The following is a 115343-nucleotide window of genomic DNA, read 5'->3' on the forward strand; positions in this document are numbered from 1 at the left end:
GCCTGCCGCACCCCCTGCCCGGAGCCGTCGGCCTCTCCCACCTGAGAGCCTACGACTGGGAGGCCGCCGACGGAGTGTGCGGCGGCAGCCCGCATCTGCACCTGGTCTGCACGGAGGCGTACGTCGTCACCGGCGGCCGCGGCGCCGTCCAGACCCTCAGCCCCGACGGCTACCGGGAGATCCCCCTGGAGGCGGGCTCCGTCGCGTGGTTCACGCCCGGAACGGTGCACCGCATGGTGCAGGGCGGCGATCTGCGGATCACGGTCCTGATGCAGAACAGCGGCCTGCCGGAGGCCGGGGACGCCGTCTTCACCTTCCCGCCCGACGTGCTCGCCGACCCGGAGCGGTACGCCGCCGCGGCACGCCTCCCCGCGAAGAGCGGACCGGAGGCGGAAGCCGCCGCCCGCAAACGCCGTGACCTGGCCGTCGAGGGATACCTGCCGCTGCGCGACGCGCTCGAAGCCGGGGACAACGGCCCCTACCTGGAGTTCCAGCAGACCGCGGCCCGGCTCGTGCGGGACAAGATCCCCACCTGGCGCGAGCTGTGGCGGGCCGGAGCGCTGGCCACCGCCGAACGCACGGGCGCCCAGCTCGACGCGCTCGAGTCCGGCCGCCCCGACCACCTCGCCGGTGCGCGCTCGTACGACAGCCGTCCATCGCGCCTGGGCGGCTACGGCATGTGCGGACGCCGCGACGAGTACGAACTGCCGGGGACCACGCTGCCGTACCACGGCGAGTAACTCCTCGTCCGTAGAAGCAGGCGTCAAGAACCAGAGGGGAGAGGTGTCATCGGCATGCCCGGAAACAGGACGAAGTGGTCCTGCGCGACGGTCGCGGCGCTCACGCTCAGCGCGCTGCTCACCGGCTGCGGCGGCTCGGACGAAGCGAGCGGCGGCGGCCGGACCGTGCTGCGCTACACCTGGTGGGGCAACCCCGACCGGGCGGCCCGCACCCAGGAAGCCGTCGCGCTGTTCGAGAAGGAGCACCCCGGGGTCACGGTGCAGACCTCGTTCGCCGGCTACGAGGCGTACAAGCAGAAGCTCGCCACCCAGGCCGCGGGCGGCGACGCCCCCGACGTGATGCAGCTCGACTACCGGCAGATCGACCAGTACGCGACCGGGGGCATCCTGCTCGACCTCGGCAAGCGGAAGAAGGCCCTGCGCACCGACGAGATCGACGAAGGTCTCCTCGCCACCGGGGTCGTGGACGGCACCCAGTACGCGATCCCGCAGGGCCGCGGCACCGAGACCGTCGTGTACGACGCCAAGCAGTGGAAGGCGGCCGGGGTGGCCCTCCCGCGCAAGGGCTGGACCTGGGGCGAATGGGCCGACGCCATGCGGGAGTTGGCGAAGAGGACCGGCAAGCCGGGCTCCGTCGACCCCGGACAGAGCGAGGACTGCTTCGAGGTGTGGCTGCGCGGGCAGGGCAAGACCCTCTACACCAAGGACCGCGAGCTCGGCTTCACGGCCGATGACCTGACCCGCTGGTGGACCTTCGCCGACAAGCTGCGGCGCGAGGGCGCGGTGTCGCCCGCCCAGCAGACCACCCAGCTCGACGGGACGGTGGAGAACCAGCCGCTGGCCCGAGGCAAGGCGACCTCCGACTTCAACTGGGACGCGCCCGCCAGCGGCTACACGCCCATCGTCGGCGAGGGGCTGACGCTGGCCCCGATGCCGTCGGGCGCCGACGGCACACCCGGCCAGTACTTCAAGCCCTCGATGTTCATGGGGGCGGCGGCCACCACGAAGCACCCCGAGGAAGCCGCCGAGCTCATCGACTTCATGATCAACGACGAGAAGGCGGCGGACATCCTGGGCGCCTCCCGCGGCATCCCGGTCAACGAGACGATCCGCGAGGACATCGGCCCCGACCTCAAGGACTTCGACAAGACGATCGCCGACTACCAGGACTCCGTCGACGGCAGCCTCAAGGCTCCGCCCCAGGCGCCGCCCCCGGGTGACACCTCCCTGCAGACCACCTTCGGGCGTGACTACGACCAGGTGTCCTTCGAGCAGATGTCACCGCGCGAGGCTGCCGAGGACTTCATCACCGAGGCGAAGGCGGAGCTGAGGTCATGACCACCACCGACATCCCCGCCAAGGCCGCCCGTGCGAAAAGCCCCGAGCCCGCGGTCAAGCAGCGCGGAAAGCGAGAACGCGAGGGCGCCGCCTGGGTGTTCCTCTCGCCCTGGGTGCTCGGCGCGGTCGTGCTGACCCTGCTGCCGATGGCCGTCTCGCTCTACCTCTCCTTCACCGACTACGACCTGTTCAACGCCCCGCGCTGGGTGGGCCTGCGCAACTACGTGCAGATGTTCACCGAGGACCCGCGCTACCGGCGCTCGGTCGGCGCGACCCTGATGTACGTCGTGATCGCCGTACCGCTGCAACTGGCGCTCGCCCTGGCCGTGGCTCTCGCCCTGAAGTCGATGAAGCGCGGCAAGGCCTTCTACCGGTCGGCCTTCTACGCTCCCTCGCTGCTCGGCGCCTCCATGTCGATCGCCCTGGTGTGGCGGGCGGTCTTCAACGACGGCGGCACCGTCGACCATCTCCTGTCGGACATCGGCATCCACACCGGCGGCTGGGTCAACAGGCCCGGCTGGGCGCTGTTCGCGGTGGCGCTCCTGACCGTCTGGCAGTTCGGCGCCCCCATGGTGATCTTCCTGGCGGGGCTTCAGCAGATTCCCGCCGAGCTCTACGAGGCCGCGGCCGTGGACGGAGCGAGCCGCAAGCGCCAGTTCGTCTCCATCACGCTGCCGATGCTGTCCCCGGTGCTCTTCTTCAACCTGGTCCTCCAGACCATCCAGGCCTTCCAGGTCTTCACCCCCGCCTTCGCGGTCAGCGGCGGCAAGGGCGGCCCCGCCGACTCGACCCTCTTCTACACGCTCTACCTCTACGACCGCGGCTTCGTCGCCTCGCACATGGGCTACGCATCGGCCATGGCCTGGGTCCTGCTGATCGCCATCGGAGTGGTGACCGCGGTGCTCTTCCGCACCTCGCGCTCCTGGGTCTTCTACGCGAACGAGGGGGAGCGATGACCACCACCACCGCCACCACCACCGCAGGCCGGCGGGCCTTTCCCTGGCGTCGTGTCGCCCTGCACGCCGGATGCCTCGCCGCGCTCCTGGTGATGCTCTATCCGCTGGCCTGGCTCCTCGCCACGTCTCTCAAGCCCGCCGACGAGGTGATCGCGAGCCTGAACCTGCTGCCGAGCAAGCTGGAGTGGTCGAACTACTCGACCGCCCTCGACGGCGTGGACGACGTGTCCGTCGGACGGCTGCTCACCAACTCCCTGCTGATCGCGGGCGGCGCGGTCCTGGGCAACGTCATCAGCTGCTCGCTCGCGGCCTACGCCTTCGCCAGGCTGCGTTTCCGCTTCCGGGGCCCGCTCTTCGCCTTCATGATCGCGACGATCATGCTGCCGCACCACGCCGTCCTGATCCCGCAGTACATCATCTTCAACCAGCTCGGCATGGTGAACACCTACTGGCCACTGATCCTGCCGAAGTTCCTCGCCACCGAGGCCTTCTTCGTCTTCCTCATCGTGCAGTTCATGCGCGGCTTGCCACGCGAGCTGGAGGAAGCGGCCAGGATCGACGGCTGCGGGCCGTTCCGCAGCTTCTTCCTGGTCGTCCTGCCGCTCACCAGGCCCGCGCTGATCACCACCGCGATCTTCACCTTCATCTGGACCTGGAACGACTTCTTCACCCAGCTGATCTATCTCTTCTCGCCGGAGAAATTCACCCTGACGCTGGCACTGCGGTCGTTCGTGGACGCCTCCAGCCAGTCGGCGTTCGGGCCGATGTTCGCCATGTCGGTGATCGCGCTCCTGCCGATCGTGCTGTTCTTCCTGGCCTTCCAGCGCTTCCTGGTCGAGGGCATGGCCAACTCCGGGGTGAAGGGATGAGCGCGCGGGCCCGCGAGACGGGCGAGATGTTCGGGCCGCGGATGACCCTGTTCGCGGACGTCCTGGCACTCGGCGTGGTCACGGCGCTCGCCTCTCTGCCCCTGATCACCGCTCCGGCGGCGCTCTCCACCGCCTGCGCGACCGTGCGCGGGACCACCGACGACCGACCGGTGACGGCGCGGCGGTACGTGGCGCTGCTGCGTGAGCGGTTCCGCCCCGGCGACCTCGCGGCGGGCGCGCTCGCGCTCGCCGGAGTGCTGCTGTGCGCCGCGGACCTGGCCCTTGCCGGAGCCGGGCTTCCGGGGGCCCGCGTCTTCGCCGTGACGGCGGCGGCGATCGGGGCGTGCGCTGTCATCGTGGGCCTGCGCGCCTGCGCCCGGCCCGCGTCGCTCACCGACTGGCGCACCGCGCTGCGCGAAGCCGCCGGGGACGCGGCGCGGGACGTGGGCGGCAGCGCCCTGGCCCTGCTCGCCCTCGCGGCGACCGCGCTGTGCGCCTGGATGATGCTGCCGCTCGCGTTCCTGGTGCCGGGACCGCTGGCCCTGGCCCTCACCGCCATCGATGTACGCACCGTACGCCTGCCCCAGGGGGAGACCGCGTGATAGCCCGCAGGACCTTCATCGCCACCTCCGCCACGGCCGCGGCCGTGGGAATGGCCACCACCGCGGGAGGGCCGACCGCCGCCGCATCTGAACGGCCCCCGCAGGACGCGGACTTCGTCGGCTTCCTCACCCAGGCCGCCGACCGGCGCGCCGCCGACGTCCTCGACGGGTACGCCGCCACCCTCACCGAGCTGCGCGACATGGGCAGGGCCCGCGCCGCCGCCCGCGGCCTGCGCACCCTCACCTCCGTCTATGTGCACGCCGACTCCGCCCACCACCACGACGCCGCGCTCATCGGCCCGCTGGGCGAACTCGCGGACGCCCTCGCCGCCGAGCAGTACGACGACGGACTGTGGGACCAGGGCGCCGTCCACTCACCGCCGGACACCGCGTTCTCCGTCGTCGACCTCAACATCGCCTACGCCCTGCTCGACAAGGACGGCGAACAGGCGACCCGGAAGCTGCGCGGCACGGTCGAGCGGATCCTGCGCAAGGCGGGCCCCGGCCTCGCGAACGGTGGTGTCCACACGGCCAACCACCGCTGGCTGGTGTGCTCCGCGCTCACCCGCATCCACCGGCGCTGGCCCGACCCCTCCTATCCCCGGCGTATCGACGCCTGGCTCGCGGAGGGCATCGACCAGCTCCCGGGCGGCGAGTACAGCGAGCGCAGTCCCACCTACTCGGCGGTGGTGACCAACCCGTCCCTGCTGACCATCGCCCGCTTCCACGACCGGCGCGACCTGTACGCACACGTACGGGACAACCTGACCGCCTCGCTGTATGTCACCGAGCCCAACGGCGAGGTGGAGTCCGTCCATTCGCGCCGCCAGGACCAGGCAGCGCTGCGCCACCTGCCCGAGTTCTGGCTCCAGTACCGGGAGCTGGCGATCCGCGACGGCAACGGGACGTTCGCGGCCGTCGCCGCGCTGTTGCGGGAGCGCGGCGCGGGGCAGACCTTCGGCGAGACCCCGCCGGGCGACCGTCTCGCCGAGGTCCTTGACCGTCCCGAGCTGGCGCGTGAACTGCCCACCGTGAAGGAGCTGCCCACCGATTTCGAGCATCACGACACCAGCTGCGGTCTGGTGCGGGTGCGTCGCGGTGAACGGACGGCGAGCATTTTCGGCGGTACGGATCTGCCGGAGCTGCACGCCATCTCGTCGGGCCTGTCCACCAGCCCCACCTTCTTCAAGATGCGCAAGGGCGCCGCGATTCTCGACTCGTTGCGGCTCTCCCCGCAGTTCTTCTCGCTCGGCCCCTTCCGGTCCGAGGGTCTTGAGCGGCGTGGGGACGCGTGGCGGCTGCACGCGGAGGTCCGAGCGGCGTTTCACCAACCGCTGCCGCGGCGCCACCGGCGCAAGGACGGGCTCTACCCGCTCACCGACGACGGCCGCTTCTGGTCGGCGATGGACTTCCCGCACCGGCCCAAGGAGTACCGGGCCCTGCGCACCGAGATCCTGGTGCGCGAGAGGGACGGCGGCGGCTGGGAGCTGGCCTTCGACGTGTCGGAGTCCGCGGTGCCGCTGGCCCTCGAACTGTGTTTCCGCCGTGGCGGCGAGCTGTCGGGGGCGGGCCTCGAGCCGGTCGCCGGAGCCAAGGACACCTATCAGCTCGTCAGCGGTGAGGCGAGCTACACGGTCGGCGACGACCGGATCACCTTCGGCCCCGGCAACGGCAAGGGCGGCAAACAGCCTCCCGTGGTCGAGCCGGGGGAGCGGTACACCTGGATGAACGGCTCACTCACACCGGACGGCATCCGCGTCCTGATCACGGGCCGTTCGCCGCTGGCGTACCGGATGACCCTGCGCTGACGTGCCCGCGCGGCTCCGGCGGCGGGCGAGGAAGACGAACTCCCTGCCGGGGCGGTCAGGGGCGCCGCGGATCTCCTCCACCGTGTAGCCGTGCGCGGTGAGCGAGGTGATCACCTCGTCGCGCTCGCGGAAGCGCAGGGTGGAGTCGGAGGTGAGGGTCTCGCCCTTCGCGGTGAGGACGTAGGTGTGGCGGAAGCTCACCAGCGGCAGGCTGACGTCGGTGACCTCCACCCACGTCTCGACGTCGCCGATGCCGTCGACGGGGACCGTGCGCAGGGTCGCGGCGCGGTTCCATTCCTCCCATGCCCGCCGGGACGGGTCGCGGGTCTCGAAGACGAGGTGGCCGCCGGGCCGCAGCGCGGCGTGGACGGCGCGCAGGGTGTTCTCCCACGTCTGCGGGTCCACGATCGCTTGCGCGACGTTGGCGGTCATGGTGGCCAGGTCCACCCGCATCTCGGGGAGCGCCGTCGCGTCGCCGTGCATCCAGCGCACGCGTTCGCTGCCGGGTTTGGAGCGCGCGACGTCGAGGGAAGCCGCGGCCGGCTCGACGCCGGTCACGCGCAGCCCGCGGTCGGCCAGGAGCAGAGCGAACGTACCTGTGCCGCACCCCACGTCCAGGACCTGACGTGCCCCCAACTCCTCTGCCAGGTCCGCGTATACGTCCAGGTCTCCGCGGTCCGCGTCGAGCGGATCGTAGAGCGCCGCCAGTCTCGGGTTCTCGTACGCCTCGTCTGCCACGCCCGGGAGGCTAGCAACGGGAGCGACGGCGGGACACTTGTCATGGGTGCCCCACCGTCGCCGTCGCCGCTTCCGCCGTCCTCTATCGGTTGACGGTCAGCTCCTGGATGCCCGCGGGCTTCTTCGCGTCCTTGGACGTGAACGTCACGCGGACGAAGCGGGCCGTGCCCCCGTCCGGGTCGGCGGTCTTCCAGTGCCGCCCGTCGAGCGAGGTCCGCACCGTGCTCTTCACCGGCTTCACGTCGGTCCAGCGCGGGCGGATCTCCGAGAACCGGGCGGTCCTGCCGAGGTCCGCGGTGAGGGTGGCGCGGGTGGTCTCGGGGACCCAGGCGGTGGCGGTGCTGCCGTCGAGCGCGGCGTCCGCGTACTGCCCCGGCTGCTCCGAACTCGCCCTGGCGTCGCGGCACCGGGCGAGGTTGGCGGTGGGCTCCAGATCCGGGCGGCGGGTCTTGAGGTGCGCGGGCGCGCCCTGGCTGACGATCTGCTTGCCCTGCGGAGTCTCGATCTCGAAGGGCTCGCCGTGGGTCAGGCGCACGGTGGTGTCGTGGGCGCCGATGGCGATGTCGTAGGTACGGCCTTGCCAGTGCAGGCCGTTCAGCTTCACGCCCTGCGACAGCTGCGGCGGCAGCATCGGGTCGAGGCGCACGCTGTTCTCGCGCATCCGCTGCCCGGTCAGGCCGTTGGTGAAGACCTGCAGGAAGCCGCCCTGGCCGGTCGTGAAGTTCTGCGCGGGGGAGCCGGAGAGCGGGTCGGAGGCCCCCGCCTTCTCGCCGCGCGCCTCCGAGAACAGGTCGAACGGGCCGCGCACGAAGGGACGGATGGAGCGCGTGAGGTAGGTGTTCGCGGAGCAGCCGGGCTCGCCGATGGCGGCGGCGTCGATGGCGTGCACCGAGTCGGTCATGGCGGGGCCGTCCGGGTCGGTGCGGGCCGCGTAGTAGTCGAGGGTGTTCGTGGCGGCCTTCTTCGACATCGGCCACTCCAGCGGGTACATCAGGAGCACGGTGTCCGCCTGCTTGATCACCGAGCCCTTGTAACCGTCGTACTGCCAAAAGACCTGCTTCTTCTTGTCGTAGGGGATGCGCAGCTTGTCGGCGACGGAGTTCCAGTCCGCCGGGGCGTCCTTGCCGAGCAGCTTCGCGGCGCGGGCGGCGGTGCGCAGGGTGGTCGCGGCGCCGGCGTTGGTGAAGACGCCGTCGTCGACTCCGTTGCTGTACTCGTCGGGGCCCGCGACGTCCTTGATGGAGTAGCTGCCGTCGGCGTTGCGCGTGGCGCGGTCGGCCCAGAACTCGGCGATGCCCTTGATCACCGGCCAGCCGCGGGTGCGCAGCCAGTGGGTGTCCTTGGTCGCGAGGTAGTACTGCCAGGCCGCCAGGGCGACATCGCTCTGCAGGTGGTTCTGGGTGCGGCAGTGCGGCGGGTCCACGCTGTGGCACTCGGCCTTGAGATCGCCCTTGCTCGCGCTGGTCCAGGGATAGAAGAGGCCGGGGTGGCCGAGCTTCTTCGCGTTGGCGCGGGCGGCGTCCCGGGTGCGGTAGCGGTACTCCACCACGGACCTGGCGAGGTCGGGATGGGCGGCGAGCAGCGCCGGGTACATCCAGGTCTCCGCGTCCCAGAAGACGAGGCCGGCGTAGTTGTCGCTGCTCAGGCCGGTGGGGGAGATGCTGTTGGCCGAGCCGGCGCGGGAGCTGGAGAGCAGGCCGTACTGGGCGGAGCGCACCCACGACTGGAGTTCGCCCCGGCCGGGCACCTCGATGTCGCCACGCCACAGCTCGCGCCAGGCGGCGGTGTGCCCGGCGAACAGCGCGTCCCAACCCCGGTCGGCGGCGCGCTGCGAGGCCGCCACGGCGTCGCGCTCGGGGGAGCGGGAGGTCAGCGCGGTGTCGACGCCGACGTACTTGGTCAGCTCGTAGGTGTGGCCGGAGCGGACCGGCATGCCGACGGACTGGTGGGCGCTCAACGTGCGGGCGGGCGCGGAGGTTTGTTCATTTCCTGTACGCACGCCGTGCCCTGCGCGGAGTGTCGAGGCGACGGTCCCCTCGGTCTTCGTGCCGTCCGTGCGGAACCCCACGGACATGGTGCCCCCGTGGCGGGCGCCGCTACCGGTGGCGGACATGCGCCTCGCGCCGCGTCCGTCGATGCGGTCGGTGACCTTCGCCGCGCCGTCCCAGTGCGGGGTCATGCGCAGGCGTACGGCACCGACGTGGGGGTCGGCGCGGTCCGCGAGGACGTCGTAGACGAGGTCGGTGGCCCGGCCGTCGGCGGCCGTCCAGGTGAGCTCGGTGCGCACCAGGCCGCGGCGCAGGTCGAGGCTCTGGCGGTAGTGCGAGATGCGGGCGGCCGGGGTGGCGGAGGTGAACGTCTCGGAGCCGGGTCCGCCGGTGGCCACCGTGAGCGGGGTCCAGGTGGGGATGGCCGCCGCCACCTCGCGGTTCTCGGTGGTGTCCTTGTTGTGCGCGTAGAGCCCGGAGACGAAGGAACCGTCGTAGCGGCGGCTGAACAGCGGCCATCCGGTCTTGGCCTCGGACGCGGCGTAGCCGGATCCGTTGGGTGCGACACGCTGTCCGAGGTAGCCGTTGCCGACGAAGGCGTGGTGGGTGTCCTTCGGATCGATGCGGTGGGACGCCAGCGTCCAGCCGTCGTCGTGCGAGGACCGGGGCGTCGTCGCCCCGTCGTCTCTCGGGGACGTGTTGTCGGCCGCCGCGGTGGGGGGAACGGTCGCGGCAAGGACACCCACGAGAAGGGGTGCCATGAACCGGGCCGTGCGGGCGAGGGACCTCATGGTGCTCCGTTGCGGAATCGCCGGGCAAGGTCAGGCGACCATAAAGACGTGAACGGTCCGCGTCAATGAGTCGCGCCATGTGTTGAAGAATCAAACGAACCCAGGAGGAGGCCCTGGCCCATGAGCAGGCCTATGCCTTGGTGTCACGCGCCCAGAGTGAGCGCACATGCCCGAGATGTCGGGCCATGCACTGTTCCGCCCCTTCGGCGTCCCCGGCCACCATCAGGTCCAGGAGTTCGATGTGCTCCTGCGCAGAGGGGATCAGGCGGCCGCGCTCGTCCAGCGCCGTGAGGCCGTAGAGCCGGGAGCGCTTGCGCAGGTCGCCGACGGTCTCGACGAGCCGGTCGTTGCCGCCGAGGGCGAGCAAGGAGAGGTGGAAGCGCCGGTCGGCCTCCAGGTAGCCGATGAGGTCGTGGTCGCCGGCGGCGCGCACGATCTCCTCGGCCACGGGGCGCAGCTCCTCCAGGTCCGCGCGTGACGCGGACCGGGTGATGCGGCCGATCATCGGGACCTCGATGAGGGTGCGGATCTCGGTGTACTGGTCGAGGTCGCGCTCATTGACCTCGGTGACGCGAAAGCCCTTGTTGCGGACCGGTTCCACGAGACCCTCGCTGGCCAGGTCGAGCATCGCCTCGCGTACCGGCGTCGCGGAGATCCCGAAGTCCTCGGCGAGCACCGGCGCCGAGTAGACCTGGCCGGGCCGCAGTTCACCGGATATCAGGGCGGCCCGCAGATGGTGGGCGACCTGATCGCGCAGCCGCTCCCGGGGAGTGACGAGGGTGCGCTGTGTGAGGTGACCCATGGTGGTGATCCCTTCGTGACCCCGCAGGTCGTGGCCCACGCGCCCGCCCCGAGTGGTTCACCAGCGTACAAGGTCACCTACCTCTCGCCCCGGGTCCGGTGCAGGCCGCCCTGGCACGCGCACGGCGTGAACACGGCGGAGGCGCAGGGGAGTTGCGGCAGAGGACTGCGAGACACCGGGCGTCTGAGGGGTTGTCAGTGCCATTTCACATTACTACGTTACGCATCACATGGCGCGGCCCGCATGCCTCAAGTGCCCCTGACCGCACAGCGGTTGGGGCTCGTGTGGCCTCGCGGCGTGCGCACGCACCGCTTGCCCCACCTCCCACACATCAGGAGTTTGTCGTGCACCAGCCCCGTACCCTGCGCAGATCCGTGGCCGCCGCGGCGATATCCGTGGCCTTATGCGCCACGGCCGCACCGGCAGCCCAGGCCGGAGCCCCCGAGCCCGCCCCGCGTGCGGCCGCTCCCGCGACCGCCGCACCCGCGCCCGCAGCTGAGAAGCCGAACCCCTCCGACCACGCCGACCGCCGCGCCACGGCCCCGAAGTCCTCCACCTGGAAGCTCCCCGCCCCCGGCGGGCTCACCGACGGGCGCGTCCCCGGCCCGCACACGGACAAGCCGAAGGCCGCGGCCGACGTGCCCCGCGCCACCGTCGGCAAGCTGTCGGTGCCGTGCACCCTCGACGGGGTCACCGGCCTGACGCCCGCCCAGTTCGTCGAGTTCCTCGCCGATCCGGCGGTCACCGCCGACGGTTGTCTGCGCGGACTCGTCTGGACCTGGGACCGGCGCCTCGCCCCGGTCATGTCGGGCGCGCACATCCAGGCCGTGTCCCGGCGCGCCACCCAGCTCGCCGCGTCCCACGACGGCACCAACGGCAGCCACCTGCTGGAGATGTTCACCTATCTGCACGCCGTCTCCTACCAGGGCTTCTCGCACGACGAGGTCGACATCACCGACCCGGCGACCCTGGCCGCCATGCGACGCGCCGTGGACGCCTTCGGGACGGCCCCTCACGCCTTCGACGTCACCCGCTCCAACGCCGAGACACTCCGCGAAGCGCTGACGGCCGCCAGTGCCGCGGGGCTGCGGCAGCATCAACTCCCGCTCGTGAAAAGGGTCCTGGCGACGATGGACGCCGCCCACCCCGACACCGCGCAGGACAGCGGCTGGGCCGGCGCGGCCCTCTCCGCGCTCACCCTGAACTACCTCGGCGTCTACCCCGGCAACCAGGACACCGCCTTCCGCGCCGCGGTGGCCGCCGACCCCGCCTACCGCGCCGCCTTCAAGGCGTTCGCCGGGTACACCCATCTCAAGGGTCGGCCCAACGCCTGGGTGGTGCGCGACGCGGTGAGCGAGTACGGCAGGTTCGGCCAGATCGACGCCCTGCGCTCCGAGACCGTCGCCGGGCTCGGCCCGCTCCTGGACACCACCGCCCGCAACTTCGGTGACGGCAGCGCCCCGTGGGCGAAGGTCGCCACCTGGCTGATCACGTTCGAGGCCTGCGAGCCGTACGACGTGTGCCGGGACGACATCGAGCGCCGCCTCTTCCCGCAGACCTACGTGTACGACGCGGGCGGCATGAAGGTGCGCACCGCCCTCGACCGTGACACCGTCGACCAGCTCTACTACGCGAGCAAGCAGGTCAAGGCCCAGTTCCACCGTGTCGTGGGCACCCAGGAGCCGCTCAAGGGCGACCCCAACACGGCCCTGAACACAGTCCTTTACGCCTCCCGCGCCGACTACGAGAACTTCCACCCGCTCCTGACCGGCATGGGCACCGACAACGGCGGCGTCTACATCGAGCGGGGCGCGACCTTCTACACCTACCAGCGGCGCGTCCCCCAGGACTCCTCGCTGACGCTGGAGGAACTGTTCCGCCACGAGTACACCCACTACCTCAACGGCCGCTGGGCCGTGCCCGGCTTCTTCGGCGAGGGGCCCTGGTACCAGGCCGACCGGACGACCGCGATGGACGAGGGCACGGCGGAGTTCTTCGACGGCGCCACCCGCGACGACGGCATCAAGGTCCGCAAGTCCCTGATCCAGGGCATCATCGACGACACCGCGGGCGGCGGACCGCGCATGAGCGTGAACCAGCTCCTGCACGCCACCTACGACGGGGACGGTTTCCGCTTCTACGACTACGCGGGCGCGTTCTTCGAGTTCCTGTGGACCGAGCGCCCCGCGCTGATCAAGGAGATGTACCGCCACCTGCGCGCCGACTCCCCGAGTGCCTTCGACGCCTGGCGCGACCGCCTGGGCCGTGACGCGGGACTGCAGAGCTCCTACGACGCCTTCCTCGACCAGCAGATCGCGCACGTCGACGACCTGTTCGTCCCCGACACCACCTACGTCCCCGTCGACCGGCTGCGCGACAGCACGGCAGGCCAGGTCCGCTCCTCGTTCATCGCGACGACCGGCATCACACCCGATTGCCGCTCCGCCAAGGCGCCGGCCCGCCCGCGCTTCGTGTGCACCGGCCGGATCACCGCCAACCTCGGCGACGCGGCCGACCCCGACCTCGTCTTCAAGGACATGTCCGAGACCGTGGACGCCTTCATCCTCGACCGCGCCGCGAGCGGCGACAACAACCTCACCGACATGAACTGCGCCTTCGGCGAGGTGGACATCTGGACCAACGGCCGCGCCGGAACGTCCTCCTACACCTGCGAAGGCCCTCTGCGCGGCTGACTCCCGGGAAGTCAAAAGCCGTACGACACCGGTGATTTCGCCGATGTCGACACCCTGTCGGCACCGCCACGGTGGGGACCGCAACGAACACGGCGGTCTCCACCAGGGCGTATCTCCCTCTCCCGAGTGGCTCCGCCACGACCGAGAGGACCCCTCCGTGCGCCTGCACGTCTTCTCCCGCCCTGTGGCGCGGGCCTGCCTGGCCGCCGCGGTCGCCACCGCGGGACTCCTCGGCACCGGCCTCGCGCCCGGCGCCCAAGCCGCCGCAGACAACCCGTACGAGCGCGGCCCCGCCCCCACCGAATCCAGCATCGAGGCCTCGCGCGGCTCGTACGCCGTGTCGCAGACCAGCGTCTCCTCGCTGAGCGTGTCCGGCTTCGGCGGCGGCACCATCTACTACCCGACGTCCACCGCCGACGGCACCTTCGGTGCGGTCGTCATCTCCCCGGGCTTCACCGCGTACCAGTCGAGCATCGCCTGGCTCGGACCGCGGCTCGCCTCCCAGGGCTTCGTGGTCTTCACCATCGACACCAACACGACGCTCGACCAGCCCGACAGCCGAGGGCGGCAACTCCTGTCCGCGCTCGACTACTTGACGAAGAGCAGCTCGGTGCGGGGTCGCGTCGACGCCTCGCGGCTCGGCGTGATGGGGCACTCGATGGGCGGTGGCGGCACCCTGGAGGCCGCCAAGAGCCGCACCTCGCTGAAGGCGGCGATCCCGCTGACCGGCTGGAACACCGACAAGACCTGGCCCGAGCTGCGCACGCCCACGCTCGTCGTGGGCGCCGACGGCGACACCGTCGCCCCCGTGTCCTCCCACTCCGAGCCGTTCTACGAGTCGCTGCCCGGCACCCTGGACAAGGCGTACCTGGAGCTCAACGGCGCCACCCACTTCACGCCGAACTCCTCCAACACGACGATCGCGAAGTACAGCATCTCCTGGCTGAAGCGGTTCATCGACGACGACACCCGCTACGAGCAGTTCCTCTGTCCGCTGCCGAGGCCGAGCCTCACGATCGAGGAGTACCGGGGCAACTGCCCGCACGCATCCTGATCCTGATGACCCGTCATGGGGGCCCGTCGTCCGTCGCCGGTCAGCCGGCGGCGGACGACGTGTGTCGTGCCCCAGGGCCTGGATTGTGCTCGTGCACACCCGCGGGAGGCAGCCGCTGGTGGCCTGCCCAATGCGCCGGACGCAGGGCTTCCGGCCCGTGTTACGCGGAAGTAACGTGCCGGCGTGACCCTTTCGACGACCGAACCCGGCGTGCTCAGGGCCCCCGCGCTGCACGGGCGCCGTGCGGAAGTCGCCGCGGTGGAATCCCTGGTGGGGCGCGTGCGGGACGGCCGGGGCGGGGTGCTCGCGCTGACCGCGCAGCCCGGTCTCGGCCGCACCGCACTCGTGGAGCACGCGCGGGCGGTCTGCGCCCCGGTCCCCTCGGTTCAACCCACGGCCCCGACAGCACTGCCGCTCGCGCAGACGGGCCCGCTGCTCGTGTGTGTCGACGACGCGCACACCTGGCACCCCACGGCCAGGGCCGCCCTCCTGTCCGACCTGCGACGGCTGCCCGCCGAGCGACCCCTGGCCGTCCTCCTTACCGTGGCCGAACACCACCCCATGGCGGGGGAGTTGTACGGTCTGTCGACCCTGCGTCTGGGGCCGCTCGACGACAGCGCGGCCGCCGCCCTGCTCGACCGGCTGGCCCATGGCGCGGCCGACCCCGTCGTCGGAGCCTGGCTGATCCGCGAGGCGGCGGGCAATCCGCGCCTGCTCTCCGCGTTCGTCGCGGCCCTCACCCCCGACCAGCTGGCCGGCCGCACCCCACTGCCCGATCCGTTGCCCGGCGGGGAAGACGTACTCCACGACTTCGCCGCCCGCCTCGACGGGCTGCCCGGCGACACCAGCGCCCTGCTGCTGCTCGCCGCGGCGGCCGGGGAGCACGAACCCGAGGGCGCGGGCGCGGACCTCGCCCTGCTGCTGCGGGCCGGCGGTGATCCCGCGGCACTGGCACCCGCCGAAGCCGCCCGCGCGGTCGTCGGAGCGGGCGGGCGCATCCACTTCACCCATCCCCTCCTGCGCCGGGCCGTGCTGCACCGCGCCCCGCTCACCCGCCGCAGAGCCGCCCACGCGCGCCTGGCCGCGGCCTGCCGCGACCGCCTCTCCTGTCTGGTGCAACTTGCCTGCGCCGCGCAGGATCACGACGCGCGCCTCGCCGGGGCCCTCGCCGCCGCGGCGAGCACGCCGCGCCCGCACGCCGAGCGCTCCGCCGCCCTGGCCCGAGCCGCCGCGCTCACCGCCGACACAACGCTGCGCACCGACCGGCTCGCCGAGGCGGCGGAGGCGGCCCGGCAGGCAGGCGACCCCGTGCGGGCCCGCGCCCTGCTCGCCCGCACCGCCGGTGCCCCCGCCCACGGCGGCGTCCATCAGGTGCGCGGACTCCTGTCCCTGGCCGACGGTCCCGCCGCCGACGCGAGGGAAGCCCTGCTCACCGCGGCCGTGCTGCTTCCGCCCGAACCGGCCCGCCACGCGCTGATCGGCGCGGCCGAGGCGGCCTGGGCGATGGGCGACGCCGCCGCCTACAGGGAGGCGATGACGCGCGTCCCCGTGTGCGCGGACGACCCCTTGCTGGAGGCGTACCGCGCCGGGATGTGCGCGGTCCTCTCGGGCCGCATCGCCGAAGGCCACGCGCTGCTGCGCCGCTGCCTGGACGAACTGCCCGGCACGGACGAGCCTGCCGGGCTCCTGCGCGCCGGAGCCGCGGCGCTGGTCGTCGGCGAGGTCGAGAGCGCCTGCGGGGCGGGCGCCCGAGCACTGGCCGCCGTACGCGCCTACGGGCCCGAGGTCCTGCTGCCGCGCGCCCTGGAACACCTGGCCTACGGAGAGCTGCGCGCGGGCCGTCACACCACGGCCCGGGCGCACGCCCTCGAAGGGCTCAGGGCCGCGCACCGCACCGGACAGCCCAACGTCGCGGCCTGTCTGCACGCCGTCCTCGCGCTCGCCGCCTCCGTGGAGGGAGACGCGGAGGCCTGCGCCGGACACGCGCGGGCCGCGGCGGCGGGCGCGGGCCCGCACGGTCTCAACCAGGCCGCCACCCTCGCCGTCTGGGCGGTCGCCCGGGCGGATCTCGCGGCGGGGCGACCGGGCGACGCGGCCGCCCGCCTCGCACCCCTCGTCGCGCCGGGCCCGCGGCGCGGGCACTTCGCCGTGCGGATGCTGGCCGTCCCCTGCTTCGTGGAAGCGGCCGTCCAGGCAGGGCGCACGGCAGAGGCCCGCAGCGCCACAGCCGAGTTCACCCGCTGGACCGAGGCCACCGCCGACCGGCTCGCCCCGGCCCAACTCGCCCGCTGCCGGGCCCTGCTGGCCCCGCCGCAGCAGACGGCCGCCGCGTACGAGAGCGCGCTCGCGCACCACGACCGCTCACCCGGCGAGTTCGAACGCGCCCGTACGCAGCTGCTGTTCGGCCAGTGGCTGCGCCGCAGGCGCCGTACCCGCGAGGCGCGCGGCCCGCTGCGGGACGCGCTGGTCGGCTTCGAACGGTGCGGGGCACGCGCGTGGGCGGACCGCAGCCGCGGTGAACTCCGCGCCGCGGGCGAGGCCGTGGCCGGGGAGCCGGGTCCTGGACCGCTGGCGGCGCTGACCCCGCAGCAACAGCGCATCGCCCGGCATGTGGCGGAGGGCGCCACCAACCGTGAGGTGGCGGTGCGCCTGTCCGTGAGCCACCGCACCGTCGACCACCACCTGCGCAATGTGTTCTCCGCGCTGGGCGTGCGCTCCCGCGTCGAGCTGTCCCGGCTCCTGGCCGGCGACGGACGGTTGCCGGACCGTGATGAGGAGATTGCCGCCAACCTCTAGGTACCGACCGGGCGGTATGCCATTCTTCGGGCGTCAACCAGATCCGGCAGCGCGCACACTTCCCGTGGAGGCCTCATGCCACACGTCCTGCGGTCACGGGTCGGGCCCCTGCACGAAGTGCCCGCCATCGCCCCGTCCGCACCGGGCACCCGCTCCCTGCTCGACGCCGAGGCCGTCGCCGTACTGCACCGTGCGGCCCGCGCCCTGCTGAGGGATCTGCCCGCGATGACCGACCGGCTCGTGGCGGAGCTGCGCGAACAGGAGCCCGCCTACCGGGCGGACATCGAGACCCGCCCCACCGAGGTGTGGAAGGAGGTGCACCGCTCGCTGCGGTACAGCGTCACCTCGCTCCTCCAGCCGGGGGAGACCAGGGAGGCCGCCCACCGCACGTCCATCCAGATCGCCGGGGTACGCGCCGAACGAGGCCTGCCGCTCGACGCGCTGCTGCACGCCTTCCGGCTCGGCGGCGCGATGGTGTGGCAGGGCCTGGTCGAGGAGGTCTCGCGCGGCAACCCCGAGGACATGGGGCTGCTCATCCATGTCGCCACGGACGTCTGGAACTTCGTCGACGAACACTGCGGCGTGGTCGCCGACGCCTACCGCCGCACCGAGCGCCGCATGGCCTGGCGGCACGAGAACCGCCTGCGGCTGCTGACCGCGAGCCTCCTGGACGGCAGCGCCCGCCTCACCGACCTGCCCACCGCCGCCGACGTCCTCGGGCTGCCCGAGGACGGGTGGTACGCCGTGATCGCCGTGGCCGGAGAAGACACCCACCTCGCCCTGCCGCCGGGCACACGCACACTGCGCCACTGCGGCCCCGACGCCCAGTACGCCCTGGTCCTGCTCGGTGACGGCGAGGGCGACCCGGCAGCCGAACTCTCCGCGCTCGGCGCCGGTCTCGCCCTGCCGCCCGGGGCCCGCGCCGGCATCGGCTCACCCGTGGAGGGGCTGGCCGCCGTTCCGCACGCGCGCCGCCTCGCCGACACGGCGCTGCGGGCCTGCCCCCGCGGCGGCGGCACCGTCCTCCTCGACGAACGCCTGCCGGACGCCCTGGTCGTCTCCTCGCCCGAGCTCGCGGAGGCGCTCGCCGAGCGCGTCCTCGGACCGCTGCGCTCCCTCGACCCCGCCGACCGGGACCTGCTCCTCGACACACTCGTCGTCTGGCTGGAGGCCGACGGCTCCGCGCAGCGCGCGGGCACCCGCCTCTACTGCCACCGCAACACCGTCCTCAACCGGCTGCGCCGCGTCGAGCAGCTGACCGGCCGCAGCCTCACCCGGGTCGGCGACCTCGTGGAGATCTCGCTCGCCCTGGGGGCACGCAGATTGCTCGGGGGATGAGCGCGCGACAGCGGTGGGGCGGCAAGGGAATCCCTTGCCGCCCCACCGCCGGTTCGTGCCGCCGGGATCAGACCACCGGCACCGGGTACGTCGGGTACTCCACGCCGGAGACGTGCTGGACGACGCGGATGACCTGGCACGAGTAGCCGAATTCGTTGTCGTACCAAAGGTAGAGGATCGCGTTGTCGCCGTCGACCTTGGTGGCGCCCGCGTCGACGATCGAGGCGTGCCGCGAGCCGACGAAGTCCATGGAGACGGCGTCGGGAGCGGTCGTGAAGTCGATCTGGCGCTTCAGCGGCGAGTGCAGCGAGACGTCGCGCAGGTGCTCCAGGACCTCCTCGCGGGTGGTCTCGCGGCCCAGGCGCAGGCTCAGGATGGCGATCGAGACGTCCGGGACGGGGACGCGGATCGAGCTGCCGGTGATGGGCGCCTTGAGGTCCGGCAGCGCCTTGGCGACGGCGGAGGCGGCGCCGGTCTCGGTGATGACCATGTTCAGCGGCGCGGAGCGGCCACGGCGGTCGGCCTTGTGGTAGTTGTCCAGGAGGTTCTGGTCGTTGGTGAACGAGTGGACGGTCTCCACGTGGCCGCGCAGCACGCCGTACTCGTCGGCCATCGCCTTGAGCGGCGGGACGATCGCGTTGGTGGTGCACGAGGCGCAGGACAGGATCTGCTCGTCCGGCTTGATCGTGTCGTGGTTGACGCCGTGCACGATGTTCGGGACGTCGCCCTTGCCCGGCGCGGTCAGGACGACCTTGTCGATACCGGGGCGCAAATGCTTGGAGAGCCCCTCGCGGTCGCGCCACTTGCCGGTGTTGTCGATGAGGATGGCGTCCTTGATGCCGTACGCCGTGTAGTCGACCTCGGAGGGGTCGTTGGCGTAGATCACCTTGATCTCGTTGCCGTTGGCGACGATCGTGCTGGTCGCCTCGTCGACGGTGATCGTGCCCTGGAACTGGCCGTGGATGGAGTCGCGGCGCAGCAGCGAGGCGCGCTTGACGATGTCCTGCTCGCCGCCCTGGCGGACGACGACGGCGCGCAGGCGCAGGCCGTTGCCGGAGCCGGCCTTCTCGATGAGCAGGCGGGCGACGAGGCGGCCGATGCGGCCGAAGCCGTAGAGGACGACGTCGCGTCCCTCGCGGCTCTCGATCTTGTTGGCGCCCGTGGCACCGGCGACGGCCCCGGCGGTGAACTCCGCCACCGACAGACCGCGGTCATCGGTCCTGTAGGCCTCGGCGAGCAGGCCGACGTCGATCTGCGAAGGGCCGAGATCGAGGGTGGTGAGGGCCTGCAGGAACGGCAGCGTCTCGGTGACGGAGAGCTCCGCACCGGCTATCTGTCGCGCGAATCGGTGGGTCTTGAGGAGGCTGACCACCGACTTGTTCACCAAGGAGCGGCTGTGGAGCAGGACGGTCACGTCCCGCTCGCGGTGCAGCTTCCCGATGATCGGGATCATCGACTCCGCGATCTCCTCGCGGTGCTTCCAATTGGTGAACGAGTCGTCATTGACAGTCACAGGAGTATCTTTCGAGCTAGGCGGCGCTCATATGCTAACCCGACACCACTTTTGATCTTGCAATGGGTGCCGCCCGCCCGTGCTTCAGGGGTGATTCAGAGGGAAACGGCGACGGCGTTGAACGTCGTCCCGGGCTCCTGCGGGCTGGTGAAGCGGGCGTTGACCAAGTAGAGGCGCTCGCCCCAGCGGGCCACGGTGGTGGGGACGTCGAAGCGGGGGTCGGTGATCGTGCGGCGCAGGGTGGCGGTGCCTGCCGCGGCGTCGAGGTGGAACACGCTGACCAGGTTCAGCCGGTTCTGTACGACGTACAGGGTGCGCCCGATGCGCAGGAGGCCGTCGCCGTTGACCACGTTGTCGGCGCCGACCAGCGTGATCTCGGTGGCGTGCCCGGTCCTGAGGTGTACGCGGTAGAGCTTTCCCTGCGAGCTGTTGACGACGATCAGGGCGCGGCCGTCCGGTGTGCCGACGATGCCGTTGGCGTTGATCACGTCCGGTGTCTGCACCCAGTCGCCGCCGAGCGGCAGCGCGCGCACCGCGCCCTTGCGGCCGCGCGGCACCCCGTACAGCACGCCGTCGCGCGAGTCGGTGAACCAGGCGCGGTCGCCGAGCAGCGTGACGTCGTTGATGAAGTGACCGGGGGCTTCGGTCAGCTGATAGGTGTGCACGAGCTTGCGGGTGCGGGTGCCGAGGACCCGGGCCACCCCGGTGTTCCCGGCGATGTAGAGGAGGCCGTCGTCGTCCACCTTCAGGCCGACGGCGATCATGCCGGTCGCCCCCGGGTAGAAGATCTCGCCCCGGCCGGTGCGCAGGTCGGTGCGGTAGATGGCGCCGTTGGCGCGCGAGCCCATGTAGGCGTACGGCTGCTTTCTGCCGATGGCGATCCCCTCGGGCAGGAAGCCGTCGGGGAGCGGGAACTCGGTCGGCCATGCGGCGCCCCGCGGCGCGGGGGCCGCAGGGCCTGCGGTGACCGCGGCGGCCGTTGTGGCGCCGGTCGTCGCCGCGAGGGCGGCGAGGGTGGCGCCGCCGAGGACGGTGCGCCGGGACGGCTGGGGGTGGTTCCGGTGATCACGGGTCATGGTTCCGGGCCTCCGGGAAGGGCGGGGATGGTTGTCGGCGCCCCCAACTCGGGGGCGCGTCCAGCCAGTTGAGAACGAGACGCCGCGCGCCGGAGTTCCCTCGCGCCCCGGGGGCCTCTTCGTGTTCCGGAGGGTGACGCGGCGCCGCGCACGGCGGGTGGGAAACTCAAACCCTGCCTTCGCGCCCCCATAAGCCGTCCTTATGAGGTCATAGGTCCAGGCCGGGTACTAACTTAGGATTGCCTTAGTTTAGGCTTCCCCACGAGCCCCACGTCTTCGCTCGAAGGGAAACCTGATCATGTCTCGCCCTCTGCGGGTAGCCGTTGTCGGAGCCGGTCCGGCCGGCATCTACGCCGCCGACGCGCTGCTGAAATCCGCAGTGGCGGTCGAGCCCGGTGTGTCGATCGACCTCTTCGAGCGGATGCCCGCGCCCTTCGGCCTCATCCGCTACGGCGTCGCCCCCGACCACCCCCGGATCAAGGGCATCATCACGGCCCTGCATCAGGTCCTGGACAAGCCTCAGATCCGCTTCTTCGGCAATGTCGACTACCCGAACGACATCGACCTCGACGACCTGCGCAGCTTCTACGACGCGGTGATCTTCTCCACCGGTGCGACGGCCGACCGGGCGCTCGACATCCCCGGCATCGACCTCGAGGGCTCGCACGGCGCCGCTGACTTCGTCTCCTGGTACGACGGGCACCCGGACGTGCCCCGCACCTGGCCGCTCGACGCGGAGAAGGTCGCCGTCCTCGGCGTCGGCAACGTGGCCCTCGACGTGGCCCGCATCCTGGCCAAGACCGCGGAGGAGCTCCTGCCGACCGAGATCCCGCCGAACGTCCACGAGGGCCTCAAGGCCAACAAGGCGCGGGAGGTCCACGTCTTCGGGCGTCGCGGTCCCGCGCAGGCCAAGTTCAGCCCGATGGAGCTGCGGGAGCTCGACCACTCCCCGAACATCGAGGTCATCGTCGACCCCGAGGACATCGACTACGACGACGGCTCGATCGCGACCCGGCGCGGCAACAAGCAGGCCGACATGGTGGCCAAGACGCTGGAGAACTGGGCCATCCGCGACATCGGCGAGCGGCCGCACAAGCTGTTCCTGCACTTCTTCGAGTCGCCGACCGAGATCCTCGGCGAGGACGGCCGGGTGGTGGGCCTGCGCACCGAGCGCACCGAGCTCGACGGCACCGGCAACGTCAAGGGGACCGGCGAGTTCAAGGACTGGGACCTCGGCGCCGTCTACCGCGCCGTGGGCTACCTCTCCGACGAACTGCCCAAGCTCCCCTGGGACGTCGCCTCGGGCACGGTGCCCGACAAGGGCGGCCGGGTCATCGAGGAGACCGGCGAACACCTGCAGTCGACGTACGTCACCGGCTGGATCCGCCGCGGCCCCGTGGGCCTGATCGGTCACACCAAGGGCGACGCCAACGAGACGGTCGCCAGCCTCATCGACGACCACACGAACGCCCGCCTCCACACGCCCACCGCCCCCGGCCCGGCGGCCGTCGAGGCCTTCCTCGGCGAGCGGAACATCCGCTTCACCACGTGGGAGGGCTGGTACCGCCTGGACGCCGCCGAGAAGGCACTCGGCGAGGCCGAGGAGCGCGAGCGCGTGAAGATCGTCGAGCGCGAGGACATGCTCAAGGCGAGCGGCGCCTAGTACGAGCCGGTGAGGCCCGGAGCACCAGAAGGTGCAAGGGCCTCCTCGCGGTGGGCCGCCTGCGTACGCGCCGGGGCAGCGCCCACCTGAACGACCGGGCCTGACCGGGAACCAGAAGTGTCCTGCGGCCGACCACTGGTGAGCACGTTCCGAACGGCTCACTGGATCGAGGTTGCCGCAGCATGCACTGGTACGAGGACGACGGGTTCTGGTCCGACTTCTCCGAGACGATGTTCTCCGAGCGGCGGCGGGCGGAGACGGCGGACATCGTCGCCCGCTCGCCGCTCCTTGCCTTCCCGGCCGGCAGCCGCGTACTGGACCTGTGCTGCGGGCCCGGCCTCTACCTCGCGCCGCTGGCCCGCCGCGGCTACACGGTCACGGGAGTGGACCTCAGCGCCGCGCTGCTGAAGCGGGCCGAGGCCGCGTGCGCGGACGCCGGGGTCGATGTCCGCCTGATCCGGGCCGACATGCTCACCCACGTCGAGCCACGGTCGTACGACGTGGTGCTGAACGTCTTCACGTCCTTCGGCTACTTCGACGACGCCCGGGACAACGTCCAGGTGCTGCGCAACGCCTATGACTCGCTGGTGCCCGGTGGACAACTGCTGATCGACGTGATGGGCAAAGAAGTGCTCGCCGGCTGGATCGGCCGCCCCCAGGTCGTCGAGCTCGACGGCGCGTACGTCGTGCAGCGCGACACCGTCCTGGACAGCTGGACGCGGCTGCGGACCGACTGGACCCTCGTGCGGGACGGGATCGCGCGCGAGGCCTCGATCACCTCCTTCCTCTACAGCGCGGCCGAACTGCGCACCCTCTTCGAAGACGCCGGATTCACCGGCGTGGAGTGCTTCGGCGGCTTCGACGAGGAGCCCTACGACCAGCACTCACGACGCCTGATCGTCCGAGGGACCAAACCCCGCACGTGATCCGGCAGTCGAGCGCGGCCGTTCGCGAATCTCCGGGAACTTCGCGGCACCGCCCGCCGACTACTTCAGCGTGCCGCGCCGCGCGGGAGCGGCCGCACCACCGTGAACGGTCCGACGGGCGAAGGGACTTCATGACCGAGGCCACATCCGAGGCCCCCTCGGGGACCGCCACCCCAGAGGCGGCCCGCGACGGCACACCGGCCGGCACAGCAGGCCGCGGCCGGCTCCTGACCACGCTGACCGTGCTCTCCGTGACGCTGGTCGTCTCCGTCCTCGCCGGGATCGCCCTCGGTCCCACCGTCGTGCCGCTCGGAGACGTCGTGCGGTTCCTGACCGCCGCCCTCACCGGCGGCAGCATCGGGGCCGACGACGTCACCGGCTACTCCATCGTCTGGCATGTACGCACCCCACGGGTCTTGCTCGCAGCCGTGGTGGGGGCGGGGCTCTCCGTCGTCGGCGTCGCCGTCCAGGCGCTGGTGCGCAACGCCCTCGCGGACCCGTTCGTCCTCGGCATCTCCTCCGGCGCCTCCGTCGGGGCCACCGCGGTCGTGGTGTTCGGGGTGTTCGCCGGCCTCGGCGTCTACGCGTTGTCCGCCGCCGCGTTCCTCGGGGCGCTCGGAGCCACCGTGCTCGTGTATCTGGCGGCGCGTGGACCGCTCGGACTGACGCCGTTGCGCCTGGTCCTGACCGGGGTCGCGCTGGCCTACGGATTCCAGGCGCTGATGAGCGTGCTCGTCTTCCTCTCGCCCAACGGCCAGGCCGCCCGCACGGTCCTCTTCTGGCTGCTCGGCAGCCTCGGCTCGGCGTCCTGGGAGTCGCTGCCGCTCGCGGCCGGTGCCGTCCTGATCACGGTCGTGGTGCTGCTGCGCCAGAGCCGGTCCCTCGATGTGCTGTCGCTGGGGGACGAGACCGCCGCCAGCCTGGGCGTGGACGCGGAGGCGCTGCGGCGCGGGCTCTTCCTCCTCACGGCGGCGGTCACCGGGCTCATCGTCGCGGTCAGCGGCGCGATCGGCTTCGTCGGACTCGTCCTGCCGCATGTCGTGCGCATCCTCGTCGGCTCCACGCACCGCCGGGTGCTCGCCGTCGCTCCGCTCGCCGGCGCCGTCTTCCTGGTCTGGGTCGACCTCGTCGCCCGCACCGCCTTCGCCCCCGAGGAACTGCCGCTCGGGGTCATCACCGCGCTGATCGGCGTACCGGTGTTCATCGTGCTGATGCGCCGCCGCGGCTATCTGTTCGGAGGGCGGTAGATGACCCTCGTTCTGCGCGACCTCTCGGTCGAGGCGGCGGGGCGTGCCCTGGTCGACCGGCTGAACATCGAGGTGCGGGCGGGCCGGGTCGTCGGACTCGTCGGCCCGAACGGCAGCGGCAAGTCCACCGCCCTGCGCTGCGTCTACCGGGCGCTGCGGCCCACGTCGGGCGCCGTCCTCCTGGACGGCACCGACCTGACGACGCTCAAGCTGCGCGACAGCGCCCGCTCGATCGCCGCGCTCACCCAGGAGAGCCACACCGAACTCGACTTCACGGTCGGGGAAGTCGTGGCGCTCGGCCGCGCCCCGCACGCCGGCGGCAACCAGCCCCTGACCGCACGCGAACAGGCCCTGTGCCGACAGGCGATGGACCGCCTGGACGTCACCCACCTCGCCGCCCGCAGCGTGCTCACCCTCTCCGGCGGCGAACGGCAGCGCGTGCTCGTGGCGCGCGCCCTCGTCCAGGAACCCCGCGTCCTGGTCCTCGACGAGCCCACCAACCACCTGGACATCCGCCACCAGGTGGAACTCCTCTCCTTCCTGCGCGGATCGGGCCTCACCGTGCTCACAGCCCTGCACGACCTCAACCTGGCGGCCGCCGCCTGCGACACCCTCGCCGTCCTGAGCTCCGGCTCCCTGGTCGCCACCGGAACCCCGGCGGACGTCCTGAACCCCGAGCTGATCCGCAAGGTGTTCGGTGTCGACGCCACCGTCGTGCACCACCCCCGCACCGGGACGCCCCAACTCGTCTACGACCTCGCCCCCACCCGCGCCCCGGCACCCGCCGACGCCCTGGCAGAAGGACCGCACTCATGATCCGACCACCGCTGCCCCGCACCCTGGCAGCCGCCGCACTCCTCACGACCGGGCTCCTGACCACCGGCTGCGGCGCCGAGGTGGAGCCGACGGCGAAGAGCAAGGCCGAGACGGTCACCGTCTCCAACTGCGGCAAGGACGTCACCTACACCCGCCCTAAGCGGCCGGTGGCCTACGACGTCAGCGGCGCCGAGAAGATGTTCTCGCTGGGCCTCGCCGACCAGATGCGCGGCTACGTCATGAACAAGCTCGGCGACCCCTCCATCAAGGGCTCGCCCTGGCGCGAGGACTACGACGACGTGCAGCGCCTCGGCACCGAGCGCATCACCCGCGAGATCGTGGCCGACGCCAAGGCCGACTTCGTCCTCGCCGGCTGGAACTCCGGCTTCAGCGAGGAGCGCGGCATCACGCCCGCCCTCCTCAAGAAGGTCGGGTCCGCCAGCTACCTGCACACCGAGACGTGCTGGGACTACGGCGACAAGAACGTCGACGTCACCCCCCTTGAGGCCCTCTACACGGACCTCGACAACCTGGGCCGGATCTTCGGCGTGGAGAAGCGCGCCGACAAGCTCGTCACCGACCTCAAGGGACGCGTCAGCGCCCTGAAGAAGACCTGGCCCGAGAAGGGCGACCCGGCCAAAGTATTCGTCTACGACTCGGGCACCGACCAGCCCTTCACCGCCGGACGCCACGCCGCACCCAACGACATCATCAAGGCCGCGGGCGCCACCAACGTCTTCGACGACCTCAACAAGGGCTGGACGACGGTGGGCTGGGAGCCCGTGATCAAGGCGAAGCCCGAGGTGATCGTCATCATCGACTACGCCGACCAGCCGGCCAAGGAGAAGATCGCCTACCTGAAGTCGCTCGACAGCCTGAAGTCGGTCCCCGCCGTCAAAAAGAACCGCTTCTTCGTGATGTCCTACGGCGACGCCGTCAGCGGCCCGCGCAACGTCAAGGGCGCCGAGGACCTGGGCGGCTACCTCCGGTCGGTCGGACGGTGACCCCCTTGCGCACGGCCGCGCCCCCAGCGGCCACCGCCACCGTGCACGAACACATCACCGACGCGATGAAGACCCCCGACCTGCTGCGGCTCACCGACAACGTCGTCCTCGCGCGCTTCGAGACGATGAAGGTGTACGCGGCCCTCGGCGCGGTCCGCACCCTCCTGGAGCGCGGGACCGTGCGGCCCGGCCAGACCCTCGTCGACAGCTCCAGCGGCATCTACGCCCTTGCCCTCGCCATGGCCTGCCACCGCTACGGCCTCGGCTGTCACATCGTGGCCTCCACCACCGTCGACGCGGCGATGCGGGCCCAGTTGGAGATCCTCGGCGCCACGGTGGACCAGATGCCGCCCTCCGACAGCCTGCGGCTCGACCAGGAACGACGCGTGCATCGCGTGCGCCAACTGCTCGCCGGCCGAAGCGACGTGCACTGGATGCGCCAGTATCACGACGGCGTCCACTACGCGGGTTACGAGGAGTTCGCGGACCTGGTCGAGGCCGCGCTGCCCGACACCCCGCTGACCGTGGTCGGCGCCGTCGGCACCGGGGCGTCGACCGGCGGGCTCGTCCAGCCCCTGCGTCAACGCGGCCGCGAGGTAAGGCTGTTGGGGATTCAGCCGTTCGGCAGCGTCACGTTCGGGAGCGAGGACTTCCACGACCCCGAGGCGATCATCGCCGGGATCGGCAGCTCGATCCCCTTCGACAACGTCCGCCACGACCTGTACGACGCCCTCCACTGGGTCGACTTCCGGCACGCCATGGCGGGAGCCGTCGATCTGCTGCGGGCCCACGCGGTGTTCGCCGGTCTCTCCACCGGGGCGGCGCACCTCGTCACGGCCTGGGAGGCGGCCCGCAACCCGGACCGGACGCATCTGGTGATCGGCGCCGACACCGGACACCGCTACACCGAGCGGGTCTTCTCCCGGCACCAGGAGGCGCTCGACCCGCGCACCCTCAAGCCGCACCAGATCACGGACCTTGCCGACCTCGCACTGCCGTGGTCGTCGATGGAGTGGAACCGGCGGAGCTACGACGTACGCACGCGCACCGAGCACGAGACGCACGAACAGCACGAGAAGGAGGGACAGGCATCGTGACGATCGCCGCCCTGGAAGCACTCACCTTCGGCCTCGGACGCCTTGTGGAGGCGGCCGACGCCGCCGGGCACCGGCTCTGCCTGCTCACGGGCGACCGGGGCGTCTACCGGCACGAACTGGAGCGCCTGGAACCGGGAGCGCTCGACGTCGTCGACGTGGACACCCGTGACGCGGCCGCGTGCGCCGAGGCCCTTGCCGCCGTACCGGACCTGAAAGGACTCATCAACTCGACCGACACCTGGAGCGTGCCCGGCGCGGACCTCGCCGCCCAACTGGGCCTGCCCGGCCCCGACCCGGCAGCGGTCCGCGTCCTGCGGGACAAGTCCCGGGTGCGCAACCTCCTGCACGAACAGAACCTGAGCCGCGGCCCCGCCCTCTCGATTCCCGCCGAGCCCGCGGCGGCCGACGAGGTGCTCCGGCAGATCGGCCTGCCGACGGTCCTCAAGGACTCGGCGGGCACCTCGTCCCGCAACGTCTGGCTGGCCCGCGACGAGCGCCAGTTGCACGCGGCGCTCCGTGAGGCCTCCCGGCGCGCCTTCTCCGGGCGGCTGTTCGCGGAACCCTTCTTCGCCGGGCCCCTCTACAGCGCGGAGACGCTCGGCTGGGCGGGCGAGACGAAGCTCCTGGGTGTGCTCAGCCGCCAGATGTCCGCCGAGCCGTCCGTCCGGGAGGAGGCCGCCTCCTTCCCCGTCGCCTTGCCCGCGCAGGACTTCGACCTGATCCAGGACTGGGTGGGGCGCGTCCTCGCGGCCGCGGGCCATGACGAGGGTTTCGCGCACGTCGAGTTCGTCCTCACCACCGAAGGCCCTGAGCTCGTCGAGATCAACCGCCGCATCGGCGGCGCGCTCGTCGGCGAGGCGCTGTGCCGCGCCCTGCGCACCAATGTGTACGACGCGATGGTCGCCGTCGCGCTCGGCCTGCGTCCCGCCCTGCTCGACGCACCCGCGGCCGCCGGCCCCGCCACGGGATTCGTCCTCGTCTACCCCGACCGGCCCGGCACCCTCACCGGATGGACCGGCCTGGACGGCCTGACCGCCTTCCCCGGCTCGCCCGAGTGGTATCCCACCGCGGCCCCCGGCGACCGCCTGGAACACGTGAGTGATCAGCGCGGCTGCACCGGGATCGTCCTGGCCGAGGGCGCGACGGCCGAACTCGCCCTGCACCGCGCGCTGAGCGCGGCCGGGAGCATACGGCCGCTCGTCGCCGCCGACGCCCACGAGTGACGGTCCTGGGCAAGCCGCGCGGGCGCCTGCGCTCGGGCATCGCGCGGCTCACCGGGCCGCAGCGCTTCCTGCTCGCGGGGTCGTTCCTGATCCCGCTGGGCAGCTTCGCCGTCCTGCCCTTCATGTCGGTGCTGCTGCACGAGCGGCTCGGCATGGGGCTCGGCACGGTCGGCGTCGTCCTTGCCGTCGCCTCGCTGGTGCAGTTCTCGGGCGGAGTGGTGGGCGGCGCGGTCGCCGAGCGCATCGGGCTGCGGCACACGATGCTGCTCGCCCTGGCAATCCGTACGGCGGGCTTCGCCTGCTTCCTTCCCGGCCTGCGCCACCCGGCAGCCGCCGTCTTCGCCCTGTTCCTGGTGTCGGTCGGCGCCGCCCTCTACCTGCCCGCCAACAAGGCCTACTTGATCCACCAGGTCGACGCCGAGCAGCGCCCCTTGTTGCTGTCCGCGAGCGGCTCGGCCCTGAACGCGGGCATCGCCCTGGGGCCGCTGGCCGCGGCGCCCTTCGTCCTCAGCGCCTCTGCCGGGCTCTTCACCGCGGTGACCGCGCTGTTCGCGGTGATCACCGCGGGCCATGTCCTGCTGCCGGTCGAGAGCCCCGACCGCGCGCCCACTGCCGGGACCGGACAGGAACAGACGCCGCCACGCCGGGAGAAGGTCTTCGCCGGTCTCGCCGTGCTGCCCTTCACGACCACCGTGCTGAGCCTGTACGTGTTCATGTTCTTCCAGCACTACCTCGCTCTGTACGCGGTGCCCCGCACCTCGGCCACGTACTACGGACTGGTCCTCGCCCTCTACGCCCTGCTGCTCGTGGTCGCGCAGCCCCTCCTCTCGGACCGGATCGCACGCCTGCCCTACGCTCGGGCCCTGTGGCTCGGGTTCGGCGCGATGGCCGGGGGGATGGCCACGCTCGCCGTCGGCAACCACGCCGCGATCTTGGCCGGAGCCCTGCTCGTCTGCCTCGGTGAGATCGTCCTGTTCCTCAAGAACGATCTCGAGGCCCTCGACCGGTCGCCGCGTGCGCCGGCGGTCGTGTTCGGCCACCAGCGGCTCGCGGCCGGGATCGGGGCCTTCGCCAGCGGGATCATGGGAGGCGCGGGCTACCAGCTGGCCGAACGCGGCGGCGGCGCCGGTCTGTTCTGGGTCGCGGTGGCCGCGCAGTGCGTACTGCTGCCATTGCTCCTGAGCCGCTGGACCGCGCTCAGAGGCCGAGGTCGCTGAGGCCGGGGTGGTCGTCGGGGCGGCGGCCGAGCGGCCAGTGGTACCTGCGGTCGGACTCCTCGATGGGCAGGTCGTTGATGGACGCGTGCCGGGACCGCATCAGGCCGTCGTCGTCGAACTCCCAGTTCTCGTTGCCGTACGAGCGGAACCAGTGGCCGGAGTCGTCATGCCATTCGTAGGCGAAGCGCACCGCGATGCGGTGCCCGTCGTGCGCCCACAGTTCCTTGATGAGGCGGTAGTCGAGCTCCCGGTCCCACTTGCGGGAGAGGAAGGCGGTGATGGCGTCGCGCCCCGTGACGAACTCCGCGCGGTTGCGCCAGCGGGAGTCCTCGCTGTAGGCGGGGGCCACCTTCTGGGGATCGCGGGAGTTCCAGCCGTCCTCGGCGAGGCGGACCTTCTCCATCGCGGTCTCCCGGGTGAACGGCGGGACGGGGGGACGGGTGCTCATGGCTGGCTCCTCGGGTCGAGGGGGAGAGGACGGCGAGAACGGTCGTTCTCCGTCGCGGTCGCCCACGATAGGAGAACGTGCGTTCTCGCGCAATGGTGCGACGGCGTGCGGCCTCGTAGTAGCCTGCGAGAACGTACGTTCTCACCCTCCCGGGAGTCCTCATGGACCGCGCCGAAGCGGAAGTCAGGCTGCTCGACGCCGCCGACGCGCTCTTCTACGAGCGAGGAGTCCAGGCCGTGGGCATGGATCAGGTGCGCACGGCGTCGGGCGTGTCGCTCAAGCGCCTCTACCAGGTCTTCCCGTCGAAGTCGGAGCTGGTCCGCGCCTGGCTCGAACGACGCGACCGCCGCTGGAGGGCGCGTCTGGCCGAGTACGCCGACGCCCGGCCCGCGGGCGCGGAGCGCGTCCTCGCGGTCTACGACTGGCTCTACGAGTGGTTCGGTGAGCCGGACTTCCGGGGCTGCGCGTTCATCAATTCCTTCGGTGAACTCGGCGCCGTCGACCCGGCGGTGGCCGACACCGTCCGGGCGCACAAGCGCGCCTTCCACGCCTACATGGCGGGACTGGTGGCCGCCGCGGGCGAACCGGGGCAGACTGTCGGCCCGTTGGTCCTGCTCGCGGAGGGGGCCATGACCGCGGCCGCCATATCCGGCTCACCCGAACCGGCGCGCCAGGCCCGGCAAGGAGCGGTTCAGTTGCTGGCCGCGCGGTGATCGCGGGTCGGCCGACAGGAAGAAGGCTGATGGCGAAGACGTATCGCGTCGGATTCGGGACGCGTCTGATCAACGGCGTGTTCGGGGCGATGACCCGGCGCGGGATGGGCAAGAGCTACCGGTACATCCTGACCGTGCGCGGCAGGAAGTCGGGCCGCCTGTTCTCCACGCCGGTCGACGTGATGTCGGCCGGGGGCGAACGCTGGGTCGTCGGCGCCTACGGGGTGAGCAACTGGGTGCGCAACGCCCGCGCGGCCGGGGAGATCGAGCTCAGCAGGGGCGGCACGTCGCAGACCGTGCGCGTGATCGAGCTCGGCCCCGAGGAGAGCGTCCCCGTGCTGCGCCAGTACTGGCGCGAAGTGCCCGTCACCCGCCCCTACTTCGACGTGACGGGCGACTCGACGGACGAGGAGTTCGCCGCCGAGTCGCCACGTCACCCGGTGTTCCGCCTGGCCTAGGGTCAGCCCGCCTTCGCCCCGGTGTGCAGGGCGAGGGCGCTGCGGGCGGGCAGGGTGGTCCCGATCTTTCCGTCGTCCCCGACGGTGACCGTGTCGCCCTCGCAGTTGTCCGCCGGTGCCTTGGCGACATTGCAGTAGGTGCCGCCGGGCAGGGACGTCGTGAAGGTCTGGGTCAGCTCGCCGTCGCCGTTGTTGAGGGCCACGAACCCCTTGGCGCCGCGGCCGAAGGCGAGGGCGCTGCCGCCGTTGTCCCACCAGTCGGTCAGCTCGGCGTCACCCACCTCGTTGCGGAATCCGACGAGGCCGGTGACCGCCTGCCGGGTGTGGGTGTCCGTCCAGCCGTCCGCGCCGCTGGGCGGGCCCGCGTCCTTCTCGGACCACTCGTAGCCGGAGTACACGTTCGGTGAGCCGTAGGGGGACGCGAGCATGAAGACGTTGGCCAGGGTGTAGGTCGCGCCGTCCTTGTACGTGAGCGTCGAGCCGTTGCGCTCGGTGTCCCAGTTGTCGACGAACGTACGGGCCGATCCGCTGCCCAGTTTGCCGTCCGCGACCGTTTTCAGCTGCGCTATGTCGCCGCCCTGGAAGGCGCTCTTGAGGTGCCCGCCGTAGCGGAACTCGTCGACGTCCCCGACGTCGGTGTACTCGTCGGGCTGGACTGCCTCGCCGCCGCCGTGGATGACCTCCGACACCCAGAACCCGGGATCGCTCATCTTGCCCTTGACGGCGGCCACGTCATCGGCGGACATGTGCTTGGCGGCGTCGATGCGGAAGCCGTCCACGCCGAGGGACCGCAGGTCGTCCAGGTAGGCGGCGATGGTGGTGCGGACCGCGTCGCTGCCGGTGTCGAGGTCGGCAAGGCCCACCAGCTCGCAGTTCTGGACGTTGTCACGGCTGGTGTAGTCGTTGATGCTCGTGCGGCAGGTGTGGAAGTCCGCGTCCCGGAAGGAGCCGGGGTACTCGTACTTGCCGTACGCGGTGCCGCCGGTGCCCGTGCCCGAGCCGGCCGCCATGTGGTTGATGACGGCGTCCGCGATGACCTTGACGCCCGCCTGGTGACAGGCGTCCACCATGCTCTTGAAGGCGGCGCGGTCACCGAGACGCCCCGCGATCTTGTAACTGACGGGCTGGTACGAGGTCCACCACTGGTCGCCCTGTATGTGTTCGGAGGCGGGCGACACCTGGACGTAGCCGTAGCCCGACGGGCCGAGCTGCTCGGTGCAGGCCTTGCCCACGTCCGCGAACTTCCGCTCGAACATGGTGGCGGTGACGGTCTTCTCGCCGGGCGGTGTCGCCTGCGACTGCCAGGGCGCGAACGTCGCGAGACCGGCCGCGGCCAGGACCCCGGCCGACGTCGCGCCAAGCAGGCGGGAACGGTACTGCATGCTGCGGCTCCTTCGTGGGGGGATTCCGAAGGGGAGCCTGCCTTTCGCTCATGTACGCGTCAATGCTTTCTGCAAGATATTTCAACAACCCCCGATGTGCCCGGGTTTGTTGCTGCAAGAACTTGCGCGAATTCACTTCTTACTCAGGGGTAGGCTCGCCGCTTTCCTTGTTATACGGTCTGTCTAACAAGCGGGCCGCGGCGCGTTGCGGGACGGCGCCCCGGTCCGTTGCCTGAGCGAACAAGAGAACGTACGCATCAGAGTCAAGGAGCCGCAGCATGGCAAGCAGCACTGTTCGGCCGGCAGCGCAGGATCACCCCGAAGAAGACGACGTGGCCCGGCGGTTGCTCGACTCGGCCGCCGAGCTGGCCTACGACCCGGCCACCGAAGTGGACTGGGAGACCCCCCTCGACCGCGACTTCCACGGCGCGAGCCCGGAATGGTGCTCCCTGTACGGCACGGCCTACTGGCAGGAGATGACCGAGGCGCAGCGCAAGGAGCTGACGCGGCAGGAAGCCGCGTCGGTGGCCAGCACGGGCATCTGGTTCGAGATGATCCTCCAGCAAATGGTGCTGCGCGACGTCTACATGAAGGACCCGGCCAGCGACGAAGTGCAGTGGGCGCTCACCGAGATAGCCGAGGAGTGCCGGCACTCGATCATGTTCGCCCGCGGCGCCCGGAAGCTGGGTGCGCCCGCCTACCGCCCCAAGCGGTTCGCGATGGAGCTCGGCCGCGCGTTCAAGACGGTGGCCTTCGGCGAGGCGGCCTATGCCGCGATCCTCGTGGCCGAAGAGGTGCTCGACGTCATGCAGCGCGACTGGATGCGCGACGAGCGTGTCGTGCCGTTCGTCCGCACGATCAACAACATCCATGTCGTCGAGGAATCACGGCACATGAAGTTCGCCCGCGACCAGACGACCAAGCGGCTCTCCGGGGCGGGCCCGCTGCGCCGCCAGATCAACGCCTTCGTCGTCGCCATCGCCTCGTACTACATCGTCACCAGCATGGTGAACCCCAAGGTGTACGAGAACGCCGGGCTCGACGAGAAGCGTGCACGCGCCGAGGCGAAGGCCAACGAACACCACAAGTCCATGATGCGGTCCAGCTGTTCGGGCCTGATGGAGTTCCTGGCCTCATCCCGGCTGCTCACCAAGCCGGCCCTCGCCTTCTACAAGCGCGCCCACCTCATCTGAGCCAGCCTCACCGGACCCGAGCGAGTCGAGCCGACGACATGACCTCCTACGCCATCACCCAGACCTGCTGCAACGACGCCACCTGCGTCGCCGTCTGCCCGGTCAACTGCATCCATCCGACCCCGCAGGAAAGGGCGTTCGGCAGCACGGAGATGCTGCACATCGACCCGGCCACCTGCATAGGCTGCGGCGCCTGCGCCGACGCCTGCCCGGTCGAGGCGATCTTCCCGGTGGACAGCCTGCCCGCCTCCCAGCGGGAGTACGAGGCGATCAACGCGGCGTACTTCGCGGACCGGGCGCCCGAACCGGCCCCGGACGGGCCGAACTTCCACGCCTGGGACGAGCCGTCCTTCCCGCGGGTCCTGCCGTCGGACTTCGCACCGCTCAAGGTCGCCGTCGTCGGCACCGGACCGGCCGGCATGTACGCGGTCCAGGACCTGCTCCTGCACACCAGCGCCGAAGTGACCCTGATCGACCGGCTGCCGGTGACCGGCGGCCTCGTGCGCTTCGGCGTCGCGCCGGACCATCCGGCCACCAGGAAGGTCGGCGACACCTTCACGCGGTTCCACACCCATCCCAGGGTGCGGATGCATCTGGGTCTCGACGTGGGCGCCGACGTCACCGCGCAGGAACTGGCCGCCCATCACGACGCGGTCATCTACGCCGTGGGCGCCTCGGCCGACCGCACGCTGTCCGTGCCGGGCGAGGACCTGCCCGGCAGCATCTCCGCGAGGGCCTTCGTCGCCTGGTACAACGGCCACCCGGACGCGACGCCGGACGCGATCGACCTGTCCGCCGAGCGCGTGGTGGTCGTCGGCAACGGCAATGTGGCCCTCGACGTCGCCCGCATCCTGCTCGCCGACCCCGACAGCCTCGCCCGCACCGACATCGCCGAGCACGCGCTCGCGGCGCTGCGCTCCGCGAAGGTGCGCGAAGTGGTCCTGCTCGGTCGGCGGGGCCCCGAGGACGCCGCCTACACCAAGTCCGAACTGCTGGCCCTCAAGCACGTGCCCGGCCTGGATCTGGTCGTGGACGACCACGACCCCCGGATCGCCGCGGCTATCGACGAGGCGGACCGGGCGAGCGACCCGAAGGGCAGGGCAGCCCTTCTGCGCGGCGTCACGCGCGAGCCCGTCGACTGGGCGCAGGCACCGGCCCCCGGCCGGCGCATCGTGCTGCGCTTCCACTCGGCCCCGCTGGAGATGCTCGGCGAGGACACCGTCCAGGGCGTGCGCGTCGCCGAGGCGTCGGGGGAGCGGACGATCGAGGCGGGCATGGTCCTGCGCGCGATCGGCTACCGCGGAGTGCCGGTCGCCGGACTGCCCTTCGACGAGGCCACCGGGACCGTCCCGCACGAGGGTGGCCGGGTGACAGGCCGGCCCGGCACCTACGTCGTGGGCTGGATCAAGCGGGGGCCCAGCGGTGGCATCGGCGCCAACCGCACCTGCGCAGCCGAGACCGTCACCACGCTCCTGGCCGACGCGGTCGCGGGCGCCCTGCCCGCCCGGCAGAGCGCCCCCAAGGCCTTCCACCGGCTCGCCCGGCGCCGCAACGGAAAGGGCAGCGCCGTGCTGAGCCGGTAGGGCGGATCACTTCGCGCGGTCCTCGGCCAGCGTGTGCGCGACCAGGGCGTTGGCGTGTCCGTGCCCCAGACCGTGCTCGGTCTTGAGCCAGCCGACGAGGTCCATGTGCTTGGTCAGCGCCGAGGAACGGATGAGGTCCTTCCACTCCGCGATCGGGCGCCCGTACTTCTTCTCGATCGAGGGGAAGTAGCTGGCAGGGCCCTTGGTGGCTTCGGTCATGGTGACGCCGTCCCGTCTCGCGGAGTGTTGTTGCCAGTTAGACGGAAGGGACGCGATCAAGTCATCGGCCGGCCGGAGTGCCGTGGGTCACACTCCGGTCGGCGCTTTCCGCGATTGGCGGGGCCCGAGGGCCGGGATTAGCCTGAGAGCAGTGAACGCCGCCGTTCACCGCCCGACGGATCCAACGGCACTGCCATGACAGGCTCGCGTACGACACCCCCGGAGCCTGCCGCCTCCCCGAAGCGGGGCAGCGGCAGCGGTATCGCACTCCTCGTCATCGCCTCGTGCCAGCTGATGGTGGTCCTCGACATCACCATCGTGAACATCGCGCTCCCGCACATCCAGACCTCGCTCGGCTTCTCCACCGAGACCCTGTCCTGGGTGATCAACGCCTACACGCTGACGTTCGGCGGTCTGCTGCTTCTCGGCGGCCGCCTCGGTGACATCCTCGGGCGCCGCAGGGTCTTCATGTTCGGCGTCCTGCTCTTCGTCTTCGCCTCCCTGCTCGGCGGACTTTCCCAGGAATCCTGGCAGTTGCTCGCGGCGCGCTCGCTGCAAGGCGTCGGCGGCGCCATCGCCTCACCGACCGCCCTCTCGCTGATCACCACCACGTTCCGCGAAGGCCCCGAGCGCAACCGCGCGTTCGGCGTGTTCGCGGCCGTCTCCGCGGGCGGCAGCGCCATCGGACTGCTCGCGGGCGGCCTGCTCGTGGAGTGGCTCGACTGGCGCTGGGTGCTGTTCGTGAACATCCCCATCGGCCTGCTCATCGCCTTCGCCACCCCCCGCTACATCCGCGAGTCCGAGCGGCGCCCGGGGCACTTCGACATCCTCGGCGCCCTCACCTCCACGGTGGGCATGGTGCTGCTCGTCTACGGCTTCATCCGCGCCTCCGAGGACGGCTGGAGCGACAGCGTGACCATCGCGGCCTTCGCCGCGGCCGTCGTCCTGCTCGGCCTGTTCCTCGCCGTCGAGCGCCGCTCGCGGCAGCCCATCACGCCCTTGTGGATGTTCCGCGACCGCAACCGCGCCGGTGTCTACGGCATGATGCTGTGCCTGGCCGCGGCCATGTTCGGCATGTTCTTCTTCCTGACGCTCTTCGTGCAGAACATCCTGGACTTCAGCCCGCTCCGCGCCGGCCTGGCCTTTCTGCCGGTGAGCGCGATCATCGCGGTCGGCGCGGGGCTCGCCTCGCAGCTGCTGCCCAAGTGGGGGCCCAAACCCTTCATGGTGGTGGGCGCCGTGCTCGCCGCCGCGGGGCTCGGCTGGCTGACGCTGACCGACGTCGACAGCACGTACGTGGGCAGCCTGCTCGGCCCCGTCCTCGTCTTCGGCTTCGGCATGGGCATGCAGTTCGTGTCGCTGACGCTGATGGCGGTCTCGGGCGTGGAGGCGCGGGACGCCGGAGCGGCCTCCGGGATCCTCAACGCCACTCAGCAGGTGGGCGGTTCACTCGGCCTCTCCGTCCTGGTCACGGTCTTCGGCACGGCAAGCCGCAACGAAGCCACGGACCAGGTCCCCCGCTTCCTGGCCGAGGCGACCCGGGCCGAGCAGCTTCAGTTCCGCAGGACGGGGGAGCTGCCGGGGCGCTGGGGCGACCAGGTCCTTGCCTCGGGCATCTCCAGCTCCTTCATCGCCGCGGCCGTCTTCGCCGTCGTCGCCGCGTTGATCGCCCTGCTGGTCATCCAGGTGCGCCCCACCGACCTGGAGCGCCTCCAGGGTGGCGGCGGCATGCCGATGGCGCCCGTCGCGGACGCCCCGGAGCAGGACGCGGGTGAGGGTTCTCCTCCCCGCAAGGGTCCTTCCGCGCCCGACTGAGACCGCCTGTGCACAGGCCTGCGCGGCGCCCCGCCGACGGATGGCCTGATTCCCTTGGTGTGCACGCGAGTTGATTGCGGGCAGACGTAGTATGACCAGCCGATCGGGGGCGGGACGGTGGGGGCGGCGCGGGGCAAGGACCCATGGAGACGGGCTTGGACACGGACACCGACTACCGCTTGCTGGGCCCTGTCGAGGCGTGGCGTGCGGGCCGCCGCCTCAGTCTCGGCGGACCCAAGCCGCGAGCCCTCCTCGCGGCGCTGCTCCTGGAGCCGGGGCGCGTGGTGTCCGTCGACGCGCTGATCGACGCCATCTGGGGCGAGAGGCCGCCGGACACGGCACGTTCCCTGATCCAGTCGTATGTCTCCGCGCTGCGCCGCGCGCTGTCCGCCGATGCCATCGAGACCCGGCCGCCCGGCTATCTGATACACGCGGACGCCACCCTCGTCGACCGCGTCGCCTTCGAGCGCCTCGCCGTACAGGGCAGACAGGCGGCCGCCGAAGGGGATCACGGCACCGCCGCACGGCTGCTGGGGGACGCCCTGGCGCTGTGGCGCGGCCCCGCACTCGGCGGGATCGGCGAGACGCTGCGGGCCATGGCCGACCAGCTGGACGAGGCGCGGCAAGCGGCCCTGGAGGAGCGGATCGCCGCGCAGTTGGCCCAGTCGGGCCGCGAGACGGACCTGGTGGCCGAACTCACCGCACTGGTCTCCAGGCACCCCACCCGGGAGCGTCCGCGCGGCCAACTGATGCTCGCCCTCTACCGGTTGGGGCGTCAGGCCGACGCCCTCGCGGTCTACGCCGAGGGCCGCGACGTCCTGGCCCGGGAGCTCGGCATCGACCCCGGCCCCGACCTCAGACGGATGCACGAGGCGATCCTGCGGGCCGACGCGGAGCTGCTGCCCGCCGAGCCGGCCACCCCCGCGCCCGCCCCCGGTCTTCGGGAGGCCGTCGCCGTGCCCGTGGCGGCCCTCCTGCCGCCCAGCATCGGTGACTTCACCGGCCGGGACGCGCAACTGGCCGAGGTGCGGGCCGCGCTGTCCGGGCCCCGCGAGGCCATGCCGGTCGTCGTGCTTTCCGGACCCGGCGGCGTCGGCAAGTCGACCCTGGGAGTGCGGGCCGCGCATCAGGTCGCCGACGCGTACCCGGACGGGCAGCTGTACGCCGAACTGCGGGGCGCCACCGACCCGGTGGCCCCCGGCGAAGTCCTCGGCCGGCTCCTCTACGCCCTGGGGGCCGACCCGCCCGACGGGGACGCCGAGCGCCGCGACCTCTTCCGCAGCCTGGTCTCCGGACGCCGCGTACTGCTCGTGCTCGACGACGCGGCCAGCGAGTCCCAGGTGCGCCCGCTGCTGCCCGGCAGCGCCACCTGCGGGGTGCTCATCACCGCGCGGGCCCGCCTCGGCGCCCTGCCCTGCACGCACCGCACCGATCTGGACGTGCTGGACACGCAGCCGGGAACCGAGCTGCTCGGCCGTGTCGCGGGGGAGCGGCACGTCAGGGACGAGCCGGATGCCGTCCGGCGCATCGTCGAGCTGTGCGGCGGGCTCCCGCTCGCCCTCCGCATCGCGGGCGCCCGCCTGGCCACCCGCCGCCACTGGACCGCGCGCATGCTCGCCGACCGGCTCGCCGACGAACACCACCGCCTGGACGAACTCGCCGTCGGTGACCTGGAGGTCCGGGCCGGCCTCGGCCTGAGCTACCGGGCCCTGGACGCCCCCGCCCGCACCGCGCTGCGCCGCCTCGGCCTGCTCGCCGCCCCGGATGTCGCCGCGTGGGTGGTGACCGCCCTGCTCGACGTGCCGGAGGCCGAGGCGGACCGTGTCGTGGAGCAGCTCATCGACGCACAGCTCCTGCACTGCACCGGCGTCGACCGCGCCGGTCAGCCGCGCTACCGGCCCCACGACCTGGTGCGCGTGTACGCCGCCGAGCGGGCCGACGCCGAGGATTCGCCCGCCGAACGGGCCGCCGCCGTGGGCCGCGCCCTTGGCGCCTGGCTCTGGCTCACCGGCCTCGCCGCGTCCGCCACGCCATCGGGCGCCGTCGAACTGCACCGCGGCCTGCTGGACTCCACCAGTCCGAACGGCTCCGCCCGTTCCCTGCGCCGGCTCGTGCGGCCCGTCGGACCCGAGGCCACCCAGCGCGCTCTGGCCGACCCGGCCGCCTGGTTCGAGGCCGAGGCCGACGCGATAGCGGCCGCCGTCGAGCGCGCGGCCGCCCTCGACCTGCACACCCTCTCCTGCGAGGCCGCGGCGGCGCTGTGCTCCTCCGCGTACACCGTCGGCAACCGTTTCGAGGCGTGGTGGCGCACGCATGACGCGGCACTGGCCGCGGCCCGCCGCGCCGAGGACAGGGCGGGTGAGGCGCTGCTGCTCATCGGCCTCGGCCAACTCCGGTACGAGCAGGACCGGTTCCCCGAGTCCCAGGGCTACTTCAAGCAGGCGGCCGGCCTCTGCGCCGAACTCGGTGACGTGCGCGGGCAGGCCGCCGCCTTCGCCGGGCTCGGCAGCGCCCTGCGCGAGGCGGGGAGGCTGCGTGCGGCGCAGGAGACGCTCGTGCGCGCGGTCGACGGGTTCCGTGAGCTCCACGACGACCCGGGCCTGGGCCTGTCCTGCCGGTACGCCGGATCGGTCCAGCTCGAACTCGGCGACTTCGCGGCCTCCCGCTCCTTCCTCGACGAATCGCTGCGGGCCTACCGCAGGCTCGGCAGCCGCCGCGGCGAATCCCTCACCCTGCGCTCGCTCGGCCTGGTGCACCGCGCCCTGGGCGAGTACGCGGCGGCGGAGGAGCTGTCGGGGCGCGCAGTGGACCTGCTGAGCACCCTGGGGGACCCGCTCATGCTCGCGTACGCCATGCAGGCGCGGGCCAAGGCGCGTATCAGGCTGGGGCATTCGGCCGAAGCGGGCGCCGAGATCCGCGACGTACTCGAGATCTGCCGCGGCCAGCGCGACCGCTTCGGCGAGGCCCTCGGCCTGCGCACCCTCGGCGAGTGCGAGCTCGCCGCGGGGCGCCTGGAGGCCGCCGAGCAGCACCTCACCGCGGCCGCCGCCCTCTGGAACGACCTGGGGCTTCCGCTTCCCCGCGCCCGCACCCTGCGTGATCTCGCGGCGGCGCGCGAGGCCGCGGGGGACCGGGCGGCAGCAGGAGCGCTGCGTGCCGAGGCGCAGGAGGTCTTCACCGCGTACGAGGCGCGCGAGCGGAACGAGCCGGGGCTCTGAGCCGCCCGAAACGACGGTCCTGCAATCCGCTTGTCCCGGACTTGCAGAGAATTTGCAGCGGCCTGCGTCACGCTGTGGTTGTCGGCGGGTGAACACGCCGACGGCAACGGGGGATCGCAGGAAACAACGGGGGACTCAGCGGAATTCATCGGGGGATGCACGGGGGAAGGCCACTGATGCCTCGTACGGCCCACACCACCGACACCGTCGGTCGTGTGGGCCGCTCGTCGCGTGGCGCCCCTGCCAGGGCACGGAGGGGACTTCGGGGCCGGGCGGCAGCCCGTCCCCGGAGCTGTGCCCGCCGCAGTCGCCACGAAGGGGCAGACATGTCGTCGATCATCCTCATGAACGACCCCAGGGTCGTCGGCATACCGGTCCACGACTGCGGCGAAGCTCTCGTGGACCTGCGCCACCTGCCCTTCGTGGACGTGGACGACCGCCTCGCCGACCAGGACGGGGCCTACGCCCAACTGCGCGAGGGCGTCGCCTGGAGGCTGGCCCGCGCCGCCCGGCTGCTGCCCGAGGGGCTGCGCCTCCTGGTCACCGAGGGATACCGGCCGTTGGCCCTGCAGATCCAGTACTTCGAGGAGTACGCCGCCGAGCTGCGGAAGGCCAACCCCGACTGGTCGGACGCCCACCTCCAGCAGCAGACGAGCCGCTCCCTCTCGCCGCCCGACGTGGGTCCGCATGTCGCGGGCGCCGCCGTCGACCTCACCCTGCGCACCGCCTCCGGCACCGAACTCGACCTCGGCACCCCGGTGAACGCCAGCCCCGAGGAGAGCGACGGCGCCTGCTACATGGACAGCGCCCTGATCTCCCCGGCGGCCCGCCGCAACCGCCGCACCCTCACCGCTGCCCTCGCCACCGCGGGCCTGGTCAACTACCCCACGGAGTGGTGGCACTGGTCCTACGGCGACCGCTACTGGGCCCTCACGACACAGGCGCCCAGCGCGCGCTACGGGCCGGTGACGCTGGACGCTCCGGCGCCCTGATCACCGGCCCACCTCACCCGGAGTGGGCGACGTGCCGCGGGCCGCCGGATCGGAGGGTGCCCGGCAGGACAGTTCCCGCGACGAGAGGACACCGTCATGCCGATCGCCGGTGCGGCACGGCCGCTGACGGGGCGCGTGATCAAGCAGCTCGTACACGTCACCATCCTCGACATGTCGACACGGCTGGCGGCGCAGGCGTTCCTGGCCGCGCTGCCCATGCTCATCGCGGTGGCCTCCTTCAGCCCGGAGGCCGTCCGGCGCGAACTGCTGCGCTCGCTGCGCTCCATGGTGGGATCCGGCGGGCCCGTGGTGGCGCAGGCCGAGGGGGTGCTGGGGGGCGGGGACACCGCGACGCACAGCTGGGGCGCGGCAAGCGTGCTGGTGGCGCTGCTGTCGGCGACCGCCTTCACCCGGGCCCTGCAGCGCACCTGTGAACGCTCCTGGGACCTGCCACGCGCCGGTGTGCGGCTGGTGGCCTGGCGCTGGGCGGCGTGGCTCCTCGTATGGGTCGCGATGCTGATCGTGCAGGGCCTGTTGTACCGGGCCTTCGGAGCGGGCCCCGCCCTGGGCGTGCCGCTGCAACTGGTGGCATCGGTCCTGATGTGGTGGTGGACCCAGCACCTGCTCCTCGCCGGCCGCGTTCCCTGGCTGCCCCTGTTGCCGGGGGCGCTCCTCACGGGCGCCGGTGCCGTCTCGTTCTACGCCCTGTCAGGGCTGTGGCTGCCGCGCGCGCTACGGATGAGCGAGGGGCGCTACGGAGCGCTCGGCTCGGTCTTCACCGTGCTCTCCTGGCTGATCCTCTACTTCACCGTCGTCGTCTTCGGCATCGCGATCGGACGGACACTCGCCCAGGAGGACTGGGTACGACGACGGCTGGGCCCGGCGAACGGCGCCTCACGCTGACACGGCGGCCACCCGTCCCTTGCGCACCGCCGCGGCCAGCGCCCGGTGGTCGCGCTCGTTCTGGTCGGCGTACGTCTCCGCGAACCGGGCCAGGGCCTGGTCGAAGGTGTCGGAGTCGCCCAGGTAGGCGGCGACGGCGATCCGGTCGCCGGAGCGCGCGTGCGCGCGGGCGAGGGTCGCCCCGCACATCCGGCCGAACAGCCGCATGACGTCGGGAGTCATCAGCTCTGCCTGCGGTATGGCCTTCCAGTCCCGCAACTGCCGCAGATAGAAGTCGCGTTCACGGCCGTCGAGCCCCTCGACCCGCTCCCAGCCCAGAAACATGTCGCTGGTCGCCTGCATCAGACGCTGACCGGCGACGACCCGCTCCCCCTGATTGACGTGGCTGCTCGCGCCCGCGAACTCCGCAAGCACCGACGGCTGGGCCTCCTTCGCCTGCAGCAGGAGCGGGTCGGTGTCGTCGCGGCCCAGCAGCAGGATGATCCAGCAGCGGGTCCCGACGCTGCCCACCCCGACCACCTTCCGGGCCATGTCGACCACCCGGTACTGCGCCAGGAGCGCCCGCCGGTCGGCGGGCAGCGTCAGCGCGTACCGGTCGACCAGTTCCCGCAGCTGGTGCTCCAGTTGCTTGCGCTCGACCCCCGGCATGAGGTCGTCGAGGGGGGTGATCAGCGGCGGGTCGGGTGCGAGCCGCAACTGGCCGTCGACCATCCGGGCCAGTTTCTCCAGGGCCTGGAGATGGTCGCGGGTGCGGGCCTTGCTGAACGTCTTGGACACCCGTCGCCGCGTTCGCGCGTCGAGCTTGGCGGACATCAGGGTGTGCAGATCCGCCGCGTCGATCCGCGAGTACCACACGTCGAGCGTCCGCATCCGGGCGAACTCCCTGATCGACTCCCGGTACGAGCGGACGGTCGCGCGCACCACCCGGGCCCGCTCCGCGTGCTTGAAGCCGTTGTCGCGCCCCGCGATCACGAGGCTGACCACCAGGCGTTTGACGTCCCACTCCCACGGTCCGGGCAGCGTCTCGTCGAAGTCGTTGACGTCGAACATCAGATGCCGCTCCGGTGAGGCGAGCAGCCGGAAGTTCAACATGTGGGCGTCTCCGCACAGTTGGGCCCGCAACCCGCTGTCCGGTGTGTGGGCCAGGTCGGTGGCCATGATGGCGGCGGCTCCGCGGAAGAAGCGGAACGGCGACTCGAGCATGCGGCCGTAGCGGATCGGCACGAGCTCCGGGAGCCTGCTCGCCGACTGCCGCTCGATCACGTCGACCGGGTCGGGGCGGTCCGGCGCGGGGGTGAACCCGGCGTGGTCGGACCGCCGGGCGCGGGTCCGGCGGGCCCGTCCCAGGGCCGCCCGTTCCCGCGGGGTGAGGTGAAGATGCGTGGTCTCGGTCATGGCGCGCTCCCTCCAGGCGCTGAGGACTCTGGGGGCGGCCGGGCGGTCCGGCGTCACCCCACCGGTGTGAGGTCGCCTTCCAGGGGTGAGGCCCGACGGGCTCCGGGGCCGCAGACTGAGAGGCATGGAACCGACGATGCGAGGACAGCGATGGCTGGCCCGTGCGTCCCTGGCATCCGCCGCTGCCGCGGTGCTGGTGCTCGGAGTGTTCGCGGGTGTCAAGACCTTCGCCCTGCTGGGCGTGGGGCTCGCGGGCCTGGCGATCACGGCCGCCGCGGTCTGGTGGATCCTCAGCAGGCGGGGCCTGCCACGGATCCTCGCGGTGCTGCTTGCGATCACCGCTCCGGTCTGGGTGCTGGTGCAGTACACCCAGGCCCGGCTCACCTGGGTGGTCCTGCTGTCCGCCGGGTTGTGGATCCTCGCGGCCGGCGCGGGCCGTGCGGCCCTCGCCCGGCGCAAGGCCCCGGATCCGATGCCGGAGCGCCCGGCCACCGCGTTCCGCCATCCGGTCCTGATCATGAATCCGCGTTCCGGGGGCGGCAAGGTGGACCGGTTCGCGCTGCGCGAGCGGGCGGCCGCGGCAGGCGCCGAGGTCGTGCTGCTGGAGGGCGGCGGCGAGATCGATGTGGCGGCCCTCGCCCGCAAGTGCGCGGCCGAGGGCGCCGATCTGCTCGGCGTCGCCGGCGGGGACGGCACCCAGGCGCTGGTCGCCGACGTCGCCGCCGCCCTCGACCTGCCGTTCCTGGTGATCCCGGCGGGCACCCGCAATCACTTCGCCCTCGACCTGGGCCTGGACCGCGACGATCCGTCGACGGCCCTGGACGCGTTGAGCGACGGGGTGGAGCTGCGGGTGGACCTCGGCCGGGCCGGCGGGCGGCCCTTCGTCAACAACGTGTCGTTCGGCGCCTATGCCGAGGTGGTGCAGAGTCCCGCCTACCGGGACGACAAGACACGCACCACCCTCCAACTGCTGCCCGACCTCCTCGTGGGGCACAAGGGCGCGCGGCTCTCGGCGCGAGCCGGGGAGCACGACTTCACGGACCCGCAGGCCCTGCTGGTGAGCAACAACCCGTACGGCGCGAACGACATCGCCGGGCTCGGCCGCCGGACGCGCCTCGACGGCGGGGTCCTCGGCTGCGTCGGCATCCGGGTCACCAGCGGCGCGCAGGCCGCCGGGCTGCTGCGCGGCGGGTCGGCCGCCGGGCTGACGTGGGTGACGGCCACCGCCGTGGCCGTCGACGCCGACCAGGAGGAGATCCCGGTCGGCATCGACGGCGAGGCGGTGCGTCTGCCGACCCCCGTGCACTGCGAGGTGCGGCCGGGGGTCCTGCGGGTGGTCGTGCCCCGGCTGCGGCCGGGGCTGTACCGGGAGCGCCCGCGCCTCGACTGGCGTCTGCTTCTCCGGCTCGGGCTGACCTCCGCTACATAGGCGCCCCGTAGACCTTGTGCGCCTGCCGGTGCCCGTAGGTGGCCAGCGACCAGATCACCAGGACGTCCATGGCGATGATGATGGCGGACCACACCGGGTAGTACGGCGTGAAGAAGAAGTTCTGCAGGGCGCTGAGCGACGCGACGCCGATGCCGACCGCGCGGGCCCAGGTCTTGCCGGAGAAGATGCTGAACGCCGCCGCGAGGACCAGGGCGCCGATGAGCATCTGGATCCAGCCGCGGACGTTGACGTCGAAGTCGAAGGGGTAGTCGTTCTGCGACTGGTAGAAGTTGTCGTCGAGGATCGCGGTGAGTCCCGCGATCGCGTGGAACGCGCCGACGATGCCCAGCAAACACACCGCGAAGACGACACCGCCGACGGCGACCGGATTGACACGGGGCTGTGGTTCGGGCGGGTTGGAACGCGACTGGCCCGGTGACATCTGCTCAGTCATGTCGAACCTCCTCCTGGGTGGATCCGGAGCATCCCGCCCGGCACCACCGGGCCGGTTCACCCGCAAGGGATGACCCCGGGGCCCCTCATCGCGGCACCGTCACCCGCACAAGGTGATGCCGCGGGCCGTGCCGGCGCGAGAAGGTCAGCCGATGGCAGAGCCGTCGCACAGGAGGTGTCGCCATGGGCGGGGCACAGCAAGGCTCGGGGCCCGAACCGGCAGGGACACCACCTGGCGGCGCCGATTTCGAGATCCGCGTGCGGGGCCGGATCGGCGAGGCCTTCCGTTCGGCCTTCGGAGAGATGACGGTGGTGCTGCGCCCGGCCGAAACGGTGCTGATGGGCGCGGGACTCGACCAGGCCGCGCTGTACGGGATCCTCGACCGCATCCAGGCGCTCGGCCTCGAACTCATCGAGGTGCGCCGATTGCCGGAGGCGGGCGTCTAGAACGGGTTCCAGGCAAATAGATTCGAACAGCCTCTTCCGCAGCCGTAGCGGCGGACCCACGGTGTAGGGATGGCAAATATGCCCTGCACATGGGGAGGTGAGGGGCATGTCCGCGGCACTGTGCACGGAGCCGGGAAGTGGTTCGTCGAGAACGGTGGGTGAAGTCTGCGCCCTGCACGGGCGTTTGGGCCTACTCAGCCGGGAGGAGCGGGCAACCGACACGGCCATGACGACCTGCCTGGTGTGGGTCGCGGGCACCTTGGTGCGGATCGCCGGGGACGTGGGCGATGTCCGCAGCGCGGGCGCGCTGGTGAGCGAGGCGGCCGCGGTGCTCGCGCTGGTCCCCGCGCCGCCGGAGCGGCCCGGCGGGCGGCCCAGGCCCACGGAGCGATTGACGCAGCGTGAGCTGGTGGTCCTGAGCCGACTTCAGCAGGAGGTGCCGCTACGGCAGATTGCCGACGGCTTGTACGTCTCGGTGAACACGGTCAAGAGTCACGTCCGCTCCGTGTACCGCAAGCTGGGCGTGTGCTCCCGGGCCGAGGCCGTGCGAAGTGCCCGCACGCTGGGGCTCCTGTAGACGCCTGCCGGTCGCGCAAGTACGTCAACGCATGTACACATCAGAGGAGTTGGAGCTCGCGGGCGCGCCGGACCGCTGCGGAGCGACGGGTCACCGAGAGCTTGCGGTAGACGCTCTTGAGGTGGGTCTTCACCGTGTTCACCGAGAGGTACAGCTCCTCGGCGATCTCCTCGGTGGTCATCATCTGCGCCAGCCGGTTCAGGACGTCACGCTCCCGGGCGCTGAGATGCTCGGTGACCGTCGGCGTGGTGGCCGTGAGGGTGAGGGCCGGGTGGGTGGCCGAGCGCGCCGGCGTGGCGGCGGCCTTGTGGCGTGCGGAGTCGAGCAGCGGCGCGCACGCCGGTGCCAGGGACCGCAGTACGGGCCGGGGCAGCCGGGAGGCGGCCACCACCTCACCGATGGACGTGGAGGCCGCACCGTTCTGCTCGGCGGCCGTGGCAAGCGCGGTCACCAGGGCGCCGACATCGGAGAGGAAGGCGTCGGGCCGTGCCCGCAGCACGGCACGGGCGGCGCGGAGTTCGAGCTTGGCCCGGCCTGGCTCGGCACGCGCGAGCTCGACCCAGGCGCGCACCAGATGCAGGGACGCCTGCGCGCGCTCGGCCACGGCCCAGGTCGGCATGGACGGCTGGGTGGCCTGGGCGGCGAGTTCGTCGGCGGCGCGGAACCGGCCGCGGAGGGCTTCGAGGAGCGCGAGTTCGACCAGGCAGTCGCGGCGCAGCGCGCCGTTCCCGGCGGCTCCCGCGGCCTTGAGCGCTCCGGTGAGGGAGGCCTCCGCCGCCTTGAGGCTGCCCGCCCGCAGCTCGCCGCCGCCGCGGATCGTCAAGGTGAGCGCGATGATCTCCGGGTGGCGGGCCAGGGCCGTGTGCGGCAGACGCGCGAGGGCGGACTGTGCGTCGGCCGCCGCCGCACGCGCCTCCGGAGGGTTGGGCGAGCGCAGCTGTTCCATCCGGATCAGGGCATGGGCCAGGCGGCACCGGGCCGTGCGCTCCTCGTCCGCCGGCAGATCGGCCAGCAGCCCGTCGGACAGGTCGAGGTACCGGCGGCACAGTGGGTCGTCGTCGCGCGCGCGGGCGACCGCCGCGGCGAGCAGCGCGGGCTCGGGGTCCCCTGCCGACGGTGGTTCGGGCGGCCGTCCGGTCAGCTCGCCCGGCAGCCGCAGCTTGGTGAGGCCGAGTACCTGGCCGATCGCCAGCCGGTCCACGATCAGCCGGCCCGTCTGGTCCCAGTCGCCCGCGGCGAGCAGGTGCCGCACCGCGTCGGCCAGTAGACCGTGCTCGCCGAGCCAGGCCGCCGCGCGGCGGTGCAACGGGGCGACCAGGCCGGGCTTCTCGTGGCGCAGGCACATCCGCAGTACGTCGGCGAACATCTGATGGCAGCGATACCAGCCCTGGCCCACGGGCTGCAGGAACGAGTTCTCCCGGACGAGGGAGGCGAAGTGCCGCCCGGCGTCCTCACCCGAGAGCTCGACCGCCAGCTCGACGTTCACCCGGTCGAGGACGCTCGTCGTGAGCAGCAGCCTGCGCATCCCCGCGGGCTGCAGATCGAGGACCTCCTCGACGAGATAACTGGCGATGGCCTCGTCGTCACCGGCGAAGTGCGCCACGAACTTCTCGGGATCGCTCTGCTTCTCCATGGACATCGCGGCAAGCCGCAGCCCCGCCGCCCAGCCGTCCGTACGCCGTCGCAGCGCGCTGACCGTCTGCTTCGGTACGTCGATCCCGTGCTGCGCCAGGAGCGCCGCCGTCTCCTGGTCGTCGAAGGCCAGGTCAGAGGTGCGCAGCTCGGTGACCTCGCTGGTCAGCCGTCCGCGGTGCAGATGCAGGGGCGGGTCCCTGCGGGCCAGCACGATCAGGTGCAGCACTCCCGGCAGATGCCGCAGGAGGCTGCTGACGCCTTCCGCGATCGGGGAGCCGGGAGCGGGCTGGAAGTCGTCGAGGACCAGGACGACCTGCTCGCCGCACCTGTGCAGACCGGCGGCGAGCGCCGCCACGAGCAGCGGTTCCGCCTGTTCGCCGTGCGGTTCGGGCAGGTCCACCCCGGCCGCGCGCAGCGTGTTGATCACCCGCGGCCAGAAGACGCAGGACTGCTCGGACCGGCCGTCGCAGGTGACCCAGGCGAGCGGGCCGGGCAGCCGCCGGGTGTGCGCCCACTCCAGGGCCAGGGCCGTCTTGCCGGCGCCGACGGGGCCCACGATCACGGTCAGCGGTCCGAGGACGCCGCGCGCGAGGCGGTCGGTCAGCCGGGGCCGAGGGACGAGCCAGGACGGCACCGCGGGCGCTGTGACAACGGATGCCGGAGCCGGGCCCGTGTCATGCGAAGGGGGCGAGCACTCGACCATGGACGGCACCTCGCTCTCGGAGCAAAGTGGTGCGGCTTGCGGCAAGTATGGGGCGCATAAGGAGGCGTGAACGCACGGCAGGCGCCATCTCACCCGGGTGAAGTTCCCGGGGTAGACGGCGCCTGCCGGAGCGCCCGGTCCGGAGTGCCGGGCCGCTCGGGTCACTTCGGCTGCAGTGCCTCGATCAGCTCTTCCTCCCGGTCCTTGGTAAGGGAGGTGCGGATCACGGTGGGGTTGAAGGGGCGTACCGCGTCACGGACGCGGTCGGGCGTGGAGCGGCGGACGAGGGCGAAGACGGCGGCACGGCCGGGTTCGAGGGTGCCGGCGATCTCCTTGACGAAGGCGTCATTGATGCCGACGTCGCTGAGCTTCCCCGCGACGGCGCCGGTGGCGGCTCCCACCGCGGCACCGAACACCGGCATCAGGAAGAGCAGTCCGAACAGCGAGCCCCACAGCGCTCCGCCGACCGCGCCGGTGGCCGTGGTGCTGAAGGTCTGGCTCACATGGATCTTGCCGTCCATGGTGCGCCAGGCGAGCGCCGCGTCCTCCAGGTCGAGCAGCTCCTGGCGGGACAGTTCCTTGGAGAGCCGCAGCACGGCCTCCGCCTTCTCCTTGTCCGCGAATCCGAGTACGACGAGATCGGCCATCAGGACCTCCTGCGTTGGTTGCGGGTCGTCGGGTCCGGCCGTACCGAGGGAGTGACCGGGTCGCCCAACTTCTGTGCCATTGCCGTGAGTTCGGTCAGGACGGGGGACAGTGCCTCATCGGTGAGGAAGCCCTCGGCGACGGGGACGGCACCTGCGTCGCGCAGGGCCTTGCGCAGGTACTTGGCCCAGACGTGTTCCAGCAGGACGAAGGCCGCCGCGGCCCCCGGGTCGAGGGAGTCGGCCATCTCCCTGATCTCGTCCAGGGTCAGGCCGAAGGCGTTGCCCCCGGCCAGGCTCGGGTAGGCCTCCTCGGCGGCCCGGACCTCCTCGGTCGTGATGCCGAGCAGCGCGGCGACCGTCTCGCCCATCCCCTCCGCCTGGAAGTCGAGGGAGAAGAGAGTGCCGCCGGGTTCTTTGCGGACGAAGAGCATGTCGAGGACGCGGATCTGTCCGTTCGCCTCGAGAATCGCCAACTCCTCGATGATCCGGCCCTCGAACTTGGCGTCGGGTCCGAACTCGACCGTCAGGAGTTGTACCGGTCCGATCCCAGCCATCGTGTCTCCTCTCGGGGAATTGCCGCCGTCACGTCCGTCATCACAGCGTCGACACCCGGGGCGGCGCGTCACCCGCCGCAGGTGAGGGAAGCGGGCGCGGGCGCCATGACGGTGGGAGGCGGAGGTGCGACGCCCATGACGCAGCACGAGACGCCAGACGGTGACACCCAGGACAGCGGGACCGAGGCCGAACTGAGGCGCCTGCGTGCCGAGGTCGGCGAACTGCGGGCGCGCGCGGGCACCGAGCGGCGGCGCAGGGGCCGTCTGCTGGCCGTCCGGCGCGTCGTCGCGGCCGTGCTGATCGCCCTGGTCGCCGTCCTCGCGGTCACCTCGATCGTGGGGGTGTGGGGGGCGCGGACCACGCTCGACACAGACCGTTGGATCGCCACGGTGGGCCCGCTGCCCGAGGACCCCGACGTGAACGCCGCCGTCTCCACGTATCTGGCGCGCGAGATCTTCGACCAACTGGACGTCGAGCAACGGCTGTCCGGCGCGCTGCCCCCGCGCGCCTCCTTCCTCGCGGCGCCGGTCACGGGTGCGGTCCACGACTATGTGCGGGACTCCATCTCGAAGCTCATCGCACACGATCGATTCCAGGAGGTGTGGCGTGCGACGAACCGCCGCGCCCACGAGCGGATCATCGAGGTGCTGGAGAAACGCAACGAGAACGTGCGGGTGGACGGCGACACGGTCACCCTGAACCTGCTGCCGGTGGTCAACAACGTGCTGCGGTCCCTGGAGGAGCAACTGCCCACCATGTTCGGCAAGAAGCTCGACCTGCCGCCCCTCTCCTCGGGCGAGATCCCGCCGGGTCTGCACGAGCGCATCGAGGCGGCGCTCGGCGTGTCGCTGCCCGAGAACTTCGCACAGATCCGCATCTACAACCGGGGCGAGCTGAGCCAACTGCAGGAAAGCGTCCTGCTGTTCAAGCGCGCGGTGGTGGGCCTGGTGATCGCCGTGCCGGTGCTGCTCGGGCTCGCCCTGTGGATCTCGCCCCGGCGCCGGCGCACCCTCCTGCAGCTCGGGCTGTGGCTGGTGGTGACCGTCACGGTGCTGACGACCGTGCTGCGGGCGGTCAGGGACCAACTGCTCGGCCAGGTGCCGGACGGCGTCTACCGCGACGGCGCGCGCGCCGCGATGTGGACGGTCTTCGAGACCCTGCGCGAACGGGGCGACCAGCTGCTGTGGCTGGGGGTCGCCATCGCCGTCCTGGCGTATCTGGTGGGCCCGGGACGGCTGCCGAAGGCGCTGCGCCGGTACGCGGCGCAGGGCGCGCGGTCCACGGGCCACTTCCTGGCCAGGGCCGGCGACCGGGTGGACGGTGCGCGGGTGCGGCCGTGGGTGGCCCGGCACGCCGACGTGCTGCGGGTCGGGGGCGTCGCCGTGGCGGCCCTGATCGCGCTGCTCCTCTCGTCGTGGACCGGACTGTTCGTGGTCGGTGCGCTGCTGGCCGCGTACGCCATCGGGATCACCCTCGTCGCGCACGCGGCAGGTGGCGCCCCGGAGGGCTCACCCCCGGAAGGTGAGGCGGGTCGGGGGCCCCTTGCGAAGACTGGCGCATCCGGTTGACCGAGGCAGGGAGACGCGCATGAAGACGCGGACGCACGCCGGGCGGATCGGAGCGATCGGTGACGGCAGCGCACGGTCGCGCCTGTGGGGCCCGTATCTGAGCGAACGGCAATGGGGCACGGTGCGCGAGGACTACAGCCCCGGCGGCGACGCCTGGTCCTACTTCCCGCACGACCACGCGCGTTCACGGGCCTACCGGTGGGGCGAGGACGGCCTCGGCGGCATCTGCGACGACAAGCAGCGCCTGTGTCTGGCCCTCGCCCTGTGGAACGGCCGCGACCCGATCCTCAAGGAGCGCGCCTTCGGTCTCACCAACGGCGAGGGCAATCACGGGGAGGACGTCAAGGAGTACTACTTCTACCTCGACAGCACCCCCAGCCACTCCTACCTGCGGTACCTCTACAAGTATCCGCAGGCGGAGTTCCCGTACAACGACCTCGTGTCCGTCAACCGGGACCGCACGCGCCAGGAGTTCGAGTACGAGCTCATGGACACCGGAGTGTTCGACGACAACCGGTACTTCGACGTCACGGTGGAGTACGCCAAGGCGGACCACGACGACATCCTGATGCGGATCACCGTCGACAACCGGGGCCCCGACGAGGCGACCCTGCACGTGCTGCCCACCCTGTGGTTCCGCAACACCTGGTCCTGGGGCGATCAGCGCGACGAGCGGGGCGGGCCACGGCTGCGGGCCCTCGACGGGCCGCACCCGACGATCCGGGCCGACCACCCCGAGCTCGGCAGCTACGCCCTGCGGTGCGCCGACGAGGTTCCGCTGCTGTTCACGGAGAACGAGACGGACAACGAACGCCTCTTCGGCTCGCCCAACGCCTCCCCCTACGTCAAGGACTCGATCGGCCGGTACGTCGTCGAGGGGGAGGAGAGCGCCGTCAACCCGGCGCGGGAAGGCACGAAGGCCGCCGCCCACCACATCCTCAGTGTTCCCGCGGGAGGATCCCAGACGCTGCGGCTGCGTCTCGGCCCGGTGGACGCGAAGCTCTCCCTGTCGCGAGGCTTCGACACCGTCTTCACCGACCGCATCGCCGAAGCCGACGCGTTCTACGGCGAGTTGACGCCCGAGCGGGCGAGCGAGGACGAGGCACGCGTGCTGCGCCAGGCCCTGGCCGGCATGCTCTGGTCCAAGCAGTACTACGCCTTCGACCTGGAGAAGTGGCTGAGCGAGCACGACATGACCCCGTGGAGTCCGCCGCGGCCGGGGCTGCGCAACGGCGAGTGGTTCCACATGGTGAGCGACGACATCGTCTCCATGCCGGACAAGTGGGAGTACCCCTGGTTCGCCGCCTGGGACCTGGCCTTCCACGCCGTGGGCCTGTCGGTCGTCGACATCGGCTTCGCCAAGGAGCAGCTCGAACTGCTGCTGCGCGACGCCTACTTGCACCCCAACGGCCAGATCCCCGCGTACGAGTGGAACTTCGGCGACGTCAACCCGCCCGTGCACGCCTGGGCCGCGTACTTCGTCTACACGGTGGAGAAGGGCACGACCGGCCAGGCCGACCGGGCCTTCCTCGAACGCACCTTCCAAAAGCTCCTCACGAACTTCACCTGGTGGGTCAACCGCAAGGACCCCGGCGGCCGCAACATCTTCCAGGGCGGCTTCCTCGGCCTCGACAACATCGGCGTCTTCGACCGCAGCGCCCCCCTGCCCACCGGAGGCACCCTGGAGCAGGCGGACGGCACCGCGTGGATGGCGCTGTACTGCCAGTCGATGCTGCAGATCGCGCTGGAACTGGCCGAACACAACGAGGCATACGAGGAACTGGTCCTGAAGTTCGTCGAGCACTACATGTGGATCGCCGCCTCCATGGACCGGGTCGGCGACCTCCACGACGAGCTGTGGGACGAGGAGGACGGCTTCTTCTACGACGTGCTGCGGCTGCCCGGCGGGGAGGCGGTCCAACTGAAGGTCCGCTCCATGGTGGGGCTGTTGCCGCTGTGCGCGTCGACCGTCTTCCGGCCGGACCAGTTGGAGGGCCTTACCGGTCTCGGTGACCGGTTGCGGCGGTTCGCCGAGCGCCACCCCTCGCTTTCGGTGACGCTGACCTCGGCGCAGGCCGGCACGGCGGGCGGTCCACGGCTGCTGTCCGTCCTGGACGAGAAGAAGCTCGTGCGGGTGCTCGCCCGGCTCCTGTCGGAGGACGAGTTCCTGAGCCCGTACGGGATCAGGGCGCTCTCCCGCCACCACGCCGAACACCCCTACACGTTCTGGGTGCACGGCGAGGAGTACAAGGTCTCCTATCTGCCCGCCGAGTCCGACACCGGCATGTTCGGGGGCAACTCCAACTGGCGCGGCCCGGTCTGGATGCCGATGAACGCCCTGGTCATCCGCGGGCTGATCAACCTGTACGGCTTCTACGGCGACGACTTCACCGTCGAGTGCCCCACCGGATCGGGAATCCAGAAGAATCTGTACGAGGTCGCCGAGGACATCTGCTCCCGCCTCACCCGGATCTTCGTGCGCGGCGAGGACGGCCGGCGGCCCGTGTACGGAGGCCAGCAGAAGTTCGCCGACGACCCGCACTGGCGTGACCTGATCTCCTTCTACGAGTACTTCCACGGCGACAACGGCGCGGGACTCGGCGCCTCGCACCAGACGGGCTGGACCGGTCTGGTCGCGGCCCTGATGAAGATCTTCGGCGCGCTGGGACCGGACGACTTCCGCTCCGGTCCCGCGAGGAGGCAGAACCCATGACCCAGTTGCCCGCGCAGCCCGTCGTGCACGAGGTCAACACCCGCGTATGGCTGCGGGAAACCGCCGGGCGCACCGGCGCTCCGGCCGATCTGGCGGACGTGCCCAAGGAGGTCTGGGACGAGATCACGCCCGCCGGGGTCGACGCCGTCTGGCTGATGGGGGTGTGGGAGCGCAGTCCGCGAGGGCGCGCCATCGCCCTCGAGGACCCGGCGCTGCGCGGCGCGTTCACCTCGGCCGTCCCGGACATCGGCGAGGAGGACATCGCCGGATCGCCGTACTGCATCCGCCGCTACGAGGTCGACGCGGCGCTCGGCGGCCCCGCGGGGCTGGCCGCGGCCCGCACCGAACTCGACCGCAGGGGAGTCGGCCTGCTGCTTGACTACGTGCCCAACCACGTGGCCCCGGACAGCCCTTGGGTCACGGAGCACCCCGAGTACTTCGTGCAGGGGGACGCGCAGGACGCCCTGAGCGACCCGGCCGGGTTCCTCGACACCGGGAGCGCCGTGCTCGCCCGGGGCCGCGACCCGTTCTTCCCGCCCTGGCCGGACGTGGTGCAGCTGAACGCCTTCGCCCCCGCCCTGCGGCGGGCGACCGCGGAGGTGCTCGAGAACATCGGCGGGGTCTGCGACGGGGTGCGCTGCGACATGGCGATGCTCCTGATGAACGACGTGTTCGCGCGGACGTGGGGCGAGCGGGCGGGGCCCGTGCCGCAGGAGGACTTCTGGCCCGAGGTCGTGAGCGCCGTGCGCCGCCGTCACCCTCACATGGTCTTCGCCGCGGAGGCGTACTGGGACCTCGAATGGGCGCTGCAGCAGCAGGGGTTCGACTTCTGCTACGACAAGCGTCTGTACGACCGGGTGCTGAACGAGAGCGCCGAGTCGGTCAGGGCGCATCTGCGGGCCGACGAGCAGTACCAGCGCGGACTCGTCCGGTTCCTGGAGAACCACGACGAGCCGCGGGCCGCCCGGACCCTGCCCCTGGCCAAGGAGCGGGCGGCGGCCGTTCTGATCGCCACGCTGCCCGGCGCGACGCTGTGGCACGAGGGCCAGTTCACCGGGCGCCGGGTCCACTTGCCGGTCTTCCTCGACCGCCGTCCCGACGAGCCGGCGGACCCTTCCCTGAAGGCGTTCTACGAGCGGCTGCTCTCGAGTGTGCACCGCAGCGGCATGCGGACGGGGCAGTGGCGCCTCCTGGACGCCGACGGCTGGCCCGACAACGACTCGGGCCGTGACCTGATCGCCTCGTCCTGGACCGGCGAGTCGGGCAGGTTCCTGACGGTGGTCAACCTCTCGGAGCACCCGGCACAGGCACGCGTCCGGCTGCCCTGGAGCGATCTGGGCCAGGGGGCGCACGAGTTGGTCGGGCTCCTCGACGCCGAGCGGTACGAGCGCTCGGGGGCGGAACTGGCGGTGGACGGCCTCTATGTCGACGTGCCGCCCTGGGGCACGCACCTGCTCTCGGTCGTCCCGGCGAGCTGACCTGCATCAGCTCCCGTCGTCGGCGGGCGGCTCTGCCGGGGCCCAGTCCGTGCCGTTCTCCGTGCGGAACGCCTCCACGGCGGCCTCCACAGTGGGGTAGAAGCGGTACGCGTGGAAGGTACGGCCCAGGCCGTAACGCTCGACCTTGCGCCGTACCGGGTCCTTCAGCTCGGCGAAGACCAGGTCCACGCCCCGCTCCCGCAGAGCCGCGTCCAGCTCCTCCAAGACGTCCGCCGCGGTGGTGTCCACGTCCGTCACCGGTTCCGCGGCGATCAGCACGCGCCGCGTGGCCGGTGCGGCCTGGGCGTACCGCAGAACCTCTTCGCGGAACGACTTGGCGTTGGCGAAGAACAGCGGGGCGTCGAAGCGGAAGATCACCAGGCCCGGCAGCCGTCGGGCGGTCGGGTGCGACCGTACGTCGTGATAGCCCTCCAGATGGGGCACGCGCCCGAGGACGGTGCTGTAGGGCCACCACGCGCGCCGGAAGACGTTCAGGATGGACAGGCCCACCGCGACCGCGATCCCCGGCAGGACACCCAGCAGCGCCACCCCGAGGAACGCCGCGATGCAGAGCCAGAACTCCGCCTTGCGCTGACGCCACAGCCGCTGGGTGCCCGCGAGGTCGGCCAGCGACAGCGAGGCCGTGATGACCACGGCGGCGAGCGCGGGCTGCGGCAGATCGCGGAAGAGCCCCGGCAGCAGCACGAGCATGAGGACGATGAGACCCGCGCCGACGAGCCCGGTGAGCTGCGTCTTGGCCCCGGCCCGCTCGGCCACCGCCGTACGGGAGCCGCTGGTGCTCACGGGGAAGCCCTGAAAGAGGCCCGCGGCCATGTTCGCCGTGCCGATCGCGATCATCTCGTCGTTGCCGCGCACCTCCTGGCCGGTACGGGCCGCGAAGGCGGACGCGTTGGAGATGGTGTCGGCCAGGGACACCAGGGCGATGCCCAGCGCACCGACGAACAGCGGGCCCAGGTCCGTCCACCCGATGTGCGGGAGCGTGAACGGGGGCAGCCCCTCGGGAAGTCTGCCGATGGTCTTCACGCCGTGCTCGTCCAGGTCGAGGACGACGGAGACGGTGATGGCCAGCACGACCATGACGAGGACGGCCGGGACCTTCGGCATCCAACGCTGCAGCAGCAGGATGACGAGGATGCAGCCGCCGCCGACCGCGAGGGCGGCCGGCTCCGTCGCCCCCTCGGCCACCCCCCGGACGAAGCCCTCCACCTCACCGACGAGTCCGTCGGCGTCGACGGAGAAGCCGAACAGCTTGGGCAACTGCCCGATGAGGATGGTCAGGGCCAGGCCGTTCATGTAGCCGATCATGGTGGGCCTGGAGATGAGGTCGGCGACGAAACCGAGCCGCGCCACCCCCGCGAGCAGCGTGATCGCGCCGACCATCAGGGCGAGCACCGAGGCGAGCGCGACCGCGCGCCCGCTGTCCCCGTCCGCGGCGAGCAGGGGCAGGACCGTCGCGGCGATCATCGGGCCGAGCGAGGAGTCGGGGCCGAGCACCAGGACGCGCGAGGGACCTGCGACGGCGTACGCGAGCAGACACAGCACCGAGGTGTAGAGACCGGTGATCGGCGGCAGGCCGGCCAGTTCGGCGTACGCCATCCCCTGTGGCACGAGCAACGTGCTCAGCACGATGCCCGCGACCACGTCCTTGAGCAACCACTCCCTGCGGTAGGTCCGCAGGGTCCTGACCCCTGGTGGCGTCCCGCGCACACGCACCGGTCCCTCACCTCTGTCCGGCGCCCTGGTGCGCCCGTCCGTCACTCATGGGCCACTCCGGTCAGTACACGCTGTCCTTCTCCACCACGCACAGGGCCCAGATGATGAAGCCGTCCATCGCGATCAACGTGATGGACCAGATGGGGTGGTAGGGGAGGGACAGGAAGCTGGCGATGATCATCAGCGAGGTGATGCCGATGCCCGTGATCCTGGCCCAGGTCGCGGCCACGAACAGGCCGAAGGCGACGACCACGGCGATGGTGCCGATGGCCATGTGGATCCAGCCCCAGCTCGTCAGGTCGAACTCGAAGGTGTAACCGGGGGTGCGCAGGAAGATGTCGTCCTCCAGGACGGCCATCAGACCCCGGCAGAAGTCCAGGGACCCGGAGAGGAACAACAGCACCCCCGCGAAGATGGTCAGCCCGGCGGCCGCCGTCTGTTTGGTGCTGGGGGGATGGTGCTGAGTCGTCGAGGCGGTCATGACAGAACCTCCGTACCGAGGGTGCCGGTTGCACCGCGTTGCCCTGAGTGTTGCCCCCGACCGGTGCCCCCGGTCGTCACCCTCCGAGGGTGACGCCGTGGGGCGGGCCGCCCACGAGGCTGGCCGACGCCGACCCGCCAACGGGAGGCACCCGTCCACGGGAGGCAACGGGAGGCGAGGCGATGACCGTGCCGTCCACCCCTGAGGGATCACATGCCCGGCAGCCAAAGCGCCCTGGGCCCCGTCAGGTCCTTGCGCCGCTGGCCCTGGCGCAGTTCGTCTGCAGCTTCGCGGGCTCGAACATGACGGTCATGATCCAGGACATCAGCGAGGACCTGGACACGACGGTGCAGGGCGTGCAGACCGCCATCACCATTTTCCTGCTGGTCATGGCGGCACTGATGATTCCGGGCGGCATCCTGACCGACCGTTACGGCCGCAAGCGGTGTCTCCTCGTCGGCCTCACCGTGTACGGCATCGGCGCACTCCTCAGTGCTTTGTCGCCCGGCCTCGGCGTCCTCATCCTGGGCAACTCGATCCTGGAGGGCGTCGGAACCGCCCTGCTCATCCCGCCCGTCTACATCCTCACCACGCTCCTGTTCACGAACGTGACCGACCGCGCCCGTGCCTTCGGGACGATCATGGCGATGGGCGGCATCGGCGCCGCCGCCGGGCCGCTGATCGGCGGGCTCATCACCTCGGCGATCAGCTGGCGAGCGGCGTTCGTCTTCCAGGCCCTGGTGGTCGCGGTGATCATCGTGCTGGCCCGCCGCATCGACGACCCGCTCCCGCCGGACCCCGAGCGTGTCTTCGACACGGGAGGAGCGGTGCTCTCGGCCACCGGTCTGGTGCTCGTCGTCATGGGCATCCTCGCCGCCGACGAGAACGGCTGGCTGATGGGCGGCCTGCTGCTGGTCGGCGTGCTGGTCCTGGTGGCCTTCTTCCTCTGGGTGCGGGCGAAGGAACGCGCCGGGTCCCAACCGCTGTTGCGCACCGGGCTGTTCCACAACCGTCCCTCCAACCTCGGCCTGATCACCCAGCACACCCAGTGGCTGATGCTCATGGGGGTGTCGTTCGTGGTGGCCGCGTACCTCCAGGTCGTCCGCGGGTACGACGCGATCAGCACCGGCGTGATCTTCAGCGCCTCCACCATGGGTCTGCTCGTGTCCTCGCTCGGCGCCGCGCGCCTGGCCAAGCGGCGCGAGCAACGCACGCTCGTGATGGCCGGGTTCGCCCTGACGGTGTGCGGCATCGGGGTGCTGCTCGCCATGTCCCGAGGAGAGCCGAGTGCCTGGCACTTCGTCCCCGGGCTGCTGCTGATCGGGCTGGGGATGGGGGTGATGCTGACGCCCTCGGTCAATGTGGTGCAGTCGGCCTTCCCCGAGGACCAGCAGGGCGAGATATCCGGGCTCTCGCGCAGCGTGTCCAACCTCGGTTCGTCGGTGGGCACCGCGATCGCGGGCACCATCCTCGTCGCGGATCCGGCCGCGGGACCGTACGCCGTGGCTCTCGTGGTCCTCGCCGTCATCGGGCTCGGCGGATTGTGGGCCGCCACCATGCTGCCCCGGAACGCGGCCCCCACCCGGCACGGGTGAGGGCCGCGTGGACCGCCTCGCGGGCGGCGGTCAGAGCCGGTCGTAGCGCACCGTGCTGGCGACCAGCAGATCCTGGACGGACGCGCGGCGTCTGCTGAGCGGCACCCAGTACAGCCCCAGCGGGAACGTCACACACAGCGCCGCACGCACCAGGGACCGGGGCAGCCCGAGCAGCGCGCCGGCGCGGTCGGTGACGCGCAGCCCCATCAGGTGGTCCCCCGCCGTGCGCCCGATGGCGGACCACGCGCAGCCGAAGTACAGGACGGCCAGGGTCCAGCCCGAGAGGCCGGTGAGCCAGCCGGGAAGGTCGGGGAACCGGAACGGCGGCCCGAGGAGCAGTAGACGCACACATCCCGCGCCCGCCTGCACCGTGAAGCCGACGGCGGCCAGGACCAGCACGTCGAGGATCGCCGCGACCCCGCGCGTGACGAGCCCGGCGTGCTCGGGCTCGGCCCCGGCCCGCTGCTCGGTCACCGCCCGCGCTCCGGTGGCGGGCCGGCGCCGTTGGCCCGCGGCGGCCCCGTACGCCCGAGCAGCCGGTCACTGAGCCGGTTGACGCCCCGGTCGCCGCGCCGGCCGAGCAGCCGCACCGCGTCGGCGGTCTCCGCGGCCATCCCGCCCCCGGTGTCGCGGACGACCCGCCCGAGATCTATCTCTGACAGCACGTCACGGGTGAGCCCCACCAGATCGACCCGCACGATCACCGCGTCGACGTCGACCCGGCCCGCGACCCGGTCGACATCGATCCGGTCGGCGATCCGGTCCGCGTCGACCCGCTCCGCGACGCGGTCGACGTCGACACGGTCGGCCACGCGATTCACGTCGATCCGGTCGGCGATGCTCTCCACGTCCACCCGGGCGGCGACCCGCCGTACGTCGACCCGGTCCGCGACGCTGTTCACGTCGACCCGTGCGGCGATCCGCCCCACGTCGATCCGGTCGGCGATCCGGTTCACGTCGACGCGGGACACGAGGGCGTCCAGGTCGATGCGGTCGAGCACCACGCCCGCCAGCACGCGGACGACCGTGCCCGCCGCCTCGTCCACGAGTCCCAGCACACTCCGTGCCCGCCGGGTGACGAAGGCCAGCGGGCCCCATGCGTCTTCTTCAGCCATCCGGTGATCGCAGCGGTAATCGGCGGCCCTGACATCCTCCGCCGCGGGTGAGTCACCCGCGGCGGAAGATCCCTCAGTAGTGCGGCACGACGACGACCGGGCATTTGGCGTGGTGGATCGCCGCGTGCGCGGACCGTCCCAGGTGCGGCCCGACGGGGACACGGCGGCCGATGACCAGCAGGCAGGCCGTCGAGGCCGCCTTGACCAAGTGGTGGCCCGCCAGGCCGTGCACGAGCCGTTCGGTGACCTGCGTCCGGGGGAACTTCTGCCGCCAGGGCGCGAGTTCGGCCGCCAGCTGCTGCACCTTCTCCGGCATGGGGTCGATGGCGTCGGCCGAGGGGACCAGGGGGGCGGTCCAGACGTGCACGACGTGCAGCGGTACCCGGCGGGAGGCCGCCGCGTCGAAGGCGTACTCCAGGAGTTCGTCGCCGGGGCGGGCCAGGTCGATGCCGAGCACGACCGGATGCTCCGCGTCGCCCAGCGGACCCTGGTAGGTGTTCTCGGTGTGGTGCCGCGCTCCCACCAGAGCGGTGGGGCAGGAGGCGCGAGCCGCGACGGACTGCGCGACCGAACCGACCAGCGCCCCGGTGATCGCGCCCGCGCCGTGCGAGCCGACCACGAGCAGCGCCGAGGAACTGGCCGCCGCGAGAAGCGCGCCCACCGGTGACCCGGTGACCTGCTCGTCGAGGATCCGCAGGGTGGGATGGGTGTGGGACAGATGCTGCACGGCGCGGCCGAGTGCGCCGCGCTCACGGTCGTAGGGGGCGTCGATCTCCGGCAGGCGGCTGCGCTCGGGCGGCGGGGCACTGGCGTGCAGGAGGTGGAGGGGCAGGTCACGGCGCAGGGCTTCGTGGGCGGCCCAGCCGGCGGCGCCCAGGCTCCCGGGTGAGCCGTCGACGCCGGCGGTGATGGTCTGCTGCAGGGTCATGGTGCGCACCTCCGCGTTGCGGTCGGGGCGTGCCGGGAGCGGGTGTCGGCCAGGGGCCGGCGGACGGCAGTGGCGCGGACGGCGTGGTGGCAGTGCCGTCGTGGGGCAGACGCCAATTTCCCGGGCGGGACGGAGCCAAACGTGGCCGACGGGCCGCGAGGCGCACTCGCCCCCATGCCACCAGCTCCGGCGCGCCCCCGGCGGTCCCACATCACCGCATCGTCGTACTGCCGCGTCACGGCTTGGCCGTACGGCCTCCCATGGCCACGTCGACTTCCGGTCGGTGCGGAGGACCACTGTGGCCGGTAGACGCCTGTTCGACGTTCTGGACCGGATCTATGGTGACGGAAGCCCCAGACCTCGGCGTTCTACCTTTCTGTGCTGTTTTCAACTGACAGTGGGAGAGCCTGGATGTCACGTCTCGGAAAGCGGACGGCCGCGGACGGCAGCAGAGGAGCCGCGGCATGAACATCCTGGTCGGCTACACCGGGGTGCACGGCTCCACCCACGGCATCGCGGAACGCCTCTCGACCCGGCTCGCGGAGTGCGGGCACATCACGGTCATCGTGCCGCTGGCGGCGGAGCAGAAGACCGGAGGCTACGACGCGTTCGTGCTGGGCAGCGCGGTGCACAACGGCGCCTGGCTCCCGCAGGCCACCGACTTCATCCGCAGCCATCCCAGCACCTTGGCCACGCATCCCACGTGGCTCTACAGCGTCGGCGTGCCGCCCCACGCGGGCCGGTGGCCAGGGCGTCGCCGCGCCGAGCCCAGGCAACTGCCGGGCATCCGCTCGCTCATCCGGCCCTGGGAGCACCAGATGTTGGCGGGGGCCGTCTACCGCGACCACGTGCCCCGGTGGCGGCATCTGGCCTTCCGGACACGCGGCGGACGGTACGGCGACCACCGGGACTGGAAGGCGGTCGACAACTGGGCGGAGCGCATCCACCGCGGGCTCGCCCTGGCCGACCGCTCCGACACGGGCCTGTGACGCCGCGGGCCACGACCGGTGGAGGCGGCTCCCGTCCGCCCGCTCCCGACGTGCGCACGGACTCTGCCCTGGGCGGGACACGCAGCTTGCTGGAGGCGGTGCTGCGCGAACTGAACCAGGGCCTGCACAGCCATCAGGTCAGGGCGACACCCGTAACACGGAAGCGGCCGGGACGGCAACAGGGCTGACACCAGCGGAAGTTGACGCCCTTGTGGCGTCCGCCGCCATTCTGCCCCGGTCACGGTGGCTCCTACGGTTGCCCGCACCCCAGCGTCCAGGACCGCAGCAGACGGCGTGGACGAACCCTGGGGTCGCGTGATCCGCCCCGGAGACCGCGCAGCCCTCCGTCGGGAGCCGCCATGCCGTCGTACGAGAGACGCCTCACCCCGCAGCCGTTCGCAGGGCACCCTCCCCGCGCGACACCGAGGGCGAGGGGGAGGTGGCGCCGGGCCCTGGGACGCGTGACCGCGGTGGTAAGCCTGGTCGTGACCGCGGCGGTGATCGCGCCCGCACCCTCGGCGCAGGCGGCCGTCGCCCTGGAGAAGGTCGGCAACTTCGGCGCCAACCCCGGCAGCCTGAACATGTACGTGTACCGTCCTGCGGCCCTGGCGGCGGACCCCGCCGTGGTGGTGGCCCTGCACGGCTGCAGCCAGAGCGCGCAGCTCTACGCCGACAACGCGGGCCTGACGAAGTTCGCGGACCAGCACGGCTTCCTGCTCGTCTTCCCCGAGCAGACGTCCGCCAACAACAGCAGCAAGTGCTTCAACTGGTTCCAGAGCGGGGACACGCGACGCGGCCAGGGCGAGGCCGCCTCGATCCGCCAGATGGTCACCCATGCCGCATCCGCGTACGGCGCCGACCCCCAACGGACCTACGCCACCGGCCTTTCCGCAGGCGGAGCCATGACGTCGGTGATACTCGCCGCCTACCCCGACGTGTTCAAGGCCGGCGCCGTCGTCGCGGGCCTCCCGTACGGCTGCGCCGACGACGTGCTGTCCGCGTACAACTGCATGAACCCGGGCGTCGACCGGACCCCCTCCGCCTGGGCCGGAGCCGTGCGCGACGCAAACCCCGGCTACACCGGCCCCTGGCCGAGGGTGGCGATCTGGCACGGGGACAACGACCCCACCGTCGCCAAGAAGAACGCCGACGAACTGCGTGACCAGTGGACGGCCGTCCACGGCCTTGACCAGAGCCCCGACCGCACCTCCACCATCGGCCCCAACTCGACCCGCCGGGAGCAGTACCTCGGGGTGGACGGGACCGTCGCCGTGGAGGTCGACCGGGTGCCCTCCATCGGCCACGGCACCCCGGTCGACCCGGGGGCGGGCGCGACGCAGTGCGGGGCGACCGGGACGGCCCATTTCATCGACTGCATCTGCTCCAGTCACTGGATCACCGGCTTCTTCGGCCTGGACGGCTCCGCCCCCGACCCCGGCGGACTGCCCGCCCCGGCCGGTCTGGCCGCGACCGGCGCGACCGACACGTCCGTCACCCTGAACTGGAACCGCGTCCCCGACGCCGCCTCCTACGCCGTGTACCGGGACGGCACCCGGGTCGCCACACCGGCCGGCCCTCCGTTCACGGACACCGGCCTCAGCCCCGGCGGCAGCCACACCTACAGCGTGGCAGCCCGCGCCGCGGACGGCACGGAAGGGGCGCGGTCCTCCCAAATCAACGCCTCCACCACGGGCGCCGCGGCCAAGTGCTGGACCGCGAACAACTATCAGCAGGTCCAGGCCGGACGCGCCACCACCAGCGGCGGCTACACCTACGCCAAGGGCTCGAACCAGAACATGGGCCTCTACAACCTCGCCGTCACGCACACCCTGAAGGAGTCGCCGACCGGCTACTTCGTCATCGCCGACGGCACCTGCCCCTGACACCACCGCAGCTCCCCGCAGCCGCCGTAAGCCTGCACGCCCACCGGAGGAAACTCGTGCCCGCCGTAGATCCGCCCAGACGCATGCCTCGCATGCCCCGCATGTTCCGCGGCGCCCTTGCCCTGACGGCGCTGCTCGTCACGCTCGCCGCGGTCCCGGCCGCCGCCGGACCACCCGAAGCAACCGGGGGCGGCCCAGGGCACTGCGCGTCGGCGGCGAAGCTGAAGGTGCCGGGCGCCGAGCGTCAGAAGACCTCCTGCCTGGCCGAGTTGACCACCGCGGGAACCGTCTCCTCGGGTCACACCGACCCGGCGGACTACGCGGGGCTGACCCCCGCCGCGCTCCCGGCACCGCGCGGTGTGCCCGGCATCCAGATCGACGGCTACTTCCCCGACAGCTCGACGACCAACACCAACCACGGCTGGCAGCACGACGCGCAGTTCGTCATCCGCCTGCCCGACCGCTGGAACGGCGGCCTGGTCGTCGCCGGCACACCCGGCGTCCGTGAGCAGTACGCCAACGACCGGGCGATCGGCGACTGGGTGCTTTCCCGGGGCTACGCCTTCGCCTCGACCGACAAGGGCAACACCGGCGCCGCCTTCCACCGGGACGGTGCCCGGCCGGGCGACGCGATCGCCGAATGGAACGAGCGCGTCACCCAACTCACCCGCGCGGCGAAGAAGGTGGTCGTGCAGCGGTATCACCGGCCCGCCGCGCGCACGCTGGCCACCGGCATGTCGAACGGCGGGTATCTGGTGCGCTGGCAGTTGGAGAACCACCCCGAGCTCTACGACGGGGGAGTGGACTGGGAAGGCACGCTGTGGCGGGCCAAGGGGCCGAACCTGCTCGACTTCCTGCCGCCCGCGCTGCGCGCCTATCCGACGTACGCGGCAGGTGGCGAGGGAGCGGACAAGGCCCACCAGGAGATGGTCGCGGCCGGGTTCCCGGCCGGTTCGGAGTTCCTGTGGCCCTATCACCATCAGGTCTACTGGGACGTGACGCAGCGGATCTACCGCGAGGAGCTCGACCCGGGATACGACGGCGCGACCGAGGCCGGAACTCCCTTCTGCGCACCGGGAACACCGGCGTGCGACGCCGACTACACCTACGCGTTCCGGCCACGGGAAGTCCACGCGGCCGTGCGGAAGATCGCCTTGACCGGACGCATCGGCAAACCGCTGATCACCGTGCACGGCACTCTCGACGTCCAGTTGCCCATCACCAAGGACTCGGACGTCTACGCGAAGATGGTGCGCGACGCCGGCCGCGGTGGCCTGTTCCGCTACTACCGCATCGAGGACGGCACGCACGTCGATTCGCTCGTCGACACCTACCCCGACCGACTGCGGCCCCTGGTGCCCTGCCACCGCTCCGCCTTCGAGGCGATGGAGGCCTGGACCGGTGGCGGCGAGCAGCCCCCGGCCAGCCGCACCGTCCCGCGCCCGGACACCGCCGACCCGGCGGCCCTGCTCGCCCAATGCCCCCTTGCCAAGCGGTAAATCCGGCCGGGCCCCGGCGTGAACCCGTGCGCCGGAAGCCCGGCTTCCTCAACGGCCAGCCAAAAAACGCCGAGTTGACCTAAGATCGCCTCGCTCCCCATTCGTAAGGGAGTTCGGTGCGTTCGGGGAGGGTTCGTTCGTCGTGGTGAAGGTGTGCACGATCGCCGGGGCAAGTAAGCCGTGGTGAGCCGACTCAAGCGCGGGTCCGTGGGCCGCGAGGCCGTGGTCTGGCTGATGGCCGTGATCCTCGCGATCACCGGCGCGGTGCTCGCCGCACTGGACGCCGCGGCGCAGTGGCGGCAGGTCCTGGCCGGCGGCTGCGCCGCCGTCGCGGTGCTGCTGCTGGCCTGGGTCCTGGTGCTCGTCCGGCAGTTGTCCGCCGAGCGGGCCGACCGGGCCCGCCAGGAACGGCTCGCCGCGGCCCGGGAGGCCGAGGTCGCGCACCTCGCCGGCGTACGGCTCCCGGCGATCGCGGAGCGTGTGCGCGCCGGGCAGCGACTGGAGGGCGTGCCGGGGCCGTTGGCGGCGCCGACGGAGACCGGCGAGGAGTTCTCGCGGGCCCTGTCTGCCGTCGCCGTGGCCCTCGGGTCGGACGAGGCGGTGCGCCGCGAGCGCGGCCTGCGCGACTCCGTGCAGGCCGCCTTCGAGTCCGTCGCCCGCACCATGCACGCGATGGCCACCGTGCAGCAGCAGGTCCTCGACCGGGTCGAGCGCTCCATCGACGACCCGCATCTGATGGGCGAGGTGATGAAGGCCGACCACGCGGCGGCGCAGATGACCCGTAAGGCCCAGACGCTCCTCGTGATGTGCGGGATCTGGCCCGCCCGTCGGGAGACACGGCCGGTCTCGCTCTACGACTGCGTACGCGGCGCCCAGTCGCGGATCGTGGAGTACAGCCGGATCGAGGTGCACGGCGGCCAGACGCTGTACGCCGTGCCGCCCGCGGTCGAAGGGCTGATGCACGCCATCGCCGAACTCCTGGAGAACGCCACGGTGTTCTCGCCCTCGCGCTCCCAAGTCGTCGTCACCATCCGCGAGGTGGGAGCCGGCGCGGTCCTGGAGATCGACGACGCCGGCCTTGGGATGCCCCCGGACGTCCTGCACCGGGCGATGGGCCAGCTCCGCGACGACCAGGACCTGGCACGGCTCGGCGCGGTGCCGCGCCTGGGGCTGGCCTGCGTGGGCCGCTGGAGCCGTGAACTCGGCTTCAACGTGGAACTGAGCGGGGCGTCGGCCTACGGCGGCACGCGTGCGGTGACGTTCGTGCCGTTCCGCCTGCTGACCGAGCCGCCTTCGCAGCTCACGGGGTCGCATCGCCTCGGCGGCCAGACGTCGCAGCAGCCCGCCGAGCCCGAGCCCGCCCCGATACCCGTACGGCAGCCGACGGCCCCCGGCGGGCCGTCCGCCGAGTTCGCCGAGGCCCAGCACGCGCGGCACGCCCAGCACGCCCGGCAAGAGCCGCACGAACAGCACGACCCCGCCGAGCACGCGGAGTTGCCCTTCCGGAGCGCACCGGCCGCACCTCCCGAGCGCGAGACGCCGGCCGGCCTGCCCAAGCGCCGCAACCGCCGCCAGGCGGCCACGGGCGCTCACCGCCTGCCGGTCCCGGAGCACCACCAGGCACCTCCGGCTCCACCCGCGACCCCCTGGACGCCCGAGGCGGCACGCGCGTCGATCGCCAGCGTGGTCTCCGGATCGCTGCGTGGCCGCGCGGCCCTCGACGCGGACCAGCCGGAATCGCGCGAGGCACACCCCCCGACCCAACCCCCCACCCCTGACGAGCAAGACGGAGGCCGGCAGTGACCGGAATCATCACCCCCCTTCCCGACCTGGGCTGGATGCTCCGCCCGCTGATCGAGATCCCCGGGGTCCGGCACAGCGTGGTGGTGTCCGAGGACGGACTGCGGCTCGGACACGCGTCCGCCGAGAACCTCTCGGGCCCGGTGTCCGAGCTGAGCGTCGCCGAAGCCGAGTCCCTCTCCGCCGCCTGCGCGGCGATGACCATGACGGGCCGGTCCACGACCTCGCTGCTCTTCGGCTCCGGAGCGGGCGTACGGCAGTTGATGCTGGAGTCCGACCACGGGTTCGTGCTGTTCACCCACGCCGGCGTCGGCGCGCACCTGGGGGTCGCCACCGATCTGCAGGCGGATGTCGGCCTGGTGGCCCAGCAGATGCAGCTGCTCGTGGTGAAGATCGGCTCGCACCTGAGCAGCCAGCCGCGGGATCCGGCCACCGCCGCGTCATGACGGACCCCCGGCCGGAGGAGCCGACGGCCTCGGCGATCCGCCCGTACGTGATCACTCGCGGGCGGGCGGCCGCCGACACCGAGGCGCTGGCCTGGGAGTCCCTGGTGATGGCGACGGACGCGGCGTTCCCCGCGTCGCTCCAGCCCGAGCACCAGACCATCCTGGCGCACTGCCAGGGGCTCCTCTCGGTGGCCGAGGTGGCCGCCCACATCGGCCAGCCTCCCTCGGTCGTCCAGGCGTTGCTCTGCGATCTCCTCGAATGGGGGCTCATCGTGACCCGCCCGCCGGTGCCCCCGGCCGAATACACCGATGTGACCATGCTCAGAAAGGTCCTCCATGGTCTCGAAAGCCGCCTCTGACGCGCCGTCCCCCGCGCCCGGAGCCCCGCGACCGACCGGGTCAGGGAAGTACCTCACCTCCAGCGTCGCGGGCGCCGCCAAGATCCTGGTCGTCGGACCGCTCGGGGTCGGCAAGACCACCCTGATCGGCACCGTCTCGGAGATCAAACCCCTGTCCACCGAGGCCGTCATGACCCAGGCGGGCGCCCGTGTGGACACTGTCGTGGCCGGCGGCAAGACGACCACGACCGTGGCCCTGGACTTCGGCCGGATGACCATCGACGGTGAGCTGGTGCTCTACCTGTTCGGCACCCCCGGCCAGCAGCGCTTCCTGCCCGCGTGGCGGGACCTGGCCAAGGGCGCGCTCGGCGCTCTGGCCCTGGTGGACACGCGTGACCTGGAGGCGTCCTTCGACGCCCTGGGCAACCTGGAGGACCTCGGACTGCCCTTCGCGGTGGCCGTCAACATCTTCCCCGGCAGCCCTCAGCACAGCGTCGACGACCTGCGCTCCGCCCTCGACCTGCTCCCCGGCACCCCCGTGGTGACCTGCGACGCACGCGACCCCGCGTCCTCGGTCCGGGCGCTGATCGCCCTCGTCAAGCACCTCATCCACCTCGCCACGGAGACCCCATGACCTCGCCCCACGCCGCGGCCGGGCTGCCGCCGACCCGCTGCCCGGTCGCCGGAGCCCCGGCACCGGCCACCGCGCTCTACGGACCGCACCTCGACGGCGACGCCATGTCCGCCCTCTACGAGCAACTGCGCGGCGCCCACGGGCCGGTGGCACCCGTGACCATCGCCCCCGGCGTGGATGCCTGGCTCGTCATCGGCCACCGCGAACTACTCCAACTGACACGCGACGAGCAGGACTTCTCGCACGATCCGCGCCGCTGGAGCCTGCTGCGCGAAGGCCGGGTCCCCGCCGACTCACCGATCCTGCCCATGGTCGGCTGGCGTCCCGCCCTGCTGTTCGCCGACGGACAGCAGCACCGCAGGATGCGCGCCGCCGTCTCCGCCGCGCTCGCCGGGATCAACGGCCACGAACTGCGCCGCACGGTACGGGCCGAGGCCGAGCAGGTGATCGTGTCGTTCGCGGAGCGCAGCGAGGCCGACCTGGTCGCCGACTACGCCCGCAAGCTCCCGATGCGCGTCATCACCGCACTGCTCGGCGTGGACGACACGACCGGGCGGCAACTGGTGGAGGCCGTCGCCGGAACGGTCGCCGCCACCAGCGCCTCCGCCGACGCCAGCAAGCGCATGGGCGCGATCCTCCTCCAGCTGATCGAGGAGAAGCGGCGCCGCCGCGGCAACGACATCACATCCGCCCTGCTGCACCACCCGGCCCAGCTCACCGACGAAGAGGTCCTGCACAACCTCGTCGTCATGTTCGTCGCGGGCAACCAGACCACCGTCAACTGGATCGCCACCACCCTGCGCATCCTGCTCTGCGACCCGCAGTTCCGCTCCTCGCTCACCGGCGGCCACCTCAGCGTGGACGACGCGCTCGACCTGGTCCTGTGGCGCTTCCCGCCCACGCAGAACTTCCCCGCCCGCTACGCCACCCGCGACATGACCTTCGGCGGGCAGTCCATCCGCACCGGCGACATGCTCATCCTCGGCCTGGCCGGCGCCAACGCCGACCCGCAGATCCTGCCCGACGACGGCACCCCGGTCGTGGGCAACCGCTCACACCTGGCCTTCGGCGCGGGCCCGCACATCTGCCCCGCCCAGGACCCGGCCCGGCTCATCACCCGTACCGCCGTGGACACGATCCGCCACCGGCTGCCCGACCTCGAACTGGCCATCCCGCAGGCCGACCTGGAGTGGATCAAGTCACCCTGGAGCAAGGGACTCGCCGCGCTGCCGGTCCGCTTCACCGCCCCGGTCCTTTCGCAGCACCCCGCCCCGTCGCCGGAGCCGCACGCCGTGCTCTGACCGGACACACCGCAAACCCCGCAGCAGCCCGCCCCTGGACCAGGAGAGCCCGTTGAACACGTCACCGGTGAACACCGACGCCGCAGCAAGCCAGCCGCACCGCTTCGACCCCTCCGGCGGCTGCCCGCACGCGGACAACGCCCGGCTGCTCGCACGCGGCGCCGTCGCACCGGTGGTCCTGCCCGGTGACGTACAGGGCATGGCGGTCCTCGGCCACGACGCGCTCAAGGAATTCCTCGCGCATCCCGATGTCGCCAAGAACGCCGCGCACTTCGCCGCGCTGCAGGCCGGGGAGATACCCGACGGCTGGCCGCTGAAGACCTTCGCGACGGTGCAGGGCATGACCACCGCCGACGGCACCGACCACCGCAGGCTGCGCTCCCTGATGGGCAAGGCGTTCACCGCCCGCAGGGTGGCGGAACTGCAGCCGCGGATCACGGCCCTGACGACCGAGCTGCTCGACGGCCTGGCGCGGGCCGCCGCCGAGGGTGACGGCGTGGCGGACCTGCGCAAGCACTTCGCGCTGCCCCTGCCGATGGGCGTCATCTGCGAACTCCTGGGCGTGGACGCCGAGTACCACGACCGCCTGCACCACCTGTCGAACCAGATCGTCGCCACCGACATCGGCCCCCAAGAGGCGATGGCGGCCAACAAGGAAATGGTGGAGGTGCTCGGCGCGGTCGCCGCGGCACGCGCCGCGAACCCGGGCGACGACCTGACCACCGCCCTGATCGCGGCCCGCGAGGAGAACGGCGACCGGCTCAGCCCGCACGAACTGCTCGGCACCCTGATGCTCACCATCATCGCCGGGCACGAGACCACACTGAACCTGATCACCAACGCCGTACGAGCCCTGTGCACCCACCCTGAGCAGCTCGCCCTCGCCAAGGCCGGCAAGGTGAGCTGGGCGGACGTGGTGGAGGAGACCCTGCGCTGGGACAGCCCCGTCAGCTACTTCCCCTTCCGGTACCCGACCCGGGACCTCACCCTCGACGGCACCGTCATCCCCCAGGGCACCCCCGTGCTGGCCGGCTACTCCGCCGCGGGCCGCGACAAGCAGGCACACGGCCCCGACGCCGACCGCTTCGACATCACCCGCGACAACACCGCCACCCGCCACCTGTCCCTCGGCCACGGCGCGCACTTCTGCATGGGCGCCCCGCTGGCCCGCATGGAGGCCACCATCGCCCTGGAGCAGCTCTTCGGCCGCTTCCCCGACCTCGACCTGGCCGTCCCGGAGCCCGAACTGCCCCGGCACGCCTCCTTCGTGGGCAACAGCGTGCAGAAGCTTCCCGTGCGCGTGGGCGGCCGACAGGCGTAGCGCCGGTCAGCCGCTCATGCCACCGCTCATCCCACCGCTCAGGCCAGGACCTTCCCCTTGGCCTTCTCGTACTCCTCGGTGGTGATGTCGCCGTTCTTCCTCAGCTCGGCGAGCCGCGCCAGTTCGTCGACGTGACCGCCGCCCGGTTCCGGGCCGGCCGCCTTGCGTACGTAGGCGCGGAACGCCTGCTCCTGTTCCTTGGCCTGGGCCACATCCCGATCGGTCATGCTGCGGCCGCGCGCGATGAGGTACACGAGGACGCCGAGGAACGGGAGGACAAGGACGAAGATGAGCCAGCCCGCCTTCCACCAGCCGCTGAGCGTGTGGTCGCGGAACAGGTCGGTGATCACCTTGAACAGCAGGAAGAACCACATGATCCACAGGAAGAGGTAGAGCATCGTCAGGAACAGATTCAGCAGCGGGTAGTCGTCCATGGCGGGTGCCCCTTTCACGGAGTCCACGAGGTCGCGGAATCAATCCCGGTGCATCAGGCATATCCCTCAAAACGAGCGACCGCATCTCGGGCGGCCGGGGCCCCGCGGTCAGGGGCCGAGGCGGTACTCGGCGCGGTCCCGCCAGCGTAGGCCGTCGAAGCCGATGAGGTGTACCTCCTGGACGCGGCAAGTCAGCGGTAGCAGGGGCTCCAGTTCGGCCTGCAAGGCGTCGTAGGCGGCGTCCTGGGTCGCGGGGCCCTCGTCGTTGGCGACCGTCAGGTGCGGGGCGAGCGGCGGGTCGAATATCCCCCGGTAGGGCACGGCTTGCGGCCAGCGCCCGGTGAGGTCCTTGGCCAGGGCCGTGACCGGGGCGTGCGGCCACGGGTCGAGGTAGAGCACACCGGGATAGCGGGCGAACTCGGCGAAGGCCAGGGTGAAGGGATCGTGCCGGGCGAAGAGAGCGGAGAGATCGCGTCGGGCGGGGGCGTCGAGGCGGCTCTCGTGCACGAAGGGGTAGAGCACCGTCACATGGGCCGGGACCCCCGCCCGGACCAGCGGGTCGGCCTCGGGAACCTTGATCGTGAGGGCGGTGTCACCCGGTGCGTCCGGCCACCCGTCCCCGGCGGGCTCCCGCTCGGCGCTCTCTTCCTCGGCATTCATCACGCGCAATGATCGCACCGGGCGCGGATTTGCCTGCGCTCCGTCGGAATGGGCGGGCCCCGACCGGAGTTCGATCAGACATGACGACAGATCAGCGCACCATCACCAACCCGGACACGCTCCACGACCCGACGCCGTTCGGCTACAGCCACGCCGTGTCGGCGCCCGGCGAACTGGTCTTCATCGGCGGCCAGTACGCCTCCGACGCCACCGGCGCCCCGGTGCCCGGCGACTTCGCCACGCAGGTGGACCTGGCCTTCGACAGGCTGCTGTCGGCCCTGGAGGGGGTCGGCCTCGGATACGAGCACGTGGTCCGGCTCGGCACCTTCATCGTCGCCCACGACCTGGAAAAGCTGGAGATCCTGGGCAAGGCACTGCACGCCCGCTTCGGCGACCGGCTCCCCGCGCAGACGCTGAGCGGTGTGGCCTCGCTCGCGCTGCCGGGCATGCTGTTCGAGGTCGACGCGGTGGCGGCGCGGCCGTGAGAGCGGAGGGGACATCGAGCATGACGAACAGCGCACTCCTCGTGATGGACGTCCAGCGCGAGATCGTGGACCTCGCCGACGACGGCTCGGGGTATCTGCCGCGGGTGCGCAGGGCGATCGACGGCGCCCGCGCGGCGGACATCCCCGTGATCTACGTGGCCATCGCGTTACGGCCGGGCCCTGCGGGCGTCAGTTACCGGAACAAGGCGCTGACCGCCGTGGTGCGGGCGGGCCTGCACGCCGAAGGGGGGCCCGGCGCCGAGATCCACCCCGACATCGCGCCGCAGCCGGGCGACACCGTGATCACCAAGCGGCGCGGGAGTGCGTTCTCGGGCAGCGACCTGGAGCTGGTGCTCAGGGCACGCGACATCGATCACCTCGTGCTCACCGGCATCGCCACCAGCGGAGTGGTGCTGCACACCGCCTGTCACGCCAATGACCACGACCTCGGGCTCACCGTCCTGTCGGACGCCTGCCTCGACCTGGACCCCGAGGTGCACGACGTCCTGATCGGCAAGCTCTTCCCGCAGTGGGCGGAGGTCGTCACGGTCGAGGAGTGGCTCAAAGGCCCGGAAGCGCGGTAGCGCGTCAGCCCCTGGGAGCCGGCTGCTCAGACCTCCGTGACGGCCGTCAGCACGACGGCCGAGTCGTCCAGCGCGGTCAGGCCGTGGCGCTCGTGCGGGATGGGCGCGAACTCACCCTCGCCCAGTTCGAGGGTGTCGCTTCCCGTGGTGAGTCCGACTCGGCCGCGCAGGACGAACAGGGTCGCGGCCGTGGGCGTCTCGTGCTCGCTCAGCTCGGTGCCGGTGGTGAGCACGATCAGGCTCTGCCGCAGGGGACCGTCGTGCAGGAGCAGCTCCGCGCTGCGCCCGTGTGCGGCGGTGCGTGCCTTCTCGAGGTGCTCGCCGACGAGGGCGTAGAGGTCGGCCACTTCAGATCCCTTCGACGGGGCGCGTGCGCACCCGCGGTACGGACATGCGTCCCCCAGTGTTCCCCTTGCCCGCGTGGGCCGCATCCGGCGGCCGGAACCTGATCACCCGATGGTGGCGTCCTACCGGCCACGCGACGCTCACGGCCGGGGAGCGGGGGAGACGGGAGCGCCGAGTGGAGCGAGTGGACGGCGGGGCGGGGCCGCAAACGCGGAGCGCGCGCCCGTGGCAAAGGCTGGGGCGCGGTGACTGGCTGCGGTGGGGAGAGGCCGCGACCGGCCGGTCGCCCTGGGCGCGCGGCCGGATTCTCGCCGCGTCGGCCGCCCTGACCGCCGCCGTGCTGGTCTTCCACTCCGCGGTGCCCAACACCGTCGGGCGCATCGGCAGCCTCCTGGAGACGTTCCTGCCGTGGCTCGGCCTGGCGGTTCCCCTGCTGCTCGTCCTGGCCCTGCTGCGCCGCTCCGCCCTGGCGCTGGTCGCCCTGATCCTGCCCGTGGCCGCGTGGGGGTTCCTCTTCGGCGGGCGCGCGGCTGGAGGGGGCGGCGGCGGAGGTGCCCACGACATCAGGGCCGTCCAGCACAACGTCAGCGACGTGAACGCCGACCCCGCGGGCACCGCACGCGCCCTGAGCGAGTCCGGGCCGGACCTGATCGCCCTGGAGGAGGTGACACCGGCCGCGCTGCCTGTGTACGAGAGGGAACTGGCGCCGGAGTATCCGCACCGGGCCGTGCGGGGCACGGTCGGACTCTGGTCGAAGCATCCGCTGACGGACATCAGGGCGGTGGACATCAGGCCGCAGGACGTCGGAAAGGGCTGGAACCGCGGGGTGCGGGCGACGGCGCGTACGCCGTGGGGCGCTGTCGCGGTGTACGTCGCCCACCTGCCCTCGGTGCGCGTGCAGTGGAGCGGCTTCAGTTCCGGGCGCCGGGACGAGAGCGCGGGCCTGCTGGGCGCGGCGCTGGCCGCCGAGAAGCTGGAGAAGATGATCCTGCTGGGCGACCTCAACGGCACGGTGGACGACCGCGGCCTCGACCCGGTCCTCACGCGCCTGGACTCGGCGGGCCGGGACTTCGCCTTCAGCTGGCCGGCCTCCTTCCCCGTCTCCCGGATCGACCACGTCATGACCCGCTCGGCGACGGTCACCCGCGTCCGGACACTGCCCGCCACGGACAGCGACCACCTCCCGGTCTCCGCCGACGTCACGTTCGCTCCCTGACCAGGGGGTTCCGACGCTTCGGCCCGACCCCTGCGATGACAGGATGCGGCTATATGCAGTCCATGGAGGGGGCGTTGGGATGGGATACGACCTGCAAGCGGCGATCGGTGGCGAAGCGCTGCGCGCGGCGGCACGGGATCTGCCGGCAGCGCGGTTGGCTCCGATCGGTCAGGGCCTGTCGCTCCTGCCGATGACCGAGGCTCTGCTCGACTCCGTCGCGGACGGCGACGGCGACGGCGACGGCGGTGACGATGGCGTACTGGGTTTCTGGCGGCTGTCGGACAGATTCGCGAAGACTCTCGCCGACTGGTCGACTGCCGGACCGGTGGCCTATGTGGAGGCCGAGTACTTCGGCGGCGTGGGCGAGCAGACTGCCGTGGTCTGGGACGGCGGCACCCTCACCCTCGGCTCTCTCCACGAGCCGGAGAACACCCCCTCCCCACCCGCGGGCAGCCCCATCTCCCAGGCGCTGCGACGGCTGGGCGCGGTGGCGGCCGGCGGCGAGGACGAGTTCACCGCCGTGGAGCTCGGCCGCCACCGAAGCATCGAGGGATGGCTCACCTGAAAGCCTGCGGTCAAAGGAAGCTGACGTTCTGGGCCAGAGCCAGGTGGCCGGAGTAGTTGATGGTGTTGGTGGCCGGCCGCATGTACGCCCGCCAGGCGTCGGAGCCTGACTCGCGGCCGCCGCCCGTCTCCTTCTCGCCGCCGAACGCACCACCGATCTCGGCGCCGGACGTACCGATGTTGACGTTGGCGATTCCGCAGTCCGAGCCCTCGCTGGACAGGAAGAGCTCGGCCTCCTGCTGGTCGCGGGTGAAGATGCTGGAGGACAGCCCCTGCGGGACGTCGTTGTGCAGCGCGATGGCCTCCTCCAGGGTGTCGTACGTGAGCACGTACAGGATGGGCGCGAAGGTCTCCTGGCGTACGACGTCGGTCTGTTCGTCGACGCGGACGAGAACCGGCTCCGCGTAAGCGGCCGACGGCGCCGCGTCCGCCAGTCGCCTGTTGCCGCCGGCGAGGACCTTGCCTCCTTGCGCCTGTACGCGGGTGAGCGCATTCCGCATGCCGTCGAGGGCGGCGGGGGAGATGAGCGGGCCGACGAGGGTGCTCTCGTCGAACGGGTCACCGACGGGGAGTTTGGTGTACGCGGCCGTCAGGCGCGCGACGAGGGTGTCGGCGATGTCGCGGTGGACGATGAGACGGCGCAGCGTGGTGCACCGCTGGCCCGCCGTGCCCGCCGCCGCGAAGACGATGCCGCGCACCGCCAGATCGAGATCGGCCGACGGCGCCACCACCGCGGCGTTGTTGCCGCCGAGTTCCAGCAGGCTGCGCCCGAACCGTGCCGCCACGCGCGGGCCGACCTCGCGGCCCATGCGCGTGGACCCGGTGGCGCTGACGAGCGCGACGCGCGGGTCGTCGACGAGCCGCTCGCCCACCGCGCGGTCACCGAGCAGAAGACGGTGCACATCGGCCGGGGCGCCGGTCTCCTCCGCGGCCCGCGCAAGGAGCCGGTCGCAGGCCAGTGAGATCAGCGGGGTCAGCTCGGAGGGCTTCCAGACGACGGTGTCGCCGCAGGCCAACGCCACCGCGGTGTTCCACGACCAGACCGCGGCGGGGAAGTTGAAGGCGGAGATCACTCCGACCACGCCCAGCGGATGCCAGGTCTCGGCGAGCCGGTGGCCGGGCCGTTCGGAGGCGATGGTGCGGCCGTAGAGCTGGCGCGAGAGACCGACCGCGAAGTCACAGATGTCGATCATCTCCTGGACCTCGCCCAGCGCCTCGGAGCGGATCTTGCCCGCCTCGATCGTGATCAGGTCGGCCAGATCGCTCTTGTGGTCGCGCAGCAACTCGCCCAGACGGTGCACGAGTTCACCTCGGCGCGGGGCCGGTGTGGTGCGCCAGACGAGGAACGCCTCGCGCGCGGCGGCGACGGCATCCTCCGCATCGGCGGCGGTCGACACGGCCAGGCCGAAGAGATCCTCGCCGGTGATGGGCGTACGCGCCTGGAAGTCGCCGCCCTCCGGGACGTTCACGCCGATGCGCCGCAAACTCGCGTGGGCACGGGTACGCAGGTCGTCGGTGGTGGGCAGGGCGATGGTCCCGGTCATGACGCTCCCTGGGTGAGGTGTGCGGGTGGAGGGGTGAGGGCGGAGGGGGTGAGGGTGAAGCGGTTCAGTGGCGCGGGTCGTCGATGTCCTCGATGTCGAGGCCCAGTTCGCGGCCTGCCCGGTCGATCGAGAGGCTCCGCTGCCGCGCGTACAGGGCGTACGGGTCCAGAACCTCGCGGCCGATGGCACCCGATAGCCAGTCGCTGTCGTACGCGGCGCCTTGCTGCCCGCTGTTCCGGGAGCCCTCGCCGCTGAGGTTGGACTGGAAGATGCCCGCGGCGGAACGCGGCAGGAAGTCCTCGTAGACGACGGGCTCGGCCCGCACCCAGCCCCGGCGCTCCAACTCGACGATGCTGGTGGGAGGTTGTGTGCCGTTGCGCGGACGGTCGGGCGCGGCGTGGTAGGTGAAGTAGGCCAGCCCCTGTGCGGCGAGCTCCCGCTCGGTGGCCGGCACGTGCGTGGTCCACAGGGCGCGGGCCACTTCGGTGCGGTCGGCTGCCGGGTGGCGGGCCGTCTCGTCGTCGACCAGCGTGAGCAGGCGGTCGTAGAGCGCACGGCCCGCCGGGGTGAGGGCGATGCCGCGGGCCTCGACCTCGCCGAACCGCACCCGCAGGGCCCCGCTGATGACGCTGCCGTCGGGCAGGCGCAGGGCACGCGGTTCGGCGAGGGCACGGAAGGACGTCTGGCGCAGCAGCAGGTCGGGCCCCTTCCAGCCGGGCGGGCCCTGGATCGCGTCGATCATCTCGATCCCGCGGCCGGTCATCCGCCGGTACAGCTCGTCGATGTCCAGGACGCGCGGGGTGAGGTGGTTGATGTGGGTGGAGCGGACACCCCCGATGTCCGCGGCGACCGCCGACACCCTCTCCAGCTCCTCGTACCAGGCTCGGTCGATCGGCTCGGCCGACAACTCGAAGGCGCGGACGGCGAGATGCAGGAAACGCCCGGCGTCCGCCTCGGGCAGTTCGCGCTCCGCCTCGGCTCGGTCGGCCAGGGCGAGCAGCTCCGGCGGGAAAAGCTCGCGACCGGCAAGGAAGGTCTCGAGGCGGGAGCGCAGGCCGGCGTCGAAGAAGCGCGGGTCCGCGGTCGTGAGCAGCGAGGTGAAGACCCGGAAGGGATTTCGCGCCAGCTCATCGGCGTCCACTGGGCGAAAGGCCGTCGACACGACCGGCACCGCGCTCGCCGCCGCCTCCCGCAGGTCGTAGAAACCCACGGGACGCATGCCGAGAGCGCCGAACACCCGGGCCACGTCGCGCAGTTCGGCGGGAGTGCCCACGCGGATGGCGCCGTGCCGCTCCGCGGTGACCCGGCCGATGGAACCGAGCCGTTCGGCATCGGCGCCCTGCGCGCGTAAAGTGTCCTCGTTCACCTCGCGTGAGACGTCCACGAGCGTGTTGTACGCCGGGACTTCCCGCCCGTACATCTCCGAGAGCCGCGCGGCGAAGGCGGCCCGCAACTGCCACTGGCTGATCATGGAAGGTCTGCCTTTCGGACTGTTCGGGTGCGGATACGGGTGGAGGTACGACAGGGTCGCGGCTCACACGACATGTGCCTCGGGGCGCGGCGCGGACCCGGCCCGGAAGCGGTCGGCGCTCATCGGTGCGATGCCGACGCATGGCTCACGCCCCAGGTGCAGGTCGCGCACGATCTCGCCGACCGCCGGCGCCTGGAGGAAGCCGTGCCCGGAGAACCCGGTGGCGTAGAGGAAGTTGGGGATGTCGCCGGAGCGCCCGATCAGGGCGTTGTGGTCGGGCGTGACCTCATAGAGGCCCGCCCAGCCGCCGACGGTCGGCGTGGTGGCGAGGGCGGGGGCGCGACGGCGTACGACGTCGCGGAACAGGTCGAGCCACTCCGGGGTCCAGGTGGTGTCGAAGCCGTCGGGCTGGCGTGGGTCCGCGAGGCCGAGGAGCAGGCTTTCGTCGCTGTTGTGGAAGTACGCCGACGACGTGAAGTCGATGGTGAAGGGGATGCGTGGGGCCGGCGGGGACAGCCGTTCGGTGAAGGCGAGTTGCCGGCGGACGGGCCGCACCGGCAGGTCCACGCCGACCATGGCGCCGATCTGCTCGGACCACGCGCCCGCGGCGCAGATCACGGTGGAGCAGGCGACACGGCCGTGGTCGGTGTGCACGGCACTGACGCGGTCGCCGATGGTGTCCATGCCGGTGACGCGCGTGTGCGTGGCGAAGCGGACACCCGCGCGGGCCGCCGCCTCGGCGTAACCGTGCACGACCAGGCCGGGTCGGGCGTGACCGTCGGTGGGCGAGTGCACGGCGGCCACCAGGCCCTCGGTGCTCAGATACGGGCACAGACGCTGGGCCTCGTCGGCGCCGATCATGCGGCTCGGCACGCCCAGACTGTTCTGCAGCCGCACGCTCTCGGTGAACTCCGTGACCTGCCGCTCGTCGGTGAGCAGGAAGAGATAGCCCACGGTGTCCAGACGGATGTCCGCACCGGGCCGGTGCGAGAAATCCTGATAGGCGCGCAAACTCCGTCGGCCGAGCTCGATGTTGAGCGGGTCGGAGAAGTGGGCGCGCACGCCGCCGATGGGTTTGCCGGAACTGCCACAGGCGAGGTCGCCGCGTTCGACGACAAGGATGTCCCGCACACCCGCCTCGGCGAGATGGAAGGCGATGGAAGCGCCCATCACGCCCCCGCCGACGATCACCACGTCGGCGGCTGGCGGAAGGGCGAGTAAGGCCGGAGCGGTAGAGGGACGCGGTACGGAGGACGGACGCGGTGAGCGGGACACGTGAGGCCGATCCTTTCCAGAGGCCGGTGCCCGGAAGAAATGATGCGAGGGGGACGTCAGTTCACGGGCATGGCATGGCCGTCAGGTACGTGTGCGCACAAGCTCAGGGGCGTGCGGGGAGCCGATCAGCCGGCTGCCCGCCATCGTGACGCAACCCCACCGTTGACGTCCATGAACAGTTCCTGCTCCTGATCTTTGACGGTCTCTATACGGTCGCCTCATGGACTGGACGAGTTCCCAGCTGCGCTCCCTGGTCGAGCTGACCCGGCGCGGCACCATCACCGCCGTCGCGCACGCCCTTGGCTACACCCCGGGCGGCGTCTCCCAGCAGATCGCCGCGCTGGAGAGAGCCGCGGGCACGCCGCTGCTGCGCCGGGCGGGCCGCCGGGTGGAGCTGACCGATGCCGGGATCACGCTGGCCCGGCACGCCGAGCGGATCCTGGCCGCGGAGGCCGAAGCCGTCGAGGAGCTGGAGCGCGGCAACGGCGTGGTCCGCGGCACGCTGCTGGTCGGCCTGTTCGCCACGGCCGCGGCCGAGATCCTGCCGCCCGCCTTGCGCCAGGTGCACGCGGCCCACCCTGAACTCTCCGTGCACAGCCGTGACATGGACGTGGACGAGGTGTACGACGCAGTCGCCTCGGGAGGCGTCGACCTGGCGCTCGGCCTGGACTACCCGGACGTGCCCATCCCGCGCGACGCCGCCCTGCACGTGACCCGGCTCTACGGCGAGCGCTTCGCCCTCGCGGTGCCCACCGGCTGGATGGGCGGGCGAGAGCGTGCCGCCCTCGTCGACACCCGGGACCTGGCGTGGATCCTGCCGTCGGCCGACAGCTACTACGGCAGAGCGATCCGCACGGCGTGCCGCCGCGCGGGCCTCGAACCCGACGTGCGGCACGAGGTGACCGACACCGCGGCGACCCTGGCGCTCGTCGAGGCGGGCATCGGCGTGAGCACGGTGACCGAGCTGATGCTCGGCCTGCGCGCCTCGCGCTTCGACGTGGTGCGGCTGCGCGAGCGGATCGAGCGGCACATCGTCGTGGTGTGCCGCACCTCCGCCGAACGGCGCCCGGCGGTGGCCGCCCTGGTCGAGGTGTTGCGGACGGTGGCCGACCAGCGGCGCGGGCCACACGCGTAGGGCCTGCGCCCCGGGCGTGCGCCCGCTCCCGCTTGGCTCCTCCGACCGGGCCCGTCACCCCTCGCGCAAGGGTCACCCCTCGCGCAAGGCCAGGATCAGGTCGCGCGGCAGACCGTGGGTGTCGTGGAGGTAGTGGAAGTCCTCCTCGCCGAGCGGGCCGCGGAACCGGGGCCTGGCCAGTACCTGCCGCCCCCGCTCCAGGAGCCGCCGGAACCGCTGCTCCTCCTCGACCAGAACGCGGTGCACGTCACTTGGGTCCACGTCCTGACGGAAGTGATCGAGGGTGTGTACCACCAACTCGCGCGGCAGATCGCCCAGTTGACGCGAGTGGTCGTCCCGCCACAGCACGGTCAGTACACGCCGTACGAGTCGGCGCAGCACGTAGCCGCGGCCGGTATTGGCGGGGCGTACTCCGTCGCCGATCACCACCATGGCCGAGCGGAGGTGGTCGCAGACCACCCGCAGCGATGTCTCGTCCAGCTGCCACAGGCCCGGCACGAGCCGGCGCCAGGGATCGAAGAGGTCGCATTCAAACACCGATGTCTTTCCCTGCAGGCGCGAGGCCAGCCGCTCCAGGCCGAGCCCGGTGTCGATGTTGCGCTGGGGGAGCGGCACGAGTGACCCGTCGTCGAGCCGGCGGTGGCGCATCATCACGTGGTTCCACACCTCCACCCAGCGCTCGTCACCCGTCGGCGTGGACTCGGGCGGGGTGTCGCCGGTCCACAGAAAGATCTCCGAGTCCGGACCGCACGGACCGGTGGGCCCGTTGGACCACCAGTTGTCCTCGACGGTGAGCTCCACCGGAACTCCGCGGTCCTGCCACAGGCCGAGGGAGTCGGTGTCGGGCCCGACCTGCTCGTCGCCGCCGAAGACGGTGGCGTGCAGGAACCGCGGGTCGATGCCGAACCCTTCGGTGAGCAGGTCGTATCCCCAGTCAAGGCTCTGCTGCCCTTCGTAGTCGCCGAGCGACCAGGTGCCGAGCATCTCGAACACGGTCAGATGGGTGGGGTCACCGACCTCGTCCAGGTCCGTGGTCCGCAGACAGCGCTGCACGTTGACGAGCCGCCTGCCGAGCGGATGCGGCCGCCCCTCCAGGAACGGGGTGAGGGGATGCATGCCCGAGGTGGTGAACAGCACCGGGTCGCCGGGCGGGGGCATCAGCGTCGAACCGGTGATCCGGCGGTGTCCGCGCTCCTCGTAGTACTCGACGAACGTACGGACGACGTCCTCGGTGGTCATCTTGTTGATGTTCATGGGTGGCTCCTTCGCGTGCACGGCGGGGGAGGCGCCGGACATCCGGTCCGCCACAGGAGCCGGGCGCTTGGGCCACGGAAAAACCACCGGCGGACCGTGTCCGGTCGCCGGTGGAAATGGGGAGGTACGTCAGGCGGCGGCAACCGGCGAGCTGGGCGCTCGCGCGGTCGCGGTGGTGAAAAGGCCGGTGACGTTCATGCGGCCGAGGATAACGCGCACAGATCTTGGGGGCACGCGATTTATTTGCCGGGCGTCGGGCCGCGGGCGGCGGGCGGCGGGCTGTGGTCCGACGGGCGGTGAGCCGGCGGGCGGTGAGCCGACGGTCGGGATCGTCGGGCCAAAGCCCCCGCGCCGCTCTGAACCCGGTCCTCGGCCACCGTTGGGGCCGAGGGGAGTTGCCTGTGAGTACCACGGACGGAGTACCGCGGCCGTGGTAGCCACCTCCGAATAGTGCCTTCGTACGCACGTCGACGCGGCAGGTCCTGATCACGAGGATTGAGTGCAACGCTCAATGACTCGAGGAGAAGACGATGCCAACCGAGACTCCCCGTACGGATGGAGCTCTGGCGGGACTGGCCCGATTCTGTTTCCGGCGCCGCCGGCTGGTCCTCCTGACCTGGATCGTCGGCGTGATCGCCCTCGCGTTCGTCGGTTTCGGGTTCGGCGCAGCATCCGACAACGACTTCACCGGCGGAGACTCCGGGTCCGCCAAGGCGCAGGTCCTGGTCGAGAAGCACTTCCCCGAGCAGCAGGGCGACACGCTGACGCTCGCCATCAAGGCGGAGAAGGGCATCGACGACCCGGCGGCCCGCAAGAAGATCGAGAAGGTTGTCGCCGAACTGTCCGACTACTCCGTCACGGGCCCGGTGACCTCGCCGTACGAGGACAAGGCCCTGGTGACGGAGGATCGGCGCATCGCGCGCACGACAATCCCGCTCACCGACAAGGACGTGGCGAAGACCGACGTCAAGCCCTTGGTGGACACGGTCAAGGACGCCTCGGGCGACGGCGTGGTCCTGGGGCTCGGCGGAGACAAGGCGGAGAAGGCCGAGACGCCCAAGCAGGGGCCGGCCGAGAGCGTCGGGGTCCTGGCGGCAGCGGTGATTCTCTTCATCGCCTTCGGGTCGCTCGTGGCGATGGGCCTGCCGATCGTGACCGCGCTGATGGCGATCCTCGGCGGCATCGCCCTGATCAAACTCGTCGGGCACCTGGTTCCCTCGCCCGACTTCACCGTGCTCGTCGCCGCGTTGATCGGTCTCGGTGTCGGCATCGACTACGCATTGTTCATCGTGACGCGCTACAAGGAGAGCCTGCAGGAAGGTGACGAGCCCGAAGCCGCCACCGTCAAGGCCATCACGACCGCGGGTCACGCGGTGCTGTTCGCCGGAACGACCGTCGTGCTCGCCCTGCTGGGTCTGGTCACCATGGGCCAGCGGCTGATGACCGGTGTGGCCATCGGTGCGTCGGTGACGGTGCTGGTGACGATGATCGCCGCGGTGACCCTGCTGCCGGCATTCCTCGGGTTCACCGGCCACAAGATCAGCTCGTTGCGCCTGCCCCGCCGCACATCCCGCAAGAACCGCGACAGGCCCGCTGGTGTCCCGTCCCGCGAGCGCCGTACGCCCGCCGAGCGCTGGGCCGGCGTGGTCCAGCGAAAGCCGCTGATCGCCGCGGTGCTGGCCGGAACGGGCCTGGTCGTGCTCGCCCTTCCCGCGCTGTCGATGCGGCTGAGTCTGCCCGACGCCAGCGTCCAGCCCCGCGACAGGAGCAGCTACACCTCGTACGAGATCGTCTCCGAGGGCTTCGGCCCTGGCTACGGCGCACCCCTGATCTTCGCCACCGAGATCGACTCCAAGGACGCCGACCTGAGCCCCGTCGTCGAGGCGGTCAGGAAGACAGAGGGCATCGCCTACGCCACGCAGCCCCGGGTCAGCAAGGATGAGCGGGCCGCCACCTTCATGGCCTTCCCCAAGACCGGGTACCAGGACGAGGCGACCACGGATCTGGTGCACGAGCTTCGCGACGACGTGCTGTCCAAGGTGGCCGGTGACCAAGAGGTCTATGTCGGCGGCCCCAACGCCGGTGCGATCGACTTCGCCGACGAGACCGGCTCCCGCCTGCCCTTCATGATCGCCATCGTCATCGTGATGTCCCTGCTGCTGCTGATCGCGCTGGTCAGGTCGGTCACGATTGCGCTGCAGGCCGCCGTGATGAACCTGCTGTCGATCGGTGCTGCCTACGGGGTACTGGTGGCGGTCGTGCAGTGGGGCTGGCTCGGCTCGGCTCTCGGCTTCCCCACCGAGATGCCGATCACGACGTGGGTGCCGATGATGATGTTCCCGGTGCTCTTCGGCCTCTCGATGGACTACGAGGTCTTCCTGATCTCGCGGGTTCGTGAGGAGTACGAGCGAACCGGTGACACCCGGATCGCCGTGACCCGCGGCCTCGCACGTACGGCCAAGGTCATCACGGCCGCGGCCGCCATCATGATCGCCGTCTTCACGACCTCCCTTCTCGGGCCCGATGTCTCGATCAAGCAGATCGGTCTGGGCATGGCCGTGGCGGTGTTCATCGACGCCACCATCATCCGGATGGTCCTCGTGCCCGCGGTGATGGAACTGTGCGGCAAGGCCAACTGGTGGATGCCGGGCTCCCGGAAAACCACACCGACCCCGGCTTCGCCGGCCGGGGTGGAGGAAGAGGCCAGGGTCTGACCCCGGCATCGTGCCGGAGTGCGGGAAACTCTCGGTCTGAGTTTCCCGCACTCTTTTTCGCGTTTTCGCGCCGCGCATTCTGTGCCCCCGTTCCAGGTGGACGGGGGCTTTCGAGTTGCTGCTCGACGGTGACTATTTAAGGTGCCGACCCATTACGTTTGTCATGGTCGACGCCGGTAGCACGTAATGCCGGTAAGCGTGAGGCGGGCACTCTCATGCCATGACAAAAGTTCTATGGAAACAACTGAAAATTCAGGCCATGATTTCGCTATGCTGTCTGGAAAGCTCCGGTGGAATTATCGCAGGGTCAGCAGGGTTGGTAGCCACGGTGAGCGGCAAGTTTTCCGTACGTTCGGTGTTCGGTAGTCGATCAACTTTCGAGTGTGCTCTCCAGTCGCACGAGCATAATCTGAGTGAGGTTATGGCAATGAGACCGACGATAGAGAAGCAGAAGCAAGAAGCCGTGTCCGGAGTCGGAAGTTCCACCAAGTGGTCGGCACAGGGAGTGCTGAACGAAGAGGATAAAAACCAGCTCTTGCGGGACATGCTCAGGGCCGACGTGGACGATGAACTGCTCGACTTCGCGGCCGGGGCCAGCGGAAACCCTCTGTTGCTCGCCGAACTCGCGCTCGGACTCGTGGAAGAGGGGATTATCAAGGAACGCGAGGGGACGGTACGCCTGCTGGGGCGGAAGGTTCCACGGCGTGTACTCGTGTTCGTGAAGAATCGGCTGCGCGATCTGAGCCCGAACTGTCAGCAGTTCCTGAAGGTCGCCGCGGTGCTGGGGAAATCATTCATGCTGGAGGACGTGTCCAGAATGCTGGATCAATCCTCGGCGACCTTGCTGCCGGTGTTGGACGAGGCGATGGCATCGGGCTTCATCATCGCAACAGAGCACCAATTCTCTTTCCCGAGTGACTTCCTTTTGCAGGGCGTCATGGAGTCCATTCCCGTTCCCGCCCGTAGCGCCTTGCAGCGCGAGGCGCTGGGAGAGTCCGGAAGGCGGGCGCAGGCGTACGATCAGAAATTCTGGGTCACCGAGCGTCCGGCCGAGCCTTCCGATCGGTTCAAGGAGGAAACCGATGGAGCGTGCTCACGCGCACACAGCCTGATAATGAACGGGAAGGCGACAGCCGGGATACGGGCCGCGGAGCGTGTTCTCTCCGACCCGAGTGCGTCCGCTTTCGATCGGCTGGACGCGGAGGCGTCCGTAATTCTGGGTCACTGCCTCCTCGGCCGGGAGGAAGCCGAAGAGAATGCCGTGCGGATCTTACGAGAAAGAGGGACCGGGCAAGGCGACGTCGCCGCACTGATGGCCCTGACGAGCCTGTCCAACGCTCGCTGGCGCACCGGGGAACTGGCCGAGGGGCTGAGCCTGGGGCGCACCGCGGTACGGCACAGCGACGGCGTCGACCCCGTCTGGCGCCTGCACTTCCGGCTCGCCCTGGCGGGGAAGCTGGCCAACCTCCGGGAGTTCGACAAGGCCGAGTCCCTGATCAACGACGCGGAAGTCGGCCTGCACGAACTGACCACGCCTGTCTGGACCGCCGCGCCCGCGGCCATGCGCGCCCGCCTGTTTCTGCAGGCCGGGAGGTTCGGAGACGCCCGTCGGCAGGCGGATCTCGCGACTGCCGCGGCAGAGGGGGAGGCCGTTCCCGTCCTCAGGCCCCTCGCGTACTCCGTGCTCAGCACCGTCTCCCTCTACATGGGAGACCTGCCCACCGCCACCGAGTATTTCAAGCGCGTGCAGGGCGAGTTGGCGCGCGATGAAGTGGTCTTTCACTCCGCGCAATATGCCTGGACGGAATTGCGCATCGCCGTGAAGAGGGAAGGCCCGCAGGCGGCCGTCGATCTGCTGGCGGAGAGATACAGCCACCTCCCGACGCAACGAAGTCTGTACATCGAGGATCCAGGCGCCGCTGCCTTCCTGGTCCGCCTGGCGCTCGACGTGGGCGACACCAACCTCCTGCACCGCGTCCTCGAGACAGTGGACGGCCTCGCGGGGGACAACCCCGGTATCTCCGTGATCAGCCTGGGCGCCATGCACGCCTACGCGCTGGCCAACAGTGATCCGGCCGCACTGGCGCGCGTCATCGCGCAGTCGCCGGACCCCATCTCGGTCGCCCTGGCCACGGAGGAACTTGCCAAGCTCTATGCGGCGGCGGCTCCGGGTAAAAGACGTCAGGCCGACTCGATCTACTCGGCGCCGCAGCCCACGTCCTCCGACGACGTGGGCTCACAGCAGAGCGCCATGTGCTGGGCCGGGCTCTCCGACATGGAGCGACGTATCGCCTATCTGGTCAGCGTGGGAATGACGAACCGCCAGATAGCCAATCGCGTGCATCTGTCGGCGCATACGGTCAATTACCACCTCAGGAAGGTCTACAAGAAGTTGGGCATCAACACCCGTGTCGAACTGGCGCGTGGGGCCGCACTCTATTCGAGCAGAGCCGCGATCTATTCCCTGGACGACGAGGGAAACCAAAGTGCCGGACACCTCGGTGGTGAGGCATTCTGACGTCGTATCAGCCGGCCGAACCATGCTGACGCGAGGCGGTCATCTCGGGTGAGCAGGGTTCATTCGCAATGAAGTGCTTGGTCAATTCGACACGGCTGTTGATGTCGAGCTTCGAGAACACGCGCCGCAGATGGCTGTCGACGGTGTGGGGCGACAGGAACAGGATGCTCGCTGCCTCCCTGTTGGTCCGGCCGTCGACGATCGCCCGTACGACGCGTAGCTCCGCACTCGTGAGGCTTTCCCAGCCCGATCTGATGTCCGCGCCCAGGCCGCGCACATTGTGCACCCCCAGGTGGCGCAGCTTCTTCTGTACCCGGGCCGCGTCACGCTGCGCCCCGCAGTCCAGGTAGAGATCCATGGCGGACTCCAGGAGGCGAACCGCTCGCGGCCGGTTCTGCATGCTCTGTTCCACGTGCGCCGCGTCCTCGAGCGCGCTGCCCGCTGCCAGCGGGCGTCCGGCGAGGCGATGGAGTTCCACCGCGCGGTGCAGGGCGGCGGGGTCGCCGCGCAAGACACCCTCGGCGTGTTCGGCGGCACCCGCCGCCGACTGCACGGTCGGGTTGCCCTCGCAGAGGCGACGGGCGAGGTCGGCTGCCCGCTCCGCTTCCGCACCGAGTCCCACCTGCTTGGCCAGGCGTACAAGGGTGGCTGCCGCTGTCGGGGCCTCGGCGAAGAGCAGCGGGTCGGGGGCGTCCTGGCGCTCGGCGTCGACCAGCACCTGGACCGCCGTCGCCGGACGCCCGCCGACCGCATGGAGTTGCGCCAGTGCCCAGTCCAGAGCGGCCTTGTCGGCTGCCCCGGCACCGGTCACCAGACGTTGGGCCGTACGCACATGCTCGCCGGCGGTGGCGAGATCACCACGGTGCATGCTGATGCGGGCCAGGACCAGACGGGCGGGTACGGCGTCCTGCGGTGCGGAAGGGTCGGTCAGGCGCAGCGCGGTGTCGGCTTCGGCACGTGCTTCCTCCAGGCGGCCCGCCGATGCCAGGAGTTGGGCGTGGTGGCCGTACCACAGCGGCTCCGGCCAGGGCGTCCCGCGCTTCTCCGCCTCCTGCTTGATCGCGGCGCAGACGGCGCTTGCCTCCTCGAACCGGTCGGCGGCGACGAAGGCCCTGAGCAGCCACGTCCACAGCGGGCGCCCGCCTGCCTCACCACACTCTCCGCATGCCGCCCGCGCCGGGATCCGTCCGGCGAACCCCTCGGAGTTGTTGCCGCAGGCCGCGTCGCGGCCGCCCGGGCCGTGGAATGACGGCAGGCCGACCGGCTGCCCGCGCCACGGGCCCGGGACGGTGAGAGCGCTCACGCGCTTTGCCGTGCCCGCGATGGCCCCCTTCAACTTGGCGCGGTCCAACTCGCAGACGTCGTGGCGCGCCAGCGTCCGCTGCAGCAACTCGGCCGACATGCCGTGGCGGCCCGCGTCCCGCAGGCCGTGCCCCAGCTCGAGTGCCAGATGCGTCTCGGCCGCCGCCTCGATGCCGGGGCGTACGGCGAGGTCCGCGAGACGCCCTGCTTCGGCGCTCCGCCCCGCAGAGGCCAGCAGACGCACGGCAGGCGCCAGCGCCCGAGGGACTTCGTCGAAGGGATCTCCCAACGCCGACAGGGCGCGAGCCGTCAGATCGTCGCAGTCACATCCGCGATCGGTCGACCCAGCCCGCGGAGAAGCTGCGGATGTGACGACTGAAGGGGCGTCGCCCGTCGGGTCGGCAAGGGCATCCGCCACACTCGTCAGGGACCGGAGCGTCTGCGGAGCGGTGGTCGGCACGGCAGAAGGGGCGAGGGCGGAGACGGCCGTTGGCGCGACCGCGGCGGTTTCCTCATGAAGCGCGGTCTGCTGAAGTGCCTCTTCGATCACTTTCTGGGCGAAGCCCAGATCCGGACCGTCCCTGTGCAACAAGCCCGCCTGCACCAACTCCTCGACCTGCGCGGACACCTCGGCGGCCGGCGAGTCGAGCAAGGCTGCCGCCTTCTCGACCGTGAACGTGCGACCGATCCTTTGGCCGCATGTGAGCAGGCGCCGAGCCGCAGGCGGCAGCGCGTCCAACAGACCACCGACAGCGGTATGGAAACCCTCCGGCAACCGGTCGGCCACGACCGAAGCCGTACCCTTCACGACGACCACCTCCCCCGCCTGGACGAGCGCGTCGAGCAGGCTCTCCACCAGCCAGGGATTGCCTCCGCAGCGAGCCGCCCAACTGAGCACGGTCGCGTCGGGCTTGGCGCCGAGGAAGCTTGTGCACAGCGAGGCCACCGCTTCGTCGTCCAGTGCCCCCAGGCGCAGCCTCACCGCGGCGTGCTCGGCCAGCCAGCCGATGGCGTGGTGGGCGAGCGACCGTGTGGGCATCGGCCGGCGGGCGAAGATCCACAGCACCGGGGATGCGGCGAGCGACTGCACGAGTCCCCGCAACACCAGGGCACTGGCGTCGTCGATGGCGTGGACGTCGTCCAGCACGATCAGGAGCGGATGCCGACGGGACGCGTGCTCGACCAGTTCGCCCATGCGGTCTGTCAGCCAGAAGGGATTCCCGCCAGGGCGGACGAGATCGTCCAGGCCGGCCTCCCCGGGCATCACGTGCCGCAACAGGTTGATCAACAGCTGCGTGGGAGCCGGTCGCTCGGTCCCGTTCACCCGTCCGGAGACCGCGGCCAGGCCACGTTCGGCGCCCTCCAGGACCGCGGCCTTCAGCAGACGGGATTTTCCCGCACCGAAAGGCCCTTCCACGATCACACAGTTGCCGGAGCCGCGTGCGGCGGCATCCAAATGGCCGCTCAATGCAGCCAGTACCTGTTCACGTCCTGCCAACGTATTCACTATTACCCCCCGTGTGGACCCGAAGAATCATCCAACGCATGCCGTGGGCATGGCAATGAATGTTCAACGACAATCAATGAACGGTCAACGGGAAACGGAAGCCGGTCGACGCGCGACCGGAAAACGGACGGACGGCCGGGCAAGGCCACATGGTGTTCAACTGTCCGTCCCGGACAGTTGAACACCGTGGCGTGGATGCGTGGACGAGGTGCACTACTCGCGCGAGTAGTGGGCACGGCGGAGCATCGTGATTACTGTCGTGCCATGCCGATTCGATGTCGTGCAGCGTAGAGACCCTGCGTGCGCTGTTCCCGAAATCGGCATTACCTTCCTGGAGATGCTCGACCACGTTCGTCACGTAGCCCGGCCGTCGTCCGTCGTGTTTTTCACGTTCGCAAGGGTGCTCCGCAGAAATGCGGTGTCGGGGATCGTGCATTCGCAGTCGTGTGTTCGTCTCGGACCGCAGACCCCGCGCTCGGAGTGACGTGATCTCAGGGATCTTTCTGGAGTTCGAGACGCATGTGCGTGTGCGTGACCGTCGCCTTGATCGGGAGATGAGAGCATGACCGTCAGCTATCTGGGGGCAGCCACGGAAACGGCTGCCTTCGATGCCGCGATCGAGCACTTCTTCGCCGAGCGCAGAGCCGAGGCCGACATGCTCGGCCAGGACTTCACGGCCGCGGTCGCCGAGCTGGAGAGGTTCGTCCTGCGTGGGGGGAAGCGCATCCGGCCGGCCTTCGCCTGGCTCGGTTGGATCGGTGCCGGAGGCGACCGGCACGGCCCGCTCGCCGCGTCGGTACTGAACGCCTGCGCGGGACTTGAGCTGCTGCACGCGTCAGCCCTGATCCATGACGACATCATCGACGCCTCCCGCACCCGCCGCGGCCATCCCGCCGCGCACGTGTCCTTCGCGGAGCGGCATCGGTCGCGGGGGCTGGCCGGGAACCCCGAGGCCTTCGGCACGGGCGCCGCCATCCTGGTAGGGGATCTTGCCCAGGTCTGGGCCGACGTGATGATCCGTGAGTCCGGTCTGCCGGCGGACACGCAGGCCCGGGTCGCCCCGGTCTGGTCCGCCGTGCGCGCCGAGGTCCTCTATGGCCAACTGCTCGACCTGACCAACCAGGCGAGCGAGGACGAAGGCATTGATGCGGCCCTGCGCGTGAATCAGTACAAGACTGCCTCGTACACCGTGGAACGCCCGCTGCAGTTCGGTGCCGCGATCGGCTGCGCGGGGCCTCGAATCGTCGCTGCCTACCGGGCGTTCGGAGCCGACATCGGGATCGCGTTCCAGCTGCGCGACGATCTTCTGGGCGTGTTCGGCGACCCGGTGGTGACGGGCAAGCCTTCGGGCGAGGACCTCCGTGAGGGCAAACGAACGGCCCTGCTCGCGATAGCGCTCGACCGCGCTGACGACCGCGATCCGGCTGCGGCGAGACTCATCCGGTCGACGATCGGCACCAACCTTTCCGACGGCGAACTCGACTTGGTGCGCTCGGCTTTCGTCGACGTCGGCGCCGTGGACCACGTCGAGGGGCTGATCGCGCACCGCACCGACCGTGCCCTGGCCGTGCTGGAGGCGAGCGACGTCACCGCATCCGTCAAGGGCCAGCTCGCCGAGATGGCGATCAAGGCGACGCAACGGGAGAGCTGATGGCGTCGACACATACGCGCACGCCCGATCACGCGAGCTCTGCGGGCGATGCAGCCGACGGGCGAGACAGGACGGGCGTCGGGCGCGCCCACGGCAAAGCCATCCTGCTCGGGGAACACGCCGTGGTGTACGGCGCTCCGGCCCTGGCCATTCCCGTTCCGCAGCTCACGGTCACGGCGAAGGCGACGCGCCACTCGTGTCCGGGCGACGGTGCGGACGAGGTGTCCTTCTCGATGAAGGGAGCAGGCTCGGCGGGACCGACCCCGCTCGCCACAGACGGTCTGCGACGCCTGGTGGCGGAGTTCAAGGAGATGACCGATGTCGTCGGCCGCATGTGCGTCGATGTGCTCATCGACTGCACGATCCCGCAAGGACGCGGCCTTGGCTCCAGCGCCGCGTGCGCCCGGGCGGCCGTGCTGGCGTTCGCGGAACTCTTCGATCGCAGGCTCGATGCCCAGGCGGTGTTCGATCTCGTGCAGGCCTCCGAGAAGGTGGCGCACGGCAGGGCGAGCGGCATCGACGCGCTGGCCACCGGTTCCACGGCGCCGCTCCTCTTCCGCGCCGGTACCGCGCGAGAACTCCCCCTTTCCCTGCCGGGCGATGGCCCGGCGCACCCGCAGCGACAGACCGGCCACAGCACCGGTACGAGCCGCCATGTCGCGTTCGACGGGGTGTTCGTCATCGCGGACAGCGGTGTCGGCGCCAGCACCAGGCACGCGGTGGAGCGGCTGCGGCGCAAGTTCGAGCGCGACGCGGAAGCACGGACGGACTTCGTGGACAAGGTGTCGAGTCTGACCGACGCGGCCGCAGACGACCTTGCGCATGGCCGACGCGGCGACTTCGGCGCCCGCATGACCGAGAACCACCGGCTGCTCCGTGGGATCGGGCTCAGCACGGACCTGATCGACGCCCTGGTCGATGCCGCCATCGCGGCCGGCGGTCTGGGCGCCAAGATCAGCGGCGGGGGACTTGGCGGCTGCATGATCGCGCTGGTCGAAGAGCCGCGCCGGGCTCAGGCGGTCGTGCGGCGACTTCGCGAAACGGGTGCCATCCGGGCCTGGGTCGTGCCGACGGGGAGGTTCGCGAGTCATGACGACTGACCACGAGTGGGGCCAGCCGGAGGCCGGGCCCGGGGAACGGTCCCTCGACGGGGTCGCGACCGCCGTCGCCCATCCGAACATCGCGCTGATCAAGTACTGGGGCAAGCGCGACGAGCGCCTCATCATCCCGTGTGTCGACAGCCTGTCGATGACGCTGGACATCTTCCCGACGACCACCACCGTCCGGCTCACCCCGGCGGCGCGGGTCGACGGCGTCCACCTCGACGGCAGACTCGCGCAGGGTGAACCGAGGCAACGTGTCATCGCCTTTCTGGAGCTGATACGGGAGCTGGCCGGGCGGGCCGAACCCGCCTCCGTCGACACACACAACACCGTCCCCACCGGGGCGGGCCTGGCGTCCTCGGCGAGTGGCTTCGCGGCCCTGGCCCTCGCGGGCGCCGCCGCCTACGGTCTCGACCTCGACCGCACGGCGCTGTCACGCCTGGCCCGACGCGGATCTGCTTCGGCGGCCCGGTCGGTGTTCGGCGGCTTCGCCCTGTGTCACGCGGGGCAGGGCGAGGGTGTGGCCGCGGATCTCGGCTCCTACGCCGAGCCCGTCTCCGTCCCCCATTTCGATCCCGTACTGGTGATCGCCCTGGTCAACGCCGGCCCCAAGGCGGTGTCCAGCCGTGCGGCGATGCGGCGCACCGTGGAGACCTCTCCGCTCTACCGGGCGTGGGCGATCTCGAGCAAGGCCGACCTGACCGACATGCGGACGGCGCTGCGCCGCCGCGATCTCGACGCCGTCGGAGAGATCGCCGAGCGCAACGCCCTGGGCATGCATGCGACGATGCTGGCCGCGCGGCCGGCCGTGCGCTACCTGTCACCGGCGACGCTGGCCGTACTCGACGGGGTGCTCCAACTGCGGGCGGACGGCGTGTCGGCCTACGCGACCATGGACGCCGGGCCCAACGTCAAGATCCTCTGCCACCGTGCGGACGCCGCCCGGGTGGCCGAAGCGGTGTGCGGCGCCGCGCCGGGATGTTCGGCGGTCACTGCGGGACGCGGGCCGGGCGCCCGCCTGCTGGTGGGGGACGGACGGTGACGGGCCGGGGGACGATCAGCCGTCATGCTCCCGGCAAGCTGTTCATCGCCGGGGAGTACGCGGTCCTCGAGCCGGGCCGTCCGGCGATCCTGGTGGCCGTCGATCGTCAGGTCAGCGTCACCGTGTCGGAGGGCGAGGGCGCCGACGTCGTGATCGATTCCGACCTCTGCCCCGCCGAGACGCAGCTCGGGCGGGGGACCGGCGGGCTCGCCGGACTCGGCGCGGACGACGAGCGGCAGGCGGCGGACAGCCTGGCCCATGTGGTCTCGGCGATCGACGTGGTCGACGCACTGCTGGCCGAACGCGGCTTGAGTGCGCCCGCGCTGCACCTCTCGATCAGGAGCGGCCTGCACCACGACGGAACCAAGATCGGCCTGGGGTCGAGCGGCGCCGTGACGGTCGCCGCGGTGGACGCCGTGGCCGCGTACTGCGGGATGGAGTTGTCGCCCGACGCGCGCTTTCGGCTGGCCCTCCTGGCGACCGCGCGGCACGCCCCACGCTCTTCCGGCGGCGATCTCGCCGCGAGCGTCTGGGGCGGTTGGATCGCGTACCGGGCGCCCGATCGGGCCGCCGTCCTGGAGATGGCACGGCGCGAAGGCATCGAGGGGAGCCTTCGCGCGCCGTGGCCGGGCTTCGGGCTGTGTCGGCTGCCGCCGCCCCGCGGACTCGCGCTGGAGGTGGGCTGGACCGGGCGGCCGGCGAGCACCGCATCGCTGTCGGGGCGCCTCAGGGCGCTCGACTGGCACGGCAGTTCGTCGCACCGGCACTTCCTCGCGCGCAGCGGCGCATGCGTGGAGGCGTCGATCCGCGCGCTGCGGCAGGGGGACGACGGCGAGTTGTCGCGTCAGGTGCGCGAGGCACGCCGGGTGCTGGCGGAGCTGGACGAGGAGATCGGCCTCGGCATCTTCACCGCCGAGCTGACGGCGCTGTGCGATGCGGCCGAAGCCGTCGGCGGTGCGGCCAAACCGTCGGGCGCCGGGGGCGGCGACTGCGGCATCGCGCTGCTGGACGCCACGGCGCAGACAGAGATTTCGCAACTGCGGGACGGGTGGGCCGCCGCCGGGGTGCTTCCCATGCCGATTCAGGTCCAGCCGACGAATCCGATGACAGGGAGCGCAGAATGATCGCGGATCGCAAGGACGACCATGTCCGGTTCGCAGCCGAGCAGCAACGCGACCTCGGCGGGTACAACCAGTTCGACGACGTGTCCTTCGTCCATCATGCTCTGGCCGGCATCGACCGGCCCGACGTCTCGCTCGCCACGCGGTTCGGCGGCATCGACTGGACGGTTCCGCTCTACATCAACGCGATGACCGGCGGCAGTGTCAAGACCGGTGCCATCAACCGGGATCTGGCGATCGCCGCCCGCGAGACCGGCGTCGCCATCGCGACGGGGTCCATGAGCGCGTGCTTCGCCGACAAGTCCCTGGAAGGCACCTTCAGTGTGATGCGCCGGGAGAATCCGGACGGTTTCATCATGGCGAACGTCAACGCGAACGCCTCGGTGGAGAAGGCGCGAAGAGCCGTGGGTCTGCTGCGGGCCGACGCCCTGCAGATCCATCTCAACTCCATCCAGGAGACGGTGATGCCGGAGGGTGACAGGTCGTTCTCCTTCTGGGGCCCGCAGATCGAGGAGATCGTGGCCGCCGTCGACGTCCCGGTGATCGTCAAGGAAGTCGGCTTCGGGCTGAGCCGCAAGACCGTACTGATGCTGCAGGAGATGGGGGTGCGGGCCGTTGACGTCGCGGGCCGCGGTGGCACCAACTTCGCGCGCATCGAGAACGACCGGCGCGAACGTGCCGATTACTCCTATCTCAACGGCTGGGGGCAGTCAGCTCCCGCCTGCCTGCTGGACGTACACGGTTCGGGCATCCCCGTGCTGTCCTCCGGCGGGGTCCGCAATCCGCTCGACGTGGCGCGCGGTCTGGCGCTCGGCGCGTCCGCTGCCGGAGTGTCCGGCCTGTTCCTCAGGACGGTGCTCGACGGCGGCGTACCGGCGCTCATCTCGCAGATCTCCGCGTGGCTCGATCAGCTCGAGGCTCTGATGACCGTGCTGGGCGCGCGGACGCCCGCCGATCTCACCCGATGCGACGTGCTCGTCCGGGGTGAACTGCGGGCCTTCTGCGCAGACCGGGGCATCGAGACCCGGCGGCTTGCCACTCGCTCCAGTTCCTACGGCACCACTCACGAGACGATGGGAAGCACCCGATGAACGACACGCAGACCACGGCCGGCGTCCCCATGAGATGGGTCGGCCCCCTGAGGATCTCGGGAAACACCGCGACCACCGAGACGGAGGTGCCGCTCGCCACCTACGAGACGCCTCTGTGGCCCTCCGTCCGCCGTGGCGCGAAAATCTCCATGATGGTCGAGCAGGGGATCACCGCAACGCTCGTCGACGACCGGATGACGCGCTCGGTGTACGTCAAGGCGGAGGACGCCCAGACCGCGTACATGGCCGCCCTGGAAATCGACGCGCGGCTCGACGAACTGCGCGACATCGTCCGCAAGTGCAGCAGATTCACCGAACTGATCGGGTTCCGCCACGAGATAGCGGCCAACCTGCTGTTTCTCCGGTTCGAGTTCACCACCGGCGACGCCTCCGGGCACAACATGGCGACCCTCGCCGCCGACGCACTCCTGACGCACATCCTGCAGACCGTGCCGGGCATCACGTACGGGTCGATCTCGGGAAACTACTGCACCGACAAGAAGGCCACCGCGATCAACGGCATCCTCGGCCGCGGCAAGAACGTGGTCACGGAACTGGTCGTCCCGCGCGACATCGTCCATGAGGTGCTGCACACCTCGGCCGCCGCGATAGCCGAGTTGAACGTGCACAAGAACATGATCGGCACCGTGCTCGCCGGCGGGATCCGCTCGGCCAACGCCCACTACGCGAACATGCTGCTCGCCTTCTATCTCGCGACGGGCCAGGACGCGGCCAACATCGTCGAAGGCTCCCAGGGCATGACGGTGGCCGAAGACCGGGACGGCGACCTCTACTTCTCCTGCACCCTGCCGAACCTGATCGTCGGCACCGTCGGCAACGGCAAGGGGCTCGACTTCGTCGAGGAGAACCTGACCCGGCTGGGCTGCCGGACCGCGCGCGAACCGGGTGACAACGCCCGCAGGCTCGCCGTCATCGGGGCCGCGACGGTGCTGTGCGGCGAACTGTCCCTCCTCGCGGCCCAGACGAACCCGGGCGAGTTGATGCGGGCGCACGTCCACCTGGAGCGCAAGCCCGCGACCACGAACGTCGGAGGGCAGTGATGTCCGGGGAAGCCGCCATCGGAATCCACGACCTTTCCTTCGCGACGACGCAGTATGTCCTGACGCACGCGACACTGGCCGCCGAGACCGGCACCGACGTCGCCAAGTACCACGTGGGCATCGGACAGCGGTCGATGAGCGTGCCCGCCGCCGACGAAGACATCGTGACCATGGCGGCTGCCGCCGCCGCGCCCATCATCGCCCGGCACGGCGCCGACCGGATCCGGACGGTGGTCCTCGCGACGGAGACATCCGTCGATCAGGCCAAAGCCGCCGGAATCTACGTCCATTCGCTGCTGGGTCTGCCCTCGGCCACCCGGGTCGTCGAGCTCAAACAAGCTTGCTACGGCGCGACGGCGGCCCTGCAGTTCGCCGTCGGACTGGTGCATCGCGACCGCACGCAACAGGTGCTCGTGATCGCATCCGATGTCTCGCGATATGAACTGGGCAGTCCCGGTGAAGCCACCCAGGGAGCGGCCGCGGTGGCCATGCTGGTCGGCGCGGACCCCGCCCTGGTGCGGATCGAGGACCCCTCGGGTGTCTTCACCGCCGACGTCATGGACTTCTGGCGGCCCAACTACCGCTCCACCGCCCTGGTCGACGGGCAGGAGTCCATCTCCGCGTATCTGCAGGCGGTGGAGGGAGCGTGGAAGGACTACACCGAGCAAGGCGGCCGCGAGCCGGGTGAGTTCAGGGCGTTCTGCTATCACCAGCCGTTCACGAAGATGGCCTACAAGGCGCACAAACACCTGCTGCACCACTGCGGGCACGACGCCGACGAGGGGGAGATCGCCCGTTCCCTCGGGCACACGACGACCTACAACGCCGACGTCGGGAACAGCTACACCGCGTCGACGTACCTCGGTCTTGCCGCGCTGCTCGACGATGCCGACGATCTGACCGGCGAGGCCATCGGGTTCCTCAGCTACGGGTCCGGCAGCGTCGCGGAGTTCTTTGCCGGCACCGTCGTCCCCGGGTACCGCGCGCACCTGCGAACCGAAGCGCATCGTGCGGCGATCGCCCGGCGCCAGGACATCGACTACGCCAGGTATCGCGCCCTTCACGAGCACTCCTTCCCGGCCGACGGCGGAGACCATCCCGTGCCGAGGGAAACCACAGGGCCGTACCGGATGGCAGGGCTCCTGGGCCACAAACGCATCTACGAGCCGCGCTAGCCGCATCAGTGCACCGATCCCGTCACGTCAAAGACCGGGCTTGGCCCGGCACTTGGAGGACCCATGCCTCAGACCACCGAGGTGGCTGAGCTCTACTCGGCCATCGAGGAATCAGCGCGACAGCTGGACGTGCCGTGCTCACCCGAGACGGTCCTGCCCGTTCTGACCGCGTACGGGGACGCGCTCGCGCAGGACGCGACCGTGGTCGCCTTCCGGGTGGCCACCGGCGTCCGTCACGTGGGGGAGCTGGACTGCCGCTTCACGACACACCCCAAGGACCGGGACCCGTACGCGTTCGCCCTGTCGAAGGGGCTCACGGCGCGCACGGAGCACCCGGTGGCCACCTTGCTTTCGGAGCTCCAGGGGCGTTGCCCCGTCGACAGTTACGGGATCGACTTCGGCGTCGTCGGAGGCTTCAAGAAGGTCTACGCTTTCTTCACTCCGGACGACCTCCAGGAGCTGTCCAAGATCGCCGACCTTCCTTCCATGCCACGCGCCCTGGCCGAGAACGCGGATCTGTTCGCCCGCCATGGCTTGAGCGACAGGGTCGGCGTCGTCGGCATCGACTACCCGCACCGAACGGTGAACATCTACTTCAACGACGTGCCCGCCGCCTGCTTCGAACCTAAGACCGTCCTCTCGATGCTCCAAAAGACCGGCATGGTGGAGCCGAGCGAGCGGATGCTCAAGCTCAGCGAGCAGGCGTTCGGACTGTACGTGACCCTGAACTGGGACTCCGCAAGGATCGAACGGATCTGTTACGCGGTGACCACCACGGACCTGGCCTCGCTTCCCGTGCGCATCGAGCCGGAGATAGAGCAATTCGTGCGCAGCGTTCCTTTCGGCGGAGCCGACCGTAAATTCGTCTACGGCGTCGCGTTGTCCCCCGAAGGGGAGTACTACAAGATCGAGTCCCACTACAAGTGGCAGCCGGGAGCCATGGACTTCATCTGAGGCCACGCCAGGGTCCCCCCGGCCCGCGGTCAGCGGCTGCGGGGGGACACCAGCCCGGACTCGTAGGCCAGGACGACGAGTTGGGCGCGGTCGCGGGCCTGAAGCTTGTGCATCGCCCGGTTGATGTGGGTCTTCGCGGTCAGCGGGCTGATCACCATGCTGTCCGCGATCTCCTCATTGGACAGGCCCTGTGCGACCAGGACGACGGCCTCGCGCTCGCGGTTGGTCAACTCGTCGAGGCCGGTGCCGGCCTCGGTGCCGAGTGGCTGCGCGACGTAGCGGTTGATGAGCATCTTGGTGATCGAGGGCGCCAGCAGGGCGTCTCCGCGCGCGGCGACACGGACGGCGTGCAGCAGGTCCTCCGGCACGATGTCCTTGACGAGGAATCCCGCGGCGCCGGCGCGCAGCGCGTTGAAGACGTTCTCGTCCAGGCCGTAGTTGGTCAGGATGACGACGTGCATCTGGGCCAGGACCGGGTCCGCGGCGACCTCCCGGGTCGTCTCGATGCCGTCCATCACCGGCATCGAGATGTCGACGAGGGCGAGGTCGGGCAGATGCTCCCGGGCCAGGGCCAGGCCCTCCTTGCCGTTGGCGGCCTCGGCCACCACCTCGATGTCGTCCTCGGCGTCGAGCAGCGCGCGAAAGCCGCTGCGCAGGAGCGGCTGGTCGTCGACAAGCAGTACACGGATCATGAAATCCTCGCCACGGGGAGCTCGGCCCGGACGGTGAAGCCGCCCTCGGTACGTGGTTCCGCGCGCAGGCGACCGCCCAGGGCGGTGACGCGCTCGCGCATCCCGAGCAGCCCGACGCCGGGCACCGGGGCGGTGCCCGGCTTGGCATTGCCGTCGTCGTCGACCTGAATGGACAGGGCGTCGGGGAGGTAGTCGATACGGACCGATGCGCTGGCGGCCGCCCCGTGGCGGGCGGTGTTGGTCAGCGACTCCTGGACGATCCGGTAGGCCGTGCGGTCCACCGCGTCCGGCACGTCATGACGCTGGCCCTCGATCGTCAGCGTCGTCTTCAGACCGATCCCATGAGCCCGTTGCACCAGTTCAGGGAGGTGGTCGAGCCCGTGGGAGAGAGGCTGGACGGTGTCGTCGCGCAGTGTCTCCAGCGTCGCCCGCAGCTCTCGGGTCGCCTCGCGGCCGGCCACCTGGATCGCGAGAAGCGCCTCGGGCACCTGCTCGCCCCGCTTGCGGGCCAGATGGACGGCGACCTCGGACTGCACCTTGACGATGGAGATCTGGTGGGTGAGCGAATCGTGCAACTCCCGGGCGATGTGCAGCCGTTCCTCCGTCGCCCGCAGCCGCGCGGTCTCCTCGCGGGTGCGCTCGGCCTCGTCGGCCCGCCGCTCCGCCTGCCGCAACGCCTCGCCCGCGGCACCGGCCGCCACCAGCCAGGCAATCTCGAGGACGCTGCGGGCTTGTGCCAGCGCCTCGGCCGTCGCCTCGTCCGCGGGAGAGGCCAGGACGGCGAGCGGCAGAAGGATCAGCAGGGCGACAGAGGTGAGTACCGTGAACAGACGGTGCCCGGCCCGCACGGCGGCGTACACCGCGAACAGGTAGGCGACGGCGGGCACTTCGAAGCCCGCCGCGTTGTACCCCGCCACGCACAGCCCCGTGACGACCAGGACGGGCAGGGGAGTTCGCCGACGGGCGATGAGTGCAAGGCCGCTGGCCACGACGAGTGCGTAGCCGAGTGAGTCGAGATCCGTGGCGGAGTGATCCTCGGCCAGCGCGGTGACGAGGAGTGTCGCCGTCACGCCGAACGCGATCACCCAGTCCTTGGTCTGGGCCCAGACTCTGGACAGTCCTGTGGTCATACGCGCACCTTAACCGGACCTTGCCCCGCGGGAGTCGCCCTCGCGGACGAACGATCCACTACCGCACGCGCAGTAGCTTTTCGGCGTCTACTGCTGCTGCGGCAACAGTGCCCTGGTCCGGTCCCGACGCCCCCACGCGACCACCGTGCTCAGCAGGAGCAGGATCACGGCCAGGAGGGAGAAAGCGTCGATGACGAGATTCGTGATCACCGCTCCGACCATCAGGCCGACCAGCCCGAGCGCGGCGAGGCCGACGAGGCGCGGCACCAGAAGTCCGATGACCCCCAGAAGCTCGAGGCAGCCGACGAAGTACCTGAGCCACTGGCCGGCCCCGATCTGGTCGAAGGCCTCGACCATCGCCTCCGCTCCTGCGAGCTTCGCGGCGCCGGCGGCCAGGAACACCAGCACCAGCAGTGCCTGGAACACCCGCAGCGCGATGTCCGCGGCCCGGCCGGTTCCCTCGACCGCTGATCTCCTGATGCCGCTCATCAAAGCCTCCAGTTCTTTTCCAGCAGTGAGGCGAGCAGGTCGCCGAGGATCTGCGGGCCGTGTTGAGTGAGGATGGATTCGAGGTGGAACTGCACGGACTGAAATCCCGCGCCGCGCAGGGCGTGCACTTCGCCTGTACGGGGGTTGCGGCTGATGTCGATGGGCTTGCGCTGCCCGGTCCCGGGAATGAAGTCGAACTCGGTGCGGGCGGCGTAGGTGTTGTAGAAGCCTACGAGTTCAGCACGGTCGAACAGGTCGACCTGCTTCTGCACTCCCTGGTTGGGGGCCGCGCGCTGTACGAGGTCGAGCCCGAGCTCGTGGGCGAGTATCTGGTGAGCCAGGCAGATGGACAGGAACGGCACGTCGCCCTCGAGCAGGTCACGGGTGAGCGCGCGCAGCGTGTTCATGCGGGGGTCCGTGGTGTCGCGTGGGTCGCCCGGGCCGGGGCCGACGACGACGAGGTCGAAGCCCGCGGGGGAGAGCGGCTCGTCGAAACGTGTGAGCGTGGTCCGCAGGCCGAGGGCGCGCAGTTGATGGCCGAGCATCCCCATGAAGGTGTCCTCGTTGTCGACGACCAGCACGTGCCGGCCTTCCAGCGCCGGGTCCGGTCGTCTGTCGTGCGGCCCGTCGAGCCAGAAGCGCGAGAGCGTGGTGTTGCGGGTGTCCAGGGCCCGGCGCACCAAGGGGTGGGCGGCCGGCGACGTGTGTGCTGCCGCCATGCCGGTGGGCGCGCCGCCCCTGTCGGAGCGTCGCCCGGCGAGGCCCAACGCCTCGAGCATGCCCGCGGCCTTGGCCCGGGTCTCGGCCACCTCGGAACCCGGGTCGGAGTCACGGACGAGCGAAGCGCCCACGCCCAGGCACAGTTGGCCGTCGCCGCCGATCTCGGCGGTGCGGATCATGATGGCCGAGTCGAGGGTGCGGCTGCCCGCGGCGTCGTGTCCCATCAGGGCGAGGACGCCGCCGTAGTAGCCGCGTCCCGTCATCTCATGACGGCGGATGACCCGGAAGGCGTTCTCCAGGGGGCTGCCGGTGACGGTCGGCGCGAGCAGGGTCTCTCGCAGCACGTCGCGCACGTCGAGCTCACTGTGCCCGGTCAGGACGTATTCGGAGTGGGTCAGTCGCGCCATTTCCTTGAGAAACGGTCCGTGGACCTGCCCGCCGAACGTGCACATACGGGCCATCATTTTCAGTTCTTCATCGACGACCATATAGAGCTCATTGGCCTCTTTGGGGTCGCTCAGGAAATCCAGGAGACCGCCGATTTCGGGGCCGGTCGCCGGGTGTCGATAGGTTCCGCTGATGGGATTCATCGAGACGGTGCCGTCGGTGTCCATGCTGACGTGCCGTTCGGGCGATGCGCCGATGAAGGTGCCCGCGCCGGAGTGGAACAGGAACGTCCAGTACGACCCGAGCTCACCGGTCAGCAGCCGGCGGAAGATCGCGAGTTCCGTCGAGACCGAGTGGTCGTCGAGGCGCGCCGTGAAGGAGCGTCTGATGACGAAGTTCGATCCGGCGCCCTGCCCGATCTCATCGCCAAGGACCCGCTTGACGATCGCCGCGTACTCCTCGTCGCTGATGTCGAAGCCGGAGTCGGACACGTGCACGTCACGCTCGGGCAGTCCCAGCAAGGCGTCGCTCAGCGGGAGTTCGGTCTGCTCCTGCACGCGCATGGCAAGCAGGGGCGAGTGATCGTCGATGCAGTCGAACCCGCGCTCGGTGATCTGCCGGTAGGGGACCGCCACGAGCAGATCGTGTCGTGAACCGTCCGTCGGCTCGTCGGACAGAGGCAGCTCGCTGAGGCTGTCGACTGCGCAGACCTCGCCGGTCAGGACCTCCACGAACGCGTGCGAGGCCGTGCCGGGCCGGTGGAGAAGGGCGAACGGACGCCCGTCGTCGCCGAGTCCGGCCAGTGCGTCCGGGGGGCCGGCCGTGCTCGAATCCGTCCCGTACATTTCGCTCCCCTTTGCGTGAGATCAGATCACCCCCCTGGATACTGCGGCGGAAAAAAGCGTTGCACAATGACGTGAAGCCGCCATCGCGTGTTTCCGGTAACGCCCCGCGCCATGGCGTGAATATCTGAACGCGGCGCACTACTCACGCAGGTAGTGGGCGGGCAGGTGCAGCGCAATTACTGTCGTGGCATACCGGGTCGACGAGAGCGGTGAAAACGACTGTGGATGTGCTGGTCCAAAAATATGGCGGTACCTCTTTGCAGACGCTCGACCGCGTTCGCCACGCCGCCCTGCGCATCGCGCAGGCACGGCGTCGCGGATCATCGGTCGCCGTGGTCGTCTCGGCGCGCGGCGGGAGGACGGATGATCTGCTGCGGCTCGCGGCGGACGTGGGCGCAGCGGCGCCGTCCCGGGAGCTCGATCAACTGCTGGCGGTGGGCGAGTGCGAATCGGCCGCGCTGATGGCTCTCGCCCTCAACGGGCTTGGCGTGCCCGCTGTTTCGCTGACCGGCCAACAGGCCGGGATCCGGACCACCGACCGGCACGGCGACGCGCTGATCGAGGGGATCGAGGCGGCGCGGGTGAGGGTTGCCACGGACGGCGGCGCCGTCGCCGTGGTCACCGGCTTTCAAGGAGTCGATCCCGCCGGGGACGTCGCCACGCTCGGACGCGGCGGCTCCGACACGACAGCGGTGGCGCTGGCCGCCCAACTGGGGGCCTCGGCCTGCGAGATCTACACCGACGTGGACGGCGTCTTCAGCGCGGATCCACGCATCCTGCCCGCAGCTCACTGCCTGCCCTGGGTCGATCCCGGCGTCATGGCGGAGATGGCGTTCGCGGGCGCACGCATTCTGCACACCCGTTGCATCGAACTGGCCGCAATGGAAGGGGTCGAAGTGCGCGTCCGGAACGCGTCATCGCAGGCACGGGGGACGACCGTTGCCGAACGGCAGGACGGCCGCCCACTGGAAACACGGCGCGCGGTGGTGGCAGTCACCCACGACACCGACGTCGCCCGCGTCCTGGTGCATTGCCGCGACATCCACCGGGACCTGGCCCCTGACGTGTTCGAGGTGCTGGCCGCCCAGGGAACTGTGGTGGACCTGGTCGCCAGGTCCGGGCCCTACGAGAGCGAGTTCCGCATGGGGTTCACGATCCGCCGCAGCCAGGCCGGCCCCGTGCGGGCCGCGCTGCACGAGCTGACGGACGCCTTCGGCGGAGGCGTGCACTTCGACGAGAACGTCGGCAAGGTCTCCGTGGTCGGGATGGGCCTGCTCAGCCGCCCGGAGTACACGGCCAGGCTCATGGCCGCCCTTGCCGCGGCCGGTATCCCCACGAGCTGGATGTCCACGTCCCAGATGCGGCTCTCAGTGATCGTGCCGCGCGAACGCACCGTCGACGCCGTCGAAACCCTCCATCGCGAGTTCCAGCTCGACCGGTCCCAGCCGACAGGTGACATGTCCGTGAACTCCGGCCGTTCCGCCACCGTTTGAGAGAGGCAGGACACAGTGGCTGCTGTACATAACGCTTCGTTCGCTCGCGACCTCCGCCTGCGACGCCTGTTCCGGCACGGCGACGGGCGCCTGCTCGTCGTGCCGCTCGATCATTCCGTCACCGACGGACCGCTGCCTCGCGGAGACCTGAACTCCCTGCTCGGCGAGCTGGCCGGCACCGGAGTCGACGCGGTGGTGCTGCACAAAGGCAGCCTCCGCCATGTCGATCACGGATGGTTCGGCGACATGTCGCTGATCATGCATCTGAACGCCAGCACACGCCACGCGCCCGATCCGGACGACAAGTACCTGGTCGCCCACGTGGAAGAGGCTTTGAGGCTTGGCGCCGACGCCGTCAGCGTGCACGTCAACCTGGGATCGCACCAGGAGGCCAGGCAGGTCGCCGATCTGGCCGCCGTGGCCGGGGAGTGCGAGCGCTGGAACGTCCCGCTGCTGGCCATGGTCTACGCCCGCGGACCGCAGATCAGTGACTCGCGGGCCCCCGAACTGGTCGCGCACGCCGCGTCGCTGGCAGCCGATCTCGGCGCGGACATCGTCAAGACCGACTATGCGGGCACTCCCGAGCGGATGGCCGAGGTGGTGGCCGCCTGCCCCATCCCCGTCATCGTGGCGGGCGGCCCGCGCTCGGCCGAGACCGACATCGTGCTGGCCCATGTGTCCGACGCCCTGCGGGGCGGCGCGTCCGGCGTGGCCATGGGCCGCAACGTCTTCCAGGCCGACCAGCCCGGCTGGATGGCCGCGTCGATCGCCCGACTCGTGCACGAATCACGGCGCCTGCCCGACCGGGACGGCGTCGACAACCGGCTTGCCCTTACGTCCTGACTCTCTTACCGCTCCCCAAGGAGATATCTGTGAAGCTGTGCTGGCTGGACATCCGTAGCGCGAACGGTGCCAAGGAAGCCATCGTCGAGGAAGCCGTCCACCAGCGGGTGGACGCCATCGTGGCGGCCGATCCGGCCGACCTGGAGACGCTGCCCCCGACGGTGAAGAAGGTCCTGTTCCCGCAGGATCAGGTGCTGCCGGAGAAGCTGGAACCAGCCGACCTGGTCATAGTCGACCCGGCCCGCCACGGGGAGCCCGCCGAACTGGCGGTGCAGTACCCCGGTGTCGAGTTCGGCCGCTACGTGGAGATCACGGACGCCGCGAGCCTCGACGACGCCTGCCGCGCGGCGCGCCTGGACAAGTGGAGCCTTCTGTACTTCCGGGACCCCACGAAGATTCCGCTGGAGATCGTGCTGGCCGCCGCGGCCGGGGCGGACGGCAGCATCATCACGCAGGTGGCCGACGTCGAGGAGGGCGAGATCGTCTTCGGTGTTCTCGAGCACGGATCCGACGGGGTGATGCTCGCCCCTCGCAGGGTGGGGGAGGCCACCGAGCTGAAGGCCGCCGCCGTCAGCAAGGCCGCCGACCTGCCGCTCGTGGAGCTGGAGGTCACCGGCATCCGGCGCGTGGGCATGGGGGAGCGGGCGTGTGTCGACACCTGCACGAACTTCCGGCTCGACGAGGGCATCCTCGTCGGATCGCACTCCACCGGCATGATCCTGTGCTGCAGCGAGACCCACCCGCTGCCCTACATGCCGACGCGGCCCTTCCGGGTCAACGCAGGCGCACTGCACTCGTACACCTTGTCGGCCGAGGGGCGCACCAACTACCTCAGCGAACTCGTCTCCGGAGGCCGGGTGCTCGCCGTCGACGCACAGGGCAAGTCACGGGTCGTCACCGTGGGCCGGGTGAAGATCGAGACACGTCCGCTGCTCGCGATCGACCTGGTCGCCGCCTCGGGGGTGAAGGTCAACCTCATCGTCCAGGACGACTGGCACGTGCGCGTGCTCGGTCCGGGCGGCACGGTCCTCAACGTCACGGACCTGACGGCGGGCACGAAGGTGCTCGGATATCTGCCGGCCGAGCAGCGACACGTCGGCTACCCGATCGACGAGTTCTGCATCGAGAAGTGAGCGGCGGCCTCGATGCGAAGCGAGCGGTGCCCGCGATGACCGGACAACCGGTGCTGGACTTCCACGTACGTCTGGTCCCCCGGCCGGGGGCCGGGGAGCGGCTGCTGGCGACCATGGACGACTGCGGCCTGGCACGGGCCGTGGTGTGCGCGGGCGGCACGATCGACCTGGACCGCCTGTCCCGCCAGCTCGTCGAGGGCGGACACGTCGAGACCGATGCCGACAACGACGCCGTGCTCAAGACCTGCGCGGAGTCCGACGGGCGCCTGGTGCCGTTCTTCTTCGCCAACCCGCACAGGGCGAGCGAGGAGTACCGCGTCAGGGCCGCCGAGTTCCGCGGCCTGGAGATCTCACCCGCCGTGCACGGGATCGGCCTTGCCGATCCCCGTGTCGAGGAACTCGTCCACGTGGCAGCCGAGTTCGGCCATCCGGTGTACGTGGTGTGTCTGACCCGTCCCGGAGCGGAAGTGGCCGACCTGGTCGGCTTGGCCCGGCGGTTCCCGCAGGTGAGATTCGTGCTCGGGCACAGCGGCATCGGCAACATCGACTTCTACGCGCTGACCCTGATCCGGGACGAGACCAACATCTTCCTGGAGACCTCGGGCGGCTACACGTGCGTGGCCGAGGCGGCCCTGGGCCGCCTCGGCGCCGGGCGGGTCGTGTTCGGCTCCGAATTCCCGCTCCAGCACCCGACCGTGGAGCTGGCCAAGTTCCAGGCGCTGCGGCTACCGCCCCAGCAGTGGCGGCAGATCGCCTGGGACAACGCGCATCGACTTCTGGGAGAGGAAACGCGGTGACTGACCCCCGTTTGAGCCTGCCTCAACTCGGCCAGTGGAACGGCCCGCAGGAGGTGCGGCGCCTGCAGGAGAAGCAACTGCCGCAAACCGTCGCCTGGGCCGCCCGCTCACCCTTCTACCGTCGGCGCCTGAACGGGGCCGCCCTGCCCTCGACCCCCGCGGAGCTCGCCGCACTGCCGCTGACCACCAAGCAGGATCTGCGGGACAACTACCCCTTCGGCATGCTCGCCGTCCCGAAGGAGCAGCTGGCGACCTACCACGAGTCGAGCGGGACCGCGGGCCACCCCACACCCTCGTACTACACGGCGGACGACTGGGTCGACCTGGCCGAGCGTTTCGCCCGCAAGTGGATCGGCATCTCCGGCGCGGACACCTTCTTGGTGCGCACGCCCTACGCGCTGCTGCTGACGGGCCACCTCGCGCACGCCGCGGGACGGCTGCACGGAGCCACCGTCGTGCCCGGCGACAACCGCTCGTTGGCCATGCCCTATGCGCGCGTGGTCCGGGTCATGCACGATCTGGAGGTCTCGCTGACCTGGTCGGTGCCGACCGAGTGCCTCATCTGGGCCGCCGCCGCCCAAGCGGCCGGGCACCGGCCCGGCGCCGACTTCCCCGGCCTGCGGGCACTGTTCGTGGGCGGGGAACCGCTCACCGACGCCCGCCGCCGTCGGATCAGCCGGCTGTGGGGGGTGCCGGTGATCGAGGAGTACGGCTCCACGGAGACCGGCAGTCTCGCCGGAGAGTGCGAGTACGGCCGGATGCATCTGTGGGCCGACCGAGCGCTGTTCGAGGTGTACGACCCGGACACCGGCGCCGTCAGCGCGGAGGGCGAAGGCGAGCTCGTGGTCACCCCGCTGTACCGCGAGGCGATGCCCCTGCTGCGCTACAACCTCGAGGACAACGTGTCGGTCTCCTATGACGACTGTGCCTGCGGCTGGGGTCTGCCCACGGTCCGGGTGCTCGGGCGGGCGGCGTTCGGTCACCAGGTCGGCGGGGCGACGATCACGCAGCACAAGCTGGAAGAGCTCGTGTTCTCCCTGCCGGACTCCTACGAGGTGTTGTTCTGGCGGGCGAGGGCGGAACCGACGGTGTTGCGCATCGAGATCGAGGTGCCGGATGAGCACCGGGCGGCCGCCCAGGCGGAGTTGACGGCCTTGGTGCGCGCCGTGCTCGGTGTCGACAGTCAGGTCGTCGGGCTCGCCCCGGGCACGTTGATACCGCATGAGGCGCTGACGGCCATGCCGGATGTGGTCAAGCCGCGCAGCCTGTTCGGGCCCGACGAGGACTGGGGCAAAGCGCTCCTCTACTACTGAGGAGGACGACATGCCGCAGATGAGGGTGGCCGTGGCCGGGGGTGGAATAGCGGGGCTCGTCCTGGCCGTCGCGCTGCGCCGGGCCGGCGTCGACTGTCACGTCTACGAACAAGCGGGACATCTGACCGAGGTCGGCGCCGGGATACAGGTGGCGCCCAACGCCAGCCGGCTCCTTCGCCGCCTCGGCCTGCGCGATCGCCTGCGCAGCATCGCGGTCGCACCGCAGGCGATCGAGATGCGCCGCTGGGACGACGGCACCTTGCTGCAGCGGACTCCGCTCGGCGAAGCGTGCCACCGCCGCTTCGGAGCGCCGTATTACACCGTGCACCGCGCTGACCTGCACAGCAGCCTGCTCGCGTGCATTCCTCCCGACCGGGTGCACCTGGGCGCCCGTTGCGTAGCCGTGACGCAGAACGACGGGGCGGCGCAACTGCACCTCGCGGACGGCACGGTCGTCACCGCGGATCTGGTCGTGGGCGCCGACGGCATCCATTCCCTGGTGCGGGAGCAGATCGTCACGGACCGGCCCCGGTACTCCGGGCAGACCATCTACCGGGGTCTGGTGGCGGCCGAGCGCGTGCCCCAGCTGCTCGCCGACCCACGGGTGCGGTTGTGGTTCGGACCGGACCAGCACTGCGTGTGCTATCCGGTGTCAGCCGGGCGCCAGGTGAGTTTCGGCGCGACCGTCGCGGCCTCGGACTGGCGGGAGGAGTCCTGGTCGGCGCGAGGTGATGTCGCCGAGCTCGCAGCCGCGTACAAGGGCTGGCACGAGGACGTCACCCAGCTGATCGGCGCGGCCGAGACGGTCAGCAGATGGGCGCTGCACGACCGGGACAGCATCGACCGGCTCAGCTCGGGACGGGTGACTGTCATCGGTGATGCCGCGCACCCGATGCTGCCGTTCCAGGCACAGGGCGCGAACCAGGCGGTCGAGGACGCCGTCGTGCTCGCGGTCTGTCTGTCCGAAGCGGGATCGGGCGGCCTGAGCGGGGCGTTGCGTCGCTACGAGCGGATCCGCCTTCCGCGCATCACACGGATCCAGGGCCAATCTCGTGACAACGCCAAGGCCTTCCACCTGGACGACGGGGAAGAGCAGCACCGCCGCGACACCGCCGCCCAGGCCGCTTCGGGCCTGGACCACCATCAGTGGCTGTTCGGGTACGACGCCGAGGAAGCCGCCATGACCAGCAGGAGTGCGTGATGGAACTGACCGGGATCGAGTCGACGGTCGCACTGGTCACCGGTGCGGCCCAGGGCATCGGCGCCGCTGTGGCCGGCACCTTGGCGGCGGCGGGAGCGCACGTGGCCGCCGTGGACCGCAACGGCGAGGCGCTCGCCACCGTCGTGACCAAACTCCAGGCGGAGGGGGTGTCCGTGCGCGGCTACGCCGTGGACGTGTGCGACAGCCAGGCCGTGGACACGCTCGTACGGCGCGTCGAGGAGGAGCAGGGGCCCATCGGCATCCTCGTCAACGCGGCCGGCGTCTTGCACACCGGCAGGGTCGTCGATCTGCCCGACCGGGAGTGGGACGAGATCTTCTCGGTCAACGCGGGCGGAGTGTTCCATGTGTCGCGCGCCGTGGCCCGGCGGATGATGGACCGCCGTCGTGGCGCGATGGTGACCGTGGCGTCGAACGCCGCCGGCGTGCCGCGTGTGGAGATGGCCGCGTACGCGGCGTCGAAGGCCGCATCCGCCCAGTTCACCCGGTGTCTGGGACTGGAGCTCTCCGACTTCGGCATCCGGTGCAACGTCGTCTCGCCCGGCTCGACCGACACCCCGATGCTGCGCTCGATGCTCGGCGACGACGCCGATCCACGGCAGGCGATCGAAGGTTCGCCGGCCGCGTATCGCGTCGGTATCCCGCTGCGGAAGGTGGCCGAGCCGAGCGACGTGGCCGAGGCCGTCGCGTATCTCGTGTCCGACCAGGCCGGCCACGTCACCATGCACGACCTGTATGTCGACGGCGGCGCGGCCCTGCACGTGTGACGTCAGCGTACGGAAACAGGAGGCGAACCATGGCCATGACCCCCATCGCGCCCTACCGCATGCCCGGCGACGCCGATCTGCCGGGCGCGGCGGTCCCCTGGCGTCCGCACCCGGACCGGGCCGTCGTGTTGGTACACGACATGCAGCGGTACTTTCTGCGGCCGTTCCCCACTGGACAGTCGCCGCTGAACGAGCTCGTCGCCAATGTCGCCAAGGTGTTGGCGGCGGCGCGCGCGGCCGGAGTGCCGGTGATGTACACGGCACAGCCGGGTGGGATGAGCCCGCGGGACCGCGGGCTGCTGAACGACTTCTGGGGCCCGGGCATGGGCACCGAGGAGGCTGACCGCGCCATCGTCGACGACGTTGCCCCCGAGCCGGGCGACACGGTCCTGACCAAGTGGCGCTACAGCGCGTTCTTCCGCAGCGACCTGGAGGAACGGCTACGGCTCGCGGGGCGGGATCAGCTCATCGTCTGCGGGGTGTATGCGCACATGGGGTGTCTCATCACCGCCTGCGACGCGTTCAGTCGCGACATCCAGCCGTTCCTCGTGGCGGATGCGCTGGCGGACCTCACGCTCGACGACCACCTCATGGCTCTTCGCTATGCCGCGGATCGTTGCGCGGTGCCGATTTCCGTGGCCGATGTCCTGGCCGAGTTGGTGAACCGACCGACGGCCGTCAAAGCAACGTAGTAGTCACCTACAGATCGAATACAGGGAGGGACACATCAATGTCCGATCGCACGCAGGTCGTCGTCATCGGCGGAACGTCGGGGCTGGGGCGCCACTTTGCCCAGTCATGCGCTGATCGAGGAAACGACGTGGTCATCACCGGCCGCACGGAGGACCGGACCAAGGCTGTGGCCGACGAGATCGGCGGCAGGACCCGCGGAATCGCATTGGACCTGACCGACCCGGAACAGATCGAGGCCGGTCTTGCCGACGTGGCACGCGTGGACCGGCTGGTGCTCGCGGCGGTGAACAGGGACCACAACACGGTGCGCGCGTACCGGCCGGCCGACGCGACCCGCCTCCTGACGGTGAAACTCACCGGATATACGGCGGTGTTGCACGCTCTGGCCGAGCGGATGCCGGACGACAGCTCGGTCGTTCTTCTCGGGGGGCTCGCCAGTCATCGTCCCTATCCCGGCTCCACGACGGTGACGACCGCGAACGGCGGCATCGGCGCGCTGGTCAGGACGCTGGCGGTGGAACTCTCACCGATCCGTGTCAATGCCCTGCACCCGAGCATCGTCTCCGACACACCGTTCTGGAGCGACAAGCCCGGTGCGCGCGAGGCCGCAGCGACGCGTGCGCTCACCAGGCGGCCGGTGACGATGCAGGACTGCACCGAGGCGATCACCTTCCTGCTGGAGAACCGCTCGATCAACGGCATCAACCTGAACATCGACGGCGGTGACGTACTCATCTGACGCATGTCGTGATCTGCCACCGGCCCCACCGGCCGGTGGCGCCCTGTCCGTGCTCCCGCTCCGCGCGCGTGTAGCGGGAGAGATCACGGGCCGAGAAGAGACCCATGCCCGCCTGGAAGCCCGTCACCGGAACCGGAAGCTCTGCCCAGTAGGCAAGTTGACCGTCGACCCGGAACTCCACCCGCGACGTTCCGGCCCGGTAGGTGATGGAGTGGCGGTGCTCACGCCCCGGCTCCGTCGGCACCTGAAGGACCACGCGGTGGATGTAGTGCTCGTGGGGCTGGGTCACGCCCGGGATGACCAGGCGTTCGACCAGCGCGTAGACGGTGTCATTGGTGGCGGCGGCGTTGAGCACCACGCCGGTTTCCAGGTCGAAGAGGTTCACCGTGCCGAAGGCGTCGAGCGGGTCATGGGGAATCTGACCGTAGGTCCGCACCCCCATGTCGACCTCGAACGTCAGCTCGCCGGCCGTCGGCACGGAAAAACGCCGGACGGACCGGTACATCTGCTTGGCGTTGTTCTGCCGCGGGTCCGTGTCGTGAAAGCGGCTGAACGGGTTCACGGTCAGCTCGAAGTGTCCGTCACCGGTCCGCACCCGTGCGTTGCGATCCCGGTACTGATGCGACTCGCCGTCGGCCCCGTCGATCGCCATGATCTGCCAGCGGGCGGGATCGAGCTCGCCGCTCGTGAAATCGTCGTACGTCCAGGTGTCCTTCTCCGGTGCCCAGGTCATTCAGACACCATCGGCTGCTCCGTCGGCACCGGACATCACACGTTCACGCGGTTCGGCCGGGACGCCACGCCATTTCACCACCGCACGTCGGTAATCCCGTGAATGGGCGATGCCCGCGCGGGAGTCGAGGTCCGAGACTGCTGTCCCGACCGCCACGCCACGACGTCGTATGTACGGCGTCCTCATCAGGAGGAGGTGTCATGGGCACGATGAACTCGCCGGCGGATGCCGACCGCTACGTCGCCGTACATGACAGCGCCC

The 115343-nt window shown here is 70.9% G+C and carries 98 protein-coding genes (2 of these 98 running past the window's edge); 67 read left to right on the forward strand and 31 right to left on the reverse strand.

Translation table 11 applies throughout. The features are described 5' to 3' along the window. The 6 genes in view from AB0M70_RS10005 to AB0M70_RS10030 are tightly spaced (at most 54 nt apart) and all read left to right on the forward strand, a layout consistent with a single transcriptional unit that may run on beyond the window. Window positions 1-740, forward strand: the 3' portion of a protein-coding gene (locus AB0M70_RS10005; protein WP_365818312.1) for a cupin. The gene continues 7 nt to the left of window position 1, outside the view; only the last 740 of its 747 coding nucleotides appear in the window; the start codon falls outside the window, past its left edge; the stop codon is at window positions 738-740. Window positions 741-794: 54 nt separating this feature from the next. Beyond that, window positions 795-2078, forward strand: a complete 1284-nt coding sequence (locus AB0M70_RS10010) for an ABC transporter substrate-binding protein (protein WP_365818314.1) — start codon at window positions 795-797, stop codon at window positions 2076-2078. Continuing rightward, window positions 2075-3034 (forward strand): sugar ABC transporter permease, encoded by a 960-nt coding sequence (locus AB0M70_RS10015; protein WP_365818316.1) that lies wholly within the window; start codon window positions 2075-2077, stop codon window positions 3032-3034. The genes AB0M70_RS10010 and AB0M70_RS10015 overlap by 4 nt, the downstream gene beginning before the upstream one ends. Next, the gene (locus AB0M70_RS10020; RefSeq protein ID WP_365818318.1) at window positions 3031-3903 is read left to right on the forward strand and encodes a carbohydrate ABC transporter permease; all 873 of its coding nucleotides are present in this window, start codon (window positions 3031-3033) and stop codon (window positions 3901-3903) included. Before AB0M70_RS10015 ends, AB0M70_RS10020 begins: the two co-directional genes overlap by 4 nt. Continuing rightward, the gene (locus AB0M70_RS10025) at window positions 3900-4505 is read left to right on the forward strand and encodes a hypothetical protein (protein WP_365818320.1); all 606 of its coding nucleotides are present in this window, start codon (window positions 3900-3902) and stop codon (window positions 4503-4505) included. Before AB0M70_RS10020 ends, AB0M70_RS10025 begins: the two co-directional genes overlap by 4 nt. Beyond that, complete coding sequence (locus AB0M70_RS10030; RefSeq protein ID WP_365818322.1) at window positions 4502-6313, forward strand: hypothetical protein; 1812 nt, start codon at window positions 4502-4504, stop codon at window positions 6311-6313. The genes AB0M70_RS10025 and AB0M70_RS10030 overlap by 4 nt, the downstream gene beginning before the upstream one ends. Here AB0M70_RS10030 and AB0M70_RS10035 read toward each other — a convergent pair. From AB0M70_RS10035 to AB0M70_RS10045, 3 genes are all read right to left on the reverse strand, one after another. Beyond that, complete coding sequence (locus AB0M70_RS10035; RefSeq protein WP_365818324.1) at window positions 6239-7051, reverse strand: class I SAM-dependent methyltransferase; 813 nt, start codon at window positions 7049-7051, stop codon at window positions 6239-6241. The genes AB0M70_RS10030 and AB0M70_RS10035 overlap by 75 nt on opposite strands. 82 nt (window positions 7052-7133) lie before the next feature. Beyond that, window positions 7134-9830: a discoidin domain-containing protein gene (locus AB0M70_RS10040; protein ID WP_365818326.1), complete on the reverse strand. Its 2697-nt coding sequence runs from the start codon at window positions 9828-9830 to the stop codon at window positions 7134-7136. A gap of 130 nt (window positions 9831-9960) precedes the next feature. Next, window positions 9961-10632, reverse strand: coding sequence for a GntR family transcriptional regulator (locus tag AB0M70_RS10045; RefSeq protein ID WP_365818328.1), 672 nt, complete (start codon window positions 10630-10632; stop codon window positions 9961-9963). 344 nt (window positions 10633-10976) lie between these two features. Here AB0M70_RS10045 and AB0M70_RS10050 point away from each other — a divergent pair, with 344 nt between their 5' ends. The 4 genes from AB0M70_RS10050 to AB0M70_RS10065 all read left to right on the forward strand — a co-directional run bounded on the left by AB0M70_RS10050 (window position 10977) and on the right by AB0M70_RS10065 (window position 18513). Beyond that, complete coding sequence (locus AB0M70_RS10050; RefSeq protein ID WP_365818330.1) at window positions 10977-13325, forward strand: collagenase; 2349 nt, start codon at window positions 10977-10979, stop codon at window positions 13323-13325. A 157-nt stretch (window positions 13326-13482) separates the two neighbouring features. Continuing rightward, the gene (locus AB0M70_RS10055) at window positions 13483-14379 is read left to right on the forward strand and encodes an alpha/beta hydrolase (RefSeq protein ID WP_365818332.1); all 897 of its coding nucleotides are present in this window, start codon (window positions 13483-13485) and stop codon (window positions 14377-14379) included. Window positions 14380-14562: 183 nt separating this feature from the next. Continuing rightward, window positions 14563-17175: a LuxR C-terminal-related transcriptional regulator gene (locus AB0M70_RS10060; protein WP_365818334.1), complete on the forward strand. Its 2613-nt coding sequence runs from the start codon at window positions 14563-14565 to the stop codon at window positions 17173-17175. Window positions 17176-17250: 75 nt separating this feature from the next. Further along, window positions 17251-18513, forward strand: coding sequence for a helix-turn-helix domain-containing protein (locus tag AB0M70_RS10065; protein WP_365818336.1), 1263 nt, complete (start codon window positions 17251-17253; stop codon window positions 18511-18513). 67 nt (window positions 18514-18580) lie between these two features. Here AB0M70_RS10065 and AB0M70_RS10070 read toward each other — a convergent pair whose 3' ends face one another. Further along, window positions 18581-20026, reverse strand: coding sequence for a glyceraldehyde-3-phosphate dehydrogenase (locus tag AB0M70_RS10070; protein WP_365818338.1), 1446 nt, complete (start codon window positions 20024-20026; stop codon window positions 18581-18583). 95 nt (window positions 20027-20121) lie between these two features. Next, on the reverse strand, window positions 20122-21102 hold the full coding sequence (locus AB0M70_RS10075) for a superoxide dismutase (RefSeq protein ID WP_365818340.1): 981 nt from the start codon (window positions 21100-21102) through the stop codon (window positions 20122-20124). Window positions 21103-21400: 298 nt separating this feature from the next. Here AB0M70_RS10075 and AB0M70_RS10080 point away from each other — a divergent pair, with 298 nt between their 5' ends. The 8 genes from AB0M70_RS10080 (at window position 21401) to AB0M70_RS10115 (ending at window position 30295) form a co-directional block, all read left to right on the forward strand. Further along, a complete protein-coding gene (locus tag AB0M70_RS10080) occupies window positions 21401-22765 on the forward strand; it encodes an FAD-dependent oxidoreductase (protein ID WP_365818342.1) in 1365 nt (454 codons plus the stop codon). A gap of 182 nt (window positions 22766-22947) precedes the next feature. Further along, window positions 22948-23691, forward strand: coding sequence for a class I SAM-dependent methyltransferase (locus AB0M70_RS10085; RefSeq protein ID WP_365818344.1), 744 nt, complete (start codon window positions 22948-22950; stop codon window positions 23689-23691). A 131-nt stretch (window positions 23692-23822) separates the two neighbouring features. Further along, window positions 23823-24938 (forward strand): iron ABC transporter permease, encoded by a 1116-nt coding sequence (locus AB0M70_RS10090; protein WP_365818346.1) that lies wholly within the window; start codon window positions 23823-23825, stop codon window positions 24936-24938. Beyond that, on the forward strand, window positions 24939-25754 hold the full coding sequence (locus AB0M70_RS10095; protein WP_365818348.1) for an ABC transporter ATP-binding protein: 816 nt from the start codon (window positions 24939-24941) through the stop codon (window positions 25752-25754). Next, the gene (locus AB0M70_RS10100; RefSeq protein WP_365818350.1) at window positions 25751-26758 is read left to right on the forward strand and encodes an ABC transporter substrate-binding protein; all 1008 of its coding nucleotides are present in this window, start codon (window positions 25751-25753) and stop codon (window positions 26756-26758) included. The genes AB0M70_RS10095 and AB0M70_RS10100 overlap by 4 nt, the downstream gene beginning before the upstream one ends. Window positions 26759-26823: 65 nt before the next feature. Further along, a complete protein-coding gene (locus AB0M70_RS10105) occupies window positions 26824-27855 on the forward strand; it encodes a pyridoxal-phosphate dependent enzyme (protein WP_365818783.1) in 1032 nt (343 codons plus the stop codon). Next, a complete protein-coding gene (locus AB0M70_RS10110; RefSeq protein WP_365818352.1) occupies window positions 27852-29078 on the forward strand; it encodes an ATP-grasp domain-containing protein in 1227 nt (408 codons plus the stop codon). Before AB0M70_RS10105 ends, AB0M70_RS10110 begins: the two co-directional genes overlap by 4 nt. Further along, window positions 29075-30295, forward strand: a complete 1221-nt coding sequence (locus AB0M70_RS10115) for an MFS transporter (RefSeq protein WP_365818354.1) — start codon at window positions 29075-29077, stop codon at window positions 30293-30295. The genes AB0M70_RS10110 and AB0M70_RS10115 overlap by 4 nt, the downstream gene beginning before the upstream one ends. On the opposite strand, the gene AB0M70_RS10120 is transcribed toward AB0M70_RS10115, so the two are convergent. Beyond that, on the reverse strand, window positions 30276-30743 hold the full coding sequence (locus AB0M70_RS10120) for a nuclear transport factor 2 family protein (protein ID WP_365818356.1): 468 nt from the start codon (window positions 30741-30743) through the stop codon (window positions 30276-30278). The two genes, AB0M70_RS10115 and AB0M70_RS10120, sit on opposite strands and share 20 nt — an antisense overlap. A gap of 161 nt (window positions 30744-30904) precedes the next feature. Here AB0M70_RS10120 and AB0M70_RS10125 point away from each other — a divergent pair, with 161 nt between their 5' ends. Beyond that, on the forward strand, window positions 30905-31456 hold the full coding sequence (locus AB0M70_RS10125) for a TetR/AcrR family transcriptional regulator (protein ID WP_365818358.1): 552 nt from the start codon (window positions 30905-30907) through the stop codon (window positions 31454-31456). A 29-nt stretch (window positions 31457-31485) separates the two neighbouring features. Next, window positions 31486-31914 (forward strand): nitroreductase/quinone reductase family protein, encoded by a 429-nt coding sequence (locus AB0M70_RS10130; protein WP_365818360.1) that lies wholly within the window; start codon window positions 31486-31488, stop codon window positions 31912-31914. A 2-nt stretch (window positions 31915-31916) separates the two neighbouring features. Here AB0M70_RS10130 and AB0M70_RS10135 read toward each other — a convergent pair whose 3' ends face one another. Beyond that, complete coding sequence (locus tag AB0M70_RS10135; protein WP_365818362.1) at window positions 31917-33296, reverse strand: alpha-amylase family protein; 1380 nt, start codon at window positions 33294-33296, stop codon at window positions 31917-31919. Between the two features lie 278 nt (window positions 33297-33574). On the opposite strand from AB0M70_RS10135, the gene AB0M70_RS10140 reads away from it, so the two are divergent. After that, entirely contained in the window at window positions 33575-34489 is a 915-nt protein-coding gene (locus tag AB0M70_RS10140; RefSeq protein WP_365818363.1) for a diiron oxygenase, read from the forward strand. Between the two features lie 38 nt (window positions 34490-34527). Further along, window positions 34528-36072: an FAD-dependent oxidoreductase gene (locus tag AB0M70_RS10145; RefSeq protein WP_365818365.1), complete on the forward strand. Its 1545-nt coding sequence runs from the start codon at window positions 34528-34530 to the stop codon at window positions 36070-36072. Window positions 36073-36078: 6 nt separating this feature from the next. On the opposite strand, the gene AB0M70_RS10150 is transcribed toward AB0M70_RS10145, so the two are convergent. Further along, window positions 36079-36291 (reverse strand): DUF4287 domain-containing protein, encoded by a 213-nt coding sequence (locus AB0M70_RS10150; RefSeq protein ID WP_365818367.1) that lies wholly within the window; start codon window positions 36289-36291, stop codon window positions 36079-36081. A 195-nt stretch (window positions 36292-36486) separates the two neighbouring features. On the opposite strand from AB0M70_RS10150, the gene AB0M70_RS10155 reads away from it, so the two are divergent. The 4 genes from AB0M70_RS10155 (at window position 36487) to AB0M70_RS10170 (ending at window position 43219) form a co-directional block, all read left to right on the forward strand. Continuing rightward, complete coding sequence (locus tag AB0M70_RS10155) at window positions 36487-38106, forward strand: MFS transporter (RefSeq protein ID WP_365818369.1); 1620 nt, start codon at window positions 36487-36489, stop codon at window positions 38104-38106. Between the two features lie 155 nt (window positions 38107-38261). Continuing rightward, window positions 38262-41324 (forward strand): BTAD domain-containing putative transcriptional regulator, encoded by a 3063-nt coding sequence (locus tag AB0M70_RS10160; protein WP_365818371.1) that lies wholly within the window; start codon window positions 38262-38264, stop codon window positions 41322-41324. Between the two features lie 326 nt (window positions 41325-41650). Then, a complete protein-coding gene (locus tag AB0M70_RS10165; protein ID WP_365818373.1) occupies window positions 41651-42316 on the forward strand; it encodes a M15 family metallopeptidase in 666 nt (221 codons plus the stop codon). A gap of 96 nt (window positions 42317-42412) precedes the next feature. After that, on the forward strand, window positions 42413-43219 hold the full coding sequence (locus AB0M70_RS10170) for a YhjD/YihY/BrkB family envelope integrity protein (protein WP_365818375.1): 807 nt from the start codon (window positions 42413-42415) through the stop codon (window positions 43217-43219). Here AB0M70_RS10170 and AB0M70_RS10175 read toward each other — a convergent pair. Next, window positions 43211-44614 carry a DUF2252 domain-containing protein gene (locus tag AB0M70_RS10175; RefSeq protein ID WP_365818377.1) on the reverse strand — a complete coding sequence of 468 codons (1404 nt, stop codon included), beginning with the start codon at window positions 44612-44614 and terminating at the stop codon, window positions 43211-43213. The two genes, AB0M70_RS10170 and AB0M70_RS10175, sit on opposite strands and share 9 nt — an antisense overlap. Window positions 44615-44738: 124 nt before the next feature. Here AB0M70_RS10175 and AB0M70_RS10180 point away from each other — a divergent pair, with 124 nt between their 5' ends. Continuing rightward, on the forward strand, window positions 44739-46043 hold the full coding sequence (locus AB0M70_RS10180) for a diacylglycerol kinase family protein (RefSeq protein ID WP_365818379.1): 1305 nt from the start codon (window positions 44739-44741) through the stop codon (window positions 46041-46043). Here AB0M70_RS10180 and AB0M70_RS10185 read toward each other — a convergent pair. Next, window positions 46036-46497, reverse strand: coding sequence for a hypothetical protein (locus tag AB0M70_RS10185; protein WP_365818381.1), 462 nt, complete (start codon window positions 46495-46497; stop codon window positions 46036-46038). The genes AB0M70_RS10180 and AB0M70_RS10185 overlap by 8 nt on opposite strands. A gap of 182 nt (window positions 46498-46679) precedes the next feature. Between AB0M70_RS10185 and AB0M70_RS10190 the strand changes: the two genes are divergently transcribed. Both AB0M70_RS10190 and AB0M70_RS10195 read left to right on the forward strand, forming a co-directional pair. Further along, window positions 46680-46943 (forward strand): hypothetical protein, encoded by a 264-nt coding sequence (locus tag AB0M70_RS10190; protein ID WP_363205870.1) that lies wholly within the window; start codon window positions 46680-46682, stop codon window positions 46941-46943. 226 nt (window positions 46944-47169) lie between these two features. After that, the gene (locus AB0M70_RS10195) at window positions 47170-47520 is read left to right on the forward strand and encodes a LuxR C-terminal-related transcriptional regulator (RefSeq protein WP_365818383.1); all 351 of its coding nucleotides are present in this window, start codon (window positions 47170-47172) and stop codon (window positions 47518-47520) included. A gap of 40 nt (window positions 47521-47560) precedes the next feature. On the opposite strand, the gene AB0M70_RS10200 is transcribed toward AB0M70_RS10195, so the two are convergent. The 3 genes from AB0M70_RS10200 to AB0M70_RS10210 all read right to left on the reverse strand — a co-directional run bounded on the left by AB0M70_RS10200 (window position 47561) and on the right by AB0M70_RS10210 (window position 51059). After that, window positions 47561-49789: a LuxR C-terminal-related transcriptional regulator gene (locus AB0M70_RS10200; RefSeq protein WP_365818385.1), complete on the reverse strand. Its 2229-nt coding sequence runs from the start codon at window positions 49787-49789 to the stop codon at window positions 47561-47563. Window positions 49790-50019: 230 nt separating this feature from the next. Beyond that, on the reverse strand, window positions 50020-50505 hold the full coding sequence (locus AB0M70_RS10205) for a DUF1269 domain-containing protein (protein ID WP_365818387.1): 486 nt from the start codon (window positions 50503-50505) through the stop codon (window positions 50020-50022). Beyond that, complete coding sequence (locus AB0M70_RS10210; protein WP_363205867.1) at window positions 50505-51059, reverse strand: DUF1269 domain-containing protein; 555 nt, start codon at window positions 51057-51059, stop codon at window positions 50505-50507. Before AB0M70_RS10210 ends, AB0M70_RS10205 begins: the two co-directional genes overlap by 1 nt. A 135-nt stretch (window positions 51060-51194) precedes the next feature. On the opposite strand from AB0M70_RS10210, the gene AB0M70_RS10215 reads away from it, so the two are divergent. The 3 genes from AB0M70_RS10215 to AB0M70_RS10225 are packed head-to-tail and all read left to right on the forward strand — an operon-like array spanning window position 51195 to window position 56819. After that, on the forward strand, window positions 51195-52628 hold the full coding sequence (locus tag AB0M70_RS10215) for a hypothetical protein (RefSeq protein WP_365818389.1): 1434 nt from the start codon (window positions 51195-51197) through the stop codon (window positions 52626-52628). 19 nt (window positions 52629-52647) lie between these two features. After that, on the forward strand, window positions 52648-55341 hold the full coding sequence (locus tag AB0M70_RS10220) for a glucosidase (RefSeq protein WP_365818391.1): 2694 nt from the start codon (window positions 52648-52650) through the stop codon (window positions 55339-55341). Further along, the gene (locus AB0M70_RS10225) at window positions 55338-56819 is read left to right on the forward strand and encodes an alpha-amylase (protein WP_365818393.1); all 1482 of its coding nucleotides are present in this window, start codon (window positions 55338-55340) and stop codon (window positions 56817-56819) included. Before AB0M70_RS10220 ends, AB0M70_RS10225 begins: the two co-directional genes overlap by 4 nt. Window positions 56820-56825: 6 nt before the next feature. On the opposite strand, the gene sulP is transcribed toward AB0M70_RS10225, so the two are convergent. Further along, window positions 56826-58547, reverse strand: a complete 1722-nt coding sequence (gene sulP / locus AB0M70_RS10230; protein WP_365818785.1) for a sulfate permease — start codon at window positions 58545-58547, stop codon at window positions 56826-56828. Window positions 58548-58614: 67 nt separating this feature from the next. Then, complete coding sequence (locus AB0M70_RS10235; RefSeq protein ID WP_365818395.1) at window positions 58615-59034, reverse strand: hypothetical protein; 420 nt, start codon at window positions 59032-59034, stop codon at window positions 58615-58617. Window positions 59035-59216: 182 nt separating this feature from the next. Between AB0M70_RS10235 and AB0M70_RS10240 the strand changes: the two genes are divergently transcribed. Then, window positions 59217-60629, forward strand: a complete 1413-nt coding sequence (locus tag AB0M70_RS10240) for an MFS transporter (protein ID WP_365818397.1) — start codon at window positions 59217-59219, stop codon at window positions 60627-60629. A 30-nt stretch (window positions 60630-60659) separates the two neighbouring features. Here AB0M70_RS10240 and AB0M70_RS10245 read toward each other — a convergent pair whose 3' ends face one another. The 3 genes from AB0M70_RS10245 to AB0M70_RS10255 form a co-directional block, all read right to left on the reverse strand. Next, complete coding sequence (locus tag AB0M70_RS10245) at window positions 60660-61103, reverse strand: RDD family protein (protein ID WP_365818399.1); 444 nt, start codon at window positions 61101-61103, stop codon at window positions 60660-60662. After that, window positions 61100-61744 carry a hypothetical protein gene (locus AB0M70_RS10250; protein ID WP_365818401.1) on the reverse strand — a complete coding sequence of 215 codons (645 nt, stop codon included), beginning with the start codon at window positions 61742-61744 and terminating at the stop codon, window positions 61100-61102. Before AB0M70_RS10250 ends, AB0M70_RS10245 begins: the two co-directional genes overlap by 4 nt. 73 nt (window positions 61745-61817) lie before the next feature. Next, on the reverse strand, window positions 61818-62672 hold the full coding sequence (locus tag AB0M70_RS10255; RefSeq protein ID WP_365818403.1) for a universal stress protein: 855 nt from the start codon (window positions 62670-62672) through the stop codon (window positions 61818-61820). A 464-nt stretch (window positions 62673-63136) separates the two neighbouring features. Here AB0M70_RS10255 and AB0M70_RS10260 point away from each other — a divergent pair, with 464 nt between their 5' ends. The 9 genes from AB0M70_RS10260 (at window position 63137) to AB0M70_RS10300 (ending at window position 72883) form a co-directional block, all read left to right on the forward strand. Beyond that, window positions 63137-63661, forward strand: coding sequence for a flavodoxin domain-containing protein (locus AB0M70_RS10260; protein ID WP_365818405.1), 525 nt, complete (start codon window positions 63137-63139; stop codon window positions 63659-63661). 359 nt (window positions 63662-64020) lie between these two features. After that, a complete protein-coding gene (locus tag AB0M70_RS10265; RefSeq protein WP_365818407.1) occupies window positions 64021-65544 on the forward strand; it encodes a PHB depolymerase family esterase in 1524 nt (507 codons plus the stop codon). Between the two features lie 92 nt (window positions 65545-65636). Beyond that, the gene (locus AB0M70_RS10270; protein WP_365818409.1) at window positions 65637-67043 is read left to right on the forward strand and encodes a 3-hydroxybutyrate oligomer hydrolase family protein; all 1407 of its coding nucleotides are present in this window, start codon (window positions 65637-65639) and stop codon (window positions 67041-67043) included. A gap of 234 nt (window positions 67044-67277) precedes the next feature. Beyond that, a complete protein-coding gene (locus AB0M70_RS10275; protein WP_365818787.1) occupies window positions 67278-68846 on the forward strand; it encodes an ATP-binding protein in 1569 nt (522 codons plus the stop codon). After that, window positions 68843-69289 (forward strand): roadblock/LC7 domain-containing protein, encoded by a 447-nt coding sequence (locus AB0M70_RS10280; RefSeq protein WP_363205856.1) that lies wholly within the window; start codon window positions 68843-68845, stop codon window positions 69287-69289. Before AB0M70_RS10275 ends, AB0M70_RS10280 begins: the two co-directional genes overlap by 4 nt. Continuing rightward, a complete protein-coding gene (locus tag AB0M70_RS10285; protein WP_363205855.1) occupies window positions 69286-69648 on the forward strand; it encodes a DUF742 domain-containing protein in 363 nt (120 codons plus the stop codon). The genes AB0M70_RS10280 and AB0M70_RS10285 overlap by 4 nt, the downstream gene beginning before the upstream one ends. Further along, window positions 69626-70261 (forward strand): ATP/GTP-binding protein, encoded by a 636-nt coding sequence (locus tag AB0M70_RS10290; protein WP_365818412.1) that lies wholly within the window; start codon window positions 69626-69628, stop codon window positions 70259-70261. Before AB0M70_RS10285 ends, AB0M70_RS10290 begins: the two co-directional genes overlap by 23 nt. After that, entirely contained in the window at window positions 70258-71562 is a 1305-nt protein-coding gene (locus AB0M70_RS10295) for a cytochrome P450 (protein ID WP_365818414.1), read from the forward strand. The genes AB0M70_RS10290 and AB0M70_RS10295 overlap by 4 nt, the downstream gene beginning before the upstream one ends. 52 nt (window positions 71563-71614) lie before the next feature. Further along, complete coding sequence (locus AB0M70_RS10300; protein WP_365818416.1) at window positions 71615-72883, forward strand: cytochrome P450; 1269 nt, start codon at window positions 71615-71617, stop codon at window positions 72881-72883. Between the two features lie 38 nt (window positions 72884-72921). On the opposite strand, the gene AB0M70_RS10305 is transcribed toward AB0M70_RS10300, so the two are convergent. Both AB0M70_RS10305 and AB0M70_RS10310 read right to left on the reverse strand, forming a co-directional pair. Continuing rightward, on the reverse strand, window positions 72922-73317 hold the full coding sequence (locus AB0M70_RS10305) for an SHOCT domain-containing protein (protein ID WP_365818418.1): 396 nt from the start codon (window positions 73315-73317) through the stop codon (window positions 72922-72924). A gap of 108 nt (window positions 73318-73425) precedes the next feature. Continuing rightward, window positions 73426-73977 (reverse strand): 2'-5' RNA ligase family protein, encoded by a 552-nt coding sequence (locus tag AB0M70_RS10310; protein WP_365818420.1) that lies wholly within the window; start codon window positions 73975-73977, stop codon window positions 73426-73428. 80 nt (window positions 73978-74057) lie between these two features. Between AB0M70_RS10310 and AB0M70_RS10315 the strand changes: the two genes are divergently transcribed. Both AB0M70_RS10315 and AB0M70_RS10320 read left to right on the forward strand, forming a co-directional pair. Next, window positions 74058-74462, forward strand: coding sequence for a RidA family protein (locus AB0M70_RS10315; RefSeq protein WP_365818422.1), 405 nt, complete (start codon window positions 74058-74060; stop codon window positions 74460-74462). Window positions 74463-74482: 20 nt separating this feature from the next. Then, complete coding sequence (locus AB0M70_RS10320; RefSeq protein WP_365818424.1) at window positions 74483-75046, forward strand: cysteine hydrolase; 564 nt, start codon at window positions 74483-74485, stop codon at window positions 75044-75046. Window positions 75047-75072: 26 nt separating this feature from the next. On the opposite strand, the gene AB0M70_RS10325 is transcribed toward AB0M70_RS10320, so the two are convergent. Next, the gene (locus tag AB0M70_RS10325; RefSeq protein WP_365818426.1) at window positions 75073-75393 is read right to left on the reverse strand and encodes a cupin; all 321 of its coding nucleotides are present in this window, start codon (window positions 75391-75393) and stop codon (window positions 75073-75075) included. Between the two features lie 233 nt (window positions 75394-75626). On the opposite strand from AB0M70_RS10325, the gene AB0M70_RS10330 reads away from it, so the two are divergent. Next, entirely contained in the window at window positions 75627-76607 is a 981-nt protein-coding gene (locus AB0M70_RS10330) for an endonuclease/exonuclease/phosphatase family protein (RefSeq protein ID WP_365818789.1), read from the forward strand. 79 nt (window positions 76608-76686) lie between these two features. Further along, complete coding sequence (locus AB0M70_RS10335) at window positions 76687-77172, forward strand: hypothetical protein (RefSeq protein WP_365818427.1); 486 nt, start codon at window positions 76687-76689, stop codon at window positions 77170-77172. A gap of 10 nt (window positions 77173-77182) precedes the next feature. Here the strand turns inward: AB0M70_RS10335 and AB0M70_RS10340 are convergent, their stop codons facing one another. The 3 genes from AB0M70_RS10340 to AB0M70_RS10350 all read right to left on the reverse strand — a co-directional run bounded on the left by AB0M70_RS10340 (window position 77183) and on the right by AB0M70_RS10350 (window position 81380). Further along, a complete protein-coding gene (locus AB0M70_RS10340; protein WP_365818429.1) occupies window positions 77183-78715 on the reverse strand; it encodes an aldehyde dehydrogenase family protein in 1533 nt (510 codons plus the stop codon). 64 nt (window positions 78716-78779) lie between these two features. Beyond that, window positions 78780-80186: a DUF1338 family protein gene (locus AB0M70_RS10345; RefSeq protein ID WP_365818431.1), complete on the reverse strand. Its 1407-nt coding sequence runs from the start codon at window positions 80184-80186 to the stop codon at window positions 78780-78782. Between the two features lie 63 nt (window positions 80187-80249). Further along, window positions 80250-81380 carry an FAD-binding oxidoreductase gene (locus AB0M70_RS10350; protein WP_365818791.1) on the reverse strand — a complete coding sequence of 377 codons (1131 nt, stop codon included), beginning with the start codon at window positions 81378-81380 and terminating at the stop codon, window positions 80250-80252. Window positions 81381-81681: 301 nt separating this feature from the next. Here AB0M70_RS10350 and AB0M70_RS10355 point away from each other — a divergent pair, with 301 nt between their 5' ends. Then, complete coding sequence (locus tag AB0M70_RS10355) at window positions 81682-82596, forward strand: LysR family transcriptional regulator (RefSeq protein ID WP_365818433.1); 915 nt, start codon at window positions 81682-81684, stop codon at window positions 82594-82596. A 72-nt stretch (window positions 82597-82668) separates the two neighbouring features. Here the strand turns inward: AB0M70_RS10355 and AB0M70_RS10360 are convergent, their stop codons facing one another. Next, on the reverse strand, window positions 82669-83835 hold the full coding sequence (locus AB0M70_RS10360) for an alanine--tRNA ligase-related protein (protein WP_365818793.1): 1167 nt from the start codon (window positions 83833-83835) through the stop codon (window positions 82669-82671). A 545-nt stretch (window positions 83836-84380) separates the two neighbouring features. Between AB0M70_RS10360 and AB0M70_RS10365 the strand changes: the two genes are divergently transcribed. After that, a complete protein-coding gene (locus AB0M70_RS10365; protein ID WP_365818435.1) occupies window positions 84381-86564 on the forward strand; it encodes an MMPL family transporter in 2184 nt (727 codons plus the stop codon). 220 nt (window positions 86565-86784) lie between these two features. Then, entirely contained in the window at window positions 86785-89082 is a 2298-nt protein-coding gene (locus AB0M70_RS10370) for a LuxR C-terminal-related transcriptional regulator (protein WP_365818437.1), read from the forward strand. A 7-nt stretch (window positions 89083-89089) separates the two neighbouring features. On the opposite strand, the gene AB0M70_RS10375 is transcribed toward AB0M70_RS10370, so the two are convergent. Beyond that, complete coding sequence (locus tag AB0M70_RS10375) at window positions 89090-91882, reverse strand: AAA family ATPase (RefSeq protein ID WP_365818439.1); 2793 nt, start codon at window positions 91880-91882, stop codon at window positions 89090-89092. Window positions 91883-92453: 571 nt separating this feature from the next. Here AB0M70_RS10375 and AB0M70_RS10380 point away from each other — a divergent pair. The 8 genes from AB0M70_RS10380 (at window position 92454) to AB0M70_RS10415 (ending at window position 101089) form a co-directional block, all read left to right on the forward strand. After that, the gene (locus tag AB0M70_RS10380; protein ID WP_365818441.1) at window positions 92454-93542 is read left to right on the forward strand and encodes a polyprenyl synthetase family protein; all 1089 of its coding nucleotides are present in this window, start codon (window positions 92454-92456) and stop codon (window positions 93540-93542) included. Beyond that, the gene (mvk, locus tag AB0M70_RS10385; RefSeq protein WP_365818443.1) at window positions 93542-94642 is read left to right on the forward strand and encodes a mevalonate kinase; all 1101 of its coding nucleotides are present in this window, start codon (window positions 93542-93544) and stop codon (window positions 94640-94642) included. The genes AB0M70_RS10380 and mvk overlap by 1 nt, the downstream gene beginning before the upstream one ends. Beyond that, window positions 94632-95687 (forward strand): diphosphomevalonate decarboxylase, encoded by a 1056-nt coding sequence (mvaD, locus tag AB0M70_RS10390; RefSeq protein WP_365818445.1) that lies wholly within the window; start codon window positions 94632-94634, stop codon window positions 95685-95687. Before mvk ends, mvaD begins: the two co-directional genes overlap by 11 nt. Next, entirely contained in the window at window positions 95684-96811 is a 1128-nt protein-coding gene (locus tag AB0M70_RS10395) for a phosphomevalonate kinase (RefSeq protein ID WP_365818447.1), read from the forward strand. The genes mvaD and AB0M70_RS10395 overlap by 4 nt, the downstream gene beginning before the upstream one ends. Beyond that, complete coding sequence (gene fni, locus AB0M70_RS10400) at window positions 96808-97899, forward strand: type 2 isopentenyl-diphosphate Delta-isomerase (protein WP_365818449.1); 1092 nt, start codon at window positions 96808-96810, stop codon at window positions 97897-97899. The genes AB0M70_RS10395 and fni overlap by 4 nt, the downstream gene beginning before the upstream one ends. Further along, window positions 97896-98960 (forward strand): hydroxymethylglutaryl-CoA reductase, encoded by a 1065-nt coding sequence (locus tag AB0M70_RS10405; protein WP_365818451.1) that lies wholly within the window; start codon window positions 97896-97898, stop codon window positions 98958-98960. Before fni ends, AB0M70_RS10405 begins: the two co-directional genes overlap by 4 nt. Further along, window positions 98960-100135, forward strand: a complete 1176-nt coding sequence (locus AB0M70_RS10410) for a hydroxymethylglutaryl-CoA synthase (RefSeq protein ID WP_365818453.1) — start codon at window positions 98960-98962, stop codon at window positions 100133-100135. Before AB0M70_RS10405 ends, AB0M70_RS10410 begins: the two co-directional genes overlap by 1 nt. 63 nt (window positions 100136-100198) lie before the next feature. Further along, window positions 100199-101089 carry an aromatic prenyltransferase gene (locus AB0M70_RS10415; protein WP_365818455.1) on the forward strand — a complete coding sequence of 297 codons (891 nt, stop codon included), beginning with the start codon at window positions 100199-100201 and terminating at the stop codon, window positions 101087-101089. A 29-nt stretch (window positions 101090-101118) separates the two neighbouring features. Here AB0M70_RS10415 and AB0M70_RS10420 read toward each other — a convergent pair whose 3' ends face one another. The 4 genes from AB0M70_RS10420 to AB0M70_RS10435 all read right to left on the reverse strand — a co-directional run bounded on the left by AB0M70_RS10420 (window position 101119) and on the right by AB0M70_RS10435 (window position 105352). After that, on the reverse strand, window positions 101119-101781 hold the full coding sequence (locus tag AB0M70_RS10420) for a response regulator transcription factor (RefSeq protein ID WP_365818457.1): 663 nt from the start codon (window positions 101779-101781) through the stop codon (window positions 101119-101121). Beyond that, window positions 101778-102911: a histidine kinase gene (locus AB0M70_RS10425; protein ID WP_365818459.1), complete on the reverse strand. Its 1134-nt coding sequence runs from the start codon at window positions 102909-102911 to the stop codon at window positions 101778-101780. Before AB0M70_RS10425 ends, AB0M70_RS10420 begins: the two co-directional genes overlap by 4 nt. Before the next feature lie 87 nt (window positions 102912-102998). Continuing rightward, window positions 102999-103400 carry a DoxX family protein gene (locus tag AB0M70_RS10430; protein ID WP_365818461.1) on the reverse strand — a complete coding sequence of 134 codons (402 nt, stop codon included), beginning with the start codon at window positions 103398-103400 and terminating at the stop codon, window positions 102999-103001. Next, window positions 103400-105352, reverse strand: coding sequence for an anthranilate synthase family protein (locus AB0M70_RS10435; RefSeq protein WP_365818463.1), 1953 nt, complete (start codon window positions 105350-105352; stop codon window positions 103400-103402). Before AB0M70_RS10435 ends, AB0M70_RS10430 begins: the two co-directional genes overlap by 1 nt. A 227-nt stretch (window positions 105353-105579) precedes the next feature. Between AB0M70_RS10435 and AB0M70_RS10440 the strand changes: the two genes are divergently transcribed. From AB0M70_RS10440 to AB0M70_RS10480, 9 genes are read left to right on the forward strand one after another with little or no spacing between them, the layout of a single operon-like run. Further along, entirely contained in the window at window positions 105580-106845 is a 1266-nt protein-coding gene (locus AB0M70_RS10440; protein WP_365818795.1) for an aspartate kinase, read from the forward strand. A gap of 15 nt (window positions 106846-106860) precedes the next feature. Continuing rightward, window positions 106861-107688 (forward strand): 2-amino-3,7-dideoxy-D-threo-hept-6-ulosonate synthase, encoded by an 828-nt coding sequence (locus AB0M70_RS10445; RefSeq protein WP_365818465.1) that lies wholly within the window; start codon window positions 106861-106863, stop codon window positions 107686-107688. 29 nt (window positions 107689-107717) lie between these two features. Continuing rightward, window positions 107718-108821 carry a 3-dehydroquinate synthase II gene (locus tag AB0M70_RS10450; RefSeq protein WP_365818467.1) on the forward strand — a complete coding sequence of 368 codons (1104 nt, stop codon included), beginning with the start codon at window positions 107718-107720 and terminating at the stop codon, window positions 108819-108821. Window positions 108822-108856: 35 nt separating this feature from the next. Next, complete coding sequence (locus AB0M70_RS10455; protein WP_365818469.1) at window positions 108857-109618, forward strand: amidohydrolase family protein; 762 nt, start codon at window positions 108857-108859, stop codon at window positions 109616-109618. Then, entirely contained in the window at window positions 109615-110931 is a 1317-nt protein-coding gene (locus AB0M70_RS10460; RefSeq protein WP_365818471.1) for an AMP-binding protein, read from the forward strand. The genes AB0M70_RS10455 and AB0M70_RS10460 overlap by 4 nt, the downstream gene beginning before the upstream one ends. A 10-nt stretch (window positions 110932-110941) precedes the next feature. Further along, window positions 110942-112132, forward strand: a complete 1191-nt coding sequence (locus tag AB0M70_RS10465; protein WP_365818473.1) for an FAD-dependent monooxygenase — start codon at window positions 110942-110944, stop codon at window positions 112130-112132. Further along, window positions 112132-112917 carry a 2,3-dihydro-2,3-dihydroxybenzoate dehydrogenase gene (locus AB0M70_RS10470; RefSeq protein ID WP_365818475.1) on the forward strand — a complete coding sequence of 262 codons (786 nt, stop codon included), beginning with the start codon at window positions 112132-112134 and terminating at the stop codon, window positions 112915-112917. Before AB0M70_RS10465 ends, AB0M70_RS10470 begins: the two co-directional genes overlap by 1 nt. Before the next feature lie 29 nt (window positions 112918-112946). Then, window positions 112947-113609 (forward strand): isochorismatase family protein, encoded by a 663-nt coding sequence (locus AB0M70_RS10475; protein WP_365818477.1) that lies wholly within the window; start codon window positions 112947-112949, stop codon window positions 113607-113609. A 38-nt stretch (window positions 113610-113647) separates the two neighbouring features. Beyond that, a complete protein-coding gene (locus AB0M70_RS10480; RefSeq protein WP_365818479.1) occupies window positions 113648-114349 on the forward strand; it encodes an SDR family oxidoreductase in 702 nt (233 codons plus the stop codon). Here AB0M70_RS10480 and AB0M70_RS10485 read toward each other — a convergent pair. After that, window positions 114342-115082, reverse strand: coding sequence for a DUF6081 family protein (locus AB0M70_RS10485; protein WP_365818481.1), 741 nt, complete (start codon window positions 115080-115082; stop codon window positions 114342-114344). The two genes, AB0M70_RS10480 and AB0M70_RS10485, sit on opposite strands and share 8 nt — an antisense overlap. A gap of 200 nt (window positions 115083-115282) precedes the next feature. On the opposite strand from AB0M70_RS10485, the gene AB0M70_RS10490 reads away from it, so the two are divergent. Further along, a protein-coding gene (locus AB0M70_RS10490) for a DUF485 domain-containing protein (protein WP_365818483.1) crosses the window boundary here: on the forward strand, window positions 115283-115343 show its 5' end (the start). 275 nt of this gene lie beyond the right edge of the window; the window shows 61 of its 336 coding nt (coding positions 1-61); it begins with the start codon at window positions 115283-115285; its stop codon lies beyond the right edge, outside the window.

The organism is Streptomyces sp. NPDC051214, assembly GCF_040682375.1.
GTDB lineage: Bacteria > Actinomycetota > Actinomycetes > Streptomycetales > Streptomycetaceae > Streptomyces.

Excerpts from the sequence above, each read along its gene's own strand:
- AB0M70_RS10010 (WP_365818314.1), top strand. The coding sequence starts at position 795 with ATGCCCGGAAACAGGACGAAGTGGTCCTGCGCGACGGTCGCGGCGCTC.
- AB0M70_RS10015 (WP_365818316.1), top strand. The coding sequence starts at position 2,075 with ATGACCACCACCGACATCCCCGCCAAGGCCGCCCGTGCGAAAAGCCCC.
- AB0M70_RS10020 (WP_365818318.1), top strand. The coding sequence starts at position 3,031 with ATGACCACCACCACCGCCACCACCACCGCAGGCCGGCGGGCCTTTCCC.
- AB0M70_RS10025 (WP_365818320.1), top strand. The coding sequence starts at position 3,900 with ATGAGCGCGCGGGCCCGCGAGACGGGCGAGATGTTCGGGCCGCGGATG.
- AB0M70_RS10040 (WP_365818326.1), bottom strand. The coding sequence starts at position 9,830 with ATGAGGTCCCTCGCCCGCACGGCCCGGTTCATGGCACCCCTTCTCGTG.
- AB0M70_RS10045 (WP_365818328.1), bottom strand. The coding sequence starts at position 10,632 with ATGGGTCACCTCACACAGCGCACCCTCGTCACTCCCCGGGAGCGGCTG.
- AB0M70_RS10065 (WP_365818336.1), top strand. The coding sequence starts at position 17,251 with ATGCCACACGTCCTGCGGTCACGGGTCGGGCCCCTGCACGAAGTGCCC.
- AB0M70_RS10075 (WP_365818340.1), bottom strand. The coding sequence starts at position 21,102 with ATGACCCGTGATCACCGGAACCACCCCCAGCCGTCCCGGCGCACCGTC.
- AB0M70_RS10080 (WP_365818342.1), top strand. The coding sequence starts at position 21,401 with ATGTCTCGCCCTCTGCGGGTAGCCGTTGTCGGAGCCGGTCCGGCCGGC.
- AB0M70_RS10085 (WP_365818344.1), top strand. The coding sequence starts at position 22,948 with ATGCACTGGTACGAGGACGACGGGTTCTGGTCCGACTTCTCCGAGACG.
- AB0M70_RS10090 (WP_365818346.1), top strand. The coding sequence starts at position 23,823 with ATGACCGAGGCCACATCCGAGGCCCCCTCGGGGACCGCCACCCCAGAG.
- AB0M70_RS10095 (WP_365818348.1), top strand. The coding sequence starts at position 24,939 with ATGACCCTCGTTCTGCGCGACCTCTCGGTCGAGGCGGCGGGGCGTGCC.
- AB0M70_RS10100 (WP_365818350.1), top strand. The coding sequence starts at position 25,751 with ATGATCCGACCACCGCTGCCCCGCACCCTGGCAGCCGCCGCACTCCTC.
- AB0M70_RS10105 (WP_365818783.1), top strand. The coding sequence starts at position 26,824 with ATGAAGACCCCCGACCTGCTGCGGCTCACCGACAACGTCGTCCTCGCG.
- AB0M70_RS10120 (WP_365818356.1), bottom strand. The coding sequence starts at position 30,743 with ATGAGCACCCGTCCCCCCGTCCCGCCGTTCACCCGGGAGACCGCGATG.
- AB0M70_RS10125 (WP_365818358.1), top strand. The coding sequence starts at position 30,905 with ATGGACCGCGCCGAAGCGGAAGTCAGGCTGCTCGACGCCGCCGACGCG.
- AB0M70_RS10130 (WP_365818360.1), top strand. The coding sequence starts at position 31,486 with ATGGCGAAGACGTATCGCGTCGGATTCGGGACGCGTCTGATCAACGGC.
- AB0M70_RS10135 (WP_365818362.1), bottom strand. The coding sequence starts at position 33,296 with ATGCAGTACCGTTCCCGCCTGCTTGGCGCGACGTCGGCCGGGGTCCTG.
- AB0M70_RS10140 (WP_365818363.1), top strand. The coding sequence starts at position 33,575 with ATGGCAAGCAGCACTGTTCGGCCGGCAGCGCAGGATCACCCCGAAGAA.
- AB0M70_RS10145 (WP_365818365.1), top strand. The coding sequence starts at position 34,528 with ATGACCTCCTACGCCATCACCCAGACCTGCTGCAACGACGCCACCTGC.
- AB0M70_RS10150 (WP_365818367.1), bottom strand. The coding sequence starts at position 36,291 with ATGACCGAAGCCACCAAGGGCCCTGCCAGCTACTTCCCCTCGATCGAG.
- AB0M70_RS10155 (WP_365818369.1), top strand. The coding sequence starts at position 36,487 with ATGACAGGCTCGCGTACGACACCCCCGGAGCCTGCCGCCTCCCCGAAG.
- AB0M70_RS10165 (WP_365818373.1), top strand. The coding sequence starts at position 41,651 with ATGTCGTCGATCATCCTCATGAACGACCCCAGGGTCGTCGGCATACCG.
- AB0M70_RS10170 (WP_365818375.1), top strand. The coding sequence starts at position 42,413 with ATGCCGATCGCCGGTGCGGCACGGCCGCTGACGGGGCGCGTGATCAAG.
- AB0M70_RS10175 (WP_365818377.1), bottom strand. The coding sequence starts at position 44,614 with ATGACCGAGACCACGCATCTTCACCTCACCCCGCGGGAACGGGCGGCC.
- AB0M70_RS10180 (WP_365818379.1), top strand. The coding sequence starts at position 44,739 with ATGGAACCGACGATGCGAGGACAGCGATGGCTGGCCCGTGCGTCCCTG.
- AB0M70_RS10185 (WP_365818381.1), bottom strand. The coding sequence starts at position 46,497 with ATGACTGAGCAGATGTCACCGGGCCAGTCGCGTTCCAACCCGCCCGAA.
- AB0M70_RS10190 (WP_363205870.1), top strand. The coding sequence starts at position 46,680 with ATGGGCGGGGCACAGCAAGGCTCGGGGCCCGAACCGGCAGGGACACCA.
- AB0M70_RS10195 (WP_365818383.1), top strand. The coding sequence starts at position 47,170 with ATGACGACCTGCCTGGTGTGGGTCGCGGGCACCTTGGTGCGGATCGCC.
- AB0M70_RS10205 (WP_365818387.1), bottom strand. The coding sequence starts at position 50,505 with ATGGCCGATCTCGTCGTACTCGGATTCGCGGACAAGGAGAAGGCGGAG.
- AB0M70_RS10210 (WP_363205867.1), bottom strand. The coding sequence starts at position 51,059 with ATGGCTGGGATCGGACCGGTACAACTCCTGACGGTCGAGTTCGGACCC.
- AB0M70_RS10215 (WP_365818389.1), top strand. The coding sequence starts at position 51,195 with ATGACGCAGCACGAGACGCCAGACGGTGACACCCAGGACAGCGGGACC.
- AB0M70_RS10220 (WP_365818391.1), top strand. The coding sequence starts at position 52,648 with ATGAAGACGCGGACGCACGCCGGGCGGATCGGAGCGATCGGTGACGGC.
- AB0M70_RS10225 (WP_365818393.1), top strand. The coding sequence starts at position 55,338 with ATGACCCAGTTGCCCGCGCAGCCCGTCGTGCACGAGGTCAACACCCGC.
- AB0M70_RS10235 (WP_365818395.1), bottom strand. The coding sequence starts at position 59,034 with ATGACCGCCTCGACGACTCAGCACCATCCCCCCAGCACCAAACAGACG.
- AB0M70_RS10240 (WP_365818397.1), top strand. The coding sequence starts at position 59,217 with ATGACCGTGCCGTCCACCCCTGAGGGATCACATGCCCGGCAGCCAAAG.
- AB0M70_RS10250 (WP_365818401.1), bottom strand. The coding sequence starts at position 61,744 with ATGGCTGAAGAAGACGCATGGGGCCCGCTGGCCTTCGTCACCCGGCGG.
- AB0M70_RS10255 (WP_365818403.1), bottom strand. The coding sequence starts at position 62,672 with ATGACCCTGCAGCAGACCATCACCGCCGGCGTCGACGGCTCACCCGGG.
- AB0M70_RS10260 (WP_365818405.1), top strand. The coding sequence starts at position 63,137 with ATGAACATCCTGGTCGGCTACACCGGGGTGCACGGCTCCACCCACGGC.
- AB0M70_RS10265 (WP_365818407.1), top strand. The coding sequence starts at position 64,021 with ATGCCGTCGTACGAGAGACGCCTCACCCCGCAGCCGTTCGCAGGGCAC.
- AB0M70_RS10270 (WP_365818409.1), top strand. The coding sequence starts at position 65,637 with ATGCCCCGCATGTTCCGCGGCGCCCTTGCCCTGACGGCGCTGCTCGTC.
- AB0M70_RS10275 (WP_365818787.1), top strand. The coding sequence starts at position 67,278 with ATGGCCGTGATCCTCGCGATCACCGGCGCGGTGCTCGCCGCACTGGAC.
- AB0M70_RS10285 (WP_363205855.1), top strand. The coding sequence starts at position 69,286 with ATGACGGACCCCCGGCCGGAGGAGCCGACGGCCTCGGCGATCCGCCCG.
- AB0M70_RS10290 (WP_365818412.1), top strand. The coding sequence starts at position 69,626 with ATGGTCTCGAAAGCCGCCTCTGACGCGCCGTCCCCCGCGCCCGGAGCC.
- AB0M70_RS10295 (WP_365818414.1), top strand. The coding sequence starts at position 70,258 with ATGACCTCGCCCCACGCCGCGGCCGGGCTGCCGCCGACCCGCTGCCCG.
- AB0M70_RS10305 (WP_365818418.1), bottom strand. The coding sequence starts at position 73,317 with ATGGACGACTACCCGCTGCTGAATCTGTTCCTGACGATGCTCTACCTC.
- AB0M70_RS10310 (WP_365818420.1), bottom strand. The coding sequence starts at position 73,977 with ATGAATGCCGAGGAAGAGAGCGCCGAGCGGGAGCCCGCCGGGGACGGG.
- AB0M70_RS10315 (WP_365818422.1), top strand. The coding sequence starts at position 74,058 with ATGACGACAGATCAGCGCACCATCACCAACCCGGACACGCTCCACGAC.
- AB0M70_RS10320 (WP_365818424.1), top strand. The coding sequence starts at position 74,483 with ATGACGAACAGCGCACTCCTCGTGATGGACGTCCAGCGCGAGATCGTG.
- AB0M70_RS10335 (WP_365818427.1), top strand. The coding sequence starts at position 76,687 with ATGGGATACGACCTGCAAGCGGCGATCGGTGGCGAAGCGCTGCGCGCG.
- AB0M70_RS10340 (WP_365818429.1), bottom strand. The coding sequence starts at position 78,715 with ATGACCGGGACCATCGCCCTGCCCACCACCGACGACCTGCGTACCCGT.
- AB0M70_RS10345 (WP_365818431.1), bottom strand. The coding sequence starts at position 80,186 with ATGATCAGCCAGTGGCAGTTGCGGGCCGCCTTCGCCGCGCGGCTCTCG.
- AB0M70_RS10355 (WP_365818433.1), top strand. The coding sequence starts at position 81,682 with ATGGACTGGACGAGTTCCCAGCTGCGCTCCCTGGTCGAGCTGACCCGG.
- AB0M70_RS10360 (WP_365818793.1), bottom strand. The coding sequence starts at position 83,835 with ATGACCACCGAGGACGTCGTCCGTACGTTCGTCGAGTACTACGAGGAG.
- AB0M70_RS10365 (WP_365818435.1), top strand. The coding sequence starts at position 84,381 with ATGCCAACCGAGACTCCCCGTACGGATGGAGCTCTGGCGGGACTGGCC.
- AB0M70_RS10370 (WP_365818437.1), top strand. The coding sequence starts at position 86,785 with ATGACAAAAGTTCTATGGAAACAACTGAAAATTCAGGCCATGATTTCG.
- AB0M70_RS10380 (WP_365818441.1), top strand. The coding sequence starts at position 92,454 with ATGACCGTCAGCTATCTGGGGGCAGCCACGGAAACGGCTGCCTTCGAT.
- mvk (WP_365818443.1), top strand. The coding sequence starts at position 93,542 with ATGGCGTCGACACATACGCGCACGCCCGATCACGCGAGCTCTGCGGGC.
- mvaD (WP_365818445.1), top strand. The coding sequence starts at position 94,632 with ATGACGACTGACCACGAGTGGGGCCAGCCGGAGGCCGGGCCCGGGGAA.
- fni (WP_365818449.1), top strand. The coding sequence starts at position 96,808 with ATGATCGCGGATCGCAAGGACGACCATGTCCGGTTCGCAGCCGAGCAG.
- AB0M70_RS10405 (WP_365818451.1), top strand. The coding sequence starts at position 97,896 with ATGAACGACACGCAGACCACGGCCGGCGTCCCCATGAGATGGGTCGGC.
- AB0M70_RS10410 (WP_365818453.1), top strand. The coding sequence starts at position 98,960 with ATGTCCGGGGAAGCCGCCATCGGAATCCACGACCTTTCCTTCGCGACG.
- AB0M70_RS10415 (WP_365818455.1), top strand. The coding sequence starts at position 100,199 with ATGCCTCAGACCACCGAGGTGGCTGAGCTCTACTCGGCCATCGAGGAA.
- AB0M70_RS10420 (WP_365818457.1), bottom strand. The coding sequence starts at position 101,781 with ATGATCCGTGTACTGCTTGTCGACGACCAGCCGCTCCTGCGCAGCGGC.
- AB0M70_RS10425 (WP_365818459.1), bottom strand. The coding sequence starts at position 102,911 with ATGACCACAGGACTGTCCAGAGTCTGGGCCCAGACCAAGGACTGGGTG.
- AB0M70_RS10430 (WP_365818461.1), bottom strand. The coding sequence starts at position 103,400 with ATGAGCGGCATCAGGAGATCAGCGGTCGAGGGAACCGGCCGGGCCGCG.
- AB0M70_RS10435 (WP_365818463.1), bottom strand. The coding sequence starts at position 105,352 with ATGTACGGGACGGATTCGAGCACGGCCGGCCCCCCGGACGCACTGGCC.
- AB0M70_RS10455 (WP_365818469.1), top strand. The coding sequence starts at position 108,857 with ATGACCGGACAACCGGTGCTGGACTTCCACGTACGTCTGGTCCCCCGG.
- AB0M70_RS10465 (WP_365818473.1), top strand. The coding sequence starts at position 110,942 with ATGCCGCAGATGAGGGTGGCCGTGGCCGGGGGTGGAATAGCGGGGCTC.
- AB0M70_RS10470 (WP_365818475.1), top strand. The coding sequence starts at position 112,132 with ATGGAACTGACCGGGATCGAGTCGACGGTCGCACTGGTCACCGGTGCG.
- AB0M70_RS10475 (WP_365818477.1), top strand. The coding sequence starts at position 112,947 with ATGGCCATGACCCCCATCGCGCCCTACCGCATGCCCGGCGACGCCGAT.
- AB0M70_RS10480 (WP_365818479.1), top strand. The coding sequence starts at position 113,648 with ATGTCCGATCGCACGCAGGTCGTCGTCATCGGCGGAACGTCGGGGCTG.
- AB0M70_RS10485 (WP_365818481.1), bottom strand. The coding sequence starts at position 115,082 with ATGACCTGGGCACCGGAGAAGGACACCTGGACGTACGACGATTTCACG.